Source organism: Streptomyces sp. NBC_01622, assembly GCF_045209635.1.
In the GTDB taxonomy this organism is placed as follows: domain Bacteria; phylum Actinomycetota; class Actinomycetes; order Streptomycetales; family Streptomycetaceae; genus Streptomyces.
On sequence record NZ_CP109293.1, the window covers coordinates 630,395 to 741,520 of the forward strand.

Consider the following 111,126-nt stretch of genomic DNA (forward strand, 5'->3'; position numbering starts at 1 on the left):
AGGCGTCCGGGAGTCCGATCCGGGCGAAGGCCCGCTGCCACCAGTTGCCGCCCTCGACGACCGCCGAGCGGAAGGGTTCGGGGACAGCCGGGTCCACCTGGAAGACGATCGGGTCGCCGCCGGGTTCCGCGCGGAAGCGGGGCTGGAACCTGACCTGGGTGCCCGCCCGGCCGACGAGGCCGTGGTCGGCGTAGCCGATGCCATAACCGCCCGAGGCGGGGTGATAGCGGCGGACGGGCAGCGGGGTCGCGGGCAGCCGCATCAGGTTGAGTTGCTGGACGACGGTGAGGGCGCGCGGGTCGGCGGCCACGGCCTGCACCGCCCGGCCCCGGCCCGGGCCCCGGAAGGTGAGGAGCGCGGGCAGCCGGACGGCGCGCGGCCCGGTGCGGCTGTCGGCGACGAGCGGGAGGCTCGCCGACTCGTCGATCGTGTAGTCGCCCTGCTCGTGCGCGTGCAGATGCTCGGCGACCCGGTCGTGGTCGGCGAGGACCAGGCCGGTCGCGTCGACGACCACCGTCCCGTTCTCCTCCCGCAGCACGGGCCCGCTCCACACCACGGACAGCGCGAACGACTCGCCCCCGGCCCGTACGGCGGCCTCGTCGCCGGAGGTGAGGAAGTGCTTGTTGCGTACGGCGAACAGGACCCGGTCGCCGATCCGGCGGAACTCCGCGAGCCGCGCCTTGCCCGCCCTGCCCCGGTCCAGCCACAGGTCGCTGGAGCCCAGGCCCTGGGAGAGGGAAACGGTGAGGAGGAAGGGCTCGTCGAAGTGGCGGATGCCCAACAGCAGCCGGTCCGACCGGAGTTCGGGATCAGGGAGCAGATCGATGAAGTCGGCTTCGCCGGACATGCGGGGGGCCTTTCGGTTGAGCGTCGTCGAGTTGATGTTGCCAGGCCCCCGCCTCTCGCCCCGCCATGGCTCATTGTTACGGTTCGCCGGTGTCTGAATCTTCACGCGATACCGCCGAAGGCGCCGGTTGGGGCACCGCGGAGCGCGGCGCGTACCAGCAGCTCATGCCGTCCCACGTCGAGAAGGTCTCGTGGCTCAGTCCGAAGACCCTGTGGGCCGCCCGCAACGGCGTGCTGGCGTCCTGGTTCGGGGATCCGACCGGCGACACCCGCAGCCGCTGGGTCGCGCAGCGCACGGCCGCCGGCGCCCCCGCCGACAAGGTGATCCGGCGCGGCGACGCGGACACCTTCTCCTTCATGGTCATCGGTGACACGGGTGAGGGCGACGATCCCCAATACGCCGTCGTGCCAGGGTTTCTGAAGGCCAGTCAGGGGACGGACTTCGCGGTCATGGCCAGCGACGTCATCTATCCCGTCGGCACCGCGGACGACTACGGCACGAAGTTCTTCCGTCCGTACCAGGACTATCCGGCACCCATCTACGCGATACCCGGCAACCACGACTGGTACGAGGGTCTCGGCGGCTTCATGCGCGTCTTCTGCGACGACGCGCCCGCCCTGCCCGCGCCGGAGCCGAAGCCGCGTCCGCTGACGCGGGCCTGGTGGCGCTCACTCCTGTGGCACCACCCCCGCCCGACCGACGGCGAACAACTGGACAAGGAACGGGAGTTGCGCTCCTCGCCGCTCCAACAGGCCGTCCAGCCGGGCCCGTACTGGGCGATCGACGCGGGACCGGTGCGGATCATCGGCATCGACACCGGCCTGTTGGGCACGATCGACGCCGAACAGGGCGCCTGGCTGCGCGAGGTGGCGAAGGGGCCGACGCCGAAGATCCTCGTCACCGGCTCGCCGCTGTATGTGGACGGCAAGTACGACCCCTGTGCCATCGAGGGCGGCGGCACGGTCGACGACATCGTCCGCGATCCGGACCACCACTTCGTGGCGGCGATCGGCGGCGACATCCACAACTACCAGCGCTATCCAGTCCAGTTGACGGACGGGCGCACGCTCCAGTACGTGGTCTCGGGCGGCGGCGGCGCGTTCATGCACGCGACCCACACCGTCCCGCGCGTCGACATCGGCAACGTCACCGAGCAGGACTTCCGCTGCTATCCGCTGCGCGGCGACTCCCTGGCCTTCTACAGCAGGCTCTACGGGCGCCGACTGCACCTGCGCCGCTTCTTCACCCTCACCGAGGCCGAGGCGTCGGCCGTGATCTGCGAGCGCCTCGGTATCCCGCCGACCCGCACCCCGGGCCCGCCCGTCCGGATCACCCGCCGCGTCCGCCTGGTCGCGAGCCTGCTGGGCGCCGGGGGCCGCCCCGACCGCCGCTCGCGCTTCCGCCTCCCGGTGCGCAAGATCTACACGCAACTCTTCTCGCCCAGCTCGGTGACGTACAGCCCGCCGTTCTTCAAGTGCTTCCTGCGGCTGGACGTCACCCCGGAAGCCATCCGCCTGCGCTGCTTCGCGGCCACCGGAAACCGCGCCCAGGAGGTCGACCCGCCGGTCGAGGACGAGATCACCATCCCGCTGCGCTGATCACACGCCCGCAACGTTCACCTGCCACAATCGGGACAGAACAGAACTGACGTACGACCGCCGGAGGAGCCCGTGCCGCCCACCTCACGCCCGTTGCGCAAGCTGGGCTTCCTGACCATCGGCCTCTTCGACGAGGCCGATCCGCGCCGGGGCCACGAGTCGACGCTGGAGATCATCGAACTCGGCGAACGGCTCGGCTTCGACAGCGCCTGGCTGCGCCACCGCCATCTCCAGTACGGCATCTCCTCCCCCGTCGCGATCATGGCGGCGGCCTCGCAGCGCACCAGCCGCATCGAACTCGGCACCGCGGTGATCCCGCTCGGCTGGGAGAACCCGCTGCGGCTGGCGGAGGACCTGGCGACCGTCGACATCCTCTCCGGGGGCCGGATCAACCCGGGCGTCAGCGTCGGCCCGCCGATGCACTACGACCAGGTCAGGGAAGCGCTGTACCCCGACACGGGCGACGCCGAGGACTTCAGTTACGAGCGGGTGCGGCGGCTCGTGGACTTCGTGCGTGGCAAGCCGGCCACCGACTTCAGCGGCGTCGAGGGCTTCGAGGTGTTCTCCGACCGGGTCCAGCCGCACTCCCCCGGTCTGGGCCGTCGCCTCTGGTACGGCGGCGGCAGCGCGAGTTCGGCGAAGTGGGCCGGCGAGCACGGTATGAACTTCCTGACGAGCAGCGTCGTCAAGGCCGAAGGGCCGGACGCGTCAAGGGACTTCGCGGAGATCCAGCTCTCCCACATCCGCACGTTCCGCGCCCACCACCCGGACGGGGAGTCCGCCCGCGTCTCCCAGGGGCTGGTCGTGATCCCCACCGACTCAGCGTCGCCCCAACAGCGGGCGAAGTACGAGGAGTTCGCCCGCAAACGCGCGCCCCGTACGACGTCACCACAGGGCCCGGCCCGGCTGATGTTCGCGCCGGACATCGTCGGCACCTCGGAGGAGATCGCCGAACTCCTGGACGCGCACGCCGCGTTCAGGGAGATCGACGAGGTGGCGTTCGCGCTGCCGTTCACCTTCGAGCACGAGGACTACGTGCAGATCCTCACGGACATGGCGACCAAGCTCGGACCGGCACTCGGCTGGCGGGCCGCCGACTGACCCCGATCTCACCAGCGACCGGGCTCGGTGCCCACGATCGGCTCCGAAGGCTTGCCGTCGACGCCCACCGGTATGTCGCCGGTGAGCATCACCCGGTGCATGGTCCGGGGGAAACCGAGGTGGACGTTGTCGCTGGGAGCGAGATGGATGGTGGCCCGGTTGTCCCAGAAGGCCACGCTGCCCGGCTCCCAGCGGAAGCGGACGGTGTACTCGGGCCTGGTCGCCTGCGCGAGCAGCAGCTCCAGGATCGCGGCGCTCTCCGCGCGGGAGACGTCGGTGATCTGCTCCAGGTAGTACCCGTTGACGAACAGCACCCGCTCCCCCGTCTCGGGATGCACCCGTACCAGCGGGTGCACCGAGGCGACCTGGTGGTCCAGGAGATGGCGCACGTACGCGTCGTCGCCGGGACGCGGCTGATAGCCGACCCCGAGCCGGTGCTCGGCCCGCAGTCCGTCCACGAACTCCCGTACCGGCTGCGACAGTCCGGCGTAGGCGGCGGCCAGGTTCGACCAGGTGGTGTCGCCGCCGTACGGCGGGACGGTCTCCGCGCGCAGGATCGTCGCGGTCGGCGGGTCGATACGGGCGCCGTGGTCGCAGTGCCAGCCGCGCAGCAGGGTGTGCCGGCGCCGCTCCAGCCACTCCTCGTGCTCCATGCCGAACCGGCCGCCCAACTCCAGCCGGTCGGCGGTCGTTTCGACCTCGGGGAAGCCGGCCGGTGAGGCGCTGCCGCGACGGCCGAGCACGACCGGTTCGCCGAACCTGCGCGCGAACGCCACATGCCCGGCATGATCGAGCCGTTGGTCCCGGAAGAACACGACCTTCCAGCGCAGCACCGCCGCCCGGATCGCGGCCACCACGGCGTCGTCGAGTTCACCGGCCAGATCGACACCGGTGATCTCGGCCCCGATGTGCCCGGCGGCCGGCTTCACCTCCATGCCGTCCACCCGCACGGCCTCGTCCGTCGTACCGCTGTCCGTCGTCATGCGCGCTCCGTCGTCGTACCTGCTCGGCCGGTCGTGCCCACCGGGTCGTACCCAGGTCGTACCGGGTTCAAGAAGATCGTGACAGCCATCACCGCGCGAGGCGACAGGGCTCCCGGGCGCCCATACTGGCTGTACCGCACAGTCAAGGGAAGGTCGGTCGTGATCAGCATCCCGACGCACACGCTCAACGACGGAACGAAGCTCCCCGCCATCGGCCTGGGCACCTGGCCGATGGACGACGCGACGGCCGAGGAGGCCGTCGACGGCGCGTTGCGCATGGGCTATCGCCTGGTGGACACGGCGACGAACTACCGCAACGAGACCGGCGTCGGCCGGGGCATCGCGCGCAGCGGTGTGCCGCGCGAGGAGATCGTCGTGACGACGAAGCTGCCGGGCCGCCACCACGGCTACGACGAGACCCTCGCGTCCTTCGAGGAGTCCCGGGCGCGGCTGGGCGTGGAGTACGTGGATCTGTATCTGATCCACTGGCCGCTGCCCCGCGTGGGCAAGTACGTCGATTCGTGGAAGGCGATGATCAAGCTCCGCGAGGAAGGTCTCGTCCGGTCGATCGGCGTCTCCAACTTCACGCCCGGGCACATCGAGCGGCTGGAGAAGGAGACCGGCGTGCTGCCCTCGGTCAACCAGATCGAGCTGCATCCGCTGTTCCCGCAGGACGAACTGCGTGCCTTCGGCGTCGAGAAGGGCGTTCTCACCGAGAGCTGGAGCCCTCTCGGACGCGGTTCCGCGCTGCTCGACGACCCGACCGTCGTAACGGTCGCGGAGGCATTCGGCGTCACGCCGGGGCAGGTGGTGCTGCGCTGGCACACCCAGCTCGGGGCGGTCCCGATCCCCAAGTCGGCCGACCCGCAACGGCAGCACGCCAACCTCGACATCTTCGGCTTCGAACTCGGCCCGGCCCAGCTCGCCGCCCTCTCCGACCACACCCCGCAGCGCCTGGGCGGGGACCCGGAAACGCACGAGGAATTCTGAGAGTCCCGGGGTGGAAGTTGCGTGTTTCCACCCCCAACTCGCCTTCCCTGCCTCTATGTTCACGGCTGAGGCTCAAGATCTCACCGGAAGGTTCCCGTATGCGCACCGCGTTCCGTACCGCCGTGACCGGAGCGGTGGCCACCGCCGCCCTGCTGGCCGGTGGCACCGCCCAGGCGACCCCCGCCGGGCCCGGCGTCACCGCCAAGCTGATCAGCCAGACCACGATCGGCGACACCGACTACACGGTGCGCGAGATCACCATTCCGCCCGGCCAGGCCACCGGCTGGCACTACCACGACGGCCCCCTGTACGGAATCGTCAAGCAGGGCACGCTCAGCCACTTCGACTCCAGCTGCGCCTCCGACGGCGTGTACCGGCAGGGCAGCACCATCCAGGAGCCCGCCGGGGCGGGCAACGTGCACATCGGCCGCAACCTGGGGAAGACCCCGCTCGTCCTGGACGTGCTGTACATCCTGCCGCACGGATCGCCGTTCTCGGAGGACGCGCCGAACCCCGGCTGCCCCTTCGAGTGAGCGGTCCCGTCAGTCGGGCGGCAGCGGCTGCTCCGCCCAGATCGTCTTGCCGCTGCCGGTCTGCCTGCTCCCCCACCGCTGGGTGAGCTGGGCGACGAGGAGAAGTCCGCGTCCGCCCTCGTCGTAGGCGTGGGCGCGGCGCAGATGCGGTGAGGTCGAACTGCCGTCGGAGACCTCGCAGATGAGGGCGCGGTCGCGGATCAGGCGGAGCTGGATGGGCGGTTGGCCGTAGCGGATGGCGTTGGTGACGAGTTCACTGACGACGAGTTCGGTGACGAAGGCCTCCTCCTCCAGTCCCCACGCGGCGAGTTGCTCGGTGGCGGCCTGCCGGGCCCCGGCCACGCGCGCGGGGTCCGGTTCGATGTCCCAGGTGGCGACCCGGTCGCCGCCCAGCGCGCGGGTGCGCGCCAGCAACAGGGCCACGTCGTCGCTCGGTTCCTCCGGCATCACGGCCTTCAGCACCGAGTCGCACAGCGCGTCCAGGGACTCGGCGGACGCGGTGAGCGCGCGGCACAGTTCGGCGGTGGCGTGGTCGACGTCGCGGTCCCGGTCCTCGATCAGACCGTCCGTGTACAGGGCGACGACGGCGCCCTCGGGCAGCTCCAACTCGACGGCCTCGAAAGGGAGTCCGCCGACTCCGAGGGGTGGTCCCGCGGTCATGGGGACGAGGCTCGAGGTCCCGTCGGGCAGGACGAGGGCCGGCGGCGGATGCCCGGCGGCGGCCAGGGTGAGGCGGCGCGAGACGGGGTCGTAGACGGCGTAGAGACAGGTCGCGCCGAGTTCCGCGACCTCGTCGCCGGTGTCGTCGGACGCAAGATGGGTGACCAGGTCGTCGAGGTGGGTGAGGAGTTCGTCGGGCGGCAGGTCCACGTCGGCGAGCGTGCGGACGGCCGTGCAGAGGCGGCCCATGGTCGCCGAGGACGCGATGCCGTGTCCGACGACGTCGCCGACGACGAGGGCGACCCGGCTGCCGGACAGCGGGATCACGTCGAACCAGTCGCCGCCGATGCCCGCGAGTGAACCGGAGGGCCGGTAGCGGTGCGCCACCTCGACCACGGCCTGTCCCGGCAGGCCGCGGGGCAACAGGGTGTGCTGCAAGGCCAGTGCGGTGCTGCGTTCGCGGGCGAAGCGGCGGGCGTTGTCGATGCAGACGGCGGCCCGGCTGGCCAACTCCTCGGCGAGTACGGCGTCGTCCTCCGCGTAGTCGTCCGGGTGCGCCATGCGGACGGCCACCGCGACGCCGAGGGTCGTGCCGCGCGCCCGCAACGGCACCGCGATCATCGAGTGGACGCCCTCGCGGTGCGAACGGCCTTCGGGAGAGCGGGCGTTGCGGTCCTCCACCCAGCGGACGAAGTCGGGTTCGCCCGCCTGGCCGCGCACCGCCCGGCCCTCGCGCAGGGCCCGCACGGGCGGCGAGGAAAGCGGGTAGACGTCCGCCTGCCCGAGGTGCACGGCGGCGTCCGGCGCGCCCTCCGTGACGGAACCGTGGGCGACGCGGCGCAGCACGATCTCCCCGTCCGGGGCCTGCGGCGGTTCGTCGGCGCCGAGCACCCACGGCAGCAGGTCGACGCTGGCGAAGTCGGCGTAGCGCGGGACCAGCAGCTCGACCAGTTCCTCGGCGGTGCGCACCACGTCGAGGGTGGTGCCGATGCAGGTCGCCGCCTCGTTCAGCAGGGCCAGCCGCTGTCGGGCGAGGTACTGCTCGGTGCTGTCGAACGCCGCGAGGGCGACCGCCGTCAGCTCCCCGGAGGGATCCCTGAGCGGCCACATCTCAATGCTCCAGGCGTGCTCCCGGTTCAGGGCGGGGGCGCCCGCCCAGCTGTCGTAGCGGACCGGTCTGCCCGTCTCGACCACCTGGCGCAGGTTGTGGAGGAAGCCCCTGCTGTGTTCGACGTCCTCGACGCTCTCCGGGAAGAACCGGCCGATCAGGGCATCCTCCGGTACTCCCATCACGCGGCAGGCGACGTCGTTGACGCGGAGATAGCGCTGCCCGGTGTCGAAGACGGACAGTGACATCGACGCCTGCTGGAAGGCCTGCTCGGCGAGGGTGGGGCCGGGGTCGGCGGGCGGTTCGGCGGGCGGTTCGGCGGTGAGGACGTATCCGTCCGGTGCCCCGTCCGCGCCCAGCACCGCGCAGGCCCGCACGGTGAGCAGGAGCAGGGAGCCGTCCCGGTGCCGTAGAACCACCGGGCCGGCCAGTGCGGCCACGGACGTGGCGGAAGGGGGTTCGGCGAGCAGTGCCCCCACCGACCGGCCCACGGCCTCCTCGGCCGGGTATCCCGTCAGCGTCCGGGCACCCTCGCTCCACCCCGTCACGATGCCCCGGGCATCGATGACCGCCGCGGCGGAGACCTGCTCCATATCGTCCAGGATGGTCCCTGTACCGCACCGCATCAACCGCGATACGGCATTTGCGGCCCCTGTGTCACTTCCGGTGGGCGCGAAGTGCGGCGAGGGCGCGGTCGGCGTGGGTGTTCATCCGGAGTTCGCTGGAGACGACCTCCAGGATCGTGCGGTCCTCGCCGATGACGAAGGTGGCCCGCTTGGTGGGTGCCAGCGAGAACCCGCGCTTCACCCCGAACCGCTCCCGAATCGTCCCGTCGACGTCCGAGAGGAGGGGCATGCCGAGGGTGTTCTTCCCGGCGAACTCCTTCTGCTTGTCGACCGTGTCGCCGCTGATACCGACGGGCCGGGCACCGACGGCCGCGAACTCGGCCGCCAGATCACGGAAGTGGCAGGCCTCGGCGGTGCAGCCGGCGGACAGGGCGGCCGGGTAGAAGAAGAGCACCACGGGCCCCTCGGCGAGCAGTTCCGTGAGGCCGCGTTCCGCGCCGGTCTCGTCCGGCAGTGTGAAGTCCTCGACCTTGTCGCCGACGTTCGGGCGTCCTGTCATGACTGTCCCTCCCCATTGTTCTTCGCGACACTACGGGCCCACAGCACGAGGGGTATCTGCAGGGGCAGTCGTCCCAGGGCCGCCGCCTTCTGCGGGGCCGGACGGTCCCGCCAGTCCAGCGCCATCTGCACATTGGCCGGGAACACGCCCACGAAGAACGCCGCCGCGGCCAGTGCGGCCGTCCGCCGGGTGCGCGGCACGGCGATCCCGGCGGCCAGCGCCAGTTCGACGGCACCGCTCGCGTACGTCCAGGTCCGCGGCGACCCCGGCAGGGCGCGCGGGATCGTCGCGTCGAACTGTTTCGGCGAGGCGAAGTGGGCGACCCCCGCGCTCGCCAGCAGTCCGGCGAGCAGCAGCGACGAGCGTTCGGACCGTGACACGGTTCCTCCTCCGATGGCCTGCCGCGCGATATTACTCGACGGTAGGCCGCCACCGACCGCCTGCCGCCAGACCTCTACTGCTTCGGTCTGACCTTTGATATGTTTCGCAGCCGGAACCGGAGAAGGGTCCGTGCATGGACTTCGAACTGACCGAGGACCAGGAAACGATCCGCAAGTCGGTCGCCGGACTGCTGCGCGACTTCGACGACCAGTACTGGATGGAGAAGGACCAGGCACACGAGTTCCCGACGGAGTTCTACGAGACCGTCGCGGGCGGCGGCTGGCTCGGGATCACGATCCCGCAGGAGTACGGCGGCCACGGCCTCGGCATCACCGAGGCCAGCCTCCTGTTGGAGGAGGTGGCGCGGTCGGGCGGCGGCATGAACGCGGCCAGCGCCATCCATCTGTCCATCTTCGGCATGCATCCCGTCGTGGTGCACGGCTCCGAGGAGTTGAAGCGCCGGACACTCCCGCGCATCGCCAACGGCGACCTGCACGTCTGTTTCGGCGTCACCGAACCGGGTGCCGGACTCGACACCGCGAGCATCACGACGTACGCGCGACGGGACGGCGACCACTACGTGGTCAACGGCCGCAAGGTGTGGATCTCCAAGGCGATGGAGTCGGAGAAGATCCTTCTCCTGACCCGCACCAGCAAGGCCGACGAGGTCACCAAGAAGACCGACGGGATGACCCTGTTCCTGACGGACATCGACCGCGACCGCATCGACATCCGCCCCATCCCGAAGATGGGCCGCAACGCCGTCACCTCGAACGAGCTCTTCATCGACGACCTGCGCATCCCGGTCGAGGACCGCGTCGGCGAGGAGGGCCAGGGCTTCCGCCACCTCCTCGACGGCCTCAACCCGGAACGCATGCTGATCGCCGCCGAGGCGCTCGGCATCGGCCGGGCGTCACTCGACAAGGCCGTCCAGTACGGCAAGGAGCGCATCGTCTTCGGCCGCCCGATCGGCATGAACCAGGCCATCCAGTTCCCCCTCGCGGACTCACTGGCCCGCCTCGACGCGGCCGAACTCGTGCTGCGCAAGGCGACCTGGCTGTACGACAACGGGAGGCCCTGCGGGCGGGAGGCGAACACCGCCAAGTACCTGTGCGCGGACGCCGGGTTCACGGCCGCCGACCGGGCCGTGCAGACGCACGGGGGCATGGGCTACTCCGAGGAGTACGCCGTGGCCCGCTACTTCCGCGAGGCCCGTCTGATGCGCATCGCACCGATCAGCCAGGAAATGATCCTGAACTACCTGGGATCGCACACGCTGGGACTCCCGAGGAGCTACTGAATGACCGACAGCACAGGGCTGTTCGACCTCACGGGCCGGTCGGCACTGGTCACCGGCGCCGGGGGCGGCATCGGTTCCGCGGTCGCCGAGGCGCTGGCCCGCGCGGGCGCCGCGGTGCTGGTGACCGACGTCGACGAGTCGGCCGCCGCGGCCGTCGCCGGGAAGATCAGCGCGGCGGGCCTGACGGCGGACAGCGCCGCCCTCGACGTACGGGACCGGTCCGCCGCCGATACGGCCGTGGCGCGCGCGGCGGCGCTCGCCGACGGGACGCTGCACATCCTGGTCAACAACGCCGGGGTCATCGCGCCGGCCATGTTCGACAAGCTGGAGGAGGAGGCGTTCCGGCGGGTCCTCGACATCCACGTCATGGGCACCTTCCACTGCGCGCAGGCCGCGCTGCCGTTCCTGCCGGACGACGGGAAGGGGCGGATCATCAACGTCACCTCGTCGGCGGGCCTGGTCGGCACGCTGGGGCAGGTCAACTACTCCGCCGCGAAGGCCGGAATCATCGGGCTGACGAAGTCCCTGGCCCGCGAACTGGCGCGACGGCGGGTGCTGGTCAACGCGCTCGCCCCGCTGGCGGCCACACCCATGACGGAGACCCTCCGCACCAATGAGAAGTTCGCGGCCCAGATGCTCGCCCGGATTCCGCTGGGCCGGTGGGCGGAGCCGGCGGAGATCGCGGGCAGTTTCGTGTTCCTCGCCTCGGACGCGGCCTCCTTCATCACCGGTCAGGTGCTGCCGGTGGACGGCGGCATGGTGATTTGAAACCTCCCCCGGCTAAAGGGGGATTCCTGGCTCACGTTGGCTGTGGACCGGCGGTCCGGCAGCTCTTACACGATCAGCACCGCCGGGTTGAGACCAGCCCGGACGAGCATCACGAGGGCGGAGTTCTTGTCCCTGGGGGACACGGTTTCGCACTCGGTGCAGATGTAGGTACGTTCCGACAGCGGTAGTGCGTGCTTGGTTCTCGCTCCGCACTGCGCGCAGTCCATGGTGGTGTGCGCGGGGTGTACGAGGTGCACGGTCCGGCCGTGCTTGCGGCTCATGTCCAGCAGGGCCGTCTTCGTCGTGCCGATCGCGGCGTCCGCCGCCTTGCGGGCCATAGTGGACTTCGCCAGAAACTTCGGGCGGAAATCCTCGACCGCGAGCTGGTCGAAGTCGCGGACGATGGTTTTGGCCCACTTGCGGGCGGTGTCCTGCCGTTGCCGGACAGCCTTCTTGTGGACCTTCGCGGCCTGAGCCTGTGCCTGCCGGTAGCCCTTGGACTGCGGCTTGCCTCTGGGGGCACGGCGGCGGGCCATCTGCTTCTGGTGACGGGCGAGGCGGGCGGTGGCGGTCTTGCCGTGCTCGGGATGCGGGAGGTCGTGGGCGTCGCTGGTAGTGGTCGCGGTTTCCTTCACTCCCCAGTCGATGCCGACCACCCGGCCGGTGGCAGGCAGGGTCTCGGTGGTGGTCGCCACGACGAACGAGGCGTACCAGTGGCCGAGGCTGTCGCGGTAGACCCTGACGGAGGACGGCGGCTTGGGCAATTCCCGTGACCACACCACGCTCAGCACGATCCCGCCCGCGAGATGGAGGCGGCCGTCCTTGAGCCGGAACCCGCGCTGGGTGTAGTTCAGCGTCGGGTCAGCCGCATGCTTCTTCTTGCATTTCGGCATCCCGGCCCGCTGGTGCTGTGGCAGCCGGGCCTTGATGTCCTTCAGGGCCTTGGCGCGGGACTTGGCGAAGTCGCGGATGACCTGCTGCTGCGGTACCGAACTGCCCTCGCGCAGCCACGCGTTCGCGGTGCGGGCCTCGGTCAGCATCTTGTCGAGGCGGGCCGGGCCGCACTTCTCCTCGTCGGCATACGCCTTCTTCGATCGGGCGCAGCACTCGTTCCAGATCCACCGGCAGCGCGCCCACTCAGCCTCCAGCGCGGTGCGGGCGGTCGACGACACGCGGAGCCGGTAAGTGTACCGGGCACGTCCGGCATCCTTGGCTTCCTCCAGGGTCGTCATGCCACCACTCTACAACTACGCTAGGGGCATGGATGAAGAAACAAAGATCACGCTCAGACTTCCCACGGAACTGCACCGGTGGCTCACCGCTCAGGCCAAGTCCGCCCGCAGGTCTCTCAACTCCGAGATCGTCTACCGGCTTGAGGGCGAGCGCGACGCCACCGTTGCGGACGCCGAATCGCCCCGACATCGATCCTGAAGGCCGGGGCATCCTCGGAGGTATCCGGTGGCACCCAGCACGGGTGCTGTGTTGAATGGTTCAGCCAAAGAGGCCGACGAGCGCGGCCTGCGACGAGAGGCCCGAACCTGTGCAGAGCGCCGAACACCCTTCCCGCAACGGCCGGGGGCGCGCCGCGGCCGGTGAGCCCCGGCCGCACTTCGACACGCTCACGGTTCCCAAGGCGTCGGACGTGCTGGCGGCGGAGGTGCGCGAGCGGATCCTCTCCGGGGAGTTCACGGAGGGCATGGCGCTGCCGCCGGAACGGCAACTGGTGGAACAGACGGGGCTGAGCCGGGCGACGGTGCGCGAGGCGCTGCGCGTCCTGGAGGTCGAACGGCTCCTGGAGATCCGGCCGGGGCGCGGGGGCGGTGCCTTCGTGCACCGGCCGGGGCGTGAATCGCTCGCCAATACGGTGCAGTTGGTGATCCGGGGGCAGCGGATCCGGCTGGAGGACCTGCACGAGACCCGGGAGGCGATCGAGCCGGCGTGCGCGGCGCTGGCGGCCAGGCGCCGGACGGACGCGGACCTCGCGGAGCTGGACGACGCGCACGCGGAGCTCGTCGCGGCGGGGGACGACATCCAGCGGTTCCTGCGCGCAAACATCCACTGGCACAACGCCGTGGCGAGGGCCGGTGAGAACGAGCTTCTCATCGGGTTCATGAGCGCTCTCTCGCAGTCGATCCACGCGGCCACCGACATCGAGCAGTTCATGGACGCGGACATCCGCAAGCTCACGGCCCGTGCGCACGCCCGGATCACCGAGGCCATCCGGGACGGTGACAGCGAGGCGGCGATGCGCCGCATGACACGCCATGTGTGCGGCTTCGCCCGGGCGGCGGCCGAGGTGGACAGCCGGGACGGCGTGGAGCTGGCCGATCCGGAGAACTGACCCTATCGAGGATGAGAATGTGATTCTCTTCTTTGTGCAACACCATTGACAGTATCGGTCTGACCTTTAATACCATCGCGGTATGAGCAAGGTGAGTTCCGTGCTGACCGTGGCCGCCGACGGAGACGTCCGCGTCGTCACCCTGAACCGCCCCGACCGGCTGAACGGCGTCTCCGAGGAACTGCACCGACGACTGTCGGAGGTGTGGCGCGAACTGGCGGACGACACGAAGGCCCGGGCCGTCGTCCTCACCGGCGCGGGACGGGCGTTCAGCGCCGGCGGCGACTTCGACCACCTCCTACGGCACCACACCGACCCGGAGCTGCGGGAGCGGTCCATCCGTATCGACCGCACCATCCAGACCGAGATGATCCGCTTCCCGCTGCCGGTGATCGCCGCCGTCAACGGCCCTGCGGTGGGCCTGGGTTGCAGCCTCGCCCTGGCCTGCGATCTCGTACTGATCGCCGAGGACGCCTACTTCGCGGACCCGCATGTGTCGGTCGGCCTGGTGGCGGGCGACGGCGGAGTCACCCTGTGGCCGCTGCTCACCAGCCTGCTGCGGGTGAAGGAGTACCTCTTCACCGGGGACCGCATCCCCGCCGCCAAGGCGGTCGAGTTCGGTCTCGCCAACCGCACGGTCCCGCCCGACGACCTCATGCGCGAGGCGCTCGCCCTGGCCCACCGGCTCGCGGCCCAGCCCGCAGAAGCCCTCCGCGCCACCAAGCTGGCCCTCGCCGCCGTCGTCGAGCAGGTCTCGCGCGGCGGCATGGAGGCGGCCCTGATGGCCGAGCGGGCCACGATGACCAACCCCGACCACATCCGCATCATCACCGACCTCGCGGCCCGCGCCGAGCGGCGCGCGAACCCCCCTGAGGAGCGCTGAGCGTGGAGCGCGAGGAGTTCGTCCTCGTCCGCGAGACGGTGCGTTCGCTCGCACCCCGGTACGGCGTGACCTCGGCGGACGAGGTGAAGCCGGCGACCCGAGCAGCAGCCCAACGGGCCCTGGACGACATGGGTTTGAGAGACCTACGGCGCACCTCTCCCCCGGCGGCGACCGCGCAGGAGTGCGCACTGCTCGCGGAGGAACACGGCCGTCACCCGCTCACCACGTCCCTGCTCGGTACGGTCCTGCTCGCTCCGGAGCTGCTCCGGCTGCTCGGCGACGACACCTCGCAGGGAATGCCCACCGTCGCGCTCACCCGCGAACTCCGCTTTCCCGGACCGGAGTTGGCGGATCTCGTCGCCTGGGACTGCGAGGGCGCCGACAGCGCACTCTGCGTCACCACCGACGGGACGGTCACCCGGGTCGAGTTGGGCCCGGCGGCACCGAGCACGGACCTGCTGCGCACCATCCGCTCTGTCCCGGCAGACACTCCCGTGGAGACCGTCGGCCGTCTCACGGCACCGGACCGACTCCGATGGCAGGCCTACGCACTCGTCGTCGTGACCGCCGAACTCGTCGGCGCGGCGGGCTCGTTCGTGGAGCAGGCGGTCCAGTACGCCCGCGTCCGCCGCCAGTACGGACGGACGATCGGCTCCTTCCAGGCCGTACAGCATCTCCTCGCCGACGCGACGGTCCTGGTGGAGGCGGGCACCAGTGTCACGCGCTACGCGGCCTGGTGTCTGGACAACGAGCCACCGGAGCGGGCCCTGACGGCCGCGCTCGTCGCCAAGGCGGAGGCCAACTCCTCGGCGCTGGAGGCGGTGTACGCCGGGATGCAGGTCTTCGGCGGTATCGCCCAGACCTGGGAGCACATCGCGCATCTGTATCTGCGCAAGGTGCGGCTGGGTGCGACGCTGCTGGCAACGACGGACGACCTGCTCCCCGCACTGGCCGCACCGGAGGTGCCGCGATGACCGACACCCCGCTGGACTTCGGCGACCCGGCCGACCTCGACCGACTGCGCCACGAGTTCCGTGCCTGGCTGGCCCAACACCCGCTTCCCGAACGGGAGTCGGGCGAACCGGTACCGGTCTTCCTGCACCGCTGGCACCGGCTGCTGCACTCGGGCGGCTGGGTCGGCCTCGATGTCCCCGAGCGCTACGGCGGCCGGGGACTGACCGCGCTGCACCAGGTCGCGATCAGTGACGAACTCGGCGCCTGCCGGGCCCCGGGCGTCCCCCGGATCGGCTATCTCGCCCACGCCCTCCTGGAGTTCGGCTCGGAGGAACAGCGACTGCGGTTCCTGCCACGGATGCTGGCAGGTGACGCGGTGTGGTGCCAGGGCTTCAGCGAACCGGGAGCCGGCTCCGACCTGGCGGGCATGAGCACCTTCGCCGAACGGCACGACGGCCACTACACGGTCCGCGGCCAGAAGCTGTGGACCAGTTACGCCCAGTACTCCGGCCTGTGCCTGTTGCTGGCCCGCACGGACCGCTCGGCACCGGCCCACAAGTCGATCTCGGCGTTCGTCCTGCCCCTGGACCGCCCCGGCGTGACGGTCCGTCCGCTGCGCGCGGCCAACGGCGACGACGAGTTCTGCGAGCTGTTCCTCGACGACGTCCGCGTCGAGGAGTCCGAGCGTGTCGGCGCCGAGGGCGTCGGCTGGGCGCTGGCGATGACGACGGTGTCGTACGAGCGCAACGCTCTCGACACCGGGCACATCTCGAAGTACGGGCTGCTGGTCGAGCGGCTGCGGCGTCATGCCGCCGAGCGGGGCGGCAGTCTGCCCGACGGGCTGCTGTCGCGGATCGGCCGGTGTGTCGTGGACTACGAGGTGCTGGTGGCGCACGCCCGCCGCCGCACCGCCGAGCGCCTCGCCGGGCAGGTCGCCGGACCGGAGTCCTCCGTGGACAAGCTGCTGATGACAAGGACCGAACAGCGGCTCTACGACACGGCACTTGAGGTGTTCCCGGCCGAACTGGCCGAGGAAGGCGGCGAGTTGTTCGGCGACTACCTCTACTCCCGTGCGGCCTCCGTCTACGGCGGCACCTCCCAGATCCAGCGGAACATCATCGCCAAGCGGATCCTGCATCTCCCCTCGAACGGCTAGCCCTGGAGCCAACTGATGTGCTACGACGACGAATTCCTGAGCATCCCCCACGTCATCAGGCTGGCGGCCGAACGCTTCGGGGGCGCCACGGCACTCATCGACGGGGACTGCCGGTGGACGTTCCGGGAGTTGGAGGAGCAGATGCTCCGCGCGGTCCGTGCCACCATCGCGCTCGGCATCAAGCCCGGGGACCGGGTCGGGCTGTGCGCCCCCAACTCGGCGGAGTGGATCTTCGCCGCGCTGGGCATCCACAGCGCCGGAGGCGTACTGGTGCCGCTCAACACGCGGTTCAAGGCGCAGGAGATCTCGTACATCCTGCGGAAGTCGGAGGCGGCCGCCGTGTTCGCCTCGCCCTTCCTCGGGAACGACTACGTCGGCGAACTGCGGAAGGCCGATCCGGGACTGCCTGCGCTGCAGAAGACGGTGTCCGTTCTCGGTCCGCAGGGGACGGCCGATCGGTCATGGAACGACTTTCTCGGCGCGGGAGAAGGCGTTTCCACCTCCGCCGCCCATGAGTCGATCGACCGGTTGACGCCGGACGACGTGTCCGACGTGATGTTCACGTCCGGCACGACGGGCCATCCGAAGGGCGTGATGCTCACGCACGGCCAGTCCCTGCGCGCCTATGGGTGGATGGCCGAGGAGTACACGTTCCGGGCCTCCGACACCTTCCTGGTGATCCCGCCGTTCTTCCACTGCTTCGGATACAAGGCGGGGTGGCTGGCCTCCTTCATGCACGGGGTGACCGTCATCCCCATGGCCGTCTTCGACGCGGGGCGGGCGTTGGACCTCATCGCCCGGGAGCGGGTGAGCATCCTCCTCGGCCCGCCGACGATCTTCCACGACCTGGTCAACCACCCGGCCCGCGCCACCCACAGCCTGAGCTCGCTGCGGGTCTCCATGACGGGCGGTACGACGATCCCGGAATCGCTGATCCGCGCCATGAAAACGGAGTTGTCGTTCGACATCGTGATGAGTGCCTACGGCCTCACCGAGTCCACGGCGCTGGTGACCACGACCCGGCTCGGAGACTCGGAAGAAACGGTCGCCCACACCACGGGAAGCGCCATTCCGGGTGTCCAGGTCCGGATCGTCGCCGACGACGGACTCGACGTCCCGATCGGACTCGACGGCGAGATCCTCGTGCGCGGCTACAACGTCACCCGCGGCTACTGGGACGACCCCGACGCCACCGCCTCGACGATCGACACCGAGGGCTGGCTGCACACCGGGGACATCGGACGGCTCGACGACGACGGCAACCTCGCCATCGTCGACCGCAAGAAGGAGATGTACATCGTCGGCGGCTTCAACGCCTATCCGGCGGAGATCGAGAAGCTGCTTCTCGGCTGCGCGAGCGTCCAGCAGGTCGCCGTGATCGGCGTTCCCGATGAACGCCTCGGCGAAGTCGGCTGCGCCTTCGTGGTCGCGCCTCCGGAACACACCCCGACCGAGACCGACGTCATCGCCTGGGCCCGGGAGCACATGGCCAACTTCAAGGTGCCCCGCCACGTCCGCTTCGTCGACCAACTCCCGCGCAACGCAAGCCAGAAGGTACTGAAGGACGAACTCCGTGCCACTTTCACGACCGCGGGCTGAGATGACGACAACGACCGGGCCGCTGGCCGGAATCACTGTGGTCGCGTTGGAGCAGGCGATCTCCGCTCCCATGTGCACCCGCACGCTCGGTGACTTCGGCGCCCGCGTGATCAAGGTGGAGAACCCCCAGGGCGGGGACTTCGCCCGCCACTACGACGACGTCGTCAAGGGACTCGGGGCGCACTTCGTCTGGGTCAACCGGGGCAAGGAGTCGGTGGCCCTGGACCTGAAGACGCCCGGCGGCATGGGAGTCCTGCACCGCCTGCTGGAGCGCGCCGACGTCCTCGTCTCCAATCTGACGCCCGGCACCACGGCCAAACTCGGCCTCTCCCCAAACGACTTGACGACCCGTCACCCGGAACTGATCGCCGTCGAGATCGACGGCTACGGCCCCGGCGGCCCCCTCTCCCACAAGCGGGCCTACGACCTGCTCGTGCAGGCCGAGTCGGGCGCCTGCGCGGTGACCGGGCACCCGGGAGCACCGGCCAAACCCGGCCCGCCGATGGCCGACGTGTGCAGCGGCCTGTACGCCGCGCTGTCGGTCCTCGCGCTGCTGTTCGGCAGGGAGCGCGGGGTGGGACCGGCGGCCTCGTCCGTCGCGGTGAGCCTGTTCGACACGATGACGGAACTGATGGGCTATCCGCTCACCTACACCCGCCACTCCGGTGTCGAGCAGCAGCCGCTCGGTCTGAGTTCGCCCGCCGTGGCACCGTACGGTGCCCATCGCACCGCCGACGGCCACACCGTGATCCTCGGGACGACGAACGACCGTGAATGGCAGCGCCTGGCAAGGGAGTTGCTCGACCGGCCCGATCTCGCGGACGACGCCCGCTTCCGCAGCAACGCGGGACGGGTGGAACACCGCGCCCTGCTGGAGCCGGAGATCAGCGCCTGGTGCGCACGGCACGACCTCGCCTACGTACAGGATCGCGCGGACGCGGCCGGCATCGGCAACTCCCGCTACAACACGACCAGCGACGTCATCGCCCATCCGCATCTGCGGGCGCGGAACCGGTGGCGGGAGATCGACACGCCGTCCGGTCCGGTGCCGGCGCTGCTGCCGCCCCCGGTCATCGCCGGGTACGACCCGCCGATGGGCGCGATTCCCGCTCTCGGCCAGCACACCGACGCCATACTCGCCGAACTCGGCCTCGCGGTCGAGGAGATCGCCGTTCTCCGGGCACAGGGAGCGGTGCGATGAGCGGGCCGCCGGTACTTCTGACGAGCGACGCCGACGGTGTTCGGACGCTGACGCTGAACCGGCCGGAGCGCAAGAACGCGATCGACGCCGATCTGTGGGAGGCCCTGCGAACGGCGCTGGCCGCGGCGGGCGGCGATCGTGCGGTGCGTGCGCTGGTGCTGACCGGTTCCGGTGGCGCGTTCTGCTCCGGGGCCGACATCCGCAAGGGTGTCAGCGGCGAGCATCCGCTGTACCGGATGCGGACCTTGAGCGAGGTCACACTGCTGCTGCACGAGCTGCCGATCCCCACGATCGCCAAGGTGCACGGCGTGGCGGTCGGCGCGGGCTGGAACCTCGCCCTGGGTTGCGACTTCGTCGTCGCGACTCCGGAAACCACGTTCTCGCAGATCTTCGCCCGCCGTGCCCTGTCCCTGGACTGCGGCGGCTCCTGGCTGCTGCCGAAGCTGCTGGGTTTGCAGCAGGCGAAACGGCTGGCGCTGCTGGCGGAGACGATCGACGCCGAGGAGGCCCACGCACTGAACCTGGTGACCTGGGTCGTGGACGCCGACGAGATCGACGCCTTCGTGGACGACCTGGCCGCCCGGCTGGTCGCCGGAGCCCCGGTCGCCCTCGCGCAGAACAAGGCGCTCCTCAACGAGAACGCCGATCGCACTCTGCGCGAGGCCCTTGCCGGTGAGGCGCGGGCCCAGGCCATGAACTTCGCCACGGGCGACGTCCCGGAGGCGTATGCCGCGTTCACGGAGCGGCGCGCACCGCGCTACACCGGCCGCTGGGCGGTTCCGCGAACCGCGGCGCCGAAAGGGAGCAACGGAGGAGGGGACACGTGATGCGTGAGGCAGTCGTGGTGGAGGCGGTCCGCACCGCCGTCGGCAAACGGAACGGCGGTCTCGCCGGCGTGCACGCGGCCGACCTCTCCGCCGTCGTCCTCCGGGCCCTCGTCGACCGTACGGGGCTGGATCCCGAGGTGGTGGACGACGTGGTGTGGGGCTGCGTGGGCCAGCTGGGCGACCAGTCGAGCAACATCGGCCGCTACGCGGTGCTGGCCGCCGGCTGGCCCGAGACCATCCCGGGGACCACGGTGAACCGGGCCTGCGGATCGAGCCAGCAGGCCCTGGACTTCGCCGCCCAGGCGGTCATGTCCGGTCAGCAGGACGTCGTGGTGGCGGGCGGCGTCGAGGTGATGAGCCGAGTACCCCTCGGGGCCTCGCGGGCCGGCGGAATGCCGTACGGCCCCCAAGTCCTCGCCCGTTACGAGGACTTCTTCTCCTTCAACCAGGGTGTCTCGGCCGAGCTGATCGCGCGGAAGTGGGGCCTTGGCCGGGGAGTCCTCGACGACTTCGCCGCGCTGTCGCACGAGCGGGCGGCGGCCGCGCAGGACGGCGGGGCGTTCGCCGCGCAGATCGTGCCGGTGACCGACGACGCGGGCGGCACGGTGACCGTGGACGAAGGCATACGGCGAGGGACCAGCAGCGCCACTCTCGCGAAGTTGAAACCGTCCTTCCAGGAGGACGGGGTGATCCACGCGGGCAACTCCTCCCAGATCTCCGACGGTGCGGCGGCCCTGCTGGTGACCACCCCGGAGAGGGCCCGTGAGCTGGGGCTGACGCCGATCGCGCGCTACCGGGCGGGCGTGGTCACCGGTTCCGATCCGGTCCTGATGCTGACCGGGCCGATCCCGGCGACCGAGAAGGTGCTCCGCAGGGCCGGAGTGGCACTTTCCGAAGTGGGCGTCTTCGAGGTAAATGAGGCCTTCTCGCCGATCCCGCTCGCCTGGCTGGCCGAGACCGGAGCGGACCCGGCCCTCCTCAATCCGCTCGGGGGCGCCATCGCGCTCGGACATCCGCTCGGCGCGTCGGGCGCCGTCCTGATGACCCGCATGCTCCACCACATGCGGGACCACGGGATCCGCTACGGCCTGCAGACCATGTGCGAGGGCGGCGGCACCGCCAACGCCACCGTCGTCGAACTCGTTTCCTGACAGGGGTTGTTGTGCGCCGAGACGTCTTCACCGACGACCACGAGGCATTCCGCCGGCTCGCCCGGGACTTCATCGCCAAGGAGGTCGTCCCGCACTACACCGAGTGGGAGGAGACCCGCCGACTCCCCCGCACACTCTTCGAACAGCTGGGCTCGCTGGGCCTGTTGGGCATGACCATCCCCGAGGAGTATGGCGGAGCGGGCCTCGACGACTACCGCTACAACGTCGTCCTCCAGGAGGAAGCCGCCCGCGCCCTGGTCACGTTGGGCACCGTCCGCACCCAACTCGACGTCGTCCTGCCGTACTTCCTCACCTACGCCGACCGGGATCAGCGCCAACGCTGGTTCCCCGGCCTGGCCTCCGGGACGCTGCTGACGGCCATCGCGATGACCGAGCCGGGCACGGGCTCGGATCTCGCCGGGATCCGCACGACCGCCGTGCGTGACGGGGACTCGTACATTCTCAACGGCGCGAAGACCTTCATCACCGGCGGGCTCCTCGCCGACCTGGTGATCGTCGTGGCCCGTACGTCGACCGACCCGGACAACCGCCGCGCCGGGCTCACCCTGCTGGTCGTCGAGGACGGCCTGCCCGGATTCACGCGGGGCCGGGTGCTGCACAAGCTGGGCATCAAGGTGCAGGACACGGTGGAGCTGGCCTTCGACGACGTGCACGTCCCGGTCGCCAACCGGCTCGGCGAGGAGGGTGCCGCGTTCGGCTATCTCGGCCACAACCTGCCGCAGGAGCGGATGACGGTGGCGGTGGGTTCGGTCGCGCAGGCGCGGGCGGCCCTGGACACGACGATCGCCTACGTCAAGGAACGCAAGGCGTTCGGGAAACCGGTCGCCTCCTTCCAGAGCACCAAGTTCGAACTCGCCGCGGTGGCCGCCGAGATCGAGGCCGCGCAGGCCATGCTGGACCGGGCGGTCCTCGAACTCGTCGACGGCGAACTGAGCGGACCCGACGCCGCCAAGGTCAAGCTGTTCTGCACCGAGATGCAGGCCCGCGCGGTCGACCGCTGTCTGCAACTGTTCGGCGGCTACGGCTACATGCTGGAATACCCCATCGCCCGGCTCTACGCGGACGCGCGCATCACCCGCATCTACGCCGGAACCAGCGAGGTCATGAAGGTCATCATCGCCAAGTCCCTCGGATTGTGAGGCGGTTACGGTGCCGGACTTCTCCAGCAGACCAGGTGTCGCGTTCGTGGCGGGCGGCTCGGGCGGTATCGGGGCGGCGGTCGTACGACTCCTCGCCGAGCGCGGCAGCGACATCGTCCTCACCTACCGGGCCAACCAGGAGGCGGCGGACGCCCTCGCCGCCGAGGTGAGGAAGCTGGGCCGTCAAGTGCGGTCGACAAGGCTGGACTTGACCGACGAGTCCGCCACGGCCGAGGCCGTGGCGGAGGTGAGCGGCGGCCTCCACACGCTCGTGTACGCGGCGGGCCCGCACGTGCCGATGAGGCACCTGAGCAGGGTGACACCGAGCGAGTACCGCACCCAACTCGAGGGCGACGCCATTGCGTTCTTCAACCTCGTCCATCCCGCGCTGCCGTTGCTGCGCGAGAGCCGGGGCAACATCGTAGCCGTGACGACCGTCGCCACCCGCCGCTTCCCGGTACGGGACGGGCTGTCGTCGGGGGCGAAGGGCGCGGTCGAGGCGGTGGCCCGGGCGCTGGCCGCCGAGGAGGGCCGCTACGGCGTCCGCGTGAACTGTGTGGCGCCCGGCATGCTCAACGACGGTATCGCCGGCCGTCTGATCAGCTCCGGCGAACTCGACGAGGACGCGCTGGCCGTCACCCGGCGCAATATTCCGATGCGCCGTTTCGGCGATGCCACGGACATCGCGGAGGCGGTCGCGTTCCTCGCCTCGGACCGGGCCGGATTCATCACCGGGCAGGCGTTGGGAGTTGACGGCGGCTACAGCGTGTAGAGGTCACGCGGGCGCGATACGGCGGCCCGACACGTATGCGGCGCGGACCAGTTCACCGGACAGCGCGTCGAGGGCCGCGCGCAGCGGTACGTGGAGCAGGCACAGGTCGGCGACCGCACCTACCGCCACCCTCCTTGTCCGGGCGGGGTGTTGGGGCTCTCCGGTGAACAGCCGTAGCGCCGCCTCGGGTTGGAGCCGCTCGCCGTCGTCCCGTTCGGTCGCCGCCCGCATGACGGCCCAGGGGTCCGGGGTGCCGTAGGGCGCGTCGGTGCCCGCGGCGAGGGGGATGCCGGCCTCGGTCAGGGTGCGGCAGCGGTAGAGGTGGGGGCGGTCGTCGGCGTCCACGTCAGTGGCGTACGCGGCGGCCCGTTCGACGGGGAAGTGGGGCTGGGTCACCACCGTCACCCCAAGCCGTCGCAGCCACGGGATCGTCTCGGCCGGGATGACCGAGCCGTGCTCGATGCGGTCGCGGTCGGCCGGGCCCACCTCGTCCAGGGCGAGCAGCGTCACCAGCAACTGCACCCGGGTCACGCAGTGCACCGCGACCGGCCTGGGCCTGATCTCCCCTATGGTGCGGGCGAGTTGGGCGGGAGTGGGGAGGGTCGGGTCGTCGAGCATCAACTTCACGGGTTCGTCGACGCCCATCACCAGGAGCCGTTGCGGGAGGACCGACAGCATCTGGGTGAGTCCGCCGGCCGGGTGCGGGTCGGCGTTGGTGAACCCCGTGACGCCGAGTGCCGCCGCCCGTCGCCCCACACCCTCCAGATCCAGCCGTACGGGCGGCACGAACCCGCGCAGCCGCTCGTCCTCGCGCCAGAACCGTCCGTCGCCGTCCAGTCCGGCCGCCCGGAGCGCGGCGCTGTTCCACACCCAGAGCGCGCCGGTGCGGTGCTGCACCCGCACCGGTCGATCGGGGACGAGCGCGTCCAGGATCCACCGGTCCAACTCCCCCGCGACGCCCTCGTGGTAGCCGACGGCCCGCACCCACTCCCCCGGCGGCCCAGTCGCCAAGGCCGCCGCGAACGCCGTACGGTCTCGTACGTCCGTCGGCCCCACGCGCACGGAGGCGGCTTCGGCGGCCAGCGCCGCGAGGTGGACGTGATGATCGTGCAGCCCCGGCAGCAACGCACCGCCCCGACCCTCGACATCACCCCGCCCCGGCAGCCCGGGCCCGATCTCGGCGATCCGCCCGCCCGCGATCCGTACATCCACCGGCGCCGCGTGGCCCGCCACCTCCACGTTTCTGATCAGCACGGCAGGCGGACCCGGGTGGGCGCGTCGGCGAGGGTCGCGGCGCAGGCCGCCATGGAGACGCAGAGGAGTTCTCCGCCTCCCCCGGCGAGGGAACGGGCCGCGGCGTGGGCGGCGAACACGCCGGTGACGGGGTCGGCGAGCGCGTCACCGAGGAAGACGGGGTCACCGTTCGGGTCGACGCCGGTCAGACCACCGGCGACGGCAGCGTCGTCTCCGAAAGCGATACGGTCGTTCTCGCGTCCGTAACCGGTGATGCCGACCCAGACCCGGCCGGGGCGGGCGGCGAGGAACTCCTCGGCCCGGAGCCCGAGTCGGCGCAACGCGCGCGGTCGCGAGGCCTCGATGACGACGTCGGCCTCGGCGACGAGCTCCTCCAGCGCACCGGGGGCGAAATCCACGACGACGTTGTCGTGCCCGTCGTGCAGCCAGCGGTAGAAGGCCGGTGTCCCCAGGCGCGCGCCGTCCGGTCGCGTCGCGCTCTCCACCTTGACGACCCGCGCGCCCGACAGCCCCAGCAGCCGGGCGCACAGCGGCCCCGCCCAGAGTGCGGAGAAGTCGACGATCCGCAGATCGGCCATCGCCCGCACACGCCGCTCGCCCCACCGCTCGGCGCGTACCGCAGGCCGTGCGTCCTGGGTCACCGATCCGGGTACCGCGGCGGCGATGCCCAGCAGCTGCGCGGCCTCGGCCACTTCGGCAGCCGTGACCCGTTGCACGGCCGTAGGCAGGCCCGCGGACTCGTCCGGCGAGCCGAGCAGTGCCAGCAGTGCGGGTACGGCGGCGAGGTCGTCGGGGCGAGCCAGGTTCACGGCGGTCCAGCCGTCGGCGGCTCGGAGGAGGTGGCAGGAGCCGTTGGCCGAGATCCTGCCCGGGCGTTCCAGACCGGCCAGTTGGGCACGGAGGAACAGTGCGCTCGGCAGATCCACCCGCACACCCGTCAGGACGGTGAATGAGCGAGCGACGTCCGAGAGGGGGGCCACGTACGGCTCGACAGTGTCCATCCAGGTGCGGAGAGCGCGATTCTCCATGAGTCGAACCCCCTTCTCTCCACAGGTGATCTCAAATTACACTCCGGTCCACGCCTGGAGGGAGATCACCGTGGAGTCACCCCTCGTGATCGTCGACCTCGACCGCGCTCCCGTGCGGGAAGCGCGAGTCCATGACCGGGACCGGGTCGTGATCGGCGTGGCCGCGGAGCCCAGGGACGCGGTCGACGGATACGACGTACTGCTCACCGGTGTCCCCGATGCGCCCTACCCGTGGGTGTGGTGTGCGGATCCGCATGCCACGGCTCGGGAGCTGGGGCACATCGTCGAGAGTCGGCCCGCCGCGGCCGTCGCGCTGGTCCAGGTACTGCGGATGGGCAGCGGGATCTCGGTCCCGGACAGGCTGGTTCTCGAATCCCTGGCCTATTCGACGCTGCAGGGCGGAACGGACTTCCGGTCCTGGCTGGCCGCCGCTCCCAGGCGTACGCACCGCCCGGCCGAGACTCCCGTACGGCTCGGTCGCGACGGTTCCCGGCTGGCCATCACGCTGGACCGGCCCTGGGTGCGCAACGCGTTCGACGCGGCGACGCGGGACGCGCTGTGCGAGGCGCTTCAGGTGGCCGTGGCCGACCCGTCGATCACCCGCGTCGACCTTTACGGCAACGGTCCCGCGTTCTGCAGCGGGGGCGATCTCGCCGAGTTCGGTACGTCCCGTGATCCGGCGCGGGCCCATCTGGTGCGGGTCCAGCGCAGTCCGGCCGCACTGCTGCACCGGTGCGCTCCGCGCGTGACCGCGCATCTGCACGGCGCCTGTGTCGGCGCGGGGATCGAACTCGCCGCCTTCGCGGGGCGGGTGGTCGCCGCGCCGGACACGGTGATCCGGTTGCCGGAGATCGGGATGGGGCTGATTCCTGGTGCGGGCGGCACGGCGAGCATCCCGGCCCGGGTCGGCCGGGAGCGGGCGACGTATCTCGCCCTGTCAGGGGCGGAGTTGAACGCCGGAGAGGGACTGCGCTGGGGGCTGGTCGACGAGATCAGCGACATCGACGACGACGTGACTGCCGACCCTCAGGAAGCGGTCCGCTCCTGAGCTTCACTCCGGCGTCTCCGACAGCCGCCGGAAGTGGTCGTCGAAGACACCGGAGTTCGGTCACTTCCCGGTCCACACAGGGCTACGACGTTCGGCGAAGGCCCGTGCCCCCTCCGCCGCGTCGGCGCTCCTGAACACCGACTCGACCTCTGCGGGTTCGGCCCAACGGCGTTCCCGCATCAGCTTCTTCGTCATCGCGACACCGAGAGGGCCGTTCTCGGCGATGCGTCGGGCCAGGGCCAGCGCTGTCTCCCGCACCTTCTCGGCCGGTACGGCTCGGTTCACCAGGCCGAACTGCTTGGCGTCCGTCGCGGTGACGAGCTCGCCGGTCAGCCCCATCTCCAGGGCGACGGCCAGCGGCACCCGCTCGGCGAGGGTCGTACCGCCGCCGGCCGCGAACAGGCCCCGCTTGACCTCGGCGATCCCCAGCTTGGCGTCCTCGGCGGCGACCACCAGGTCGCAGGCCAGGGCGAGTTCGAAGCCGCCGGCGAGTGCCGAGCCGTTGAGGGCGGCGATCACCGGGGTGGCGATGCCCTCGCGGAAGAACCACACCAGGCCGTCGAACCTGCCGCCGCCCTTCGCGAACGCCTTGAGGTCCATGCCGGAGCAGAAGACCGTTCCGGCGCCGGTGAGGACGATCGCCCGGACCGCCGGGTCGGCGTCCGCCTCCCGCAGCACATCTGACAGATCGTCAATCAGCTCCGGGCTCATGGCGTTTCGGACCTCGGGACGGTTCAGGGTCGCCACCAGGACGGCACCGACCCGTTCCGTCAGGACCAGGTCGCTCATCGGGCCGCCGCCACGGCCGCCCGGGCCTTGGAGCGGAACGCCTCCAACTTCTCGGCGGGTTCGATGAGTTGGTGACTGCGGGACCGGGTGGTGACGTCGTGGCCCTCGGCCGCCCTGCGCAGCGCGCCCACGGTGGCCTGCTCGCGCGGGATGTGGGCGAAGGGGTCGAAGGAGTACCAGCGCATCGCGTTCTCGAAGGTGATCTTCCGGGCGTCGTCGTCGGGGACGTCGCAGCTCGACAGCACGTCGTGCAGTTGCTCGGGGGCGTCCGGCCACAGGGAGTCGCTGTGCGGGTAGTCGCCCTCCCAGCAGATGTTGTCGATGCCGATGTCGTGGCGGAGTCGTACGCCCAGCTTGTCGGTGATGAAGCAGGTCAGGAAGTGCTCGCGGAAGACCTCGGAGGGCAGCTTGCCGCCGAAGTCCTGGAGGGTCCAGGTCGAGTGCATATCGAAGGTGCGGTCGAGGCGCTCCAGGAAGTACGGGATCCAGCCCGTTCCGCCTTCCGAGAGGGCGATTTTCAGATTCGGGAACTGCTTGACCGGCTGTGACCAGAGCAGGTCTGCGGCGGCGGAGACGATGTTCATCGGCTGGAGCGTGATCATCACGTCGGGCGGCGAGTCGGCGGCCGGGACGGCGAGCCTGCCGGAGGAGCCGATGTGCACCGACATGACGGTGTCCGTGTCGGAGAGCGCGCGCCACAGCGGGTTCCAGTACGGGTCGTGGAAGCTCGGGTAGCCGAGGACGGCGGGGTTCTCGGTGAAGGTGAGCGAGTGCACGCCCTTTTCGGCGACCCGGCGCACCTCGGCCGCGCACAGCTCCGCGTCCCAGATGGCGGGCAGCGCCATCGGGATGAAGCGGCCCGGGTACGCGGCGCACCACTCGTCGATGTGCCAGTCGTTGTAGGCCCGGACGAGCGCGAGGGAGAAGTCGGCGTCCTCGGTGGCGAAGAGGCGGGCCGAGAAGCCGGGGAAGGACGGGAAGTTCATCTGGGCGAGGATGCCGCCCGCGTTCATGTCCTTGATCCGCTCGTGCACGTCGTAACAGCCGGGGCGGATCTCGTCGAGACCCTGCGGTTCGACGCCGTACTCCTCCTTGGGCCGGCCGGCCACGGCGTTGAGTGCCGAGTTGGTGATGGTGACACCGCGGAACTGCCATACATCGGTTCCGTCGTCCCTGTGCACCAGTTGGGGCGCGTCTTTCTTGTAGCGCTCGGGCAGGTGGTTCACGAACATGTCGGGCGGCTCGATGATGTGGTCGTCGACGCTGATGAGGATGAGGTCGTCGCGGTCCATGACGGCTCCTTCGGGGATGGGTCGGTCAGTCGGAGGCGGGCAGCGGCTTGGCCGCCTTCAGGGTCATGGGGGCGCCGTCACAGGTCAGTTCGCCCGCACCGGAGGCGGTGCAGAGCAGTTCGAGCGTCCCGGTGGCGTCGACGTACCGCTTGCCGATGAGGGTGGTGGTGCCTGCCGGTCCGGGCTTCGCCGGCGGCGCGTCGGCCGCGGGCACCAACGGGCTGCCGCCGCAGGCCAGTTGGGGCTGCATGTCGGCGGGGGCGCGGATGACGACCACGCGGGTGCCGCAGACGGTGCTGGCGAGTTGGTCACCGGGGCGCGGCGTCGGTGCCGGTGGGGTCATGGCGGAGTTCCCTTTCGAGCAGGCGGTCGGCGAGGAGTTCCACGTCGTAGGACTGACGGGCCATCCAGTACCGCAGGAAGCCGGTGAGCGAGTACCGCAGGAAGAGCGCGGAACCGACGACGCTTCCGGCGACCGCGGCGAGGCCGAGGGTGAGAGCGTCGTTCTGCACCAGCGGGTCGCTGGTGTCGTGCGAAATGAAGTAGGCGCACACGCCGAGGACGACGCCGATCGTCATCAGGGCGGCGCCCGCGCGCAGCCAGAGAACGGCCCTTCCGGCGGCCGGGTCCGGGATTTTCAGGACGGTGAGTTCGCGGACGAAGCGGTCCGCTCGCGTCTCGGTGGACGTCATGTGGAACTCCCCAGGTAGAGAGCGGACAGTTCGGCGCGCAGGCCGCCGTCGGGGTGGCCCTGCCGTTCGACCCGGCCGCGGACGAGGACGGCGGCGTGGTCGCAGATGTCGAGGACTGCGGCGGCGAACTGCTCGACCACCAGGACGGCCACGCCCTGCCGGGCGATCTCGCCGACCTGCTCGTAGAGCCGGCCGACGACCAACGGGGCGAGTCCCATGGAGAGTTCGTCGAGCAGCAGTACGGCGGGGTCGGTGGCGAGGCCGCGGGCGAGGGCGAGCATCTGCTGTTCGCCGCCGGAGAGGGTGCCCGCGGCCTGTCCGGCGCGCTGGGCCAGGACGGGGAAGCGTGCGAACGCGAACTCCTCGATCTCCTCGCGGCTGCGGCCGGTGAAGGTCATCATCAGGAGGTTGTCGCGGACGGACAGGTTCGGGAAAACGCCTCGGCCTTCGGGGATGAGGCAGACCCCGGCGCGGGCCAGGTCGCGGGGGTCGGCGCCGGTCATGTCGCGTCCGCCGAGCACGAGTTGGCCCGATTCGACGGGGTGGGCTCCGGCCGCTACGCGCAGGGTGGTGGTCTTTCCGGCGCCGTTCGGTCCGAGCAGCGCGACCACCTGTCCGGCGGCGACGTCGAGGTCGACGCCGTGCAGGACGGTGATGCGTTCATGGGCGGCGCGGATGCCGCGCAGTTCGAGAAGTGCGCTCACGCGTCCCCCAGGTAGGCGGCGAGAACCGTTTCGTCGCTGCGGATCACCTCGGGCGGGCCGACGGCGATGATCTTGCCGAGGTCGAGGACGTACACCTCGTCGCAGACGGCCATCACGAGGCTCATGTCGTGCTCGACGAGGACGACGGCGGTGCCGTCCTCCGTGAGGGCGCGCAGAAGTTCCGCGAAGCGTTCGGTCTCCTCCGCGTCCTGTCCGGCGGCGGGTTCGTCGAGGAGAAGCACCTTCGGGCGGATCGCGAGGGCTCTTCCGACCTCGACGAGGCGGCCGACTCCGGTGGGGAGGGCGTCGGGTGAGGTGTCGGCAAGGTCGGTGAGATCGAGGCGGTGCAGGATCTCGGTGACGATCCGGTCGGCCCGGCGGCGTTCGGGGCCGAGTTCGGCGGCGACGAGCAGGTTGTCGCGCACACTGAGCCGGCCGAACAGTTCCAGGCGCTGGAAGGTGCGGGCGAGTCCGTGCCGGGCGCGGGCGGAGGGCCGGGCCCGGGTGACGTCCCGGCCGTCCAGCCGGACCTGCCCCGAGGAAGGCCTGCGCAGTCCGGAGGCGACGTCGAACAGGGTACTTTTTCCTGCCCCGTTGGGGCCGATGAGTCCGGTGACCCGGCCCGCCTCGGCGGTCAGCGCGACCCCGTCGAGAGCGCGGTTTCCGCCGAAGGAGACGGTCACTCCACTAACCTGCAGCGACGCCACGGGCCAGCACCTCCTCGTCCTCGGGGCGCCACTCGCGCCGTAGGCCCCACCACTCGACGGGGATCTCCGGCTCGGCCGGAGCGGCCTGCCGGGCATCCGCCCAGGCGCGCAGTGCTACGGCGAGAAGGAGTGAACCGCCGTAGTACGTCCAGTCGTTGATCAGGTCACCGAAGCGCAGCGCCCAGGCCAGGGCGAGGACGCAGAGCAGGGCGGGCAGGGCGATGCGGTCGCGGGCGAGGGGCTCCCACTGGCGGCGGAAGCGGGAGACGATGCCGTCGGGGTTGTGGCCGAGTCCGACACCGGCGAGGCCGGGGAGCAGGGCGACCAGGTTCGCGGTGCCGGGGGCGATGGCGATCAGGGCGTTCGTCGGGGCGACGTAGGCGGTGCCGGCGAAGAGTCCGTTGCCGACCGCGCCGAGTCCGCCGACCACGGCGACGAGGAAGAGGGGCAGTCCCGCGATGAGGCTGAACTGGTCGGTGGTGACGGTGCGTTGCTGCATTCCGTACAGCGCTCCGCCGAGTCCGGCGATGCCGGAGGCGAGGGCGAACACCGCGACCTTCGCGACCAGGAGGTTGCCGCCGAGGGTGGCGTAGGCGGCCTCGCTGTCGCGCAGGGCGATCAGTCGCCGTCCGAAGCGGCTGCGGCGCAGGGCGGCCACGCCGATCGAGGCGAGGGCGAGACAGACGGCGGCGAACACCATCAACTCCCGCCCACTGTCCAGCCGTAGACCGAAGAGGTGGGGTCCTGAGATGTCCACCGAACCCTGGTCGAAGAGGGCGATCCGGAGGCCGAAGACGTGGAAGGCCGGGATGGTGAAGATCCAGCGGTCGAGGATCACGGCGAACGCGGCTGTGCCCAGGGCGAGATAGACACCGGAGAGCCGTAGTGCGGGCAGTGCGACCAGTGCTCCGGCCGCTGCCGAGACCAGGATCGCGGCGCCGAGTGCCCACAGTTGGCCGTGGGCACCGAGGTGTCCCCAGACGACCGCTCCGATACCGGCCATGCTCAGCTGGCACAGGGAGACCTGTCCGGCGTACCCGGCGAGGGGGACGTAGGAGAGTGCCACTACGCCCAGCGAGAAGATCGCTCCGTAGGTGATGAGGTCGGCTTCTCCGAGGAGGGAGGCCAGTATCGCGCCGAAGGTGATGACCACCGCGGCGAACACGAGTGTGCCGCGCGCGCTCGGCACCGGTACGCGGGCCAGCCGTCGTTCCCGGCCGCGCAGGCGTCGGTGCGGGAAGACCAGCAGGGCGAGGAAGAGCAGGAGGGCGGGGGCGGCGAGCCGTAGTCCGGGAAGGTAGTCGTTCTGCGGGAGGTAGCCGGTCAGATAGCTCTCCATGCAGCCGACGACCACGGCGCCGAGGAAGGTGAGCGGCAGGCTGCGCAGCCTGCCGAAGACGGCCGCGGTGTACGCGCTGACGATCAGCAGGGAGAGCTGGGCGGCGTCGAGGGTGACGGTCGGGGCGATCAGGATGCCGCCGATCGCGGCCAGTTGGGTTCCGAGGATCCACGAGACCCGGCCCGCCCGGACCGGGTCGGCGCCGGTGAGACCGACGAGTGCCCGGTCGTCGACGGCGGCACGCATCTCGGCTCCGGCGCGGGTGCGGTAGAGCAGGATGCGCAGGCCGATCGCGACGGCGACGGCCACCGCCATGGTGATCGCCTGATGCCAGGTGATGACGGCCGGCCCGAGGTGGAACGGCTTGCGTCCGGCGAAGAACATCGGCAGCGGACGGGCGACGTTCGGGTCCCAGATCCAGCGCGCTGCCGCGATGAGTCCGCTGAGCAACGCGACCGTCATGACGAGCCGTTCGGCTTCGCCGAGGGCCTGGACGGGGCGCAGTACGAACCGCTCGACGAGCAGCCCGAAGCCCGGGGCGAGCACGAGCAGCACCACGACCAGGGCTACCGGAACGGGCCAGCCCCAGCCGACGGTCAGCTGCCAGTACATGAACGCGGACAGCATGCCGGCCGCGCCGTGCGCGAAGTTGAACACGCCGGTGGTGGTGTAGGTGAGCACGAGCCCACTGCCGATGACGGCATAGATCGCGGCCGTGCTCAGGCCGACGATCCCGAAGGTGAGGAACTGGTCCATCGCGTCGGATCTCCCCTCTCCATCGCTGGAAACTAGCTTCTCATCTACGGAGAATCAACCATTCAGGCAGAGACTGTTGACGTCGCCTCACGCAGCATGGAAATCTGCCACTCATCTGAGAGAATGACATTCTCGCTCATGGTGAAGGGTGGAAAGTCCTTGTCCTCCTTGCCTGTTCCGGCTCCTCCCCCGGGTCCGACCGACGACCTGATGGAGATCCAGCAGCTCCTCGCCCGCTACGCGGTGTGCATCACCCGCGGCGACCTGGACGGGGTGCTGAGGGTCTTCACGCCCGACGGCACGTACAGCGCCTTCGGGGACTCCTACGGCCTCGACGAGTTCCCGGCGCTCGTGGCCGCCGCCCCCAAGGGGCTGTTCCTCACGGGCACGCCGGCCGTCGACCTGTCGGGCGACACGGCAACCGGTACCCAGCCGCTGTGCTTCGTCGACCACGCCACGCACGACCTGCGGATCGGCTACTACGACGACACCTACGTCCGCACGGACGAGGGGTGGCGGCTGCGCACCCGCGCGATGACGTTCATCCGTCGCAGCGGAGCGCACGACTCGGGCCGCCCCTATCAGCGTCCGGGAACATGAACGCCGCCTCCGCGCCCGGGTACGTGAACGTCGCCGACTTCCGCTCGGACCTGCGCGGCTGGCTGGACGAGCACGACCTGTCCCCCGGCCCCGACCACTCCCTGGACGCCCAGGTCGCTCAACTGGCCCGGGTCCGCCGGGTGTTGTACGACGCGGACTGGATGCGGTACGGCTGGCCCGCCGAGGTGAGGGGGCTCGGCGGGCCCGCGGTGCTGAGGGCGGTGCTCGGCGAGGAGGTCGCCACCCGGGAGCTGGCCGAGCCGGGGATCTACTCGATGATCGAGGTCCTGGCCCCGACGATGATCTCGTACGCCCCTCCCGCGCTCGCCGCCGAAATGGTCCCCCGGCTGCTCAGCGGCCGTGAACAGTGGTGCCAGGGCTTCTCCGAACCCGGCTCCGGCAGCGACCTCGCCTCCCTCACCACGCGAGCCGTTCCGCACGACGACCACTGGGTCATCAGCGGACAGAAGGTGTGGACGAGCCTCGCCCAATTCGCCGCGCGCTGCGTCCTGTTGACCCGCACCGCGCCCGGGCACAACGGGATCACCGCGTTCTTCGTGGACATGGACACCCCCGGCATCACCGTCCGGCCGCTGCGCACGATGCACGGCGTGGACGAGTTCGCCGAGGTGTTCTTCGACGACGTGGTCGTGCCCGCCGAGCGGATGCTCGGCCGCCCCGGCGACGGCTGGCGCCTGGCGATGGACCTGCTCCCGCACGAGCGCTCCACCTGCTTCTGGCACCGGATCGCCCATCTCTACACCCGACTTGACCGCCTGCTGGCCGAGACGAGCATCCCGGACGACGCCGAACTCGGCGCCGCCTACCTGGCGTTGCACACCGTCCGCTGCCGCTCCCACGCCACCCAGCGACGCCTGGGCGAGGGTGAGCGGCTGGGCGCGGAGACGTCGGTCGACAAGGTGCTGCTGGCCACCGCCGAGCAACGCCTTTTCGAGACCGTGCGCGATCTGCTGCCCGGCGTACTGGAGTTGACGGACACGCCGTGGCGCTCGGAGTACCTGTACGCGAAGGCGGCGACCATCTACGGCGGTACGGCTGAGATCCAGCGGAACATCATCGCGCGCCGACTGCTCGACCTGGGGAAGGAGTAGTCGTGGACGCAGCCGAGCGGGACCTGCTCTCCGAGACGCTCCGCAAGACGATGACAGTGGCCTCGGGGCAGGCGCTGGACACCGCCTTGGCCGACCTCGGATGGGCCGAACTCCTCACCGATCGGCCGGACATCGCCGTACCGCTCGCCTTCCGCCTGCTCGGCGAGACGGGCGCCCAGGCGCCGCTCCTCAACGACGTCCTCCTGAACACGATGGACCGTCCGCTCGGCGGCACCCTGCCGCTGCCGTACACGGGCGGTATGTGGATCGTCTGGGAGCGCGACGACAGTGCGGCCGGGGCGGCCCTGGACGCCGGGCTCCCCCTGCGTTCCGTGCCCGCCGGAGCCTCCGTACCGCTCGCCGGCGGCCGGGTGGCACTCGGCTGGTGGCTGCTCGGGACGGGCCGCGCCATGCTCGCGCTGGCCCGCCAACACGCCGTGGACCGTGTCCAGTTCGGCCGTCCGCTCGCCTCCTTCCAGGCCGTACGGCATCGGCTCGCCGAGACCCTCGTGGCCCTGGACGGCGCCGAGGCCACCCTGGTGGCCGCCACCGACGATCTCGGTGCCCTGCTGGCCAAGGCCGCGGCCGGGCAGGCGGCGCTGACGGCGGCCCGGCACTGCCAGCAGGTCCTGGGCGGGATCGGTTTCACCGCCGCGCACGATCTGCACCGGCATGTGCGGCGGGCCATGGTTCTGGACGGACTGCTGGGCAGCGCACGGGAGTTGACGCGCGAGGCCGGGGCACTGCTGCGGGCCGGCGGGTCCGCGCCGCGGCTCGTCCACCTGTGATCGACCGAGGAGTGACATCAGTGACCGATCTGTGGAGCGACCTGCTCTCCTGCCTGGACCTCGACGCCCGTCCCGGTGACACGTTCGAGGGCCGCAACCAACAACTCGGCTACCACCGCGTCTTCGGCGGGCAGTTGCTCGCGCAGAGTGTCCGGGCCGCCCAACTGGCCTGCCCCGACAAGGCGGTCAAGAGCCTTCATGTGCAGTTCGCGCGGGCGGGACGGCCGCAGGAGCCGGTGCGGTACGAGGTGACGCGTCATCACGAGGGCGGTTCCTTCGCCACGTTGACGGTCGTGGCGCGTCAGACGCAGGGCGTCGCGGCCGTCGTGGCCGTGTCGTTGCACTCCCACGAAGAGGGCCCCGACCAGCAGATCGCGTTCCCGATGCCGTCGGTACCGGGAGCCGAGCACGACGTGGACCTCTCGCTGCTTCCCTGGGACACCCGGGCAACCGTCGACGTGGACTCACCGAAGTCGGAGCCGCCCGAGTACGACCTGTGGATGCGCACACCGGCGGTGGCTCCGAAACTCGCGCCCGCGTTGACGGCGTACGCGAGCGATCTGAGTCTGATCGGCACGGCGCTTCGCCCGCTGGAGGGGGTCACGCAGCACGATTCGGGAACGGCGTTCTCGTCCGCCGTCACCGCGCACACGGTGTGGTTCCACCGCCCTTTCACCACGGAGGACTGGCTTCTCCTGCGCCACCAGAGCCCGCTCATCGCCCACGGCCGCTGCTACGGCCGCGGCGATGTGCTCACCGCGCAGGGGTCCTTGGTCGCCTCGTTCGCGCAGGAAGCCCTGCTGCGCTTCCGTACGGTCGCTTAGCGACCCCCTCCCGCCGCCCGCTCAGCGCATCACAGTGCCGCCGTCGACGTTGATGACCTGGCCGTTGATCCAGGCTCCCGCGTCGGACATGAGGTGGGCCACCATCGTGGCGATGTCGTCGGCCCGACCGTGCCGGGTGCTGCGGGCGAGCAGCGCCTCCAGCAGGTCCGGGGCGGCGCCCTCCTGGATGGCCGGGGTCAGGATCAGACCGGGGGCGACCGCGTTGGCCCGGATGCCTTCCCTGCCCCAGCGGGAGGCGAGATGGCGGGCGAGGGCGTTGATGCCCGCCTTGGTCGCCGAGTAGGCGGGGCGCGCGGCCTCGCCGGTGAAGGCCGCGATGGACGAGGTGTAGACGAGCGCACCGCCGCCCCGGGTGAGAAGTTCGGGAACGGCGTATCGCGTGACGAGCATGTGGCCCCGCAGATTGACGGCGAAGGTCCGGTCCCAGACCGCGAGGTCCATGTCGACGACGTCGGTGTCCTTGGAGACCGCGCCCATGTCGCCCGCGTTGATGTGCACGGCGTCCAGGCCGCCGTACGTCCGCACGGTGGTCGTCACCAGTTAACCGACCGAGACCTCGTCGGCGATGTCGAAGCCCACCGCGACCGCCCGGTGGCCGCGCCGGCGACGAGAACGACCTTCTCCTTCAAGCCCTCCACAGCGTTCCCCTCACCGCATCGGCTTCCCGCTCCCGCTGTACTTGAGCGCACTTGCGCTACGGCGCCGGCACCTCGATGACCGTGGCCGAGCCCATGCCGCCGCCCGCGCACATCGCGGCGACGCCGATGCCACCGCCTCGGCGGCGCAGTTCGTGCACCAGCGTGACCAGCATCCGGGCGCCTGTCGCGGCGACCGGGTGGCCCAGGGAGCAGCCGCTGCCGTTGACGTTCACGTGGTCGGGGTCGAGACCGAGCAGTTTCACCGCGGCGACAGGTACGGCGGCGAAGGCCTCGTTGATCTCGAAGAGGTCGACGTCGGATGTCGAAAGTCCCGCGCGGGCAAGGGCTTTGGGGATGACCTTCACCGGGGTGAGGCCGGTCTCGGCGGGGTCGGCGCCGACCGACGCCCACGAGCGGACAACTGCAAGCGCGGGCAGGCCGAGCCGGTCGCTGGCCACCACCAGCGCGGCGGCACCGTCGTTGGCGCCGCCCGCGTTGCCCGCCGTGATGGAGAAGCCGTCTATCTCCGGGTGGAGCGGCTTGAGCGAGGCCAGCTTCTCCAGACTCGTGGTGCGGCGCGGGTGTTCGTCGACGGAGAACAGACCGTGCGGGGTGTCAATGGGCACCAACTCTGCGTCGAAACGGCCTTCGTCGATGGCGCGAATCGCGTTCTGGTGCGAGCGCAGCGCCCAGGCGTCCATGTCGGCGCGGCTCAGGCCGGCCCGTACGGCGGTGTTCCAGCCGACCGTGATCGACATGTCCAGGTTGGGGGCGTCGGGGCGGTCGGGGTGCGTGGGCGGACTCCACGGCTCGACCCACTCCCCGTCCACGCGGAAACGCTGTTTCGGGGAGGTGGAAGCAGAGTTGACGCCGCCGGCGATGACGAGTTCGTCCATGCCCGCGCGGATGCTGCCCGCCGCGCTCTGTACGGCCGCGAGACCGGCGGCGCAGTGGCGGTTGTTGGCGAGGCCGGGTACGGCGGTGAGTCCGACGGTCAGTGCCGCGTGCCGGGCCACGACCCCGCCGCCGTACAGGCCTTCGCCGAGGATGACGTCGTCGACGGCGTCCGGATCGAGCCCGTCCGTGGCGGCAGCGGCGGCGACGATGTGGTGGGCCAGGTCGAACGCGGTGGTGTCGCGCAGGGTGCCCTTGACGGCGGTGCCGACGGGAGTACGCAGGGCGGACACGAGGACTGCTTCAGGCATGGGTGGTCTCCAACTCGGCCAGCAGGGTGCGGCGCAGCAGCTTTCCGGTCTCGGTCTTGGGCAGTTCGGCGCGGAACACGATCGTGTCGGGGGTCTTGGAGGAGCGCAGCCGGTCCCTGACCCACTGGCGGACCTCCGCCGGATCGCCCTCGCCGACCACGACGGCCACGATCCGCTGCCCCCACTCGGGGTCGGGCACGCCGATCACCGCGGCCTCGACGATCCCGGGGTGGGCGACGAGAACGTCCTCTATCTCGGCGGGAGCGATGTTCTCGCCGCCGCGAATGATGGTGTCGTCGGCGCGGCCCTCGATGAACAGGTAGCCGTCGGCGTCGAGGCGGCCCCGGTCCCGGGTGGGGAACCAGCCGTCCGCGTCCAGGACACTACGGCCGCCGTACTCGCCGGAAATCTGATCGCCGCGCACGAAGACCAGCCCGGTCTCCCCGGATCCGGCCGGTTTCCCGTCGTCCCCGCGGATCTCGATCTCGACTCCGGGCAATGGCCGTCCCACTGAGCCGAGCCGGTCCCGTACGGCAGGGTCCGCCGATGCCAGCGCCTCGCGGTGGTCGTCGGGCCCCAGCACCGCGACCGAGGAGGCGGTCTCCGTCAGGCCGTACGCGTTGACGAACCCCGTCCCGGGGAAGATCCGCAGTGCCCGCTCCACGACGGGACGGGGGGTCCTGGCGCCGCCGTAGGCCAGGCTGCGGAGTGTGGGCGTACCGGCGTCGTCCGCCGGGACCTCGGCGACGATGCGGGCCAGCATGGTGGGCACGACGAGTGCGTGCGTGACCTGCTCCCGGCGCGCGGTCTCCAGCCACTCGCCCGCGTCGAAGGCGGAGAGGTACACCAGGCGGCGGCCCGAGTAGAGGTTCGTCAGCAGGTTCATCAACCCGGCCACGTGGTACGGCGGAACGGCCACCAGCGCCGCGTCGCCCTCCTCTGCGGAGGCGAACTCCTGGGTGTTCAGGACGTAGGCGAGCAGGTGCCGGTGGCGCAGCAGGGCCGCCTTGGGTTCGGCGGTCGTGCCGCTGGTGTAGAGGACCACTGCGACGGAGTCCTGGTCCGGGGCCACCTCCGGTACGGCGGTGTCCTCTTCGGCGCTCAGCAGGGCGTCGAGGTCGGCGGGGCGCAGTACGAGGGCGCCGGGGTGGCGGGCCAGGAGGCTGTTCAACTGGTGTTCGCCGAGGCGGTAGTTGAGCGGGATGAACGGGATGCCCGCCAGGGCGGCACCGAACAGGGCCACCGGGTAGGCGAGGTGACTGGGGCTCGGATAGAGCACGGCCTGGTGGCCTTGGAAGCGGTGCGCGGCGGTGCGGGCGCGGGCGAGCAGTTCCGAGGCGGTCAGAGAGCGGCCGTTCGCCGTGACCACCGGTCGGTCGCCGCCCGAGGCCACCATCTCGAGAATCATGGTTATATTCATGAGAATGCTATTCTCGTCTCACTAGAGCGCTGTTCGCAAGAGAGGAAATCCTTGATGCAGATCAGTGGGAGCTCCGCGGTCGTCGTCGGCGGGGCGGGCGGCCTGGGCGAGGCCACCGTCCGTCGGCTGCACGCGGCGGGAGCGAAGGTCGTCGTAGCCGATCTGGCCGACGAGAAGGGCAAGGCCCTGGAGCAGGAGTTGGGTGTGCGCTACGTGCGCACCGACGCCACCGTCGAGGACGACGTCCAGGCGGCACTGGCCGAGGCCGAGTCGGCGGGACCGCTCAGGATCTCGGTGGACGCGCACGGCGGCCCGGCGAGCGGTGGCCGACTGGTCGGCAAGGACGGCTCTCCCCTCGACCTCGCGGGTTTCCGCACGACGATCGACGTGTATCTCACCGGCGTGTTCAACGTGATGCGCCTGGCCGCCGCCGCGATCGCCCGTCAGGAGCCGCTGGACGGCGGCCGGGGTGTCATCGTCAGCACGGCGTCGATCGCCGCGTACGAGGGCCAGATCGGCCAACTCCCTTACGCGGCGGCCAAGGGCGGAGTCGTCAGCATGACCCTGGTCGCCGCCCGCGACCTCTCGCCGCTCGGCATCCGGGTCGTCACCATCGCGCCGGGCACCTTCAACACGCCGGCCTACGGCAAGGCGGGCGACCAGTTGGAGGCCTACTGGGGGCCGCAGATCCCGTACCCGAAGCGCATGGGGTTGCCGGCCGAGTACGCGGGGCTGGTGCAGCACATCGTCGAGAACGACTATCTCAACGGCGAGGTCGTCCGTCTCGACGGCGCCCTCCGGTTCCCGCCGAAGTGACCGACGTGGGTGAACTCACGGGCGTGGGCGGCTCGTTGAAGGGCAAGGTCGCGTTCGTAGCAGGGGCCAGCCGTGGCATCGGCCGTACGGTCGCGCTGGCGCTCGCCGAGGCGGGTGCCTCGGTCGCGGTCGCCGCGCGCTCCGAGCGGGAGGGCCGGTTGCCCGGCACGATCCACTCGGTCGCGGACCGGATCACGGCGGCGGGCGGGCGTGCGATGCCGGTGCCCTGCGATGTGAGCGACGAGGCGTCGGTCGACGCGGCTGTCGCCGCCACGGTCGCGGAGTTCGGCGGAATCGACATTCTCGTCGCCAACGCCGGGGTGCTGTGGCTGGGCCCGGTCGAGTCGACGCCGCTCAAGCGCTGGCAGCTGTGTCTGGACGTCAATCTGACCGGGGTGTTCCTGGTGACCCGGGCGGTGATTCCCCACGTACGCACACGTGGCGGTGGGTCGTTGATGGCCGTGACGACCGGTGGGGTGGCCATGACGGACCGGGGCGCCAACGCGTACTGGGTGTCCAAGGCGGCGGTCGAGCGCCTCTATCTGGGCCTCGCCGCCGACCTCCGGAAGGACAACATCGCGGTCAACTGCCTTGCTCCGTCACGGGTGGTGCTGACGGAGGGATGGCAGGCCGGCGGCGGGGGCCGGGAGATCCCGCCGGAGATGGTGGAGCCGCCGGAGGCGATGGCGAAGGCCGCGGTTCTCCTCGCGGGCCAGGACGCCACCGGCCTCACGGGTACCGTCCAGCGCTCGGAATCCCTTGCCTGAACGGCAGTTGCGCCGGAGTGCGCGAGGCGCGGCGGGCACGACTGATCGGCGCCATCGGGGGCACACGGAACGACGAGCCGCCGGGGTCACCGGTGGCTCGTCGTCCATTCGTAGGGGTTTTCAGATGCTTGCCTTTGTGGCTGCCGCGCTCTTCGTCATCGCCTTCCTCATCCGTGTCACCGAGACATCGACCCAGCTTGTCTTCACCCCGACGAGCCTCATGCTCCTTGGACTGGCCTTCCTCGCCGCGCACTCGGCCGGCCTGGGGACGGGCTGGTCCGCGCGCCGCAGCGGGCGTCGGCGCTGACGCGTTAAGGCGTTACCGGACCGCCGCACACACCCCGCCATCGACGAGAACGTCGATCCCGGAAATGAAAGCGGCCTCGTCCGACAGCAGGAATGCCACCGCCGCCGCGACGTTCTCGGCTCGCCCCGTCCGGCCGAGCGGTGTCCGCTCCACCAGCGCGGCCATGGCGGGCTGGGCCGCGGCCTCCTGCCGCCCCTGAGGGGTGTCGATGACACCCGGTGAGACGGAACACGCGCGGGCGCCGTACGGCCCGAGCCGTACCGCCTCCCGCCGTACGAACCGGTGCACTCCGTGCTTGGCCCACGCGTAGGCGAGCCCGGTGTTCTCGACAGCGGGCCCGAGGGCGTCGCGGAGCCGGTCGAGGAAGTCGTCCCGGAGCGGGTCGTCGAGGATCGCCGCTACGGCGGAATCGGCCTCCAGGTTGCCGAGCAGCGGGGCCATCGAGGCGAAGCACACCAGTGCCGTTCCCTCTGTGGCGAGCGGGCGCAGGGCCTCGGCGAGACGGGCGGTGCCGACGAGGTCGACCTCGAAGATGCGTCGCCAGCCGGCCATCGTGGGCGAGATCCCGGCTGCGTGGGAGACGGCCCTGAGGGTGCCCAATTCGGCCGCGAGGGAGGCGAGTTGGGCGACTCCGGCCGGATCGGTGATGTCGAGGACGAAGGGTTCGATCCTCACCTCCCCGTCGGCGGCCGACAGTTCCTTCGCGGCGGCGGTGACGGCCGGTTCGTCGCGGTCCACCAGCAGTAGTGTGTCCACCAGGTCGGTGAGGCGCCGTGCGCAGGCCAGTCCCATGCCGCGCCCGGCCCCGGTCGCGATGCCCACGGTCGTCATGCGGTCCCTCCTCCGTGGCTCCAGTACTTCTCCAGTCCCGGCCGCGCCACCCGGTCCACGAGTTCCACGAGCAGACCGCTCGGACCGCGCAGAAAGGCGAAGGGCGCGCCCCCGGAGCCGACCCGGCGCGCCTCGGTCACGAAGCCCTGCCTGGTGAGTTCGGCGGCGTCGGCGTCGACGTCGTCGGACCAGTAGCCGACGTGGTGCACTCCCCCACCGGCCGCCGGTTCCCACAGAGTGCCCGGTACCCGTCGGATGATCTCCAGTCGAGGGAGTGTCCGGGAATAGGCGCAACTGATGTCGAGAACGGCGTTTCCGGTCGGCAGGGTCAGCGGAACCGCTCCCCCGATCTCGGCGCACCACTCGTACCCGAACGCGTCCGAGAACTCGGCCAGGGTCGCTTCGAAGTCCTCGACGACGAGCCCGAGATGGAACTGGTCCTCGGCCCTCATGACTCCACCGCCCCGGAAACGTCATGCTCGCCCAGCCGGGGCGGCGGCCCGTAGTCGGGCTCGTATCCGGCGACCCGGACGGGGCTGCGGACCAGTCGGAAGTCCCCGGCCGTCACCACGGCCTCCGGGGTGGCCGCCAGCGCCTGCGGCAGCGTCCGTACGGCGGCGGCCGGCACTCCGAGGGGACGCAGCCGCGCCTCCCAGGACGCGGCCGTGTCGCCGGCCAGGGCGTCCGTGACGGCGGCGAGTACCTCCTCCCGTCGGTCCGCCCGCTCGGCCATGGTGGGAAAACCCTGGAGGCCTGCCTCGGCGGCGAAGGCCTTCCAGAAGCCGTCGTGAGTGATGAAGAGCGCCAAGTAGCCCTCGGCTGTGGGGAAGAGCTGGGCCGGTACGTAGAAGGAGTGCGCACCGAGCGGCAGTCGGCGTGGCTCGACGCCCTCGTTGAGGTAGGCCGAGGCGCGGTAGTTGAGCTGAGACAGCATCACATCCCGCAGGGACACCTCCACTTGGCCGCCGCGCCCGGAGACGATGTGGGCGAGGAGTCCCAACGCGGCTGTCAGGCCCGATGAGTTGTCGGCGGAGGAGTAGCCGGGCAAGGTCGGCGGACCGTCCGGGTCGCCGGTGAGGGCGGCGACGCCCGTGGCCGCCTGGACCACATAGTCGAAGGCGGGTTCGTCGCCCGCCGCCAGCCCGTATCCGGTGAGCGCGACGCACACGATCCGCTCGTTCCACTTCCGCAGTGCGTCGTACGTCAGCCCCAGCCGGTGGATCGCCGAGGGTTTGAGGTTGACGAGCAACGCGTGTGCGTCGGCGACGAGTTCACCGAGTCCCACCTGTCCGTCGGAGGTCGTGAGGTCGAGGCGGACGCTGCGTTTGCCGCGGTTGAGGCTGGCGAAGTAGGCGTCGCTCACCTGGCGCGAGATGTCCCCGCCGGGCGGCTCGATCTTGGTGACCTCGGCGCCGAGGTCGGCGAGCATCATCGTGGCGTAGGGGCCGGCCAGCATGTGGCCGACCTCCAGGACGCGGATGCCGTCCAGCGGTCCGGCGGTCATCGGAGGTCCGCGGCGAGGGCGGCGAGCATGTCGCGGGTGCGGTATTTGGAAGCGACCAGTTCGTCGCGGTTGTCGCCGATGGGCAGGAGCCGTACGGACAGGTCGGTCACCCCGGCGTCCGCGAAGCGTTGGAATCGGGCGGCAATGGCGTTCTCGTCGCCGGCCGCGCACAGGTCACCGACGTCGCGGGCGTCGCCGTAGTCCAGCAGGCGTTGGTAGTTGGGCGAGATCTCGGCCTCGCCGAGGATCCGGTTGGCGCGCTCGCGGGCCTCGTCCACGCGGTCGGGTGCGCACAGACAGACCGGGATGCCCGCGACGATCCGGGGGGCCGGCCGTCCGGCGCTCTCGGCGGCCTTGGTGATGCGGGGCACGACGTGTTCGGCGACCGCGCGTTCGTCGGCCATCCACAGCACGGTTCCGTCGGCCCGTTCCCCGGCGAGGCGCAGCATGACCGGGCCGAGAGCCGCGAGCAGGACCGGCAGCCGGGAGACGGGGGCGAGGGTGAGCGGGTTGTGGACGGTGAAAGTGTCGTTCTCGACATCGACAGCGCCCGTTCCGGCGAACGCGGCGTCCAGGATGTCCAGATGGTCGCGGGTGAGGGCGGCCGGTTTCTCGTACGGCAGTCCGAGCATGTCCCGGATGATCCAGTGGTGGGACGGGCCGAGGCCCAGCGCGAGCCGTCCGCCGGTCGCGGCCTGGGCCGAAATGGCCTGCCGGGCAAGGGCGATGGGGTGCTGGGCCTGCAACGGCACGACGGCGGTGCCCAGTTCGATCCGCTCGGTCCGCGCGCCCATGAGCGCGATCGCGGTGAGGGCGTCGAAGTCCGTCGGGATCTGCGGCACCCACACGGTGTCGAAGCCGGCCTTCTCGGCCCATGTCACATCGTCGATCATGCGCGTGACCTTGCGGACCGAGTCACCGCGCTCGGGCCCGATCATCACTCCGATGCGCACGCTGCCTCCAGGTTTTCGGGTTGCTGCCGAGTCATGGCGAGGTGACCGAGGTCAGGGCGCGCATCTCCGTGACAAGGGCATCGAGGGGCGTGCCCGTGGGGAAGACCGCGGCGGCTCCGGCCGTGAGCAGTTTCGGTACGTCGGCGGGCGGGATGGTGCCGCCCACCACGACGGCGATGTCCTCGGCGCCCGTGGCGCGCAGCGCCTCGATCACGCGGGTGGTGAGAGCGAGATGTGCGCCGGAGAGAATGCTGAGACCGACGACGGCCACGTCCTCCTGGACGGCGACGGCCACGATGTCGTCGACGCGCTGCCGGATCCCGGTGAAGATCACCTCGAAGCCCGCGTCGCGCAGGGTCCGCGCGACGATCTTGGCTCCGCGGTCGTGTCCGTCGAGCCCCGGTTTGGCGACCAGTACACGGGAGTTCATCAGAACACCACCGGCTGCTGGAACTCGCCCCAGACCGCCTTGAGCGCGGCCACCATCTCGCCGACCGTGCAGTAGGCGTTGGCGCAGTCGATCAGGATGGGCATGAGGTTGTCGGTGCCTTCCGCGGCGCGGGCCAGTTCGGCGAGGCGTTGCCGTACGAGGGCTGCGTCGCGGGTGGCCTTGACGTCGGCGAGGCGTTTCAGCTGTCGGTCGCGGCCCTCCGCGTCGAGTTCGTAGGTGGCGAGGTCGGGCGGCGGCTCGTCGGAGACGAAGCGGTTGACGCCGACAACCGGCCGGGTGCCCGCCTCGACCTCGCGGTGCACCTGGTAGGCCTCGTCGGCGATGAGGGTCTGCAGATAGCCGTCCTCGATGGCCCGGACCATGCCGCCGTAGCGCTCCAGGTCCTCCATGATCTCGACGATGCGCGCCTCCGTGGCGTCGGTGAGCGCCTCCACGAAGTACGAGCCGCCGAGCGGGTCCGCGACCCTGGCAACGCCCGTCTCATGAGCGAGAATCTGCTGCGTGCGCAGCGCGAGCGTCGCCGACTCCTCGCTCGGCAGCGCGAACGGTTCGTCCCATGCGGCAGTGAACATCGACTGCACCCCGCCGAGGACCGAGGCGAGTGCCTCGTAGGCCACGCGGACGGTGTTGTTCTGCGCCTGGGGTGCGTAGAGGGAGGCGCCTCCGGCGACGCAGCCGAAGCGGAACATGGCCGCCTTGTCGCTGTCGGCGCCGTACCGCTCTCGCACGATGGTCGCCCAACGCCTGCGTCCGGCACGGTACTTGGCGATCTCCTCGAAGAAGTCGCCGTGCGTGTAGAAGAAGAAGGAGACCTGCGGGGCGAACTGATCGATCGTCATACGGCCCCGGGCGAGCACCGTGTCGCAGTAGGTGACGCCGTCGGCGAGGGTGAAGGCCATCTCCTGAACGGCGTTGGCGCCGGCGTCGCGGAAGTGCGAGCCGGCGACCGAGATGGCGTTGAAGCGCGGTACTTCGGCCGCGCAGAACTCGATGGTGTCGGCGATGAGCCGGAGGGACGGTTCGGCAGGCCAGATCCAAGTGCCCCTGGACGCGTACTCCTTGAGGATGTCGTTCTGGATCGTCCCGGTGAGCTTCGCCCGTGGCACGCCCGCCCGTTCGGCGGCGGCGACGTAGAAGGCGAGCAGGATCGCGGCGGTGCCGTTGATGGTGAAGCTGGTGCTGATCATGTCCAACGGGATGCCCTCGAAGAGGACTTCGGCGTCGGCGAGCGTGTCGACGGCGACGCCCACCCGGCCCACCTCCTCGGCGACTTCGGGGTCGTCGGAGTCGTAGCCGCACTGCGTGGGCAGGTCGAGCGCCACCGAGAGCCCGGTGCCGCCCTGTTGGAGGAGGTAGTGGTAGCGGCGGTTGGACGATTCGGCGGTGCCGAAGCCGGAGTACTGGCGCAGTGTCCACAGCCGTCCCCGGTATCCGGTGGCGTAATTGCCGCGTGTGAAGGGGAAGTTGCCCGGCGCGGATGGTTCGGCCTTGACGTCGTCGGGGCCGTAGACCGGTTTGAGGGGCAGGCCGGACGCGGTCCGGACGGGGTCGTCGCCCTGGGGCGGTGTGGGAGGCGTCATCGCAGGAGGTCCTTCATCACCTTTCCGGTGGCGTTCAGCGGCAGTTCCGTCAGGAACTCCACGGTCCGGGGCACCTTGAACCCGGCCATCCGGAGCCGGCTCCACTCGATCAACTCGTCGGCGGTCAGCGGCTCCCGGAGGACGACGAAGGCCTTGCCGACCTGTCCCATCCGTTCGTCGGGGACGCCGATCACGGCGGCCTGGGCGACCGCCGGGTGTTCCATCAGGAAGCCCTCGATCTCGGCCGGGTAGGCGTTGAAGCCGCCGACGATGAACATGTCCTTCTTGCGTCCGACGATCCTCAGATACCCGCGCTCGTCGAGCCTGCCGAGGTCCCCGGTGTGCAACCAGCCGTCCTGGTCGATGGCTTCGGCGGTGGCGTCGGGGTCGTTGAAGTAGCCGCGCATCACGCTGTAGCCACGGACGAGCACTTCGCCGTCGTCGGCGATGTCGACCTCGACGCCGTCGCAGGGGGTGCCGACGGTGGTGGCGATGTCCTCGAAGGAGTCGCCGGGGCGGGTGGCGGTGGCGGTGCCCGCCTCGGTCAGGCCGTAGCCCGTCATGATCGAGGTGAAGGGCAGTTCCGTCATCACCCGGCGGATCAGTTCGACGGGGATGTCGGCGGCTCCGGTCACCGCAACTCGCAGTGAGGACAGGTCTCTTGAGCCGCGGTCGGTGAGCAGGGAGTGGTAGAGCGTGGGCGGGCCGGGCAGGACCGTCACCCGCTCGCGCTCGACCAGGTCGAGGACGTGGCCCACGTCGAAAACGGGCACGGGGAGAATGGTCATGCCGCGGATCAGCGACGCGACCATGCCCGCCTTGAAACCGAAGATGTGGAAGAACGGGTTGACGATCAGATAGCGGTCGCCCTCCTTGACCCCGGCGAGGTCGCACCACTCCGCGTACAGGCGGAGCGTCTGGGCGTGGGTCATCAGGACGCCCTTGGGCCGGCCTGTGGTGCCCGAGGTGAAGACGATGTCGCTGATCCGGTCGCCGGTCACCTTCCGCTCGAAGGGTGAACCGCTTGCCAGGAAGCCGGACTTGAGATCGATGACCGGCACACCGGGCGGTGCCTTGAAGTCCAGGCCGAGGAAGCCCTCCTGGACGAGAACGGCCTTCGCACCGCTGCGAACGATGATGTCGTGCGCCTCGTCCGCCTTGAAGCGGGTGTTGACGGGCACGACCACACCGCCCGCGGTCATCAGACCGAAGGCGGCGACGATCCACTCGGCGGAGTTGGGCGCCCAGATCGCAACCCGGTCGCCCTGCTCCACCCCGACCGACGCGAACGCACCCGCAGCCACACGCACCCGTTCGACCAGCTCGGTGAACGTGAGGCGGAGCGGGCCGTCCACCACGGCTTCGGCGTCACCGAAGCGGTCGGCCGCGCTCAGCACCATCTGCGGGATGCTCTCCCAGGTCATACGCCGATCAGGCGGGCGAGGTTGCCGCCCATGATCTTGGCCTGGTCGGCCTGCTTCATGCCCTGGATGGCGTCGATGTAGGAGACGGGGTCGGCCAGTCCCTCGGGGTGGGGGTAGTCGGACCCGAACAGGACGCGCTCGACGCCGACGACCTCGGAGAGGGCGGCCATGTCCTCCTCCCAGAACGGGCTGATGTGGATGCGGTTCCTGACCTCTTCGACCGGGTCGCCCAGGAAGCCCTTCGGCTGCTTCTTGTAGGTGCTGGCCAGGTGGTCGAGCAGCGGCAGCAGCCAGGAGGAACCGTTCTCGATGACCGAGACCTTCAGTTCCGGGAAGCGGAACAGGGCTCCGTGGCAGACCCAGGACGCGACCGCGTCGGTGACCGGGCGCCACTCGGACATCATGCGGAAGACCTGCGCCTGGAAGGGCGTCATCTCCTGGCTCTTGCCCTCCCAGTCGCTGGAGTAGCGGGAGTAGCCGCTGTCGGAGGAGTGCATGGCGACCAGCACGCCCGCCTCCTCGACGCGCTTCCAGAACGGGTCGAACTCCGGCAGCGCGAAGGACCGTGAGCCGCCGTAGCCGGGGACCGGGGCGGGCCGGATGAGAATCGCCCGTGCTCCGCGCTCCAGGCACCACTCCAGCTCGGCGATCGCCTTGTCCAGGATCGGCAGGCTGATCACCGGGGTGGTGAAAATGCGGTTCTTGTAGTTGAACTGCCAGGTCTCGTGCAGCCATTGGTTGAGGGCGTGGACGACGACATGGATCAACTCCGGGTCGTCCCGCATCCGTTCCTCGACCAGGCTGGCGAGGGTCGGGAACATCAGGGTCTGCTGAATGCCCAGGTCGTCCATGAGGGCCAGACGCGGCGCGGGTTCACGGAACGCGGGTATCGACCGCATCGGCTCGCCGAACAGCTCCCGGTGGGACTTGCCCTCCGGGTTGCCCTCGCGGAAGTAGTCCTCCCAGGCGCCGGGGCGGGCGACGACCTCGAACGTGGGGTTGGGGATGTAGTCGCTGATCTGACCACGGATGGCGATCTTCGTACGCCCCTTCACCTGCACGTACTGGATGGCGCTCGCGTACTGCTTGGGCAGGTACCGGGTGAGCGCGTCCTCGGTCTCGTACAAGTGGTTGTCCGCGTCGAACAGCGGATACGGCGGCACACGCGATGGCATGAGATCCTCCTTCGCAGATTGCGAGAATCCTATTCTCACTCTTGATGGGCGGCAATATCCTTGCGGAGAACGAACTTCTGGACCTTGCCGCTTGCGGTGCGCGGGAAGTCGTCGACGACGTGCAGTTCCTCCGGCCACTTCTGCCGGGCCAGGCCGACCGCCGCGAAGTGGGCGCGGAGGTCGTCGAGTCCGGGTTCAGGGTGGCCGGGCCGCAGTCGTACGACGGCTGCCGCGTGCTCGCCGAGGCGGGCGTCCGGGGCGGCCACGACCGCGGCCTCGGCGACGGCCGGCAGGGCGAGGAGAACCTCCTCCACCTCCAGCGCGCCGATGTTCTCGCCGCCGCGGATGATGATGTCCGCCTTGCGGTCGGTGATGGTGAGGTAGCCGTCCTCGTCGAGCCGACCGATGTCGCCGGTGCGGTACCAGCCGTCCACGTCGAAGGCGCGCTCGGTGAGAGCGTCGTCGGTGTAGCCGAGGCACAGGTCGGGTCCGCGACTGAGGATCTCGCCGTCCTCGGCGAGCCGGATCTCCACTCCGGCCAGGGCGTCTCCGTCGGTGTAGAGCCGCTTGTCCTCGGGTGCGGTGTGGCTGGAGGCCGTGATCGAGGGGTGCTCGGTGCTGCCGTAGGCACGGAAGACGGTGATGCCGAGGTCCGCGAGCCGTCTGGTGACCGCGTTCGGGACGGCCGCGCCGCCGAGGCCCGCGTACTTCATGCCGGCCAGGTGGGCGGGCGTGAAGTCGGGGTGATCGAGCAGGCTCGTCATGTAGTAGGCGGCACCGCCTCCGACGGTGAGTCCGTCGCGGGCCATCAACTCCAGTGCCTGGCCCGGGTCCCAGGTGTCGGCGAGATTGACCGGGCTGCCGTCGAGCACGGGGATGAGGAAGGCATTCACCATGCCGATGAAGTGGCCTACGGGCGCGGAGGTGAGCTGGTCGCCGCGGTCGGGCGGGTAGCGGCCGGCCAGTTGACGCGTCTCGAAGCCCAGGGTGCGGTGACTGTGCACAACTCCCTTGGGGTCGCGGGTCGTTCCGGAGGTGAAGGCGATCAGCGCGGGGCCGGACGGGTCCGTGGGCAGGACGCCGGGGAGCGGTTCGTCGGCGAGCAGGTCGTCGAAGTCCCGCCCGACGATGCCGACCACGGGGATCTTCGCGCTCAGGTCGGGGTCGTGGCGAAGATGCCCGAACCGTTCGGCGGTGACGAAGGCCTTGGGTGAGACCGAGTCCAGGATGTAGCCGACTTCCTTGCGTCCGTAGAAGTGGACGATCGGCACCACGACCGCGCCGAGGAACGCCGAGGCCCAGAAGACGGCGGCGGCCTCCATCCAGTTGGGCAGTTGGAGTGCCACCACGTCGCCGGGGGCGACGCCCCGCTCGCGCAGCCCGGCGGCCAGCCGGCGGGCCGTCAGTTCGACCTCGGCGAAGGTGCCTTCCCAGGGCCGTACCGCCGAGTGCACGCGGAACGCGGCGCCCGGGGCGGCCTCCAGTCCCCGCGCCAGCAGGTCACCGATCGTCTCCCCGGTCCACCACCCCTCCGCCTCGTAGCGCCTGACCAGTTCAGCGGGGACAGTTCGCACGACAGGAACTTCCTCTCGTCATTGAGAATTGCACTCTCTCAGAGCGAGAAGGTAAATTCCATACATGGGACGAGACCACGGGTTCCACCCGGTCCGGATCACACGGATCATCCAGGAGACGCCCGACACCCGGACGTACGTACTCGACGCGCCCTTCCCGTACCGGGCGGGCCAGTTCGTGACGATCAAGGCCTGCGGCACGCTGCGCAGTTACTCGATGTCCAGTTCGCCGGAGACGGACGCCGAGTTGATGACGACGGTGAAGCGGGTTCCGGGCGGTCTGGTGTCCAACTGGATGCACGACCATCTGGCCCCCGGCGACGTCCTCGAAACCACGCTGCCGGCAGGGGTGTTCTGTCTGCGGGAGAGCGGCGAGGCGGGCTCCGCCCACGAGTTCGCCGCTCCGGTGGTGGCGTTCTGCGGGGGCAGCGGGATCACCCCGGTCCTCTCGCTCGCCAAGTCCGCGCTGGCCGGCACCGGCCGGCCGGTGCGGGTGCTGTCCGCCAACCGGGACGCGGGCGCCGTCATCTTCGCCTCCGCACTGGGCGAGTTGGCACAGCGGTACCCCGGACGGTTCGAGATCCGGCACCACCTCGACGACTGGGAGGGCTTCGTCACGGCGGACCAGGTACGGGAGTTCGCGGGCGGCGACCCGGACGCGGATTTCTACCTCTGCGGGCCCGCGCCCTTCATGGAGCTGGTGGAGAGCGCGCTTCTCGCCCATGGAGTCGCCCCGGAGCGGATCTTCGTCGAGCGGTTCGCGCAGGCCACCGATCCACCACCCGCGAACACTCCTGAAGACGACACCCCTGAACAGGAGGGCACCCTCACGCTCGTTCTCTCCGGCAAGCGGCACACGCTCGCGCAGGGTTCCGGCGAGACGTTTCTGGAGAGCGCGCGTCGGGCGGGTCTGGCCCCGCCGTTCTCCTGCGAGGCGGGCAACTGCGCCACCTGTATCGCCCAAGTCACCGAAGGCGAGGCCAAGATGCGTGTCAACAACGCGCTCGACGAGGACGAGATCGCCGAGGGCTGGGTCCTGACCTGCCAGGGCGAGCCGACCACGCCGCACGTCACTGTCGTATACGAGGACTGAGGCCATGGACGTAGATCTCCAACTCGACGAGGGCCTGGCGGTCATCACCATCGACCGCCCGCAGGCCCGCAACGCCATCGCCCCCACCACGATGGACGAACTCGACAAGGTGCTCGACGCGGCCGCGGGCGCCAAAGCCCTGGTCGTCACGGGCGCGGGCGACCGGGCGTTCGTCTCCGGCGGGGACCTTAAGCAGCTCAGTGCGATCCGGACCGAGGAGGACGCGATGGCCATGGCCCTGCGGATGCGGGGGATCTGCGATCGCATCGCGAACTTCCCGGGACCGGTGATCGCCGCGATGAACGGGCACGCGTTCGGCGGCGGCGCCGAGGTCGCGGTGGCCGCCGACATCCGGGTCGCCGCCGACGACATCAGGATCGGGTTCAACCAGGTGGCCCTGGCCATCATGCCGGCGTGGGGCGGCGCCGAGCGCCTTGCCCAACTCGTTGGCAAGGGGCGGGCGTTGATGCTCGCCGGGGCCGGGACCGTACTCGGCGCGGCCGAGGCCCAGCGCGTCGGGCTGCTCGATCTGGTGTTGCCCCGCGCCGAGTTCGCCGAGGGCTGGCGCACCCTGGCCAGCTCGCTGGCGACCAACCCGGCGCGGGAGATCAAGCGCGTGATGAGCGGAGCCGTCCCGGAGGAGGAGGCGGCCCGCGCCTTCGCCCGCCTCTGGGTGTCCGACGAGCACTGGCAGGCAGCGGAGAGGGTGATGTCCCGTGGGTGACATACGAGTTGGGGCGACCGGAGCGAGCGCGGACCTGGCCGACGTACGAGCGCGGACGGCTCGGGCGGGGGCCGACGACGGGCGGGTGCGGGTCGAGTCGAGCCCGGTCGGGCCGATCGTACGGCCGCCGGACGCGACCGATCTGGTCATCCTGTATCTGCACGGGGACCGGCAGTTGTCGGGTTCGCCGGAGTCGGCGGTGGACCTGGCCGAGCGGCTCGCGCTGCGGACGGGGGCGGTGGTGGTGTGCCCGCGCTACCGTTCGTCGTTCCCGGGGGCGCTCGACGACGTGCACGCCGTGTACAGCTCGTGCCAGGCCCGTGGTCCCGTGGCGCTGGCCGGTGAGCGGCTCGGGGCCGGGCTCGCGGCCTCGCTGCTGGTGCGGCTGCGGGACATGGGTGCGGCCGAGCCGGACTGCGCGGTGCTGAGTTCGGCGCTGCTCGATCTGACGCTGGACGCGCCGAGTCTGCTGTTCAACGCGGCGGCCGATCCGGGCTTCGACATCGACGAACTCCGGCTGCACGCGGCCCGGTTCGCGGCCGGCGCCGACCGGACCAACCCGTTGCTGAGTCCGCTGCACGCCAACCTGCACGGGCTGCCGCCGATTCAGCTGCTGGTGGCGGGTACCGATCCGCTGTTGGACGACTCGCTGTCGTTCGCCGCCCGCGCGGCCCGGTCCGGTGTCACGGTGGACCTCCGGGTACGGCCGGACGCGGTGAGTCTGCATCCCGAGAGCGTGACGGTCATGGCCGATTTCATACAGGCGTGGGCCCGAGCAGCACACCCATCACCTCGCGGATGATCTCCGGGTAGTCGGTCTGCTCCTCGTCGAGCATCCACTGCTGCTGGACCCCGTCGAGCATCGCCACCACGGCGGTGGCGGCTGCTCGGGGGGTCAGGCCGCTGGGTACGCGATCGCCGTAGAGCGCGGTGAGGTGCTCGACGGTGTGCTCCTGGATCGACCGGTAGTAGTCGTGGCAGAACCGCAGCGCCTCGTCGCTGCCGGTGACGCCCTCGGCCACGAGAACGCTGTGGATCTGGGCGAGACCGGGGTTCTTGTGGTCGTAGGTGATGACCTCGGCGAGCAGCCCCGGGAGGTCCTCGCCGGGGTCCGCCCGGAGGGCGGCCAGGTGTTCGCGGGCGAGGTCCTCGCGGAGCTGGACGAGGGCGAGGAGCAGCCGCTTCTTGCTCGGGAAGTAGTGCAGGACGCCCTGTCTGGTCAGGCCGGCTCGCTCCGCCACGGCGTCGATGGACGCCTTCTTGTAGCCGCGCTCGGCGAAGACCGCCAGCGCGGCGACAAGGATCTCCTCGTATCGGGCCGTCGTCATTGGGGACCCCTTTCACCGCGGCAACACCGATGTGACACTACGGTTGCCGTGGCGACAGGGCGACCCCTACGGCCATCGACGGACGCGCAAGCAGGCTAGTTCACCGTGATGGCGCGCTCGGGGCAGCTGCCGGCCGCCTCGCGGACCTGGGCCTCGTACGCGGTGGGGACCTCGGGGGTCAGCACCTCGGCGTAGCCGTCGTCGGTGAGGTCGAAGACCTCGGGGCAGATCGACCAGCAGATGCCGTGGCCCCGGCAACGGTCCGCGTCGATGACGGCTTTCATCGGGCGGGCTCCTCGGCGAGCGTGAACTCCAGGTTCAGGTGGGTGAGTCCGCGCAGGATGTACGTCGGCAGGTAACGGTAGTTCCGTGCCTCGGCAGGGCCGTGCACACTCTCCGAGATCCTGATGTCCGTCGTACGGTCGAGGATGCGCTCGATGCCCACCCGGGCCTCGGCGCGGGCCAGCGGGGCCCCGGGGCAGGTGTGGGGGCCGCGGCCGAAGGCGAGGTGGTGGCGGGCGTTGGCGCGGGCCGGGTCGAAGGTCTCGGGGTCCTCGAAGTGGCGCGGGTCGCGGTTGGCGGCGCCGTTGAGGACCATGAGGGTGGTGCCGGCGGGGATGTCGACGCCGCCCACCGCGGCCGCGACGCGGGACAGCCGGAAGTCGCCCTTGATCGGGCTCTCGGTGCGCAGCGTCTCCTCGATGAAGTTCGGGATGCGGTCGCGCTCGGTGCGCAACAGCCGCTGCAGTTCGGGGTCTTCGGCGATCAGCTTGAGGGCGTTGCTCAGCAGCCGGACGGTGGTCTCCTGGCCGGCCGCGAAGAGGTTGGTGGCGACGCGGGCCACGTCGGCGACGTCGGGGGTCGAACCGTCGGCGAACCTCGCGTTGGCGAGACCGGTGATCACGTCCTCGCGGGGTTCGCGGCGGCGCTCCTCGACATAGGCCGAGAACTGCGCGTACAGGTACTCCAGCGGTGAGTGCGCGACCTCGCCGTCAGTGCTTCCGATGCCGCCCCGCGGCTGGTGTTCGAGGCCCTCCACGAATGTGTTGCGGTCCACGTCGGGCACGCCGAGCAGGTCGGCGATGACCCGCAGGGTGAAGGGGCCGGCGAATCCGCTGATGAAGTCGCCCTCGCCGGCCGCGAGATACGCGTCGAGCTGGGCGTCGGCGAGGTGCCACATCGACGCCTCGTTCTCCTTGAGGCGGCGCGGGGTGATCAGCCGCATCAGCAGTCCGCGGTGGTCCGTGTGCTGGGGCGCGTCGAGCGTCGGCAGCTGGTCGCTGAACGGGAGCTGGTCGCGGTACTGCTCGATCAGCGCGCTGACGTCGACGTCGCCGTCGAGCGGGACCGGGAACCCGGGGAAGGGCCCGGTGACCGAGAGACAGGACGAGAAGGTGTCGGCGTCGTTGAGGACCTGGATCGCCTCGTCGTAGCCCGTCACCATCGTCACGTCGTGGTGGCTCTCGCGCTGCACCGGGCACTTCCCGCGCAGGGCCGCCAAATAGGGATAGGGGTCCGCGACGACCTCGTCGTCCTGGAAGAAGTCGATCGCCTCGAAGTCCTTCACGGTGTGCACGGTTCCCTTCCGTCACCAGTCTGACGACGAGCGACGATATCAATCTTCTCCGCTGGCGAGAAGCTCGTTTTCACTTTCGTGGAGCGGGAGTTGGGGCTGCCGTCAGGCGCCCTTGGCCCATGCGGTCCAGGGCCGCGTCGGCCGCCGCGAGTGCGATGCCCGCCGTGGCGTCCGCCGTCCCGGCGAGGCCGGCCAGCAGTCTCACGTCCTTGCGGAGCAGCGGTCCCGCGCGTTCCGCGAGGGGGTCGAGGGTGCCGCCTGCGGACTTCACGCGGTCGAGGGCGAAGCTCGCTCCGCTGCCGTGGAGCACGGCTTCGGCGAGAGCGCCGCGGTCGATGCCGAACTCCGGTGCCAGCGCCAGCGTATCGGCCGCGGTCGCCAAGTTGGCAGTGAACAATAGGTTGTTGAGAAGTTTGGCGATCTGTCCCGAGCCGAGCGGGCCCATGTGCAGCACGGGATCGCCGAAGGTCTCGAACACCTTGCGGCAGTAGGCGACCGTGCCGGACTCGCCGCCCGTCATCACCAGCAGCCCGCCCTCGGCGGCGGCTCGTCCACCGCCGCTGACCGGTGCGTCGACCACGGACACGCCGTGCACCTGGGCCCGTTCGGCCAGCCGCCGGCAGGTGTCGGGGTGCACCGTGCTGTGCACGGCGATGACTCCGCCCCGGCGCAGGCCGGCCAGTACACCTTGTTCGCCGGTGACGACCTGTTCGACGTCGGCGTCGTCGACGACACAGACGCACACCAGGTCACTGGCCGCGGCGAGTTCGACGGGGGACGCGGCCCGCCGGGCGGCCGTGTCCGCGAACGCGGCGAGGGTGGCCGGGCGCCGCGCCCAGAGCGTGGTGTCGAAGCCCGCCTCGACGATCCGGCGTGCCATGGGGGCACCCTGACTGCCCAGCCCGATGAATCCGACGCGCATCAGCGGGCCTCCTGGTCGACTTGCTCGGGGGTGTTGTCGGCCACCGGTTCCGCGGCGGGCTCCGGTCGCCAGAACGTGCCCAGCAGTCCCCCGGTCGCCACCACGGCCGCGCCGAGCGCGATCGCGCCGCCGGTCCAGCCGGTCAGGTCGATGCCGGCCGCGCGGTCGAGGGACCAGTGGCCGGGGCCCAGCACCGCGAGGGCCAGGGCGACGACGGCGAGCGTGAGGACGTACTCGTAGCCGTCCTTGAAGACGAAGAACCCGTTGGGCCGGTGGGCGAGCAGTCCCGCGACCAGCATCACGGAGATCACCGCGGCGCAGGCCAGGGGGGTGAGGAGGCCGAGGATCAGCAGGCTGCCCGCTCCGACCTCGGTGAGGACGCTCATCCAGGCCTGCAGCACACCCTGTCTCAGGCCGAGTCCGGTGAACCAGCGGGCGGTGCCCTCGATCCTGCCGCCGCCGCGCCAGTGATTCAGCCCGTGCATGACCATGATGAGTCCTACGACCACTCGTACGAGCAGCAGTACCGCGGTGTCGGCGTCGCTCATCCGGCCCTCCTCGGCAGACGGTCGATCCGGTCGTTCTCCCGGCCGAGAACGCACTCCTCGACGAACGAGAGGATCTTCAGGTGGTATCCGGTCGCGGTGCGCCCGATGCTCAAGTTGTGGCCGCTGTCGGCCTGTTCGTCGGTGAGGACCCGTGGGGAGGCGGTGAACAGGCCCGCGATGTCGGCCATGGCCTCGGGCCCGGAACTCCACACGCGTTCGTGGTCGCCGAGCGTGTAGTGCACGGGAATCCTCACGTGGGCGGCGACTTCGGCGAACTCCAGCGGCCAGCGGCGGGCCACGGTGGCCTCGTACGGCGGGCCCTGGGACTGGATGCGTGCGGCGCCGACGACCTCGGCCGGATACAGGCGCGACGGCTCCCACAGCAGGTCGCGCAGTCCGGGTCCTGGCCGTCTCGGCACGGCCGGGTCGCGCTGCCTGAAGTCGAGGATCTCGACGGCGCCGGGTGCGTGATGGTGTCCGGTACCGGCGATCTCCAGACCGAGAAGGTCGCTGCGCCGTTCGGCACCGGCCATACGCACGCCCAGGGCGCAGCCGATCGAGTGCGCCCACAGGAACAGGCCCGCTCCGCGCGGACGCGAGGCGAGCAGTCGGTCCACCACTCCGTAGGCGAGGTCGACGCGTCGCGCGGGGGAAGCCATGCTCTCGCCGTACGGAGCCGAACTCCCGTATCCGGGACGGTCGATGGCGACGGTGGTGAAGCCGAGTGCCGCCGCGGTGCGCAGGAGGGACAGGCGGGGCTGGTCCGGGTAGTCGAAGTAGCGGGAGGTCACCGCTCCCCCGTGCAGCGCGACGAGGACCGCGCGTGGTTCGCGGGCCTCGCACAGCAGCGCCGACATGGGGATGCCGTCGACGTCGACGACGCGCGAAACGACCTCCGTGGTACGTGAGTTCATCCGTCCGCCCGGAAGAGGATCACGCCGCTCGGGGTGAGTCCGCCGCTGCTCGCCACCGCCAGCCGGGCGCCGGCCACCTGCCGTGGCCCGGCCGCGCCGCGCAGTTGGGTGATGGCCTCGTGGACCAGTCCCATGCCGTGGGTGCGGCCGTGGGAGAGTTGTCCGCCGTGGGTGTTCAGCGGCAGTACGCCGTCCCGCGCGATGTTCTTGCCTCCGTCCAGGAAGTCCTTGGACTCACCGATGCCGCAGAACCCCAACCCCTCGAGCCAGGAGAGGCAGTTGAAGGTGAAGCCGTCGTACAGCTCGGCCACGTCGACGTCCTCGGGGCGCAGCGAGGTGCGGGACCACAAGTGGGCGGACTGGCCCAGCACTTGGGGTTCGTGGGTGAGTGTGCTCTGGTCCCATTCGAGGCGTTCGAGGATCTGGGTGCCGACGGCTTCGACGAAGACGGGTGGTTGAGCGAGGTCCCGGGCCGCGTCCACGGCCGACACGATCACGGCGACCGCTCCGTCGCAGGGGACGTCGCAGTCGTAGAGGCCGAACGGGGTGGTGATCGGGCGGGCGTTGAGATAGTCGTCCATGGTCAGCGGGTCACGGTAGACCGCGGTGGGGTTGAGTGCCGCGTTGGCCCGCTGGTTGAGGGCGATCCAGCCGAGGGTCTCGCGGGTGGTGCCGTAGCGGTGGAAGTGGCGTTGGGCGTTCTGGGCGAGGGTGTGCGCGGCCGAGGTCGCGCCGAACGGCTTCATCCAGCCGTCCAGTCTGCGCGGCGGGTCCTGCGCGATCCGGCCGCGTCGGACGAGTTCGCCGTAGGACGCCTCCCAGACCGTACGGAAGCACAGGACGTGCCGGGCAAGTCCCCCGGCGACGGCGAGCATTGCGGAGATGAGGGAGCCGCAGGGGCCGAAGGTCTCGCTGCCGCCGTTGTACCAGGTCGGTTCCAGGCCGAGGGCGGATTCGAGGGCGGTGACCCCGCCTTCGCCGAAGCCGCCGTAGGCGGTGCCGGCGCCCGGGTAGGTGGCCAGGCCGTCGATGTCGTCGACGGTCAACCCGGCGTCGGCGATGGCACGTTGGCAGGCCTGGACGGTCAGGGAGACTGGCGGGACCAGGAGGCGGCGGCCGATCTGCGACATGCCGATGCCGGTGATGGCGACCTTGTCCTCGAACTTCTCCGTCGACACCATCGGCCGTACGCGGCGGGCGAGTTGACGGGTGTCCACCTCGGCGAGCGGCAGCGGGTCCGGGACCGGGACCGGGCGTTCCGGTACCGGGCGGAACAGGGGCAGCCAGGCGTCCTCGGCCTGTTCGAAGACGACCTCCATCCGCATACCCAACTCCAGCTCGTCCGGGACGCATTGGACGGCGTTGGTGGTGAGGCGGACGCGCGGGTCCTCCTCCAGGGCGACCTGGGCCACGACGTAGGGGGCGGGCAGGCCGGGCAGGGCGAAGCGGTGGTTGACGGTGAAGCCGATCAGCGTCGCACGGCCGGAGACTGCGCGGACGCCCATGTCGTGGCCGTGGCAGTACCGGCAGACCGGCTGCGGCGGGTGGATGAGGGCGTGGCAGGACCCGCACTCCGTCAGCCGCAGCCGGCCGTCCGCGCCGGAGGTCCAGAAGAACTCGTTCTCCTCCGTGACCACCGGACCGGGGCGTTGACTCTCCGTCATGTGTCGATCCGTGCCGTGGACTTGCGGACGGTGACCGGTTCGGCGAGCCGCTGTTCGTCGCAGACCTTCTGGAGCTCGGCGAGGGTCTCGTCGAGTCCGGCGCCCAGCCGTTCGCCGGGGGTGAAGGTGGCCGGGAGGTGGCGCATGCCCTGGATGACGCCGATGGTCTCGTAGTGCACGGCGCCCTCGGGGTCGCACTGGTAGTCGGGCATACGGTCGAGTACGGCGGTCACCATCCGCTTGAACACGGTGCGGGCCACGTTGGAGCCGATGCAGCGGTGGATGCCGAGGCCGAAGCTGCTGTGCCGGTTGCCCTTGCGTTCCATGTCGATGCGGTCCGGGTCGGGGAAGACCGACGGGTCGCGGTTGGCCATCGCCCAGGAGAGCCAGAGGCGTTCACCCTCGTTGAACCGGGTGCCGGCGATCTCGCAGTCGGCGGTGATGGTGCGGCCGTCTCCGGGTGCCGGGGTGTAGAAGCGCAGGAACTCCTCGGTCGCGGAGTCCAGCAGGGTCTTGCGCTCACGGCTCAACCGGGCCCGTTCCTCGGGGTGTTGGGAAAGCCATTCGAGGGAGTGGGCGGTGAGTGCGGTCGTGGTGTCGAAGCCGCCGCCGATCAACAGGGCGCAGACGCCGAGGAGTTCGCCGTCGTCGGGGTTGCGGCCGTTGATGTCGGCGCGGACCAGCGCGTCCACCAGGCCTGGGCGGGGGTTCCGGCGGATCTCCGCGAGCTGGGCCATGAGGTCCATGCCCATCTTGCGGCTCAGGTCCAACACCCGCTGCATGTCAGGTGAGTTGGGCGGGGTGTAGACGGAGGCGTGGGCCGGTTCGTTGTAGATGGTCCAGTGCTCCAGCGGGATGCCCATCATCGCCAGGGTGAGCACGGCGGGGACGATGTTGGCGAGGTCGTCGACGAAGTCGATGTGCCCGGACTCGATCTTCTCGTCGATGCTCGCGCGGACGACCTCGTCGACGAACGGGACCCAGCGCTGGATCGCCGCCGGTGACAGATACGGGTTGAGGGTCTGCCGGTAGTAGCGCTGTTCCGGCGGGTCCATCTCCAGGAACCCGCCCTGGGCCTCGCGGGCGCGGGGCGGCGGGGGGATGGAGATGCCCTTGTAGCCGCGCCGCTCCCCTTTCACGTCGTGGTCGTTGGAGAGGAACTCCGCGGACCGCGCGAGTTCGAAGACCTCACGGTTGCCGCTGGCGACCCAGTGGCCGCCGTGGGTCTCCGTCCAGGCGATCGGGCACCGGCCGTGCAGTTCGTGGGTGATGTCCTCGAACCGGTCGCGGTAGTCGGGTGTGTGCCGGTCGAAGTGCACCTGGGGGTGCTTGCGGCCACCGTCGTCGACGGCCGCGTCTTCCGTGGTCATGCGGAGTCCTCTCCTGCTCGGTGGATGAGGTGGGGGGTCAGGAGATGAGGGAGATCGCCCGCTCCGGACAGGACAGGACCGCCTCGCGGACGTCCGCCTCCTGATCGGCGGGGACTTCTTCCGCTACGACCGAGGAGTGCCCGTCGATCTCGCTGAGTTCGAAGGTGTCCGGAGCGCGCATCGCGCAGAGCGTGTGGCCCTGACAGCGCTCCGGGTCGACTCGTACCTTCACGGTCCTTCCTTCCTGCCGTGGTGAACGGGGGTCGTGGCGTGGTTACTTGAGGTCGGACAGCGACTTGCCGACGTCCGCCAGGGTCGGCGGCTTGCCGTAGTTGCCCTTGAACTTGTAGACGGGCGCGTTGCAGCGGTAGGCGCCGTCGGTGGGCTTGAAGTCGGCGGGCACCCAGCCGCCGGCGGTGGCCTTCTCGACGTTGAAGCACTTCACGGGCTCGTCGGGCGAGGACAGGTTCACCGGGGCCTGGAGTCCTCCCCCGGTCCACTCGGTCTGCTTCTTGGCGTTCGCCAGGACACAACTGCGGGTCAGTTCCGCGCAGTCACGGGCCGAGGTGGCGAACAGCAGCCAGGTGGAGAAGGCGTGCACGGCGGGCAGGGTGATCTGCGCGTCGGGCGCGTACTTCTTGAACAGGGCGACCATTTCCTTCGTTGCCGGGTTGTCGTCGGCCTTCTCCAGCGGGTAAGTGCCGTCGATGGCAGCGAAGTTGGTCTGTGCGCTCAGCGCGGTGTCGGCCAGCTTGAGGAAGGCGGGACCGTAGGCGTTGTTGTTGGCGTCGATCCAGTCGAGCTTGTAGTCGATGTTGGTGAGCGCCTGCTCCAGCTTCGCCAACTGGGTGAAATCCCCCAGAAAGACGAGTCCCTTGACCTTCTTCGTCTTGATGGACTGGGCGTACGGCGTCCAGTCGGAGACACCCTGTGCGGGGTAGAGGTCGGAGTAGGTGACCTTGCCGCCCATCGCGGTGAGGACTTCCTTGTCCTGGGCCGCGATGGCCTTCGTGACGGGCACGTCTCCGGTGATGATGCCGACGCCGCTCGCGGACGACGGGTACGCCTCCTTGAGCAGCCAGGAGTAGTAACCGGCGTAGGGCGAATAGCCAGTTGAGGCGCCCTGGGTCATGACCTGGAGGTCCGCGCCGATCTCGGAGGTGACCTGCGCCGGGAACTCCGGGAGCAGGCACTTCAGGCGGGTCTTGACGCCCAGGCCGTCAAGGGCCGCGCCGCCGCCCACCTCGAAGAAGTCGGTGCGGCAGGCCTCGATCATCTGCTGGTTGACCTGCATGAGCTGGGCATCGTGCGTCACTGGTGTGATCTTGCGGCCGTTGATGCCGCCGGCGGCATTGCACCAGGAGGTGAAGACCTTCGCCGCGTTCTCGAACTCCGGGTTCTTGGTGAACCCGACGTCGGAGAAGACGCCGACCTTGATGTCGGTGGCGGTGATGCCCTGGCCGGTGACGGTCTTGGCCGTGCCCTTGCCGCAGACGGACTTCAGGGTGCCGAAGTCGGTGGTCGCGGTGTCGGCGGCTCCGGTGGTGGAAGGGCTGCTGGTGTCCGCGGTCTTGGTGCGGCCGGAGCATCCGGCCGCGGCCGCGAGGGCCAGGACGAGCGCGGGGATGAGCAAGCGTCTCATCGGTTCTCCTCGTTGAGAATGAGTCCCGCTGTCGGGTGGTCAGGTGACGGTGCCCGCCGCCTTGAGCGCGATGATGCGGTCCCAGTCGAGGCCCAGTTCGAGGAGGATCTCCTCGGTCTGGGCGGCGAACTCGGGTGCGGGCCCGAGTTCGGGGGCTTGCACGTCGAACTGCACGGGGCTGGCGACCAGTTCGAGTTCTCCTGCCCGCAGCAGGTACTCGTTGGCTCTGATCTGCGGGTCGTCGCCCACCTGCAGGGAGTCCTGCACCGGGGCCCACGGCCCGGCCAGGGTGGCGAAGCGCCGGCTCCACTCCGCGAGGGTGCGGGTGGCGAGGACTTCGCGCAGGATCTTGACTGCCTCCGCCGTGTTGGCCACGAGGTGCTCGGCCGTGTCGAAGCGGGGGTCGTCGGCGAGTTCGGGGCGGTCGATGTGCCGGCACACATCGGCCCAGAACTTGCCGGGCTGCATCATCACGAACGCCAGATGATGGCCGTCGGAGGTCTCGTACAGCCCGGACAGGGGGTTGGCGACGGAGCCGTGGGTGCCGACGGGCGGCGGGATCCAGGGCTTGCCGAGGTGCAGGGAGAGCGCGGTGGCATGACCCATCGCCCACAGTCCGCTGCCGAGCAGCGAGACGTCCACGACCGAGGGTTCGCCGGTGCGTTCGCGTTTGAGCAGCGCCGCCGCGATGCCGCCGGCGAGGTTGGTGCCGGAGATGGTGTCGCCGTAGGCCGGTGACGGCGGGTTGATGATGCCGTCCGTACCGGACGGGGTGATGCTCGCGGCGGTGCCGGCGCGGGCCCAGAACGCCGTCATGTCGTAGCCACCCTTCCCCGCTTCCGGTCCGCGCGGCCCGAAGGCACTGCCCCGGGCGTAGACGATGCGGGGGTTGACGGTACGGATGTCGTCGACGTCGATGGCGAACCTGTCCCGGTGGCCGGGAAGGAAGCTGGTCAGGAACACGTCGGCGTGCCGGGCCAGTTCGTACAGCACCTCCTTGCCCTCGGGACGGGAGATGTCGAGACCGAGGCTGCGCTTGCCGCGGTTGGCGTGCTCGACGTTGGGGTTGGGGTCGCCCTCGACGCGCATCGTGCCGGTCTGGCGGAGACCGCGTTGCGGGTCGCCGGTAACGGCGTGCTCGATCTTGATGACGTCCGCTCCCCAGTCGGAGAGGACGGCTCCCGCCGAGGGCACGAAGCCGTACATGGCGACTTCGAGGACGCGGATTCCGTCGAGCGGCATCATGACCGGACCACGACCGCGAAGGACTTGTACTCCAGGAACTCCTCCAGGCCGGGCACTCCGCTCTCCCGGCCGATGCCGGACTGCTTGTAGCCGCCGAACGGCACGTCCGCCGCGAAGTAGTTGCCGCCGTTGATGCTGAAGGTGCCGGTGCGGATCCGGCGGGCGAGGGCGATGGCCCGCTCGTCGTCGCCGCTCTGGATCCCGCCGGAGAGGCCGAAGACGGAGTTGTTGGCGATGCGGACGGCGTCGTCATCGTCGTCGTACGGAATCACCACGAGCACGGGTCCGAAGACCTCGTCCTGGGCGATCTCGCTGTCCGGATCGACGTTGCTGAGGAGGGTCGGCCTGTAGAAGAAGCCGGGATCGACCTTCTCACCACCGGTGACGAGGTTCGCGCCGGCCGCGACGGCCCTCTGCACCATTCCGTCGACCTTCTCGCGCTGGCGCTCGCTGATGAGCGGGCCCGCGAAGGTCTTGGGGTCAGCCGGGTCGCCGAGCGAGATGCGGGCGAGTCCCGCCGCCACCTTCTCGACGAGCTCGTCGTGGTGCTCCCTGGGCACGAGCAGCCGGGAGGTGAGTGCGCAACCCTGCCCGGAATGCGAGCAGATGGTGCCGGCCGCGAACATGGCCGCGGTGGCGAAGTCCGCGTCGTCGAGGACGATCATGGCGGACTTGCCGCCGAGTTCCAGGAAGACCTTCTTCACCGTACGGCTGGCCGCTTCCATGATGCGGCGGCCGGTCGCGGTGGAGCCGGTGAAGGTGATCATGTCGACGTCGGGGTGCGTGGTGAGTGTTTCGCCGACGTCGGAACTGGCGGATGTGAGGACGTTGACGACGCCTGGCGGGAAGTCCGTGTGCTCGGCGATGAGTTGACCGAGGAACAGGGTGGTCAGCGGGGTGTCCGGGGCGCCCTTGAGGACGACCGTGCAGCCGGCCGCGAGCGCGGGAGCGAGCTTGGCGAGGGCCAGTTGGTTCGGGTAGTTGTACGCGATGATCGCGGTGACGACCCCGGCGGCCTCCTTCTCCACCCAACGGCGGTGGCGCTGGCCGCGGATCTCGACCTCGCCCAGCTCCTCCGTCAGCGGGTACTTGCGCAGCAGGTCCGCGTAGAACCGCACCAGCTTGACGGGGTCGTCGAGTTGGGGGCCGTAGGTGAGCATGCGGGGCGCGCCGACCTCGGCGATGGTCAGCTCGCGCAGTTCCTCGACGTGGTCGGTGAGCGCCTGGTGCAGCTGGTCGAGACAGCGGATGCGCAGTTGTACGTCGGTGGACCAGGCGGTGGTGTCGAAAGCGGTGCGGGCCGCCGCTACGGCCGCCTCGGCCTGGGCCGTGGTGGCGTCGGGGGCGTGGCCGTACACCTCGCCGGTCGCGGGGTTGAGGGAGGGGAACGTCCGCTCCCCGTCGACCAGTTGGCCGTTGATGAGCAGGCGGGTCACAGCCGCACCACCTGTCCGCCGTCCACGCTGATGGTCTGTCCGGTCAGCCAGCCGGCGTCGTCGGAGAGCAGGAACAGCACGGTGGGCGTCAGGTCGCCGGGGGTGCCCATCCGTTTGATGGCCAGGGCCTGGGTCATCCGCTCCTGGAACTCGACCGGTACGACGGTGGCCGTGGCCTCGGTGTCGGTGGGGCCGGGGGCTATGCCGTTGACGCGGATGCCCCGGCCGCCGAGTTCGGCGGCGAGGGACGCGGTGAGGTGGTTGATGCCGATCTTGGCCAGGCCGTAGTAGCCGCTGGCCATGTAGGCGGCGGCGGAGGACTGGTTGACGATCGCAGCGCCCTCGCTCAGGTGCGGGACGACGGCCCTGGTGACGTAGAGGGCGCCCATCAGGTTCACCTGGATGAAGCGGTTGAGGTAGTCGAGGTCGACGGTGGTCAGGCCCTCGCGCCGCATGCTGTGGTAGATCGCGGCGTTGTTGATCAGGTAGTCGATGCGGCCGAACTCGGCGACGGTGGCGGCGGCCAGTGCGTCGGCCGAGGCGGGGTCTCCGACGTCGACCTTGACGAAGAGCGCGGAGTCCAGCTCCTTGGCGACCCGCTGCCCCTGCTCCTCGTTGATGTCCGCGACCACGACCCGTGCTCCCTCGGCGGCCAGCGCCCGGGCGTAGTCCTCGCCGATTCCCTGTCCCGCTCCGGTGACGATCGCCACCTTGTCCTGGAACCGCATCCTGTTCTCCTCGCATGGATGGGCGGCTTGCTCCAATGAAGCGGAAACTACATTCTCCTTATACGCGAATCAACCATCCGGAAGCGAGAATGTCATCCTGGCCGATGGCTGACAGGTGCACGGAGTGCGGCGAACAGCCCCCGCCTGCGCGGGACTTCCGGAAGCACCGGAGACGAGAATACCCTTCTCAGATCCGGAAGGGAGATTTTCATGATCGAGACGAAGGGGGTTCCGGCATGAGGACAGCCCTCGTCACAGGCGGCGGCTCCGGCATCGGACTGGCCATCGCGCAACGCCTGGAGGCCGACGGTCTCCAGGTCGCCACCCTCGACCTCAATCCGTCCGACAGGGGCTTCTCCCGAAAGGCCGACGTCTCCGACCGGGCCCAGGTGGACGAGGCACTGACCGAGATCCGGGAACAGCTCGGCCCGGTCACGGTCCTGGTCAACGCGGCGGGAATGGAGGGCTACAAGCGCTTCGCCAACCTCACCTTCGAGGCCTGGCAGCGGGTCATCGACGTCAACCTCAACGGCGTCTTCCACTGCGTCCAGGCGGTTCTACCCGACATGGTGGAGGCCGGCTGGGGCCGGATCGTCAACATCTCCTCGTCCAGCGCGCACTCCGGCCAGCCGTTCATGACGCACTACGTGGCCGCCAAGTCGGCGGTCAACGGGCTGACCAAGGCGCTTGCCCTGGAGCTGGGCCCGCAGGGCATCACCGTGAACGCGGTGCCGCCCGGCTTCATCGACACGCCCATGCTGCGCCGCTCCGAGGAGCGCCAACTGCTCGGCGGGACGGTCGAGGAGCACATCCAGCGCACTCCGGTACGGCGGGTCGGGCGCCCGGAGGACATCGCCGCGGCCTGCGCCTTCCTCGCCTCCGAGGAGGCCGGCTACATCACCGGCCAGATCCTGGGCGTGAACGGCGGGCGCAACACATGAGCGAGAACGGCGAGACCGCCGCCGAGAACGGCGTCCGCATCTCCCCGGTGCCGTACGAAGAGTGGGACCACGACCTGTTCTCGGTCATCAACCCCAATCGGAAGCTGCCCGAGGCCAACGTCCTGGGGATCTTCCAGCGCCATCCGGCCCTGGCTCGGGCCTTCCTGACGTTCAACATGCACCTCAACACCACGACCCTGCCGGTGCGCGTCCGCGAACTGGCCGTGATGCGGGTGGCCTGGCGGCGGGGCAGCAGATACGAGTGGGCGAGTCACGTCCTGATCGGCCGGAAGGCCGGGGTGACCGAGGCGGAGATCGAGGAAGTCCGCACGGGCGCCGACACGTTGCTCAACCGCGCGGTGGACGAACTGGACACCGACTCGGGCCTGTCGGACGCGACCTACACGGCGCTCGCCGTCGACCTGGACGAACACCAGCTCATGGACCTGGTCTTCACCATCGGTGCCTACACGATGCTCACGATGGCCCTCAACACCTTCGGCGTGGAACTCGACCCTGTGATCTCGGAAGAGAACTTCAGTTTCCCAAAACGAGAATGGTATTCTCACAAGCGAGAGGGGTGATCCCATGCCACACTTCGCCAAGCCGGCGGCCGGAAGCTGGACCGAGAACTACCCCGAGCTGGGCACAAGCCCGGTGAACTACGAGGACTCCATCGACCCCGCGTACTACGAGGCGGAGAAGGAGGCGATCTTCAAGAAGACCTGGCTGAACGTCGGCCGGGTCGAGCAAGTCCCCAAGGTCGGCAGCTACTTCACGAAGGAGCTGGCCGTCGCCGACACCTCTCTGGTGATCGTGCGGGGCAAGGACAAGGAGATCCGCGCCTTCCACAACGTCTGCCGCCACCGCGGCAACAAGCTCGTGTGGAACGACTACCCGGGCGAGGAGGTCAAGGGCACCTGCCGCCAGTTCACCTGCAAGTACCACGCCTGGCGCTACAGCCTCGACGGCGATCTGACCTTCGTCCAGCAAGAGAAGGAGTTCTTCGACCTGGACAAGGCGGACTACGGCCTCAAGCTGGTCCGCTGCGAGGTGTGGGAGGGGTTCATCTTCGTCAACCTCGACCCGAACGCGCAGCCGCTCAAGGAGTATCTGGGCGAGTTCGCCAAGGGACTTGAGGGCTACCCCTTCCACGAGATGACCGAGGTCTTCACGTACAAGGCGGAGATCGGCAGCAACTGGAAGCTGTTCATCGACGCGTTCGCGGAGTTCTACCACGCACCCGTCCTGCACATGAAGCAGGCAGTGAAGGACGAGGCCGACAAGCTCTTCAACGTCGGGTACGAGGCGCTGCACTACGAGATCCACCCCCCGCACTCGATGATCTCCTCCTGGGGAGGCATGTCCCCGCCCAAGGACCTGACCATCGTCAAACCCATCGAACGCGTCCTGCGCAGCGGCCTGTTCGGGCCGTGGGAGGCGCCCGACATCGAGGGCCTCGACCCACTTCCCCCCGGCCTCAATCCGGGCGGGCACCGGGCGTGGGGCAACGACTCCTTCGAGTTCTTCCCCAACATGACCCTGCTGATCTGGAAGCCCGGCTGGTACCTGACGTACCACTACTGGCCGACCGCGGTGGACAAGCACATCTTCGAGGCCAACCTGTACTTCGTGCCCGCGAAGACGGCGCGCGAGCGGTTGAAGCAGGAGCTGGCGGCGGTGACGTTCAAGGAGTACGCGCTCCAGGACGGCAACACGCTGGAGGCCACCCAGACGATGCTCAAGAGCCGGGTCGTCACCGAATTCCCGCTCTGCGACCAGGAGTTGCTGCTCCGCCATCTGCACAAGACGGTCGCCGACTACGTCAAGGAGCACACCGATGCTGCCCAGTGAGTTCGCGGCGCTCGAACCGTTCACCGAGTGGGTCCTGGAGTCCGAGCGCGAGCGGTACAGCAAGCGCCTGGCCAGCTCCATGGAGGAGATGCAGGCCTTCTACGACGCCGCGTTCCCGCTCCTGGAACAGGCCTCCGACCACCTCGACAAGTTCCCGCTCTCCGAACTCCCGGAGCAGGAGCGCAACTTGCTGCTCCTGATGTTCTCGCTGGTGAACGTGTCGTTCCCGGTCGAGGTCTGGAAGCAGGCCCGCGTGCCGGACAGCGGAGCCGCCTATATGGACCTCGTCGTCGAACCGAAGGTGTGACAGGTCGTGCTCACGCTCAAAGCGGCGCGTGTACTGCACGTGGAGACGGGCGAGTTCGAGACACCGGGCCTGGTCACCGTCGACGGCGACCGCATCACGCGCGGCGGCGACGACAACGGCGAGAGCGAGGTTCTCGATCTCGGTGACGTGACCCTCCTGCCCGGTCTCATGGACATGGAGGTCAACCTTCTGATGGGCGGCCGGGGAGAGACGCTCGCGTTCTCCCCCGTCCAGGACGATCCCCCGCTGCGGATGCTCCGCGCGGTGGGCAACGCCCGGAGGACCCTGCGCGCAGGCTTCACGACGGTCCGCAATCTGGGGTTGTTCGTGAAGACGGGCGGCTATCTGCTGGACGTCGCGCTGGCGAAGGCCATCGACGCCGGCTGGATCGACGGCCCGCGCATCGTGCCGGCCGGGCACGCCATCACCCCCACCGGCGGCCATCTCGACCCCACGATGTTCGCCGCGTACGCCCCCGGAATCATGCCTCTCTCCCTGGAGGAGGGCATTGCCAACGGTGTCGACGAGGTGCGCAAGGCCGTCCGCTACCAGATCAAGCACGGGGCACGGCTCATCAAGGTCTGCGCTTCCGGGGGCGTGATGTCGCACACCGGCACCCCCGGTGCGCAGCACTACTCCGACGAGGAACTGCGCGCCATCGTCGACGAGGCCCACCGGCGCGGACTGAAGGTGGCGGCCCACACCCATGGCGCCGACGCCGTCCGCTCGGCGGTGGAGGCGGGCATCGACTGCATCGAGCACGGCTTCCTGCTCGACGACGACACCATCGCGCTGATGGCGGAGAGGGGCACTTTCCTGGTGCCGACCACCGCTCTCATCGACGGGATGGACATGTCCCGTGCCGCGCCCGAACTGGTGGAGAAGGCCGCCGAGATCTTCCCCCGGGCGAAGACGGTGGTGTCCAGGGCCGGGAAGGCGGGTGTCCGGATGGCGCTGGGCACGGACGCGCCGGCGATTCCGCACGGCCGCGGCGCCCAGGAGCTGATCGCCCTGGTCGAGCGCGGGATGACTCCCCTGGAGGCGCTCCGGGCGGCGACCGTCAACGCGGCGGAGCTGATCGACGCCGACGACCGGGGCCGTATCGCCGAGGGCTTGCTCGCCGACCTGATCGCGGTGCCTGGCAATCCCCTGGAGGACGTCTCCGTGATGGCGGACGTCCGGTTCGTGATGAAGGGCGGAAAGGTGTTCCGCGACGAACGCCGCTGACACCGACTCCCGGGCGGACCAGGCGAGTTGATCAGATCGGCGGTCCGTCGAGCGGCCGTAGCATCCGGAGGATCATCTCCACCGTGCGCTCGACGGGGCGGTTGCGGGCCGTGACCGTGGACAGGAGGGTGCGGGTCAGTACGGCGCCGAGGAGCATGTCGAAGACGTCGTCCGGGTCCACGGCGGGGTCGACGGTCCCGGTCGGCGCGGCGCGCAGGATGTCCTGGAACTGCGGTCGCGCCGACACGCGCAGCAGCATCTCCGGCGGCCGGGGGCGGTTCGACGTCCGGGAGTGCGCGAAGAGTCCGGCCGCCGCGGCACGGGCCGCGGGGGCGCCGAAGGCCGCCAAGTAGGCGCGGATGAACCGGCGCAGGTCACGGCGGAGGTCCCCCGTCGGCCGGACGCTCAGCGGGCTGAGTCCGGGGAACGTGGCCTCCTCGATCAGCTCGATCCGCGAGGGCCAGCGACGGTAGATGGCGGAGGCGTGCACGCCCGAGTGCTCGGCCACCGCCTGGATCGTCGTCGCGTCGAAGCCGCGCTGGACAAGCAGTTCGCGCGTTGCCGCGAGGGCCCGTTCGTTGATGCTCGTGTCACGTGGACGGCCCGGGGCGCGGCGCGGTTCTGCCATGCCGGTGATTGTAGTGACCGGGCCATGTCCCGCCAATTATAGGAGACGGTCTTCTGTAATTCCCGCTGTGTGGCTACAGTCCGAAGGGGACGGGCTTCGGGGAACTTCGAAGATCGGAGGAGAGTCTGATGCGTGCTGCTGTGCTGCGCGGCGGGACGGTGCAGGCGCGGATCGTCGAAGATCCGGTCCCCGGACCGGGGCAACTCCTCGTCCGCTCGCTGGCGTGCGGGATCTGCGCGTCGGATCTGCACTTCATGGACCATCCGGAGGCAGGCGCCGACGACGACAGCGGGATGTCGACCTACGACCAGGACGTCGACATCGTGATGGGGCACGAGTACTGCGCCGAGGTCGTGGACTACGGCCCCGGCACCGAGCGGCGGATCCCGGTCGGGACGCGGGTGAGTTCGCTGCCCGTGCTGAACACGCCCGCCGGCCGCAGGATCATCGGCCAGAACCCCGAATCGCCCGGTGGGTTCGGCGAGTTGTTCTTGTTGACCGAGGCCATCACCCGGGTGGTGGTGTCGGATCTCCCGAGCGAGATCGTGTGTGTCGCCGACGCGATCTCGGTGGGCTGGTCGACCGCTTCCCGCGCCCAACTGGCCGCGCGGGAAGCGCCGTTGGTCATCGGCTGCGGTGCGATCGCCCTGTCGGCGATCGGTCGGCTCAAGAGCCTCGGCGTCGGCCCGATCGTGGCGGCCGACCTGGTCGCGTCGCGTCGTGCGACCGCGCTGGCGATGGGTGCCGATGTGGTCGTCGACCCGGGCGAGGTCTCGCCGTACGAGGCATGGCGCAACGCGGCCGGTCCGCAGGCGAGTTGTGTCGTGTTCGAGTGCGTCGGTGTGCCGGGCGTTCTCGACTCGATCATCAAAGGCTGTGAGCGCGGCACCCGGATCTTCTCCGTCGGCGGCCCGCCCGAGGGCGACCATCTGCACACCCTGACCGCCAAGCGGAAAGGGCTCAACATCCAGTTCGGGGGCGGTCCGTCGATGGACCACTGGGACGAGGCGTTCCGGGCCGTCTGCTCCGGCAGCCTCGACGTCGGGCCGATGCTCGGCCACACCGTCGGGCTCGACGGGGTCCCGGCCGCGCTCGACGCGGCCCGGGACACCGACGGTCCGGCCCGCATCATCGTCGTACCAGGGAGTTGAACTCACTCATGAGCGAGAGCGACGAACTTGCTCAACTGCGCGCCACGGTAGATGAGTTGACGGCGAAGGTGCGTGCCTTGGAGGACCAGGTCGAGATCACTCAGCTCGTCGCACAGTACGGGCCGGCGGTCGACAGTGGTTCGGGAGAGGCCGCCGCGGCGCTCTGGACCGAGGACGGTGTCTTCGACGCGATCCCCCATCTGCGGATGGCGGGCCGGGACGGCATCGTCGGCATGGTGCACGGCCCCGGCCACCAGAGCGTGATCCACAACGGCTGCGGACATGTGCTGACCGCGCCGCACGTAGTCGTGGACGGCGACCACGCGACCGGGCGCAGTCATGCGCTGCATCTGCGATGGGACGCCGACACCGGACGGTTCTGGGTGTTCCAGGTCTCCGCCAACACCTGGCGCTGGGTGCGCACTTCGGAGGGGTGGCGGATCGCCGAGCGGATCAATGCCAACCTCGACGGCACCGAGGGGCCCCGCGCGATGCTGGCGCCGACTGCCAACTCCGAGCCTTTGGAGCAGAGTTGAGGATCGGGTTCATCGGGTGGGGCCGGATGGGGCGGCCGATCGTCGACCGGCTGACGGCCGCCGGGCATGACGTCACGGTCCGTGTACGCCGTCCGGAGGCCCGGGCGGCTGCCCAGGAGAGCGGGCTCGCGACGGCCGACACGGTCCCGGCGACGGTCCGCGACGCCGACGCGGTGTTCGTCGCCGTACTGAAGGACGAGCAGGTACGAGCGGTCTGCCTCGGCGCGGACGGCGCCCTCTCGGCCATGAAGCCGGGAGCCACGCTCGTGCAGCACACCACCTCCGATCCGGCCACCGCACAACTGCTCGCCGAGGCGGGCGCGGAGCGCGGTGTCGGGGTGCTGGACGCCGCCCTCTCGGGAGGCCCACACGACATCGCGGCGGGCCGTCTCACCCTGTGGGTCGGCGGGGAGGAAGCTCAACTGGACGCGATGCGCCCGCTGTTGGAGACATACGCCTCGCCGGTCATGTTCGTGGGCCCGGCCGGGAACGGGCAGCGGGTCAAGCTCGTGAACAACGCCCTCTTCGTGGCGCAGGTCGGTCTCGTGGTCGACGCGGTGCGGGTCGCGGGTTCGTTGGGCATCGACGAGAAGGCGATTCTCGCCGCGCTCCAGCACGGCAGCGGTGCCAGTCGCGCGCTCGGTGTCGTCGCCGGTGGGGGTTCGGTCGAGGCGGTCGCGGAACGGCTGGCGGACCTGATGCGCAAGGACGTCGACGTGGTGCGAGAGGTGGCGCGCGGCGCGGGAGCGGATCTCGGGATCATCGGGACCGTGCTGTCGTCGGACGCGGTCGAGAAGAAGGTTCTCGGTTCACCTTGAATGATCTGCCTGACCTGCCTGATCCAATGAGGAGTGGGAAGTGACTGAATCGCTCACCGCCAAGTACGGGCCGTGGGGTGTTGTCGCCGGCGGGTCGGACGGGGTGGGCGCCGCGTTCGCCCACCGGATGGCCGCCCAGGGGATGAACGTCGTGCTGGTGGCCCGGCGGCTGCCCGTGCTGGAGGCGTCCGCCGACGAGATCCGGGCCCGGTACGGCGTCGAGGTCCGCGCCGTCGCACTCGACCTCAGCTCCCTCACTGCCCTGTCGGAGTTGGAGCAGGCGACCGCCGGTCTGGAGGTCGGTCTGTTCGTGTACAACGCGGGCAGCGACGACCGCAGTGTCCCGTTCCTCGACAAGGACCTCGACGTCCATCTGGGGCTGGTCCGGCGCAACTGCACGGCCGTACTCGAAGCGGCGTACCGTTTCGGTGCCCCGATGGTGGCGCGCAAGCGAGGCGCCGTGGTCCTGGTGACCTCAGGGGCGGCCTGGGCAGGCGGCGCAACGCTCGCCGCCTACGGCGCCACGAAGGCGTTCGACCTGATCCTCGCGGAGAGCCTGTGGGCGGAGTGGCGGGACAGCGGCGTGGACGTCCTGGGGCTGGTGCTCGGCAGGACCGACACCCCGTCCCTGCGGCGGACCCAAGAGGTCCAAGGGGGCTCGTACGGCGGCGACTTGGCCGACCCGGACGACGTGGCCGCCGAGGCGCTCGGCCATCTCTCCGACGGCCCGACCTGGATCTGCGGCAGCCCCAACCCGACCGGCGGTTCACCGTTCGGGGCGCTGAGCCGCCGTGACGCGGTCCTCGCGATGAGCCGGGGCGCGACCGCGCATCGCGAGTAGTGCACGGTCGCGTCCCGCCTACTGCTCCTTGAGGCGTTCCTTCATGCCGTCGAGCTTCGCGAGAATGGGATATCCGGAGACGCTCAACGCGTTTCCGTGTCCCGTCTCATGGATGTCGAACACGGACTGGATGGCCGCGTAGAACCCCTGGACGTCGAGGGTCTGGTTGACGGCCCGCTTGGCCTGGCGCAGGCCGAAGGACGGCATGCGAGCGATCTGCCGGGCCAACTCCATTGCCTCGGTGTCCAGTTGGTCGAGGGGGACGACCTTGTTCACCATGCCGGCCTTCTCCGCCTCCTCGGCGGTGACGGCCCGTCCGGTGAAGAGGATCTCCTTCGCCTTGCGCGCCCCCAACTCCCAGGTGTGGCCGTGGTATTCGACTCCCCCGATGCCCATGTGGACGACGGGGTCGGAGAATTCGGCGTTCTCGGCGGCCACGATCAGATCGCAGGGCCAGCACAGCATCAGTCCGCCGGCGATGCACTTGCCCTGGACCGCCGCGATCGACGGCTTGGGTACGTTGCGCCAGCGCAGCGTGTAATCGAGGTACCGGCGGGACTCGGCGCCGTAGATCCACTCCAGGGTGATCTCGTTCGGGGCCGGCCAGCGGTCCTTGAGGTCGTGGCCGGAGGAGAAGTGCTTGCCGTTGCCCCGCAGGAGGATCACCTTGACCTCCTCGTCGGCGGCGGCCCGGCGCCAGGCGGCGTCCAGCGCGTCGAGGAGAACCGCGTTCTGGGCGTTGGCGACCTCGGGCCGGTTCAGGGTGATGACCGCGACCTTGCTGTCGACCTCGTAGAGGACCTCGTCCGTGTCCGCTGTGTCTGTCATGAGTTCCGTCTTCCGTCGGCTCTATCGGGGCAGGCCGAGGATGCGCTCGGCGATGATGTTGCGCTGGATCTCGGAGGTCCCGCCGGCGATCGTCCCGCCGAAGCTGCGCGCGTACCGCTCGAACCAACTGGCGGTGAACGCCCCCAGGTTCATATGGGTGTACGGCCCGGTCTGCACCGGATGCAGCAGGGCCTCGTTCCCGTGGTGTTCGAGGGCGTGCAGTTCGGCGCTCTGCGCGGCCTCGGAGCCGAGCAGCTTGAGCACCGAGATCTCCACCGGGTTCCGGTCCGCCCCGAGCAGCCGATAGCCGAGCAACCGCAGTGCCTGGACGTCGATTTGGAGCGTCGCGTACCACTCCTCGGCGCAGGGCGAGTCCTGGATCAGGCCGTCCATCCGCTCGGCGTAGTGCACCCAGAGCAGGGTCCGTTCGTGCCCGAGCGAGCCGTTGGCCACCCGCCAGCCCTCGTTGAGGGGGCCGAGGAGGTTCTCCTTCGGGACGCGGACGTCGGTGAAGAACACCTCGTTGAAGTCGAGGTCGTCGGGTGCGGCGATCGATCCGAACGGCCGCCGGACCAGGCCTTCGGAGTCGGTGGGGATGAGCAGGACGCTGATGCCCTTGTGCTTGGGGGCGTCGGGGTCGGTGCGGACGAAGGTGAGCAGGACGTCGGCGTCGTGCGCGCCGGAGGTCCACACCTTCTGCCCGTTGACGACGAAATGGTCGCCGTCGAGGACCGCGCGGGTGCGCAGTCCGGCCAGGTCCGAGCCGGCGCCGGGCTCACTCATGCCCAGCGACGCGGTGATCTCGGCGCGCAGCAGGGGGACGGCCCAGTCGCGTTTCTGTTCCTCGGTGCCGAAGGTGAGCAGAGAGGCCGCGATGATGTTGAGGCCCTGCGGGTTGAAGCTGTGGTAGATCCGCCGCCGGGACAACTCCTCCAGATGCGCGACGACTTGGGGCAGGGTGGCGTTGCGCCCGCCGTACTCGGGCGGCTGGGCGGGCAGCAGCCAGCCCTCGTCGAAGAGGGTGCGCTGCCAGCGTCGGGCCCAATCCGGTATGTCCGCGCTGGACTTGGAGCGGACGGTGGCCTCTTCGGGGGTGGGCAGGTGGGTGTCGAGGAAGGCGCTGAAATCGGCGCGGAACTTCTCGACCTCGGGGTCGGGGGCCAGCCTCATACCAGCAGCGCCTTCCTGTGCTCGGACGCCGTGCCGAGGAGCAGGTCCCCGGCCTTGGCCCGCTTGAGATGGATCTGCAGTTCGTTCTCCCACGTGTAGCCCATGGCACCGAAGAGCTGGAACCCGTTGCGGAAACAGACCCGTTGGCAGTCTCCGGCGGCGGCCTTGGCCATCGCGGTGGCCCGGCCGCGGCGCGGGTCGTCCTCGGCGATGGTGAGCGCGGAGAAGTAGGCGAGCACCTTGGCGCGTTCGATGGCGACGTACATGTCGGCTGCCTTGTGCTTGACGGCCTGGAACGAGCCGATGGGCACGCCGAATTGGTGTCGTTCCTTCACATGGGCGACGACCAGGTCGAGGATGCGCCGACAACTGCCGACGGTGCTGACCGCCAGGCCCATCAGTGCCAGGTCCGGTACGGCGGCGACCAGGTCCGGGGCGTCCACCCGGGCGACGTGCAGGGTCGGGTCGAACACGGACAGCCGCTCGGCCGCCAGGTCCTTTCCGTCCCGTACGACCACGCCCTCGGAGGTGAGAAGGGCGACCTCGTCCGCGCGGTCGGCGTCGAGAACAAACCGGCCCTCACCGTCGAAGACGCCGGTGCCAGAGCCGCGCGGCAGCCGTCCGGCCAGCGGCGCGAACCAGGTGGCGGTGGCGAGGAAGGGCGTCGGGTCGGCGGCGTAGCCCAACTCCTCCAGCACGATGGCGAGTTCCACCGGCGGGGCTTCAAGCCAGCCCAACCCCAGGTAGGTGTCCCAGAGTTGGTCCTCGGGCAACGATCGAGACCTGGTGACCGTTTCGCGGACCACTCGCTGGAGCAGCCGCTGCTCGTCGTCGAACTCAAACTCCATGCGCGACCTCCAGAAGGACCTTGCCGATGGCGCGGCGCCCCAGGGCGAGGGCGGCGGCGACTTCGGCGAGCGGATATACGGCGTGGACGCGGGGCTTGATCTTCCCGGCGGCGAACAGTCCGTGGAGTTCGGTGCGGGCGGCGACCAGGTCGTCCCGCTGATGCCGCGCCCAGCCGCCGAGGTCGAAGCCGTGGACGCTGACGCCCTTGAGCATCGGGAGGTTGAGCGGGATACGCGGGATCTCCCCGCTCGCGAACCCCACGCTCACGAAACGCCCGCCCCAGCGCATGGCCCGCAAGGCCTCCTCCGCGTACGCCCCGCCGACCGGGTCGATCACGACGTCGGCACCGCCCGCGTCCCGCAGGGCCTGCTTCAGATCGTCGTACGGCAGGGTCACGCGCGCACCCTGCTCGGCGCACACCGTCCGCTTCTCCTCCGTCGAGGCGACGGCGACGACCTCCGCGCCGAGCAGCGCGGCGAGTTCGACGGTCGCGAGGCCGACCCCGCCGGCCGCGCCGAGGACGGCCACCCGTTCACCGGGCCGTACGTCGGCGACGAGGCGGAGCGCGTCGAAGGCCGTGGCGTGGCTGACCCCGAAGGCAGCCGCGCGCTCGGTGGGGATGCCCTCGGGGATACGACTGAGGCCTGCGGGACGGGCGGTGACGCGTTCGGCGAAAGCGCCGACGAACATCGAGCCGAAGACCCGGTCGCCCTTCTCGAATCCGTGCGCGGAGGCGGCGACCACGCCGGCGAACTCGCTGCCCGGGGTGAAGGGCGGCTCCGCCTTCACCTGGTAGGCGCCGTCGATCACGAGGACGTCGGCGAAGTTGACGGCGGCGTAGTGCACGTCGACCGGGATGCCGCCGTCCTCTTCTTCGGTGAACTCCGGGTCGGGGAAGGGTGGTTCGGGGACGTCCTCGACGACGACCGGGCCGCCGACAGCTTTGCAGCGGGCGGCTCTCATAGCCGGGTCGAGGCGGCGAGCTCGGCCGCCTTGGCGGCCATTTGCAGGACGACGTCGCCGTAGTGGGCCATCTTGGGGTTGCCGCCCTCACCCTTCACATGCCGGGCGTAGCCGCCTTCCAGGACGACGGCCATCTTGAACCGGGCGAGGATGACGTAGTAGTCGATCTCGCTGACGTCCCGGCCGCTGACCTTGGCGTAGTGCTCCAGCAGGTCGGCGCGGTCGGGCATGCCGGTGTAGTCGACGTATCCCTTCTGGGTGCGGTCCTCGTCGGCGTCCGGCCAGCCCATGATCACCCAGCCGAGGTCGAGCAACGGGTCGCCCACGGTGGCCATTTCGAAGTCGACCAGGGCCGCGAGCTCGGCGGGTGCGCCGTGCCGGAACATGACGTTGGCGAACTGGTAGTCGCCGTGGATGATGCCCGGTGTCCAGTGGGCGGGACGGTGTTCCCGCAGCCAGGCGGCGGCCTTCTCCAGGCCGGGTATCTCGCGGAACTCGAACTCGGCGAGGTGGGCCAGCCAGCGGTCGACCTGCCGGTCGTGGAAGCCGTCCGGGCGCCCGAAACCCTCAAGGCCCTGGGCCCGCCAGTCCACGTTGCCCAACTTGGCGATGCCCTCGACGAGTTGGTACGCGAGGCCGGGGCGCAGGGACGGGTCGCCGAGGAAGGGCTCGGGCCAGCCGCCGGAGTTCATCGGCGACCAGCCGTCGACGTGCGCCATGAGGTAGAAGCAAGAGCCGAGCACGCTCGTGTCGTCGCACACGGCGATCGCCTCGGGGTGCGGGACGTCCGTGCCGTTGAGCGCCTTGAGAACGCGGTATTCACGGAGCATGGTCTCGTTGCGCCCCGGCGGAACCTTCTCCGGCGGTTTGCGCAGCACCATGCTCAGCTCGCCGCGCCGGATGCCGTAGATCTCGTTGGAGGTGCCTCCGGAGATGTACGACGTCCCGACGGGTTCGCCGGAGGCGATGCCCTGGTCGTCCAGCCAGCGGGCGAGGGATTCCGTGTTGGCGAGCGTCACAGCAGGTCCTCCAACTGCTTCCGGGCCCATTCGCGGCGGGTGGGCAGGTGCTGGGTGGGCCACAGGCCGGGGGCGGCTTCATAGCCGCGCAGGACGTCACGGGCGACGGTGATCTTGTGGACCTCGGTGGGGCCGTCGACGACGGCCATCACGGCGGCGCCGTTCCACATGTCCGAGAACGGCATTTCGTTCGACACACCGAGGGCGCCGTGCAGATGCATCGAGCGGTACACGATGTCGTGCAGCACCTTCGGGGTGAGGAACTTGATGGCGGCGATGTCCTTCCGGACCCGCTTGTAGTCCTGGTAGTGGTCGATCTGCCAGGCGGTGTAGAGCACGAACAGCCGGAACTGGGCGAGTTGGGCGTAGGAGTCGGCGAGGTCGGCCCGCACGAGTTGTTTGTCCGCGAGCCGCTCGCCCTGGGTTTCGCGGGACAGGGCCCGCTCGGCCATCATGTCGAGCGCCTTCTGGCTCTGGCCCACGACCCGCATCGCGTGGTGGACGCGGCCACCGCCGAGCCGGGTCTGGGCGATCGCGAAGGCCTGGCCCTCGCCGCCGAGCAGCGCGTCGGCGGGGACGCGGACACCGTCGTAGGCGATGAGCGCGTGCATGCCCTCGTCGGTGGCCTCGCCCATGATGCCGAGGTGACGCTCGATCCGGACGCCTGGGGTGTCGCTGGGCACCAGGAACATCGACATGCCCTTGTAGGGGCTGACGTCGGGGTTCGTCACGGCCATGACGATGACGAACTTCGACGTACGGGCGTTGGAGGAGAAGAACTTGCGGCCGGTGATGACCCAGTCTCCCCCACTCTCGGCTTCGCTCGAGCGGGAGGTGCCCCCATCGTCGCGCACGGCGCGGGTGGTGAACATCGTGGGGTCGGCGCCGGCCTGGGGTTCGGTCATGGAGAAGCAGGAGAAGCACTCGCCCTCCAGCAGCGGCTGGAGGTAACGCTCCTTCTGTTCGTCGGTGCCGTAGCGGGCGATGATCTCGGCGTTCCCGGTGTCGGGCGCGGCCGTACCGAAGATGACGGGGGCCCAACTCGACTGGCCCAGGATCTCGTTGATGAGAGCCAGCTTGACCTGGCCGAAGCCGCGCCCGCCCAGTTCGGGGCCGAGGTGCGGTGCCCACAGTCCCTCGTCGCGGACCTGTTGCTTCAACGCCCTTACGACGGGGCCGAGTTCGTCGTCGAGCGGATGGTAGGCCCGGTCCGGATACAGCAGGTCCAGGGGCTCCACGCGCTCGGCGCGGAACCGCCTGATCCACTCCAGCTTCTCCTCGAACTCCGGCTCGGTGGAAAAGTCCCATGCCATGCCAGACGAACCTCCTGCCAACCCGGACGGATGCCGATGAGAATATCATTCTCATCTCACGCAAGTAAGGGTCTCGAAAGTTGCAGTGCGCTCTTCGGTAGGGGAAGCCGAGGTGTTACCGCTGAAGTGGAGTATCGTTCTTCATGTGACAGCTGTCCCCGAAGAACAACCAGCCTGGCGCCAGCGCGCCGTTGAGCGTTCCACCCGTGCCGCCAAGCTCCGCGCCGAACAACGTGTGCAGCGCTTCCTGGACGCGGCTCAGGAACTGATCGCGGAGAAGCGGACGACGGACTTCACCGTCCAGGAGGTCGTGGACCGCTCCAAACAGTCACTGCGCAGCTTCTATCAGCACTTCGACGGCAAACACGAGCTGCTGCTCGCCCTGTTCGAGGACGCGTTGTCCAAGTCTGCCGCCGAGATCCGTGAGACCGCCGGCTCCCAGTCGGATCCGCTCCAGGCGCTGCGGCTCGCGGTGGAGATGCTCTTCGAGCAGTCGCTCTCCAACCCCGGTGTGGAGCGCCCACTGTTCAGCGACTTCGCGCTGCAACTGCTCGTGAAGCACCCCTCGCAGGTGGCGACCGCTCATCTCCCCCTGCTCACGGTGTTCACGGAGTTGGTGGAACAGGCGGAGGACGCCGGTGTCATCCCCGCCGGGAAACCTCGCCGTCAGGCCTCGATCCTGATGCAGACGGTCATGTTCGTCGCGCAGGGCAACGGCGTTCCGGCCGGCAGCCACGCCGCGGCGGTCAGCGCCGAGGAGGTCTGGCAGTTCTGCCTCGGCGGCCTCTCGGGCGTCCCCGTACGCAATTGACGGTTCCTCGGACGCAGCTGACGATTCCCCCTGCGTAATTGACGCTCTCCGTAGCCGAGAGTACGGTTCTCGCCCACCGCAACGGGAGGTAGGCGATGACCGAGCCGCTACGGCATGGAATACAGCGCTACCGGGTCGTGCAGTGGGCCACGGGGAACATCGGTGCCCGCACGATGCGTGCCGTACTGGAGCATCCGAAGCTGACCCTGGCCGGCGTGTACGTCCACACGTCGGCCAAGTCGGGCCTGGACGCTGGTGAGTTGAGCGGCGGGGAGTTCGGCACGACCGGGATCCGCGCCACGCACGACATCGACGAGATCCTGGCGCTCGACGCCGACTGCGTCCTCTACACCCCACGCACCTGCGACTTCGACGAAGTGTGCACGCTCCTCTCGTCAGGTGTGAACGTCGTGTCGACCCGCGGCGAGTTCCATCACGCACCGAGCCTCGACCCGGTCACGCGGAAGCGGATCGAGGACGCCTGCGCGGAGGGCGGGACCTCCGTCCACAGCACGGGCAGCAGCCCGGGATTCATCACGGAGGCCCTGCCGTTCGTCCTCACCTCGATCCAGCGGCGGCTCGACGCGCTGACGATCGACGAGTTCGCGGATCTCTCCCAACGGGACTCTCCCGGGCTGCTGTTCGAGGTGATGGGCTTCGGGCAGCCCCCTGCCGGATTCGGCGAACAGCGGCTGACCGGACTGCGCGACAGCTTCGGCCCGTCGCTGCGACTGCTGGCCGACGCGCTCGGGACACCACTCGATTCGGTGGAGGCGACCGGCGAGGTCGCGCTCGCCCGGCGCACGACCAAGATCGCGGCGGGCACCCTGCCGGTCGGCACGGTGGCCGCGCAGCGGATCACCGTCTCCGGGCTGCGCAAGGGGCAACCCCTGCTGCGGTTCCGCGCCAACTGGTACTGCGCCACCGACCTCGACCCCGCCTGGGACCTCCGCGCCACCGGCTGGCATGTGTCGGTCGAGGGAGACGCACCGCTCGACATCGACCTGCGCTTCCCAGTCCCCCTCGACCGGATGGCCGCGATGTCCCCCTCCTACACCGCGAACCGCGCGGTCAACGCCGTCCCCTTCGTCTGCGCGGCGGCCCCCGGAATCCGCACTACGGCCGACCTGCCGCAGATCGTCGCCGATCTCGGTTGAGGTCGGCGCAAGCCGCGCCCGATGCCCGAACGGTGCGCGCCGTACCCGATGCTCAGACGGTGCGCGCCGGCGCGGCGACCTCCGTCGACTCGCCCTCGTCGTCGATCGCGTAGTTCAGGAAGTCGTCGACCATGCGGTGGAACAGCGTTGCGAGTTGCTGCAGTTCGTCCGTCGACCACTCGGAGAGGGCCATCTGCATTCCGCGCGCACCGGCGTCCCGGACGCTGGCGACGGCCTTCTCGCCGGCCTCGGTCAGCTCGATCCGCTGGGCGCGGCGGTCGTCGGGGTCGGGCACGCGGGTGACGTAGCCGGACTTCTGCAGCTGCTGCACCGTACGGGTCACATGCGAGGCCTCGACCCCGAGGCGGTTCGCCAGCTCCCCGGGGCGCAGCGGCTCGGAGTCGGCGACCTGCCGCAGCAACGCCACCGCCGCACGGTCCAGGGGCACACCGGCGAGGGCCATGAGCCGGTCGTGCTGGCGGGCGCGCGTACTCAGGTAGGTGATCCGAGTGAGGGCACGCTCGATCTCGGTCACCTCCGGAGAGGCGGGGGCGGTAGGGACCGGTGGTGTGGACATGAGACCCACTTTACCATATTGTTGCGTAACTCAAGTAAGTTACGGCGTGCGTTTACCCCGTCTACGGCGGAGAGAGTACGTCACCCGCAGGACACCATCGACACCGCCGTCACCAGCGCTTCTGGCTCGCGAAGAATCGCCCGAAGAAGTCCGCCTTGGCCGCGTCCGCCAGGGCGAGCGAGCCGAAGCGGTCGCCGAGTTCCATCGTGGTCGCGAAGCGGTGGTTCGCCGCGGGCCAGCGGGTGAGGCCATGGCCGTTGGGGTCGCCGTGGGTCACGAAGTTCACCACGTAGTCGGACAGGGTGTCGGCGACCGCGCGGTCCGCGTCGGTCCACGGCAGGTTCGTGGCGTAGAGGTTGGCGAAGACGTAGTTGATCTCCGAACCGTGGTAGGCGCCACGGGAGTTGGGTCCGGTCGCCGTCGGCGGGACGTGCTCCCAGTAGTACGTGAACACCGGGCTCTTGGCCGTCTTCGCCCACTCGGCCGCCCACAGGTTCGCGGAGACGCGCGAGCCCTCGCGGGCGGAGGCATTGCGGGCCTGTCCCGCCTCCGCGTCGGTGGTGGCGGGGTAGAGAGTCAGGAACTCGTCGGCGAGAGTGCCGTATTCCTTCTCGGCGGTGGCGAGGTAGTCGGCGAGCTTCACGGTCGGGCTCGGGGAGGCGCCGTTCTCGTCCTTGTTGCCGCCGGCCAGTACCGGTACGTCGTTCAAGTGGCCGCCCGCCAGGGCCTGTTCGTATGTCCACGGCTTGACCCAGCCGTCCAGGACCGGGCGGAACTCCGGCGGGTTGCCGTTCACCGGCCCGCTGACCGTGGTGTCGTTGGCATTCTGACCCGCCATCAACTTGTCGCTCCCCAGGGCCCGGAGAGCGTCGAGCGAGGTGGCGCCGAGTGCCGTGGCGTAAGCGGTGCCCTGGCTCTCGGCCGTCTCCAGAGTGCGGTACGACGCTGCCAGCGCGGCGATTTCGGGGGCGCCGGTGGCGCGGGCGCCGGCGCTCTCCGAGATCGCGCCCTGGAACAGGCCCTTGGCGAGCGGGGAGTAGATGAGGTGCATCACGGAGGCGCCGCCCGCCGACTGGCCGGCGATCGTCACCCGGTTCGGGTCGCCGCCGAACGCGGCGATGTTGCGTCGTACCCAGCGCAGGGCCGAAATCTGGTCGAGGAGCCCGTAGTTGCCCGACGCCCGGTGGCCGGACTCGGCGCTGAGTTCGGGGGTGGAGAGGAAACCGAACGCGCCGGTGCGGTAGTTGAGGGTCACCACGACCAGGCCCTTGGCGGCGAGTCCGGCGCCGTCGAAGCCGGGGTCGGAGGCGTAGCCGCCGGTGAACCGGCCGCCGTAGATCCAGACCAGGACCGGGCGCTTCTCCCGTGAACTCGCCGCTCCGGTCCAGACGTTGAGGTTGAGGCAGTCCTCGCTCATCGTGACCGGGGCCGAACTCATCGTCTGCTGCGGGCAGATGTCCCCGAAGGTGTCCGCGACGCGCACGCCCGTCCAGGAGTCGGCCGGCTGCGGCGGACGCCAGCGATTGGCGCCCGCCGTGGTCGCCGCGTAGGGCAGGCCCTTGAACACGGTGACTCCGGAGACCAGGGACGCCACGCCGGACACCCGGCCGGTGTCGATCCGGAGCGGGCCCGTCAACGGGGTTGCGGAGCTGTCGCGGTCCGCCGCGTCGGCGCCGGCCGCGGTGCCGACGAGTGCGGCCGTCGCGGCGGCGGTCAGCGTCCCGTTGAGGAAGGTCCGGCGGTTCATGGCCTTCGAAAGCATGGGGGGGGCTCCCTGGTCTAGGTACTTGCGAACGTAAATTCCGCCGACCGGGAACGCCAACAATATTGTCAACTTCAGAGCGGATCCACAGCATGCTCCCGCAGCGGGCCCACGGACAGCCCGCGCATCGCGCACGTGTCGAGGATGCGGGGCACCGCGCCGAGGGTGGCGCGCCAGGAACCGGGGGCCGAGGTGCAGTCGGAGTCGTGCAGCAGGATCGTGCCGCCGCCGCGCAGGTCCTCGGTGACCGTGCGGTGGACCGACTCCGGTGTGGCGCGCGACCGCCAGTCCTCGCCCCAGGCCGTCCACAGCACCGGCGCGAGGTCCAGGCGGCGGGCCGCGAGGTGGGCGGCGGTCGACATCACGCCGTAGGGCGGGCGGAAGAGCCGTGGTGTGCGGCCGGTGAGGTCGCCGACCGTGTCGCGGGCGCGGGCCAGGTCGTCGTGGGTGGCGCGCGGACCGCGCAGAAGGAGGGGACGGTGGAGCCAGCCGTGGACGGCGATCTCGTGTCCGGCGGCGGCGATCTCCCGGACCAGGCCGGGGGCGCGTACCGCCTGGTTGCCGAGAAGGAAGAAGGTGGCGTGGACCCGGCGCTCGTCGAGCAGGCGCAGGAACAGGGGGGTGGAGAGCGGGTCCGGACCGTCGTCGAAGGTGAGCGCCACGTGGTCGGGCCGGCCGCGGCCGGAGAGGCGGGGCATGAGGCGGTTGCGGAGCGGGCCGTAGGTGGACAGGACGGGGGCGGCGTACGCGGCGGCTGCGAGCAGGGGAAGTGCGGGGAGCGCGGCGCGGAGGAGGCGGGCGGCGGTCATGCGTGGCGTCCCGTCGCGGGGCTCGTTGCGTGGCCCGTTGCGGACGCGCTGCGCGCGGTGGCGGGGTCGGGCGGCGCGAGACGGGCGGTCGCAGGGAGAAGGCGTACGACTGTCACGAGCGGCCTCCCTTCGCGTGGCCGTCGTGATCCTCGTGCCCTTCGTGGGTCGCATGGCGCGCGTGGTGTGTGTGGCCCAGGTCGTCCAGGTCGAGGCCCTGGCCTATGGCGTGTATGAGGCCCGGGCCGCCGTCGGTCGTGGCGACCGCCGTGCCGACCGCGCACGCCCAGACCGCGCAGGCCAGGGCGATGGTCGTCGCGAGCCGGAGGGCGGTCGGACGGACCGACCGGGTCCGGCGGACGGAGATCGCGGTGGCGGCCCCGGCGCCGGCCCGGCAGACCCGTACGGTCTCGACGGCGGGGCCCCGGTCGGCGCCCGTCGCCGGGTCCTGGTGTGCTCCGGTGTCCAGGCCGCAGTCCTTCCCGGCAGCCGAATCCGGTCCCCCGCCCGGTACCTCGCCCGCGAACAGTGCGAGCCCCGCCTCCCGTTGCAGCAGCCCGCGCGGGCCGTCGATCAACTCGGCCAGCACGTGCTTGAGTTGGGCCGGGTCCCGGATCCACGCGGCGACGCCCGCCTGGTCAAGTGCGGACGCGTTGGTCAGTCCGTGGCCGGGTATGCAGCCGTAGCTGGCGACGGGCAGGCCCGCGGCGAAGGCCTCCAGCGAGGTCAGTCCGCCGGCGTTCTGCACCAGGACGTCGGCGGCGTGCATCAGACCGGGCATGTCGTTGACCCAGCCATGGACGTGCTCGATGCCGTCCGCGCGCAGCTGTTCGGCCAGCTCCTCGTTGCGGCCGCAGACCACGACCGGTACGGCCGCGCCGCAGTCGCGCAGTTCGCGGGCGACCTGCCGTACCGGGCCCACGCCCCAGGAACCGGCGACCAGCAGGGCCAGCGGCGCGTTCGCGGGCAGGCCGAAACGCGTGCGGGCCGCGGTGCGCTCCGTCGCGGTGACGGGGTGGAAGCGCGGGTCGGCGACCGGGCCGCAGACCCGGACGTCGCGTGCGCCGGCGGCTCTGGCCTGGGCGGCGGGCACGGCGTGCAGCGCGAGGTGGACGTCGACGCCGTCGGCCACCCACAGCGGGTGGACGGAGAAGTCGGTGAGGTAGGTGAGGACGGGCACGGTCAGCCGCCCGGCGAGCCGGAGGTTGCCCAGGACCCGGCTCGCTCCCGGGTAGGTCGAGACGACGGCGCCCGTGTCGGCGGGCAGGGCGCGCAGCAGCCGTTCCTCGGCCGAGCGCAGCAAGGCTCGTGCCGCGGGGCCGCCGCCTCCGGCGCGTTCGGTGCTGCTGTAGATCCGCTGGTAGAGCCAGGGTGTCCGGACGAGCATGCGGTGGTAGCCGTCCCGGACGAGCCGGCCGAGCCGGGCGGGCAGCACGTCCAGCAGGTCGAGCCGGTCGACCGCGAGTCCGGCCGCGACCAGACGCCGTTCCAGCTCGGCGGCGGCGCCGTCGTGACCGGCTCCGACGCTCGCCGAGACGATCACGATCCGATCCGCCGCCGACGGGCGGCTGGGCGGGGTCGTCTGTCGGGGGCGCAGGGTGGCGACCGCGAGGGCACGCAGATGCACCGTACTTCCGAGGTGGGGCATGGGCTTTTTCCTCCGCAGGTGGAGTGGAGCGGCGAAACTCTACAACATGTAGTAGGTAAGGTCGTACAACATGTAGTAGATCGCGATCGCAAAGCCCCGTCCGATCCCCGACCGGTCACTTCGAGCCCTCGACACACTTCCTACAGCCCGTAGTAGGTCGGCGGGTAGGCTGGGACGCCGAGCGGTGAAAGGCGGTGGGGTGAACAGTGCACGATCGGAAGAGCGACGAACCCGGCGCGACGTCCGGCAGGCGGGCGCGCGGTGAACTGGAGAGCGGTGTTCTCGCCGCGCTCTACGGGGCCCCCGAACCGCTGACCGCACGCCAGGTCAGGGACGGACTGCCGGGTGACCTCGCCTACACCACCGTGCTGACGATCCTGTCGCGCCTGTACGACAAGGGGATGCTCGTCCGGCATCGCGCGGGCCGCGGGTACGCGTACGCGCCCGCCCGGGACGAGGCGGCGCACACGGCGGAGCGGATGCGTTCCCTGCTGGAGCACGGCGCCGACCGCGAGGCGGTGCTCACCCGCTTCGTCTCCGAACTGTCCGAGGAGGACGAGCAGTTGCTGCAGCGACTGCTCACCGGGCACGACGGGCCGCAGCACACCGGCCGTGCCGACGAAGGACCGTGAGCCGGTGCTGATCAGTGTCTACGTCCCCCTTCTGATCACCATGGTGATCGCGGTGTTCGCGCCTCGCGCGGCCTCCCTGCTGGCCCCGCGCCCCGCCGCCTGGTCGCTGGCCTCCGCCGCACTGGTGGCGTCGCTGGGCTGGCTCGGCTCCCTGGGACTGCTGGCGTTCGCGGGCCTTGTGCAGATCCCCGAGGTCGCCCAGGAAGGGCAGTGGTCGGTCGCCGCCGTGCGCGCCTCCGACCCCGTCTACCTCACGGTCGCCGGGGCCGCCGCGCTCGCTCTCCTCGCGTCCGTCGCGGGCTTCGCCGTCGCGGCCACACGTCAGCTGCGGCATCTGCGCTGGGCCCGCCGCGAGTGCCAACAGCTGCCCGGTGACACGGAGTTGGCCGTCCTGGACGTGGCGTCGCCGGAGGCCTTCGCGCTGCCGGGGAAGCCGGGGCGGATCGTGGTATCACGCGGCATGCTGCGCTGTCTGTGCGATCGCGAGCGCGAGGCGCTGCTCGCGCACGAGCGGGCCCATCTGCGCGGCCGGCACCATCTCTTCCAGACCCTCTGGCGACTCTCCGCCGCCGTGAATCCGCTGCTACGGCCGCTGTCCGCGGCCGGCGGCTTCGTACTGGAGCGCTGGGCCGACGAGGAGGCCGCGGTGCGGGTCGGCGATCGTGCGGTCGTCGCCCGCGCCGTGGGCCGGGCGGCGCTGGCCACCTCCGCGAACCGTTCCCGCCCGGCGCTGGCCGCGACCGGCGGGGCGGTGCCGCAGCGGGTGCGGGCTCTGCTGGCACCTCCTCCCCCGCGCCGGGCCCTGCCGTTCGTCGCGGGCGCGGCGCTGCTCGTGGTGTGCTGCGGGAGCCTGGCCGATGCGGCGACCGACAGCGAGCAGATGATCGAGACCGCGCAGCACGCGGCGTGTGTGACGGCTCAGGCGGCGGCCGCGGCGGCTGGTCAGGCGGTCCCACCGCACGGGCCATGCTGTGAACACGGGCACCCGGACGGGCCTTTGCGACACCGCTGACGGGCGGGCGTTCCCCTCGCCGGGGAGTGCTCTGAAAAGATGTGACACTGACACGAGTAAGTGACACACTTTTTCACAGACCCACCCCACCCCCCGCCGCCCCTCAGCAGTGCCGATCACAGCATCCGTCCGGAAATGCACCCGTGTTATCGTCGCCCTACCCATCGTCAGGAATCCTGTCGATCGACTCCGGCGATCGGACTGCACCCCCCGTCGCGCGCACTCCATGAATGGAGCGGTATGTCTGTTCTGGCCCGGCCGACGGTGGCCGCCTTCGCCGCCAAGTCCCTGCAGCGTCTCTCCTTGATGGCTGACCGCCGCCCGAGCGGGCGCGGTTCCGCCGCCTCCTCGCATCAGCGGTTCCCGCAATTCCCGCGCGACACAAGGGAGTTGACCATCCCGACCTCGGTCGCCCCGGCGCGCGCCACGGTGTATCTGCCGACCGGCGAGGGCCCGCCTCCGCCGGTGCACGTGAACTTCCACGGCGGTGGTTACGTCGTGCCGCTGACCGAACTCGACGACCCGCTGTGCCGTTTCCTCGCGGCGGAGGCAGGTGTCGTAGTGGTCAACGTCGACTACGTCGTCGCGCCGCAGCACCCGTTCCCCGCGCCGCCCCGGCAGGCCTTCGAGGTGGTCCGGTGGATCGCGGAGCACGGCGTCGAACAGGGCTGGGACGGCGACCGGCTCACCGTGGGCGGGCAGAGCGCCGGGGGCGGACTCGCGGCGGCGGTGGCCCGGCAGGCGCTGGAGGAGGGCGGCCCCTCGATCGCGCTCCAGGTGCTGCACTATCCGCCGCTGGACCTGGTGACCGGCGCGAAGGACAAGCAGGCGGCCATCGCCAAGCCGGTGTTGCGGCCCTGGATGGCCGAGGTCTTCGACACGTCGTACGTCCCGGATCCGAAGGTGCGCGCCGACCGGCTGGTGTCGCCCGCCCATCCCTCGGACACCGCGGACCTCAAGGACATCGCCCCGGCACTGGTCGTCACGGCGGAGTACGACCTGCTCAAGGCCGAAGGCGTGCGCTACGCCGACCGGTTGCGTACGGCGGGCGCTCTGGTGGAGCACGTCGACGTCACCGGAGCCGACCACGGCTACGACGGCACGGACGACGAACAGGCCCTGCAGACCTATGCCTTGATCGCCCATCAGGTGCGGGAGGCCGTGGGCACCGGCTGAACCACCTCCGCAGACAACGCACTTCGCCGACCATCCCCCCTACGACGGTCGGCGAAGTGCTGCTTGGTCACGCCGAGGGCACCGGCTCCGGCGGGGTGAGGCCGAACTTCCCTGCCGCCTCGGTCAGTTCACGCCACACCTTGGGCGCGACGGGAATGCCCTTCGCGCCGCGTCCCTCGGCGACGGCCGCGCTGCGCTCGCCGGGGTAGAAGACGCCCTCGACGCCGTCCGCCGGAGGCAGTTGCTTGAGGGTGGCCAGCGTCGCGTCGACCGCCTCGGTGAAGGCGGCCGGGTCGCCGAAGGCCGCCGGGTCCAGGGCGATGAGGAGCGCGTTCTGGCGGTGCTTGCGGCCCTGCGGGTCGTCCGAGTGGAAGGCGGCGAAGATCGGTGCGCCGACCAGCACACTGGTGAGCAGTTCGAAGGCGAGGGACATCCCGGAACCCTTGGCGCCGCCCAACGGCAGGGGCATGACGGCGAGTTCGGGATCGGTGGTCGGGGTGCCGTCGGCGGTGGCCGCCGCGCCCTCGGGCAGCGGGGTGCCGCTCGCCTTCGCCTGGCGGATCTTGCCCAGGGCGATGGTGGCGGTCGCCATGTCGAGCAGCAGCGGGGCGTGCGCCTGGGCCGGTACGGCGATGGCGAGCGGGCTGGTCGCCACGGCGGCGCCCTTGACGCCGGTGTAGCCCATGTTGGGCATGCCGGCGACGTAGCCGATACCGACGAGACCCTGCTCGGCGATCTTCGACACGTAGTAGCCGATGGCGCCGGTGTGCACGGTCCGGCGGACCCCGACGGCGGCAACTCCACTGATTCGGGCCCGGGTTACCGCCTCGTCGGCGGCGGCGCTGAGCGCGACCGGGCCGGGAGCGCGGTCGGCGTCCAGGACCGCGGCGGCCGGGGCGGTGGACTCGATCTTGATGTCGGCATCGGCGTTGGCCACGCCCTTGGCCAGCAGCTCCAGGTAGGCGGGGACGCGGGCGATGCCGTGCGAGTCGACGCCACGCAGCGCGGCCCACACGAACACGTCGGCGGTGGTGCGCGCCTGCTCGGCGTCCAGGCCGCCCTTCTCAAGGAGGGCGGCGGAGAAGGTGCGCAGGTCGTCTGCGGCGACAAGTACCTTGCCCGGCTTGGGCGTTGCGGTGTCGGACATGGTGGCGGGTGCCTTCCTGGTTCAGCGGGTGACGAGTACGTCGACGACGGCGGTGGTGCCCTCCGCCACGGCCTTGAGCGCACGCTCAAGCGCGGGCGCGAGGGCCTCGGGTGCGTCGACCGTCTCGGTGTGCATCCCGAAGGGCTCGGCGAACGCGGCGAGCCGGGGCAGCCGGCGCAGATCGGTGCCGAGCCACTCGCCGGTCTCGGCGGCGGCGCCCTCGGGATAGAACCTGCGGTGGTTGAGGTTCATCGACTTGTAGACGCGGTTGTTGAACACCACGATCAGCAGCGGGAGTTCGTAGGCGTTGGAGGCGTCGTACGACTGGATGACCGGGTTGTAGGTGAACGCGCCGTCGCCGATGGTGAGGACCACCGGGCGTTCCTTCGCGGCGAGTTTGACTCCGAGTGCGACCGCGATGCCCTGGCCGAGGCCGCCCTGGACGTAGAAGTACGAGTCGGGGTCGGCGGTTTGGACATGGCGCTTGACGACGCGGCTGTGGGTGATGGTCTCGTCGACGACGATCCCGTCCCGGCCCTCAAGCAGCTTGCGCAGGGTCGCGGCGACGAGCACCGGGTCGATGCCCTCGGCGCCGGCGGCCTTCGACTCGGCCTGGGTGATCGCCGTCTGCTCGGCCGCGAAGCGGGCCTCCTGCGCGGCCCTGCGCTCCGCCACGACCGCCTCGTCGAGGTCCTTCGCCCGCTTGGCCAGCTGGCGCAGGGTGTTGGCGACGTTGCCTTCCAAGTACTTGTCGGCGAAGAGGACTTGGTAGACGACGTGCGGGCGCTGCGGCACCTCGTCGATGACGACGACGGTCGCCTTGGAGGGGCGGCGCGACGGCGGGTAGAAGGGGGCGCGGCAGTTGACCAGAAGGATCAGGTCCGCCTCGTCCATCCACGGTCCGATGTCGCTGCCTGCGTGCAGCGGGTGGGTGCGCGGGAAGTTGCCGCACACCGCCGAGTCGGGCTCGACAACGGGGATGTTCCACGCCTCGGCGAAGGCTAGGAGCGCCTCGAAGCCGCCCGCCTCGCGCCCCGCCGTCTCCGTGACGATGACGGGATTCGAAGCCTCACGGATCAACTGGGCGACCGGGTCGACCTCTTCGGGCGAGCTGTGCGTGGAACCCGGTGCCACGATCGGCTTGGCCTCGCGGCCGTCCCACTCCTCCAGGAGGATCTCCAGGGGGACGTTGAGGTACGCCGGTCCCGCCGGAGCGCGCCAGGCGAGTTCCGCCGCGCGCGTCACCATCGTAGGAAGGGTGTGGACGCTGGCGGCCTCGTTGGACCACTTGGTGAAGGGCTGGGCGATCTGGTGCGGGCCGCCCACGATGGACAGGTTGCGGTACCACTGGCCGCCCGGGTCCTGGCCGGGGCCGTCGCCGTACGTGGTGGACTCCGAGGAGCTGACCACCATCGGGACGCCCGCGAGCAGCGCCCCGTGCACGGCCATCGAGCCCTGGAGCAGACCGGGGGCCGCGTGCAGCAGCACGCCCTGCGGACGGCGCTTGATGAGGCCGTAGCCAGTGGCCATGCCGACCGCGACGGTCTCGTGGGTCAGGTCCAGGTACTGCGGGCAGGGCAGTCCGTCGCGGTGGCGGCGGGCCAGGGACTCCCAGACGGGGGCCCACTCGGACCCCGACGAGCAGAAGATGTAGTCGGCGCCGACGGCGTTGAAGGCGGAAACGAGAGCATCGCCGCCGTCGGCGCCCGGAGTGTTGGTCGTGTCGGTCATCTCTCGTGCTTCCTCAGCCCTCGATCGGCCAGTTCAGGACCTCGGAGATTCCGCGGCCCATGATCCATTCAAGCTCCTCGGGCGTGAAGTCCCAGTGCTTGGTGAACTGCTCGATCGTGTCGGTGTAGGTGATGCCGTGCCCGAGCAGCCGCGTGATGTCGGTGCCGTAGAAGCAGCGCTGCGGGCCCATCTTGTCGACCATCTCGCGCACGTACTTCTGGATGTTGTTGTTCGGGAAGGGCTGGGTCGAGTAGCCGGGGAGCGCCGAGAGCTTCACGTAGATGTTCGGGTGGGCGGCCAGGTCGGCGGTCTCCGCCACCCAGTAGCCGATCGCGTCGTCGACGCAGCGGGCCATGATGCCCATGTGGTCGATGATGATCTTCAGCTCGGGGTGCTTGGCGGCGATCTCGCCCAACTCCCGCTTCCAGATGGGCGCGTGGACCATCGTCGGGACGCGCAGCTCCTCGGCGATCGGCCAGTACCAGTCGTTGGTGCCGTCGATCATCCAGTTGCGGTCCTGCGGCCGGTGGAAGGTGAGGCGCGTGCCCTTCACATGCGGGTTCTGCGCGAAGTCCGCCAGCATCGCCTTGCCCTCTTCGGGCTTGTTCTGCGGGATGCGCGCCATGATCCCGAAGCGGTCCGGGTGCGCCTCGCAGGCCTCCAGGGCGTAGTCGATACGGTCGCCCTCCCAGGACGGCGGCAGGATCAGGGCCCGGTTGACACCGGCCTCGTCCATCAGCTCCAGGGCCTCTTCGTAGGAGAAGGGGTCCTCGCGGTGTCCGTTGAGACGGATGCGCTCCCGCGCGCCCGGGACCCAGGGGCGGTCCGGGGTCTCTTCCTTCCAGATGTGGATCTGCGTGTCGACAACGAACATGTCCGGAACTCTTTCTCTCGAAGGTCTTTACGGAAGGAACGCTAGGCGGGCGACGGGGCCTTGCCGAGCGCTGGGAGTGCAAGCAGTAGTTGCGCGAGACACCGCTGTACGCAGGGCATTCTCAGTTTGCGGACGAGGCGCTGAACACGGCCTCGACGATGTGCTCGGCGATCGCCATGGAGGCGGTGGCGGCCGGCGAGGGCGCGTTGCGTACAGCGGTGATCCGGCCGACCCGATGGATGCGGAAGTCGTCCACGAGCGTGCCGTCGGGGTCCAGCGCCTGGGCCCGGACGCCCGCCCCGCCGCGTACGACGTCGGAGACGCCGACACCGGGGACGTACAGCTTCGCGTCCTTCATGAAGGCCGACGCGGACAGCGAGCCGCGGTACTCCTTGATGCCGGTCCGCCAGTGCTGGGCGGCCATCCGCCAGGTGCCGGGGTAGGCGGCGAGTCCGGCGAGGTCCTTCAGCGAGAAGCGGCCGAGCTTGTAGCCCTCCCGGGCCAGGGCGAGGACGGCGTTCGGGCCGACCTCCACGCTGCCGTCGACACGCGGGGTGAAGTGCACGCCGAGGAAGGGGTAACGGGGGTCCGGCACCGGGTAGATGAGCCCGCGCACCAGATGGGTGCGCTCCGGCTTGAGGAGCATGTACTCGCCCCGGAACGGGATGATCTTCGGCGCCTTCTTGTCCTGCGCGAGCTTGGCCACGGCATCGGAGTGCAGCCCAGCGCAGAGGATCAACCGGTCGACCCGGACCCGCTCCTGCCCCGACGCGACCTCGATACCGCCCGGCACATTGGCGATGGACGTGACCGGGAAACCGAGCCGCACCTCGCCGCCGGAGGCCTCGATGTCCTTGGCGAACTCGCGGGCGATCGCCGGGTAGTCGGTGATCGCGGTGCGCGGGGAGTGCAGAGCCGCGATACCGCCCACATGCGGTTCCAGCTCCTTGATCTCCTCCTGGGAGATCTTGCGGAGTTCGGGCACGTGGTTGTTCCTGGCCCGCTCGTACAGGTTCTCCATCCGGCCCAGCTCGTCCGGCCGTACGGCCACGACGAGCTTGCCGATCTCCTCGTACGGCAGCCCGCGGTCCTGGCAGTACTCGCGCAGGATCGATACGCCCCGGACGCACAGGTCGGCCTTGAGGCTGCCCGGCGCGTAGTAGATGCCGGCGTGCACGACGCCGGAGTTGTGGCCGGTCTGGTGGACGGCGACCTCGTGTTCCTTCTCCAGGACCACGACCCGGGTGCCGGGGCGGCGCAGGGCGATCTCGCGGGCGGTGGCCAGGCCCACGATGCCGGCGCCGACGATGCCGATCGTCTCGTCAGCCATCGGCATCCTCCTCTCTCTGACGTGCTCGCTCGCTCAGGCGCCGATGTGGACGGCGACGGTCTTGACCCGGGTGGAGAAGCGCAGGACCTCGTCGCCCTGCTCCTTGTAGCCGGTGCCGGAGTCGTGGAAGCCACCGAACGGCAGGTGCACGTCCCAGCCGGGGGTGGTCGCGTTGACCGCGATCTGCCCGCACTCGGCGTCGTCGGCGAAGCGGTAGGCCGAGGCGAGGTCGCGGGTGAACACCGCTGCGGCCAGGCCGAATTGGGAGTCGTTGACCGCGTCGACGGCCTGCGCGAAGTCGTCCACGGCGCGCACGGCGAGGACCGGTCCGAAGACCTCCTCGCGCCAGATCGCCGTCTCGGCGGTGACATCGGCGAGCACGGTCGGCTGGACGAAGCAGCCGTGCGCGTGGTCGCCCTCGGTGTCCGCCGCGCCGCCGGTGAGGACGGTGGCGCCCTGCTCGACGGCGCCCTTGAGGTGGGCGAGGACGCTGTCGCGCTGCTTGGGGCTGGACAGCGGGCACAGGGTGGTCGCCGGGTCGCTGCCGGGGCCGACCTTCAGGGCCTCGACCTCGGCGACCAGCAGCCGGGTGAACTCGTCGTACACCGGCCGCTCGACGATGACTCGACTGGTGGCGGTGCAGCGCTGCCCGGCCTGGCCGAACGAGGCCGCTACGACGGTCTTCGCGGCGAACGGCAGGTCGGCGTCCGCCAGGACCACCGAGGCGTTCTTGCCGCCGAGCTCGCCCTGGAAGCGGACGTTGCGGTCGGCGAGGCGGCGGCGGATGCGGTTGCCTACCTCGTTCGAGCCGGTGAAGGTGATGCCGACGATGCGCGGGTCGTCGAGGAGCGCTTCCTCGATCTCGGCCGTACGGCCCGTGACCACGTTCAGCACGCCTGCGGGCAGGCCGGCGTCGTGCAGGGCGCGGGCGAAGTGCAGGCCCGACAACGGTGTCTCGGTGGCCGGCTTGAACACGGCCGCGTTGCCGGTGGCAAGCAGCGGGGCAAGCTTGCGGGCCGGGGTGATCAGCGGGTCGTTCCAGGGGCTGATCACGAGGATCACGCCGATCGGCTCGCGCTGGGTGTGCACGCGGGTGTTCGGGCGGGCGTCGTGCAGGAGGGTGCCGTAGCCCTGGCGGGCGAGGCCCGCGTAGTAGTCGAGGAAGTCGGCGGCCTTGAGGGTCTCGCCGCGGGCCTCGGCGCCGGTCTTGCCGTTCTCGGCGGTGACGTCGGCGGCGATCTCGTCGACCCGCTCGCGGATCAGCCTGGCCGCCTCGGTGAAGATCCGGGCCCGCTCGAAGGGGCTGGTGCGCTTCCACACGGCGAAGCCGCGCTCGGCGTGGTCGTAGGCGCGGGTGACGTCCTTGGCGGCGAGGGCGGGGATGCGCGCGAGGGGGGTGCGGACGTCGGCGGGGTTGTGCACCTCGATCCACTCGCCGGTCGCCACCCACTCTCCACCGGAGAGGGTTTCCAGGCTTCGCATGAAGATCACTTCCTTCGTCCGCCGCGGTGCGGGTCCGCGGTCTGCACAGTCAGCGGCCACAATGGGCCGAATGCGACAACACACCATGTGAGGGCGGTGCCACCAGCCCCGCACAGGCAGGCATTGCTTGCGCCGTGCGCAGGTCGGCGGAGGGTTGATCCGTGCTGGAATCGGCAGGCCGGACGGCATGTGCCACGCCGCCGGGAGCCGAGGATCCGCCGCGGATCGACCGAGGATTCGATGAGGAGAGACACGACATGGCCTACGCAGTCATCGCCCGCTACTTCTGCGAGCCCGCCGACGAGGCCACGGTGCGGGCCGCGTTGCTGAAGGTGCGCGAGCAGACCCGTGCCGAGCCGGGGAACCTGGCGTACGAGGTGCACACCGAGGCGGACGTGCCGGGGAGTTTCGTGCTGTACGAGCAGTACGCCGACCGGGCCGGTTTCGACGCGCACAAGGCGGCCGACCACTTCGACGAGCTGGTCGTGCAGACCATCTGGCCGCTGCTGACCGACCGCAAGGTGACGTTCGCCGAGGTCCTCTGACCGGGTGCTGCCGGGAAGCGCTGGGACGCGCTTCCCGGCTGGTCCGTTCCCGTCAGAACTCGTTGCCCCAGACATACCGGGCGATCGTCTCCACCAGCTCGATCTTCCGGCGCTGTTCCTCGATGGTCAGCAGCGGGCGGCTCGCCACGTCCGCGAAGCCCCGGGACGGTGCTACGGCCCCGTCCTCCAGGTCCTTGAACTCGCCGACCGCGTCGATCCTCGCCATCACCGTGTCGATGTCCTCCAGCGCGGGCACGGTCGCGTCGACGACACCCAGGCAGAAGTCACGGTCCTCCGGCAGGGCCTTGACCAGGGCGAGTTCGGCCGGGGTGCCCTGGTCGAAGGGCAGGATCCAGCGGTCGGCGCCGATCGCGCCGTAGAGCTGCTCGGCACGGGCCCAGTCCACCGCGGCCGGGGCGATCGGGCCGGGGGCCACACCGATCCGAACGCCCTCGGGGCGCTCGTCCAGGCGTACCGCCAGGGCATCGACGGCGATTGCGTCCTCGAAGGAGAGCGCACCGGGGTCGGCCGGGTCGGTGGCCAACTGCCCCAGCAGAAGGGGGTTGTTGAGCTGGATCAGGCGCACGCCCCTGGCGACCAGCGACTCGATCTCCGCGAGGACGATCTCCGCGAGCGCCTCCCCCAACTCCCTTGCGGAGGACGGGCCGAGACCGGGCCGGAAGGTGGTGGCGGCGAGGTACGCGGGCGAGGGCAGCACGGCCTTCGGGGCGATCACCGTCAGTTCGGTGAGGCGTGCAACCCAGTCCGCGAGCAGCGGGCCGTTGGCCTTCGGCAGGGACTCCGCGACCCAGCGCACCAGGCCGTCGGCGTCGGTCTCGTCCGTACGCCGGAAACCTGATACTCCGTCAAGGACCGCGCTGCGGAAGTCCTCTCGGGGGAAGTCGCCGTCGGTGACGACGGTGGAGCGCAGCTTGCGCTGGAAGACGACCGCGTCCCTGACGGCCTGAAGCTCCGCCTCCTTCAGCGCTTCGGGGTCGCCGGCCGCGCGTGCGGCGGTCAGCTCGGCGGGGCGGACCAGGCTGCCCTGGTGGTCGATGCGGTAGTTGAACGTATCCGCCATGGGTTATGCGTCCTTTCCGGACGAGGGCGAGGACGGGGCGGGCTTGCCCGCGACTCCCCAGGCGGCGAACTCCAGTTCGTAGCCGAGCGAGGCGAGGACCTCCTCGGCGATCTGCTGGTCCTCGTCCGCGGTGCCGCCCGCGATGCCGAGGCCGCCGATGATCTCGCCGTCCTTCTTGATGGTGAGGCTGCCTTCGGTCGCCATGATCGGCATGGCGGCGCCCGGGAGTTGGGAGAGCTGGGAGAAGAAGACCGGCTGGCTCTCCTGCCACTTCTTCAGCATCTTGCCGGGCCGCTGCATGATGGCCGCCGTGTACGCCTTGGCGCGGGCGATGTCCGGGGTGAGCGGGCGGGCGCCGTCCGGGCGGCGGATCGCGATGGGGAAGCCACCCGCGTCCACGACGGCCACGCTCACCGCCTTCCCGATGGCCTGGGCGCGTTTGTGGGCGGCGTCGATGATCTCCTCGGCGGCGTCCAGGGTGAGGCTGCTCATGCTGCTTCCTTCGGTGCGGTGAGGGTGCGGCGCAGGTGGGCGACGGCGGCGTTGTACTTGGCGGGCGTCTCCCAGTACATGGAGTGCGGGGCGTCCGGGACGATCTCCAGGTGCGAGCCGGCCAACAGTTCGTGGGCTCGGGTCACGGTCTTCACGCTGAGCACCGCGTCCTTCTCGCCCGCGAGGAAGGCGACCTTGACGCCCGAGTCCCGGATGTCGTCCAGGGAGGGGCCGTTGGTGTCGAGGTTGCGCAGGTCCTGCATCTTGGCCACGTTGAACGTGCCCATCTGCTGGAACAGGAAGGTGAGGTCGGCCCGCTCCTCCTGGAAACGCTTCGTCAACAGGCGGTCGATGACCGGCAGTTTGACGGCCTCGGCCCGGTCGGCGGCGGCCAGTTCCTTCAACTCGGGGTGACTGATGCCGCCCAGCGAGTGGCCGAGCACGACGGAGCCGACCCGCTCGGGCCGCAGCAGTCCGGCGCGCAGGGCGGCGACGGAGCCGATGGACTGGCCGACGAGCATGGCGTCGGTCAGATCCTCCTGGTCGAGTACGGCGACGACGTCGCCGGGGAAGTCCTGGCCGTCGAACTCGGGCATGGACGAGTCGGACTTACCGAAGCCGCGCAGGTCCACGGTGACGACCGTGAACTCATCGCGCAGCGCGGCCACTTGCTGCCACCAGGCGGCGTGGTGGCCGCCGCTGCCGTGCACGAACAGGATCGCCGGACCGCTGCCGTGGCGCTCGTAGTAGATGGAGGTGCCGTCGGAGTCGGCGATGGGCATGGGGGTGAACTCCTGTACGCGCGGGGTTAGTTGGGGCGCCGACCGTGGAAGACGAGCTCAATCATCGTGTGGTCGGGGTCGTGGATGTAGCAGAACTTCGACTGGTTCTCCGGCCGTTCGATCGGCCGGGTGTGCCGGATGCCCAGGTCCCCCAGGTGGGCGAGGAACTCGTCCCAGTCGTCGACCTCGACGGCGAAGTGATAGGGCGCCATGCGCTCCATCGCCTCGACCGGGGTGAAGTGGAGGTCGAAGTTGCCGCGGGTCATCAGCACCACACGGGAGTTGGACTTGGGCATGATGCGCTTCATCCCGAAGACCTTCGTGTACCACTCGGCGGTCCGGTCGGGGTCGGTGGTGGGGAAGTTGACGTGGTGGATGTAGCGGGGTGCGCTGCTCATGACGGATTCCCTTCACTGTGTACGGGGTTGGACAGGACGCCGATGCCGCTGATCTCGATGTCCACGGTGTCCCCGGGTTCGAGTTGGCAGGTGGACTCGGCGCCCATCCACAGCACGTCCCCCGCGTGCATGGTGATGTGCTTGGTGAGCTCGACGATGTGGTCGAACGGGTCGAAGACCATGTCGCCGGTGGCGAACGAGGCGCGAACTTCCCCGTTCACACGGAGAGTTGTGGTTTGCGCGAGCGCGTCGACATCGGTCTCTATCCAGGGGCCCATCGGCTTGAACGTGTCGCTGTTCTTGCTGCGCCAGAAGGAGCGGTCCTGGTGCTGCCAGGTGCGGGCGCTGACGTCGTTGCCGATGGTCCAGCCGAAGACCGACTTACGGGCCTCTTCATGTGTGGCGTGCCGGAGCGTGCGGCCGATGACGGCGACGAGTTCGGGCTCGGCCTCGAAGCGGCCCTCGACCTCGACCGGCTTGACGATGGGTGAACGGTGGCCGGTGAGCGCGTTGTTGGCGCGGTAGCCGACCTCGGGTCGGTCCGGGGTCTCGGCGCCGGCGTGCGCGATGTGGCGCGGGTAGTTCATGCCGACCGCGTAGAACACGGGCGGGACGACGACGGGCAGCCACTGGGCGTCGGCGATCGACACCGAGCCGATGACAGACGGATCGCCTTCCAGGGGGGACTCGGACAGCAGCTCGATGTCCTCCTCCCCCACCCGGCCCCAGACCGCCCGGCCGCCGACCGCAACGCGCGTGTACCTCATGGCGGTTCAGCCCGCCAGCAGATGGGAGACGCGCTTGGTGATCAGATAGGCATCGAGGGCCTCGGGGCCGCCCTCCCTGCCGTAGCCGCTCTCCTTGACGCCACCGGAGGGGGCCTCGGCGACCGAGCCACCGCAGTGGTTGATGGAGAGGATGCCGGCCTCCAGCGCGTCCGAGAGCTTCTCGGCGGTGGCGGCGGACTCGGTGAAGCCATAGGCGGCGAGGCCGTACGGCAGGGCGTTGGCGAGGGCCAGGGTCTCGTCCAGGTCGGTGAACGGGACGATCGGCGCGAGCGGGCCGAAGGGCTCCTCGTGCATCAGCTTCGCGTCGGCCGGTACGTCGGTGAGGACGGTCGGGGCGTAGAAGTAGCCGTCGCGCGCGAGGCGTTGACCGCCGGTGAGTACCTTGGCGCCGCGCGGAACGGCATCAGCGACCAAGTCCTCCATGGCCTGCAACCGGCGCTCGTTGGCGAGCGGGCCCATGGTGGTGTCGGCGTCGAGTCCGTCTCCCACGGTGACCGATTGGGCGGCCTTCACGAACTCGGCGGTGAACTCGTCGACGATGCTCGCGTGGACGAAGAAGCGGCTCGGCGAGGTGCACACCTGGCCGGCGTTGAAGAACTTCGCCTGGGCCGCCTTGCGTGCGGACTTCACCGGGTCGGCGTCGGCGCAGACGATGACCGGGGCGTGGCCGCCGAGCTCCATCAGCGTCGGCTTCATGACCTCGCCCGCCTGGGCCGCGAGGAGCTTGCCGACCGGGACCGAGCCGGTGAAGGCGACCAGGCGGATCTGCGGCGAGGGGATCAAGTGGGCGGAGACTTCGGCCGGTTCGCCGAAGACGAGGTTGAGGACACCGGCCGGGAGTCCGGCGTCGGCGTAGCAGGCGACCAGGGCGGCGGCCGTACCCGGGGTCTCCTCGGACGCCTTGATGACGATCGAGCAGCCTGCGGAGAGGGCGGAGGAGAGCTTGCGGTTGGGGCCGCCGACGGGGAAGTTCCACGGCACGAACGCGGCGACGGGGCCGACGGGTTCGCGGCGGACGGTGAGGACGGTGCCGGGTGCGGACGGGATGATCCGGCCGTAGGCGCGGCGGGCGTCCTCGATGTGCCAGCGCAGGGTGTCGGCGGTACGCAGGGCCTCGGTGGTGCCCTCGCGGAGCGGTTTGCCCTGTTCCTGCGCCATGATCCGGCCGATCTCGGGGGCGCGCTCGGTGATGAGGTCGGCGGCGGCGTGCAGGATCGCGGAGCGCTTGGCGATCGGGGTGTTGCGCCAGGTGCGGAAGCCCTCGGTGGCCGCGTCGAGGGCGCGGTCGAGGTCGGCGGTGGTGGCGAGGGGTACGTCGCCGATCACCTTCTCGGTGGCCGGGTTCACGATCGGGGCGGTCCGTCCGGTGCCGCCCTGGCACCACTCGCCCGCGATGTACATGCGGACGGCGGGGTAGCCGTGGTCGGAGGTCATGAGTGGGTGCCCTCTCAGGCTGGGGAGAAGAGTCAGTTGGCGGGGGCGTCCTGGTCGCGGTTGGAGCGCAGTGCCCAGATGTGGTGCGGAGGGGTGGTCTCGTGGACGCGGGTCTCGTAGGTGTCGTCGACGCGGTCCATGTCGGCCGCGTACTCGACGCGGCCTCCGCAGGGGGCGTGGACGAACCGGAAGACGTTCGAACCGACCGTGTGGCGGCCGAGTTTGCGGGCCTCCCGCCAGCCGCGCTCGATCATGTAGTTGCCGCCCTCGATGACGTCGTCGAAGCCGGGGACCTCGTAGGCGATGTGGTTGACGCCGACGCGGTCGGGGCGGTGGCACAGCAGCATGGTGTGCTGGTCGTCGTCGCCCGGTGCCTGCATGAAGACGCCCATCGGTTCGACGATGTCGGTGGGCCGGAAGCCGAGCCGCTCGGTGTAGAACGCGACGGCCTCCTCGCGTCCCTCCTTGGCGATGTTCAGCGCGACATGGCACATGCGCAGCGGGAAGGCCCGGGTGAGCGGTCCCAGCGCGGTGTTCCAGCGGTCGACGCTGCCCGTCGCGTTGGCGGGGCGGGGGGTGACGTCCGCGTCCTTCGGGCGGGCCAGGGTGAGTCCGACGCCGAAGCCGCTCTCGTCCACGGTGTGGAAGACACCGTCGGCGCTCTCGTGGACCTTGCGGTCACGGCCGGCGGCGGCAACCAGCCGGGCCAGTTCCTCGGGGGTGTCGACGCCCCAGACGACCTCACGGATCGTCGGCCCGGCCTCCACCGGCGGCGGCAGCAGCGGGCCGGGCACGGTGTCCAGGTGGAGGGTCTGTCCGGCGAGCGTCTCGAAGACCGCGTGCTCCTCGGTGCGCTCCAGCAGGAACAGCCCGAAGTCGCCGAAGAAACGGACACATTCGTCTACGTCGTCGATACCGTAGGTGACCGATTCGATTCTCTGGATTCCCATGGATGCCTCGTTTCGCGGGTCGCCCGGTGAGCCTAGATTTCAGGAGGTGAAGGCCTCAATGGTCCGGGCTCGCCCGAATTCGCAATCGTTTCTTGCGGCTAGGGCCTGTCCGGCGGATCAGGTCGCAGAAAACCCGCGGTTCCTGATTAACGCCGGTGAGCGGGGTGTGGTGCGTGCGGCTGCAAGACGGAGGAGGGAGGCGACCCGGTGGGGACACCTCCCGGCCGAAGGCTGGGGGACGTCGGCGAGCGAAGACAACGAGGCTGGGGGTCCCCCCGCGCCTTAAGGCAGTGAGGGAGTACGCACCACACCCCCGCGTCTGCGACAGGATCCGCCGGACAGGCCCTACGCGCGGATGGCCGGAATGGGGTTCTGCGAGAACCATTCGGCGAGGAAGTCCAGGAAGACGCTGACCTTGCGCGGAGTGGCCTGGCCGGGGCCGTAGATCGCGAAGAGCGGGCGGTCGGGTACGGCGAGGTCGGGCAGCAGGACCGTGAGGGCGCCGGAGAGGAGGTCGTCGTAGGCGGGGCGCTGTGGGAGCAGGGCGATGCCGCGGCCGTGGACGGCGGCCTTCTGGAGCGCGAGGTAGGAGTTGGAGGAGAACGCCACGTTGCGGATCTTGTGCAGGGTGGAGGCGTGGCCGTGGCCGATGCGCCAGACCGGGTCGTTGACGTGGACGAGGCACTCGTGGTGGGCGAGTCCGTTGGGCTCGGTGAGCGGGCCGCAGCGTTCCAGGTACTTCTCGGAGGCGCAGAGCACGAAGGGCAGTGAGGCGATCTTCTTCAGGCGGACGCTGGAGTCGCGGAGGTCCCTGGTGTGGAAGGCCACGTCGAAGCCGCTGTCCAGGAAGTCGTACGTACGGTCCGACATGCCGCCCAGTTCGAAGCGGACGTGGATCTTGGGGTGGGCGGCGGAGAACGCGGCGATCGCGTCTCCGAGGTCCAGGCTGCCTATCCACTTCGGGCAGATGATGCTCAGGGTGCCCTCGGCACGGTCGTGGAGGTGCGAGATGACGGCGTCCTCGGCCTCGATCTCGTCGAGGATGCGGGCCGCGAACTCGGCGTACCGGAGCCCGGGTTCGGTGAGGCTCACCGAGCGGGCGGTGCGGTTGACGAGGCGGACGCCCACCTGTCGCTCCAGTTCGGCGACGTGGCGCGACACGAGTGAGCCCGACGAGCCCAGCTTCTTGGCGGCGCCGCTGAAGCTGCCGGCCTGGGCGACGGTGACGAAGCTGTGCATGAGGAGCAGTCGATCCATGATTCCTCCGGTGGCCCACGGGTGCCAGGGGTGAGCCCCGGCGGCGGTGCCGGTCGTGCGTAGGGGTCCGACAGGATCCGGAATGTCCTTATAGCGGCTCTATCAGGACATTCCGACGACGTGCCGGACGGGCGGCTCGGGACAGTGCGGGGACAGGCATCGCTGCCCGCGCGGCTGTGCTACTTGGGGCAGTACTGGGGTGCCTTGTTCAGGTTGTCCTTGGTGACCAACAAAAGAGGAATGTTGGCAATCTTGTCAACCTTCTTCTTGGCCAGGAGTCCGACGGCTACGGCGGCCAGTCCCTCGTCCGTTCCATTGGCGGTCACGATCTTCACGTCCTCCTTGCCGACCGCGTCGAACGCCTTGCGGGCGGCCAGCGCCATGTCCTCCGAGGCGACGAACGCGTACTGCAGGGCGGGGTGTGCCTGGATCATGTTCTCGGCCACGTCCTGCGCCTTCACCGGATTGAACGTACCTGGCTGGTTCGCGACCACCTTCGCGGTGCCCGCAGCGCCTTCGTGAAGCCGCCCACCATCAGGTCGGAGGCCGCGGCGGACCTCACGGGCCACCTCGACCATGGCCTGTTCGGCGACGGTGAGCCCCATCGCCAGTTCGCGGCGCTGCGGCACCGAGGCGATGCCGAGCCGGCGCGCCTTGCGGACCGTAAGTCCGTGCTGTGCCTGGCCGTTGACCTCGACGGTGCCGCCGTCGGGCTGGTGGATGCCCGAAAGGACCTGCACCAGCGTCGACTTGCCGGCGCCGTTCATGCCCATCAGTGCGTGGACCTCGCCCGGGTGGAGGTCGAGGTCCACGCCCTTCAGCGCGGCTGCTCCGCCGAAGCTCTTGGTGACGCCCCGGACGCGAAGTACCGCGTCTCCCCCCGGGGTTGTCACGCGCGTGGCTCGGTGCCGTCGGCTCCGTCCGAGGCGACACGGCCGTAGCCGCGGATGTCCGGGAACGGGGGTTCCTTGTCGGCCTGGAGGTCCACCTGGAAGGTGTTGAGGCACATGCCGAGCATGGTGAAGTTGCCGAGCGCGCCGATGGTGTCGACGAGGCCCTTGGAGCCGAAGTGCTCCAGTGCGGCGGCGAAGGTCGCGTCGGTGACGAAGTGGTCGTCGAGGATCTCGCGGCAGAACTGGTAGAAGGCCTGGTCCGCTTCGTTGTCGAAGACGGCCTCGCGCTTCTCCGCGATCGCCTTGACGGCGGCCTCCGGAATACCGGCCTCGATCGCCTGGTGGACATGGGCGTTCCAGGAATACTGCGCGTCCCAGTTGCGGGCGGCCATCAGCAGTGTGAGTTCGCTCAGGTGCTTGGGGAGGCTGCTGTCGAAGCGGGCGAACGCGCCGAGGGATTCCGCCCGTTCGCACATCTCCGGGCTGTGCAGCCAGACCCGGAACGGGCCGCGGACGGCACCGCGCCGGCCGGCGATGCGGGCGGCCAGTTCCTGCTGGCGCGGGTCCATTTCCTCTTCGGTGAGAACGGGGAGCCTCATGGGCCGATACCTGCCTTTTCTTTCCGGCGCGTTACGTGCACGGATCGTGAAGCCGTGCGTGCGTGCCGACGCTACAGGCGGGTTCGGGAAGCTCACCCCTCTGGAAGCGCAAGGTAAAGCTGCACGCCAGAGGGCAGCCATTCGCGCGCGCGAGCCCTAACGTCGTTCGACGCAGAAGTGTGTAAGTGGAAAGGAACTCCGGATGACCACGATCATCAAGGTCGCCTCCGTACCCGTGCTCGACCGGGGCGGTGCCGTCGTGACGACACCCCTCGTCACCACGCCCTCGGCGGGCGGGGAGAACTTGATCACCAGTGGGATGAGCGTGTATCCGGTCGGCTCCGGGGCGCCGTTGCACTCGCACAACTGCGACGAGCACGTGACGATCCTGGAGGGCCGGGCGGAGGTGGTGGTCGACGGCGAGGTGACGAAGCTGGAGCAGTACGACACCACGTACGTCCCCTCGCCGATCCCCCACCTGTTCCGGAACATCGGCGACACCCCGCTGCGCATCCTGTGGGTGTACTCGTCGGGCTATGTGACACGGACGTTCACCGAGACGGGCAAGACGGTGGAACACCTGTCGGCGCAGGACCAGATGGGCTCGGACGACTAGCTCGGGTCACAGATAGGCCGGCTCCACCCTGCCGGTGAATCGGCCGCCCACCTGATCGGCGAGCCAATGGGCGCGGGCGAGCTGGAAGCCGTTCCGGTTCCGGACGTGTACGTGGACGGTGTGGTCCTGCGACGGCTCGTCCTGGTAGAGGTCCCGGGAATTCACGGTCAACGTGAGGTACGCGTACTTCTGTGAGATCGCCTCCAGTCCCGCTTCGGGAACCGCGGACCACTCGTCCAGATCCCACCGGACAGCCGCGGGATCCGGCCCCAGAGCGGCGATGAAGGGCTCAGCACGGTCCAGCGGACGGCCCCAGTCGAACACTCGGATCGGCAGGCAGTCCGCAGGGTTGTCGCCGTCCTCCGACGAACCGTGCTCCTTGTCGGCCTTCGCCGACCATGCGAGGTCGGGGAGTACGTGACGTATCCGCGCCACGACGTCCGGCGACCTGATCACGGCTTCGAAGTCGACCTCTCCCCGGCCGACATCCGCCAGGTCCAGCAAGGTACGCACGGCGCGTATCGCTTCGGACAGGTCGGTGGTCGTGAGAACAGCGGCCGCAAGGGAATTGCTCATCCCGGAACCCTAGAGGGGGCTCACCGACCGGAGCGAGCGGGTTCTGACCTGCCTCCGTAGAGGCCGCCGGAGATCACCAACACCCGGCACGCCGCACAGACCGACGCCGGCCCCCGCATCCCCTGCGGTGGCCGGCGTCCGGTCCTGTTCGTGTGCGCCCGTCAGGGTCAGTGCGTGCCGACCAGTTCCTGCGGGGCGTCGGCCTGCGCGGCCTGCTTCGAGCTGCGCAGGGCGGCGATCCCGATGAACACCATGGACGACAGACCGGCGATGGCGAAGGACGTGAAGCCCCAGTCGCCGTTGCCCGAGGCGAGTAGCTGGCCGCCCAGCCACGGGCCGAAGACGGCGCCGAAGCGGCCCATGCCGGAGGTCCAGCCGACCGCGGTGGCGCGGTTGTCCGGGGTGGAGCGGATGGAGACCGTCGCGTAGATCATCGTCTGGGCGCTGTTGAGGAAGACGCCGGTGAGGAAGACGACCAGCATCGTGACGGGCTGGTTCATGTGGACACCGAGCAGGAAGACGCCCACGGCGGTCAGCGCGAACCAGATCGCCGAGATGCGCGGAGCGCCGAAGCGGTCGGCGGCGCGGCCGGCGGCGAGCATGCCCACGATGCCGCCGAGGTTGAAGACGACGACGAAGGTGAGGGCGTCGGCGAGTGCGTAGCCCTCGGAGCGCATCAGGGTGGGCAGCCAGGTGGCGACGCCGTAGACGAGGAGCAGGCCGCCGAAGGAGGCGAACCAGTACAGCAGCGTCTGGATCCACTGGCCGCCGCTGAAGAGGTTGCGCAGGGCGTCCCAGCGGTCGGCCGCGGTCTTCTTGCCGGTGGCGGCGGGCAGTTCGACCTCGAAGCGCTCGGCGAGGGCGGTGGCCTCGTCGGTGCGGCCCTTGGCGACCAGGAAGCTCAGCGACTCGGGCAGGAGCTTCAGCAGCACCGGGACGAAGAGCAGCGGGAGGACGCAGACCCAGAAGGCGGCGCGCCAGCCGACCGGGTCCACCAGCCACTTGGCGACGTAGGCGGAGAGGATGCCGCCGGCGTGGTGGGCGGTCATCAGCATGCCGATGGTGAGGGCGGTCCGGCCGCGCGGGGCGTAGTCGGAGACCATGCTGATCGCGGTGGGCAGCAGACCGCCGAGGCCGACGCCTGCGAGGGTGCGGCCGAGGCCGAAGACCTCGATGCTGCCCGAGATCGCGCAGATGCCGGAGGCGAGCGAGAAGAGCGTCACGCAGGCGATCATCAGCTGCCTGCGGCCGATCCGGTCCGCGACCGTGCCCGCGGTCAGGGCGCCCACCAGCATGCCGAAGGTGGCGTAGCTGCCGAGGTCGCCGGCCTGGTCCGGGGTGAGACCGAAGGTCTTCGTCTCCAGCAGGTGCGGCAGCACCGAGCCGTAGATGAACATGTCGAGGCCGTCGAAGAGGACGGCCAGCCAGCACAGGCCGATGACCAGGAGGGCCAGTCGGCTGCCGCGGGCGGACAGAGCGGGGGACGGGGAGGGGGAGGAGGACATCGTTGGTTACCTCTCGTGCTTGGTGCGCCAGACGCTAAGGAGTCACCCCCGGGATAGTCAACATTTTTGTCAACAATCTCATCGACAATTGCGTGGGGGTGACTCCGGCGGCTCCCGCGCGTCGCTCAGCCGACCGGCGGAGTCCCGTGCGTGTGGAAGGACTCGATGGTCTTCAGGCCCCAGGCCTGCCCCTTCTTCCGCTCCTCCTCGGTCCAGGTGATCAGCGGCCAGTCGGGCGCCAGGACAAGGCGGGTGAGCGGGTTGCACAACTCGATGCGGTTGCCGCCGGGTTCGTAGACGTAGAGGAAGAACGTCTGCTGGATGGCGTGCTTGTGCGGCCCCGTCTCGATGAACACGCCTGTGTCGATGGCGAGATCGGCCGCGCGCAGGATGTCCTCACGGGTGTCGGTCGCGAAGGCGATGTGGTGCAGCCGACCGGTCGAACCGGTCCAGTCCTCGGTGTACACGACGTCGTACGACTTGTTGGTGTACGTCAGCCAACGTGCCGCGATCCGCCCGCTGTTGAGCTGGATCTGCTCCGTCGGCCTTGCGCCGAGCACCTGTTGCTGGAACTCGGCACTGGAAAGCACGTCCGCGGCAAGGAAGTTGATGTGGTCGAGGCGGCGCACCCCGACGCCCCGGTTGGGTTTGGCCTGCGGCTGGTTCTTCAGGGCCGGTTTCAGTTCGTCGGGGGCCCGGTAGTGCTCGCTCTCCCAGTAGAGGGCGTGCTCGTGGCCGTCCGGGTCGGTGGTGACGTAGAGCTTGCCGAGGCCGGGCTCGTCCTCGACCCATCGGCCGGTGCCGCCCGCGTCCTCGATCGCCTTGATACGGCGTTGGAGGGCCTCCTCGCTGGAGGTGCGCAGGGCGAGGCGGCCGAGGCCGGGCTGTTCGCGGGCGGTGAGGACCAGGCTGTGGTGCTCGTAGTCGTCGTAGGTCCGGAGGTAGACGGTGTCGCCGTCCCGGCCGTTGACGGTGAGGCCCAGGTAGTCGGTGAAGAAGGCGACACTGGCGTCCAGGTCCGGGGTGAAGAGCTGGGCGTGGCCGATATGGGCGATGTCACCGAGCGGCGGAGCCATCGTTGCCTCCAAGGGGTCGTACGGGTGCGGGTGTGGGGGCTGTTTCGGCAGACCGGGGGAACACGGTGCCGTCGAAGATCTTGCGGGCGGTGCGCACCACGGCCGTTCTGGCGACCGTAGGAGGGGCCTCGCCGGATGCGGGGGCCACGCTAGTTTCGATGTCTAGGAATCCGCTGGGATGCTCGATGCGAATTCGGTCACTTTGTTCCGTGACATCCGCGATGCCCTCCCCCACCCCACCGGCCAGGAGCAGCCCCGCCGCCACGCTCGCGGCGCCCAGGACGCCGATCGAGGTGTGACAGCGCACGGGGATGAAGGTGCGGGTCATCACCGCTCCGCCGTCCCGGGGCGGCGCCAGCAGGCTGAGCTTGGGCACCGTGGTGTTCTCGACGTCACCGAGGCCCATCAGCTTGCCGGCCTCCAGGCGGATCTCCCGGAGGCGGTCGGCAAGAGTGAGGTTCTCCTCCAGGTCCTTGGGGCTCTCGTAGCCGGTGACGCCCAGCGCGGCGGCCGTGATCAGGACGACCGGCATGCCGTTGTCGACGCACGTCACCTCGGTGCCGGCGATGACGTCCCGGACGCGGCCGGTCGGCAGCAACGGGCTTGCGCCCTGCGGGAATTCGATGACCACGGGGGCCGCGGTGCCGGGCACGCCGGAGATCTCGGCGGTGCCGGTGTAGTCGACCCGGCCGCCCGGTGTGGGGAAGCTGGCGATCGCGAGTTCCCCGGTGTTGAGCATGCGGATGCGGACGGACGTCTCGTCGCCGGCGGGGGCCACGAGCCCCCGCTCCACGGCGAACGGCCCTATTCCGGCGAGGATGTTGCCGCAGTTCTGCCGGTCGGTGACCTCGGGGCGGTCGACGGCGACCTGGAGGAACAGGTAGTCGACGTCGGCCTCGGGGTCGGCCGAGACGGAGACCACGCCGACCTTGCTGGTGAGCGGGTGGGCACCGCCCAGGCCGTCGATCTGGCGCGGGTCGGGGCTGCCCATGACGCGCAGCAGCAGGTCGTCGCGTGCGGCGGGGTCGGCGGGGAGGTCCTCGGCCAGGAAGTAGGCGCCCTTGGAGGTGCCGCCGCGCATCAGCATGCAGCGCACCTCCGCGGGCCCGGTCACGACCCGGCTCCGGTGTACTCCTCGTACGACCGGTACTCGACGCCGAGTTGCTTGAGGGTGTCGCGCAAACCGTAGCGGTCCAGGCCGAGTTGGCCTTCCAGGAAGGCGGCGCGGGTGGCTGCCTCCTTGGCCTCGCGTGCCTCCGACTTCTCGGCGGTCTCGCGGGCCTTCTCGCGCGGTACGACCACCACGCCGTCGTCGTC

115 protein-coding genes (2 of these 115 only partly in view) are annotated in these 111,126 nt (G+C 70.1%); 44 read left to right on the plus strand and 71 right to left on the minus strand.

The features are described 5' to 3' along the window. Positions 1-847, minus strand: the beginning of a protein-coding gene (locus OH768_RS02815) for a zinc-dependent metalloprotease (protein WP_406449643.1). 1,442 nt of this gene lie to the left of the window's left edge; only the first 847 of its 2,289 coding nucleotides appear in the window; its start codon is at positions 845-847; its stop codon lies beyond the left edge, outside the window. 89 nt (positions 848-936) lie between these two features. On the opposite strand from OH768_RS02815, the gene OH768_RS02820 reads away from it, so the two are divergent. Both OH768_RS02820 and OH768_RS02825 read left to right on the plus strand, forming a co-directional pair. Next, on the plus strand, positions 937-2,445 hold the full coding sequence (locus OH768_RS02820; RefSeq protein ID WP_406449645.1) for a metallophosphoesterase family protein: 1,509 nt from the start codon (positions 937-939) through the stop codon (positions 2,443-2,445). A gap of 72 nt (positions 2,446-2,517) precedes the next feature. Beyond that, complete coding sequence (locus tag OH768_RS02825; protein WP_406449647.1) at positions 2,518-3,546, plus strand: LLM class flavin-dependent oxidoreductase; 1,029 nt, start codon at positions 2,518-2,520, stop codon at positions 3,544-3,546. Between the two features lie 8 nt (positions 3,547-3,554). Here OH768_RS02825 and OH768_RS02830 read toward each other — a convergent pair whose 3' ends face one another. Further along, positions 3,555-4,529: a TauD/TfdA dioxygenase family protein gene (locus OH768_RS02830; protein ID WP_406449649.1), complete on the minus strand. Its 975-nt coding sequence runs from the start codon at positions 4,527-4,529 to the stop codon at positions 3,555-3,557. Positions 4,530-4,688: 159 nt separating this feature from the next. On the opposite strand from OH768_RS02830, the gene OH768_RS02835 reads away from it, so the two are divergent. After that, the gene (locus tag OH768_RS02835) at positions 4,689-5,519 is read left to right on the plus strand and encodes an aldo/keto reductase (RefSeq protein ID WP_406449651.1); all 831 of its coding nucleotides are present in this window, start codon (positions 4,689-4,691) and stop codon (positions 5,517-5,519) included. Between the two features lie 98 nt (positions 5,520-5,617). Beyond that, on the plus strand, positions 5,618-6,052 hold the full coding sequence (locus tag OH768_RS02840; protein WP_406449653.1) for a cupin domain-containing protein: 435 nt from the start codon (positions 5,618-5,620) through the stop codon (positions 6,050-6,052). 9 nt (positions 6,053-6,061) lie between these two features. Here OH768_RS02840 and OH768_RS02845 read toward each other — a convergent pair whose 3' ends face one another. From OH768_RS02845 to OH768_RS02855, 3 genes are all read right to left on the minus strand, one after another. Continuing rightward, positions 6,062-8,413, minus strand: coding sequence for a SpoIIE family protein phosphatase (locus tag OH768_RS02845; protein ID WP_406449655.1), 2,352 nt, complete (start codon positions 8,411-8,413; stop codon positions 6,062-6,064). A 64-nt stretch (positions 8,414-8,477) separates the two neighbouring features. After that, positions 8,478-8,945: a peroxiredoxin gene (locus OH768_RS02850; protein ID WP_406449657.1), complete on the minus strand. Its 468-nt coding sequence runs from the start codon at positions 8,943-8,945 to the stop codon at positions 8,478-8,480. Beyond that, a complete protein-coding gene (locus OH768_RS02855; RefSeq protein WP_406449659.1) occupies positions 8,942-9,325 on the minus strand; it encodes a DoxX family protein in 384 nt (127 codons plus the stop codon). Before OH768_RS02855 ends, OH768_RS02850 begins: the two co-directional genes overlap by 4 nt. A 134-nt stretch (positions 9,326-9,459) precedes the next feature. Here OH768_RS02855 and OH768_RS02860 point away from each other — a divergent pair, with 134 nt between their 5' ends. Together OH768_RS02860 and OH768_RS02865 are read left to right on the plus strand one after the other, a co-directional pair. Next, positions 9,460-10,626, plus strand: coding sequence for an acyl-CoA dehydrogenase family protein (locus tag OH768_RS02860; RefSeq protein ID WP_406449661.1), 1,167 nt, complete (start codon positions 9,460-9,462; stop codon positions 10,624-10,626). Continuing rightward, positions 10,627-11,394 (plus strand): SDR family NAD(P)-dependent oxidoreductase, encoded by a 768-nt coding sequence (locus tag OH768_RS02865; RefSeq protein ID WP_406449663.1) that lies wholly within the window; start codon positions 10,627-10,629, stop codon positions 11,392-11,394. A gap of 65 nt (positions 11,395-11,459) precedes the next feature. Here OH768_RS02865 and OH768_RS02870 read toward each other — a convergent pair whose 3' ends face one another. Beyond that, positions 11,460-12,626 (minus strand): RNA-guided endonuclease InsQ/TnpB family protein, encoded by a 1,167-nt coding sequence (locus OH768_RS02870; RefSeq protein WP_406449665.1) that lies wholly within the window; start codon positions 12,624-12,626, stop codon positions 11,460-11,462. A gap of 28 nt (positions 12,627-12,654) precedes the next feature. Between OH768_RS02870 and OH768_RS02875 the strand changes: the two genes are divergently transcribed. The 11 genes from OH768_RS02875 to OH768_RS02925 all read left to right on the plus strand — a co-directional run bounded on the left by OH768_RS02875 (position 12,655) and on the right by OH768_RS02925 (position 23,438). After that, entirely contained in the window at positions 12,655-12,825 is a 171-nt protein-coding gene (locus OH768_RS02875; protein WP_406449667.1) for an Arc family DNA-binding protein, read from the plus strand. Between the two features lie 55 nt (positions 12,826-12,880). Continuing rightward, positions 12,881-13,735, plus strand: a complete 855-nt coding sequence (locus OH768_RS02880; protein WP_406449669.1) for a FadR/GntR family transcriptional regulator — start codon at positions 12,881-12,883, stop codon at positions 13,733-13,735. 82 nt (positions 13,736-13,817) lie between these two features. After that, positions 13,818-14,618: an enoyl-CoA hydratase/isomerase family protein gene (locus OH768_RS02885; protein ID WP_406449671.1), complete on the plus strand. Its 801-nt coding sequence runs from the start codon at positions 13,818-13,820 to the stop codon at positions 14,616-14,618. 2 nt (positions 14,619-14,620) lie between these two features. Beyond that, the gene (locus tag OH768_RS02890; RefSeq protein WP_406449673.1) at positions 14,621-15,592 is read left to right on the plus strand and encodes an acyl-CoA dehydrogenase family protein; all 972 of its coding nucleotides are present in this window, start codon (positions 14,621-14,623) and stop codon (positions 15,590-15,592) included. Further along, positions 15,589-16,728, plus strand: a complete 1,140-nt coding sequence (locus OH768_RS02895) for an acyl-CoA dehydrogenase family protein (RefSeq protein WP_406449675.1) — start codon at positions 15,589-15,591, stop codon at positions 16,726-16,728. The genes OH768_RS02890 and OH768_RS02895 overlap by 4 nt, the downstream gene beginning before the upstream one ends. Positions 16,729-16,743: 15 nt before the next feature. Continuing rightward, positions 16,744-18,327, plus strand: coding sequence for a FadD3 family acyl-CoA ligase (locus tag OH768_RS02900; protein WP_406449677.1), 1,584 nt, complete (start codon positions 16,744-16,746; stop codon positions 18,325-18,327). A gap of 1 nt (position 18,328) precedes the next feature. Then, positions 18,329-19,528: a CaiB/BaiF CoA transferase family protein gene (locus OH768_RS02905; protein ID WP_406449679.1), complete on the plus strand. Its 1,200-nt coding sequence runs from the start codon at positions 18,329-18,331 to the stop codon at positions 19,526-19,528. Next, a complete protein-coding gene (locus tag OH768_RS02910; RefSeq protein WP_406449681.1) occupies positions 19,525-20,355 on the plus strand; it encodes an enoyl-CoA hydratase/isomerase family protein in 831 nt (276 codons plus the stop codon). The genes OH768_RS02905 and OH768_RS02910 overlap by 4 nt, the downstream gene beginning before the upstream one ends. Next, positions 20,355-21,506: a thiolase family protein gene (locus OH768_RS02915; protein ID WP_406449683.1), complete on the plus strand. Its 1,152-nt coding sequence runs from the start codon at positions 20,355-20,357 to the stop codon at positions 21,504-21,506. The genes OH768_RS02910 and OH768_RS02915 overlap by 1 nt, the downstream gene beginning before the upstream one ends. Before the next feature lie 11 nt (positions 21,507-21,517). Next, complete coding sequence (locus OH768_RS02920) at positions 21,518-22,666, plus strand: acyl-CoA dehydrogenase family protein (protein ID WP_406449685.1); 1,149 nt, start codon at positions 21,518-21,520, stop codon at positions 22,664-22,666. Positions 22,667-22,712: 46 nt separating this feature from the next. Further along, positions 22,713-23,438 (plus strand): SDR family NAD(P)-dependent oxidoreductase, encoded by a 726-nt coding sequence (locus OH768_RS02925; protein WP_406465118.1) that lies wholly within the window; start codon positions 22,713-22,715, stop codon positions 23,436-23,438. A 3-nt stretch (positions 23,439-23,441) separates the two neighbouring features. Here the strand turns inward: OH768_RS02925 and OH768_RS02930 are convergent, their stop codons facing one another. Both OH768_RS02930 and OH768_RS02935 read right to left on the minus strand, forming a co-directional pair. Then, positions 23,442-24,692, minus strand: a complete 1,251-nt coding sequence (locus tag OH768_RS02930; protein ID WP_406449689.1) for an amidohydrolase family protein — start codon at positions 24,690-24,692, stop codon at positions 23,442-23,444. After that, positions 24,686-25,720, minus strand: a complete 1,035-nt coding sequence (locus OH768_RS02935; RefSeq protein WP_406449691.1) for a CoA transferase — start codon at positions 25,718-25,720, stop codon at positions 24,686-24,688. Before OH768_RS02935 ends, OH768_RS02930 begins: the two co-directional genes overlap by 7 nt. Positions 25,721-25,790: 70 nt before the next feature. Between OH768_RS02935 and OH768_RS02940 the strand changes: the two genes are divergently transcribed. Then, positions 25,791-26,768, plus strand: a complete 978-nt coding sequence (locus OH768_RS02940; RefSeq protein ID WP_406449693.1) for an enoyl-CoA hydratase/isomerase family protein — start codon at positions 25,791-25,793, stop codon at positions 26,766-26,768. A gap of 60 nt (positions 26,769-26,828) precedes the next feature. On the opposite strand, the gene OH768_RS02945 is transcribed toward OH768_RS02940, so the two are convergent. Genes OH768_RS02945 through OH768_RS02975 form a run of 7 tightly spaced genes read right to left on the minus strand, consistent with a single transcriptional unit; the run spans position 26,829 to position 33,047 of the window. Further along, entirely contained in the window at positions 26,829-27,557 is a 729-nt protein-coding gene (locus tag OH768_RS02945) for an enoyl-CoA hydratase-related protein (RefSeq protein WP_406449695.1), read from the minus strand. After that, a complete protein-coding gene (locus OH768_RS02950; protein ID WP_406449697.1) occupies positions 27,554-28,849 on the minus strand; it encodes an amidohydrolase family protein in 1,296 nt (431 codons plus the stop codon). The genes OH768_RS02945 and OH768_RS02950 overlap by 4 nt, the downstream gene beginning before the upstream one ends. A 25-nt stretch (positions 28,850-28,874) precedes the next feature. Beyond that, positions 28,875-29,192 (minus strand): hypothetical protein, encoded by a 318-nt coding sequence (locus OH768_RS02955; protein ID WP_406449699.1) that lies wholly within the window; start codon positions 29,190-29,192, stop codon positions 28,875-28,877. Then, positions 29,158-29,541, minus strand: coding sequence for a hypothetical protein (locus OH768_RS02960; RefSeq protein WP_328685621.1), 384 nt, complete (start codon positions 29,539-29,541; stop codon positions 29,158-29,160). The genes OH768_RS02955 and OH768_RS02960 overlap by 35 nt, the downstream gene beginning before the upstream one ends. Further along, positions 29,538-30,245 (minus strand): ABC transporter ATP-binding protein, encoded by a 708-nt coding sequence (locus OH768_RS02965; RefSeq protein ID WP_406449701.1) that lies wholly within the window; start codon positions 30,243-30,245, stop codon positions 29,538-29,540. Before OH768_RS02965 ends, OH768_RS02960 begins: the two co-directional genes overlap by 4 nt. Next, the gene (locus tag OH768_RS02970) at positions 30,242-30,952 is read right to left on the minus strand and encodes an ABC transporter ATP-binding protein (protein ID WP_406449703.1); all 711 of its coding nucleotides are present in this window, start codon (positions 30,950-30,952) and stop codon (positions 30,242-30,244) included. The genes OH768_RS02965 and OH768_RS02970 overlap by 4 nt, the downstream gene beginning before the upstream one ends. Further along, positions 30,933-33,047 carry an ABC transporter permease subunit gene (locus OH768_RS02975; protein WP_406449705.1) on the minus strand — a complete coding sequence of 705 codons (2,115 nt, stop codon included), beginning with the start codon at positions 33,045-33,047 and terminating at the stop codon, positions 30,933-30,935. The genes OH768_RS02970 and OH768_RS02975 overlap by 20 nt, the downstream gene beginning before the upstream one ends. Positions 33,048-33,257: 210 nt before the next feature. Here OH768_RS02975 and OH768_RS02980 point away from each other — a divergent pair, with 210 nt between their 5' ends. From OH768_RS02980 to OH768_RS02995, 4 genes are read left to right on the plus strand one after another with little or no spacing between them, the layout of a single operon-like run. After that, positions 33,258-33,647 carry a nuclear transport factor 2 family protein gene (locus OH768_RS02980; RefSeq protein ID WP_406449707.1) on the plus strand — a complete coding sequence of 130 codons (390 nt, stop codon included), beginning with the start codon at positions 33,258-33,260 and terminating at the stop codon, positions 33,645-33,647. Beyond that, entirely contained in the window at positions 33,644-34,759 is a 1,116-nt protein-coding gene (locus OH768_RS02985) for an acyl-CoA dehydrogenase family protein (RefSeq protein WP_406449709.1), read from the plus strand. Before OH768_RS02980 ends, OH768_RS02985 begins: the two co-directional genes overlap by 4 nt. A gap of 2 nt (positions 34,760-34,761) precedes the next feature. Continuing rightward, entirely contained in the window at positions 34,762-35,547 is a 786-nt protein-coding gene (locus OH768_RS02990) for an acyl-CoA dehydrogenase family protein (protein WP_406449711.1), read from the plus strand. A gap of 20 nt (positions 35,548-35,567) precedes the next feature. After that, the gene (locus OH768_RS02995; RefSeq protein ID WP_406449713.1) at positions 35,568-36,371 is read left to right on the plus strand and encodes an acyl-CoA thioesterase; all 804 of its coding nucleotides are present in this window, start codon (positions 35,568-35,570) and stop codon (positions 36,369-36,371) included. Between the two features lie 21 nt (positions 36,372-36,392). Here OH768_RS02995 and OH768_RS03000 read toward each other — a convergent pair whose 3' ends face one another. From OH768_RS03000 to OH768_RS03010, 3 genes are all read right to left on the minus strand, one after another. Beyond that, positions 36,393-36,929, minus strand: a complete 537-nt coding sequence (locus OH768_RS03000) for an SDR family NAD(P)-dependent oxidoreductase (protein WP_406449715.1) — start codon at positions 36,927-36,929, stop codon at positions 36,393-36,395. A gap of 157 nt (positions 36,930-37,086) precedes the next feature. After that, on the minus strand, positions 37,087-38,235 hold the full coding sequence (locus tag OH768_RS03005) for a thiolase family protein (protein WP_406449717.1): 1,149 nt from the start codon (positions 38,233-38,235) through the stop codon (positions 37,087-37,089). After that, a complete protein-coding gene (locus OH768_RS03010; protein WP_406449719.1) occupies positions 38,228-39,643 on the minus strand; it encodes a class I adenylate-forming enzyme family protein in 1,416 nt (471 codons plus the stop codon). Before OH768_RS03010 ends, OH768_RS03005 begins: the two co-directional genes overlap by 8 nt. A 66-nt stretch (positions 39,644-39,709) precedes the next feature. Between OH768_RS03010 and OH768_RS03015 the strand changes: the two genes are divergently transcribed. The 3 genes from OH768_RS03015 (at position 39,710) to OH768_RS03025 (ending at position 41,545) form a co-directional block, all read left to right on the plus strand. Next, positions 39,710-40,471 (plus strand): SDR family NAD(P)-dependent oxidoreductase, encoded by a 762-nt coding sequence (locus tag OH768_RS03015; protein ID WP_359603830.1) that lies wholly within the window; start codon positions 39,710-39,712, stop codon positions 40,469-40,471. A gap of 5 nt (positions 40,472-40,476) precedes the next feature. Further along, a complete protein-coding gene (locus OH768_RS03020; protein ID WP_406449722.1) occupies positions 40,477-41,238 on the plus strand; it encodes an SDR family NAD(P)-dependent oxidoreductase in 762 nt (253 codons plus the stop codon). Between the two features lie 136 nt (positions 41,239-41,374). Beyond that, positions 41,375-41,545 carry a hypothetical protein gene (locus OH768_RS03025; RefSeq protein WP_406449724.1) on the plus strand — a complete coding sequence of 57 codons (171 nt, stop codon included), beginning with the start codon at positions 41,375-41,377 and terminating at the stop codon, positions 41,543-41,545. A gap of 12 nt (positions 41,546-41,557) precedes the next feature. Here the strand turns inward: OH768_RS03025 and OH768_RS03030 are convergent, their stop codons facing one another. The 9 genes from OH768_RS03030 to OH768_RS03070 are packed head-to-tail and all read right to left on the minus strand — an operon-like array spanning position 41,558 to position 51,037. Next, a complete protein-coding gene (locus OH768_RS03030) occupies positions 41,558-42,376 on the minus strand; it encodes an SDR family oxidoreductase (RefSeq protein WP_406449726.1) in 819 nt (272 codons plus the stop codon). Next, positions 42,373-42,828, minus strand: coding sequence for a VOC family protein (locus tag OH768_RS03035; protein WP_406449728.1), 456 nt, complete (start codon positions 42,826-42,828; stop codon positions 42,373-42,375). Before OH768_RS03035 ends, OH768_RS03030 begins: the two co-directional genes overlap by 4 nt. After that, complete coding sequence (locus OH768_RS03040) at positions 42,825-43,880, minus strand: CaiB/BaiF CoA transferase family protein (protein ID WP_406449730.1); 1,056 nt, start codon at positions 43,878-43,880, stop codon at positions 42,825-42,827. Before OH768_RS03040 ends, OH768_RS03035 begins: the two co-directional genes overlap by 4 nt. After that, positions 43,877-44,833: an LLM class F420-dependent oxidoreductase gene (locus tag OH768_RS03045; RefSeq protein ID WP_406449732.1), complete on the minus strand. Its 957-nt coding sequence runs from the start codon at positions 44,831-44,833 to the stop codon at positions 43,877-43,879. Before OH768_RS03045 ends, OH768_RS03040 begins: the two co-directional genes overlap by 4 nt. Before the next feature lie 31 nt (positions 44,834-44,864). Continuing rightward, complete coding sequence (locus OH768_RS03050) at positions 44,865-45,263, minus strand: cobalamin B12-binding domain-containing protein (protein ID WP_406449734.1); 399 nt, start codon at positions 45,261-45,263, stop codon at positions 44,865-44,867. After that, positions 45,263-46,864 (minus strand): methylmalonyl-CoA mutase family protein, encoded by a 1,602-nt coding sequence (locus tag OH768_RS03055; protein ID WP_406449736.1) that lies wholly within the window; start codon positions 46,862-46,864, stop codon positions 45,263-45,265. The genes OH768_RS03050 and OH768_RS03055 overlap by 1 nt, the downstream gene beginning before the upstream one ends. Next, positions 46,861-48,288, minus strand: coding sequence for a FadD3 family acyl-CoA ligase (locus tag OH768_RS03060; protein ID WP_406449738.1), 1,428 nt, complete (start codon positions 48,286-48,288; stop codon positions 46,861-46,863). Before OH768_RS03060 ends, OH768_RS03055 begins: the two co-directional genes overlap by 4 nt. After that, the gene (locus tag OH768_RS03065) at positions 48,285-49,463 is read right to left on the minus strand and encodes an amidohydrolase family protein (protein ID WP_406449740.1); all 1,179 of its coding nucleotides are present in this window, start codon (positions 49,461-49,463) and stop codon (positions 48,285-48,287) included. The genes OH768_RS03060 and OH768_RS03065 overlap by 4 nt, the downstream gene beginning before the upstream one ends. Positions 49,464-49,498: 35 nt before the next feature. Beyond that, a complete protein-coding gene (locus OH768_RS03070) occupies positions 49,499-51,037 on the minus strand; it encodes an AMP-binding protein (RefSeq protein ID WP_406449742.1) in 1,539 nt (512 codons plus the stop codon). Positions 51,038-51,101: 64 nt separating this feature from the next. On the opposite strand from OH768_RS03070, the gene OH768_RS03075 reads away from it, so the two are divergent. The 3 genes from OH768_RS03075 to OH768_RS03085 are packed head-to-tail and all read left to right on the plus strand — an operon-like array spanning position 51,102 to position 53,656. Then, positions 51,102-52,130 carry a 2Fe-2S iron-sulfur cluster-binding protein gene (locus OH768_RS03075; protein WP_406449744.1) on the plus strand — a complete coding sequence of 343 codons (1,029 nt, stop codon included), beginning with the start codon at positions 51,102-51,104 and terminating at the stop codon, positions 52,128-52,130. Positions 52,131-52,134: 4 nt separating this feature from the next. Next, entirely contained in the window at positions 52,135-52,854 is a 720-nt protein-coding gene (locus OH768_RS03080; protein WP_406449745.1) for an enoyl-CoA hydratase/isomerase family protein, read from the plus strand. Beyond that, the gene (locus OH768_RS03085) at positions 52,847-53,656 is read left to right on the plus strand and encodes an alpha/beta hydrolase fold domain-containing protein (protein WP_406449747.1); all 810 of its coding nucleotides are present in this window, start codon (positions 52,847-52,849) and stop codon (positions 53,654-53,656) included. Before OH768_RS03080 ends, OH768_RS03085 begins: the two co-directional genes overlap by 8 nt. Here the strand turns inward: OH768_RS03085 and OH768_RS03090 are convergent. The 13 genes from OH768_RS03090 to OH768_RS03150 all read right to left on the minus strand — a co-directional run bounded on the left by OH768_RS03090 (position 53,610) and on the right by OH768_RS03150 (position 66,227). Next, positions 53,610-54,182, minus strand: a complete 573-nt coding sequence (locus tag OH768_RS03090; protein WP_406449749.1) for a TetR/AcrR family transcriptional regulator — start codon at positions 54,180-54,182, stop codon at positions 53,610-53,612. The two genes, OH768_RS03085 and OH768_RS03090, sit on opposite strands and share 47 nt — an antisense overlap. A gap of 95 nt (positions 54,183-54,277) precedes the next feature. Continuing rightward, positions 54,278-54,466 carry a ferredoxin gene (locus OH768_RS03095; RefSeq protein WP_406449751.1) on the minus strand — a complete coding sequence of 63 codons (189 nt, stop codon included), beginning with the start codon at positions 54,464-54,466 and terminating at the stop codon, positions 54,278-54,280. Continuing rightward, entirely contained in the window at positions 54,463-55,758 is a 1,296-nt protein-coding gene (locus tag OH768_RS03100) for a cytochrome P450 (protein WP_406449753.1), read from the minus strand. Before OH768_RS03100 ends, OH768_RS03095 begins: the two co-directional genes overlap by 4 nt. Before the next feature lie 70 nt (positions 55,759-55,828). Further along, entirely contained in the window at positions 55,829-56,680 is an 852-nt protein-coding gene (locus tag OH768_RS03105) for an NAD(P)-dependent oxidoreductase (RefSeq protein WP_406449755.1), read from the minus strand. Further along, positions 56,680-57,228 (minus strand): DoxX family protein, encoded by a 549-nt coding sequence (locus OH768_RS03110; protein ID WP_406449757.1) that lies wholly within the window; start codon positions 57,226-57,228, stop codon positions 56,680-56,682. The genes OH768_RS03105 and OH768_RS03110 overlap by 1 nt, the downstream gene beginning before the upstream one ends. Beyond that, complete coding sequence (locus tag OH768_RS03115; protein ID WP_406449759.1) at positions 57,225-58,142, minus strand: alpha/beta hydrolase; 918 nt, start codon at positions 58,140-58,142, stop codon at positions 57,225-57,227. Before OH768_RS03115 ends, OH768_RS03110 begins: the two co-directional genes overlap by 4 nt. Then, positions 58,139-59,806 (minus strand): thiolase C-terminal domain-containing protein, encoded by a 1,668-nt coding sequence (locus tag OH768_RS03120; RefSeq protein ID WP_406449761.1) that lies wholly within the window; start codon positions 59,804-59,806, stop codon positions 58,139-58,141. Before OH768_RS03120 ends, OH768_RS03115 begins: the two co-directional genes overlap by 4 nt. Beyond that, positions 59,803-61,176, minus strand: a complete 1,374-nt coding sequence (locus OH768_RS03125; protein ID WP_406449763.1) for a cytochrome P450 — start codon at positions 61,174-61,176, stop codon at positions 59,803-59,805. Before OH768_RS03125 ends, OH768_RS03120 begins: the two co-directional genes overlap by 4 nt. Before the next feature lie 37 nt (positions 61,177-61,213). Beyond that, a complete protein-coding gene (locus OH768_RS03130) occupies positions 61,214-61,408 on the minus strand; it encodes a ferredoxin (RefSeq protein WP_019069976.1) in 195 nt (64 codons plus the stop codon). A 42-nt stretch (positions 61,409-61,450) separates the two neighbouring features. Further along, positions 61,451-62,818: an ABC transporter substrate-binding protein gene (locus tag OH768_RS03135; RefSeq protein WP_406449766.1), complete on the minus strand. Its 1,368-nt coding sequence runs from the start codon at positions 62,816-62,818 to the stop codon at positions 61,451-61,453. A 39-nt stretch (positions 62,819-62,857) separates the two neighbouring features. After that, positions 62,858-64,063 carry a CaiB/BaiF CoA transferase family protein gene (locus OH768_RS03140; RefSeq protein WP_406449768.1) on the minus strand — a complete coding sequence of 402 codons (1,206 nt, stop codon included), beginning with the start codon at positions 64,061-64,063 and terminating at the stop codon, positions 62,858-62,860. After that, positions 64,060-65,499 carry an aldehyde dehydrogenase family protein gene (locus OH768_RS03145; protein ID WP_406449770.1) on the minus strand — a complete coding sequence of 480 codons (1,440 nt, stop codon included), beginning with the start codon at positions 65,497-65,499 and terminating at the stop codon, positions 64,060-64,062. The genes OH768_RS03140 and OH768_RS03145 overlap by 4 nt, the downstream gene beginning before the upstream one ends. Beyond that, positions 65,496-66,227 (minus strand): SDR family oxidoreductase, encoded by a 732-nt coding sequence (locus OH768_RS03150; protein ID WP_200711198.1) that lies wholly within the window; start codon positions 66,225-66,227, stop codon positions 65,496-65,498. Before OH768_RS03150 ends, OH768_RS03145 begins: the two co-directional genes overlap by 4 nt. Before the next feature lie 236 nt (positions 66,228-66,463). Here OH768_RS03150 and OH768_RS03155 point away from each other — a divergent pair, with 236 nt between their 5' ends. From OH768_RS03155 to OH768_RS03175, 5 genes are read left to right on the plus strand one after another with little or no spacing between them, the layout of a single operon-like run. Next, complete coding sequence (locus OH768_RS03155; protein WP_019069971.1) at positions 66,464-67,168, plus strand: SDR family NAD(P)-dependent oxidoreductase; 705 nt, start codon at positions 66,464-66,466, stop codon at positions 67,166-67,168. Next, complete coding sequence (locus OH768_RS03160; protein WP_406449772.1) at positions 67,165-67,752, plus strand: carboxymuconolactone decarboxylase family protein; 588 nt, start codon at positions 67,165-67,167, stop codon at positions 67,750-67,752. The genes OH768_RS03155 and OH768_RS03160 overlap by 4 nt, the downstream gene beginning before the upstream one ends. A 4-nt stretch (positions 67,753-67,756) precedes the next feature. Then, a complete protein-coding gene (locus OH768_RS03165) occupies positions 67,757-69,022 on the plus strand; it encodes an aromatic ring-hydroxylating dioxygenase subunit alpha (protein WP_406449774.1) in 1,266 nt (421 codons plus the stop codon). Further along, entirely contained in the window at positions 69,009-69,329 is a 321-nt protein-coding gene (locus tag OH768_RS03170) for a hypothetical protein (RefSeq protein WP_406449776.1), read from the plus strand. The genes OH768_RS03165 and OH768_RS03170 overlap by 14 nt, the downstream gene beginning before the upstream one ends. A 6-nt stretch (positions 69,330-69,335) precedes the next feature. Further along, positions 69,336-70,556, plus strand: a complete 1,221-nt coding sequence (locus tag OH768_RS03175) for an amidohydrolase family protein (protein ID WP_406449778.1) — start codon at positions 69,336-69,338, stop codon at positions 70,554-70,556. Between the two features lie 31 nt (positions 70,557-70,587). Here OH768_RS03175 and OH768_RS03180 read toward each other — a convergent pair whose 3' ends face one another. Further along, positions 70,588-71,184: a TetR/AcrR family transcriptional regulator gene (locus OH768_RS03180; RefSeq protein WP_406449780.1), complete on the minus strand. Its 597-nt coding sequence runs from the start codon at positions 71,182-71,184 to the stop codon at positions 70,588-70,590. 128 nt (positions 71,185-71,312) lie between these two features. Between OH768_RS03180 and OH768_RS03185 the strand changes: the two genes are divergently transcribed. From OH768_RS03185 to OH768_RS03200, 4 genes are read left to right on the plus strand one after another with little or no spacing between them, the layout of a single operon-like run. After that, a complete protein-coding gene (locus tag OH768_RS03185) occupies positions 71,313-72,335 on the plus strand; it encodes a zinc-binding dehydrogenase (RefSeq protein ID WP_406449782.1) in 1,023 nt (340 codons plus the stop codon). 8 nt (positions 72,336-72,343) lie between these two features. Continuing rightward, entirely contained in the window at positions 72,344-72,871 is a 528-nt protein-coding gene (locus tag OH768_RS03190; RefSeq protein WP_406449784.1) for a nuclear transport factor 2 family protein, read from the plus strand. After that, positions 72,868-73,689 (plus strand): NAD(P)-dependent oxidoreductase, encoded by an 822-nt coding sequence (locus OH768_RS03195; RefSeq protein WP_406449786.1) that lies wholly within the window; start codon positions 72,868-72,870, stop codon positions 73,687-73,689. The genes OH768_RS03190 and OH768_RS03195 overlap by 4 nt, the downstream gene beginning before the upstream one ends. 40 nt (positions 73,690-73,729) lie before the next feature. After that, positions 73,730-74,530 carry an SDR family NAD(P)-dependent oxidoreductase gene (locus tag OH768_RS03200; protein ID WP_406449788.1) on the plus strand — a complete coding sequence of 267 codons (801 nt, stop codon included), beginning with the start codon at positions 73,730-73,732 and terminating at the stop codon, positions 74,528-74,530. 18 nt (positions 74,531-74,548) lie between these two features. On the opposite strand, the gene OH768_RS03205 is transcribed toward OH768_RS03200, so the two are convergent. From OH768_RS03205 to OH768_RS03230, 6 genes are read right to left on the minus strand one after another with little or no spacing between them, the layout of a single operon-like run. After that, positions 74,549-75,358, minus strand: coding sequence for an enoyl-CoA hydratase (locus tag OH768_RS03205; RefSeq protein WP_406449790.1), 810 nt, complete (start codon positions 75,356-75,358; stop codon positions 74,549-74,551). Positions 75,359-75,379: 21 nt separating this feature from the next. Next, positions 75,380-76,528: an acyl-CoA dehydrogenase family protein gene (locus OH768_RS03210; protein ID WP_406449792.1), complete on the minus strand. Its 1,149-nt coding sequence runs from the start codon at positions 76,526-76,528 to the stop codon at positions 75,380-75,382. Then, a complete protein-coding gene (locus OH768_RS03215; RefSeq protein WP_406449794.1) occupies positions 76,525-77,376 on the minus strand; it encodes an acyl-CoA dehydrogenase family protein in 852 nt (283 codons plus the stop codon). Before OH768_RS03215 ends, OH768_RS03210 begins: the two co-directional genes overlap by 4 nt. Further along, the gene (locus OH768_RS03220; protein WP_406449796.1) at positions 77,366-78,340 is read right to left on the minus strand and encodes an NADPH:quinone oxidoreductase family protein; all 975 of its coding nucleotides are present in this window, start codon (positions 78,338-78,340) and stop codon (positions 77,366-77,368) included. The genes OH768_RS03215 and OH768_RS03220 overlap by 11 nt, the downstream gene beginning before the upstream one ends. Continuing rightward, the gene (locus OH768_RS03225) at positions 78,337-79,359 is read right to left on the minus strand and encodes a phosphotransferase family protein (protein ID WP_406449798.1); all 1,023 of its coding nucleotides are present in this window, start codon (positions 79,357-79,359) and stop codon (positions 78,337-78,339) included. The genes OH768_RS03220 and OH768_RS03225 overlap by 4 nt, the downstream gene beginning before the upstream one ends. Then, on the minus strand, positions 79,356-80,672 hold the full coding sequence (locus OH768_RS03230) for an acyl-CoA dehydrogenase family protein (RefSeq protein WP_406449800.1): 1,317 nt from the start codon (positions 80,670-80,672) through the stop codon (positions 79,356-79,358). The genes OH768_RS03225 and OH768_RS03230 overlap by 4 nt, the downstream gene beginning before the upstream one ends. 145 nt (positions 80,673-80,817) lie before the next feature. Between OH768_RS03230 and OH768_RS03235 the strand changes: the two genes are divergently transcribed. Next, positions 80,818-81,483, plus strand: coding sequence for a TetR/AcrR family transcriptional regulator (locus OH768_RS03235; RefSeq protein ID WP_381240093.1), 666 nt, complete (start codon positions 80,818-80,820; stop codon positions 81,481-81,483). Between the two features lie 95 nt (positions 81,484-81,578). After that, positions 81,579-82,640: a dihydrodipicolinate reductase gene (locus OH768_RS03240; protein ID WP_406449802.1), complete on the plus strand. Its 1,062-nt coding sequence runs from the start codon at positions 81,579-81,581 to the stop codon at positions 82,638-82,640. 52 nt (positions 82,641-82,692) lie between these two features. Here the strand turns inward: OH768_RS03240 and OH768_RS03245 are convergent, their stop codons facing one another. The 4 genes from OH768_RS03245 to OH768_RS03260 form a co-directional block, all read right to left on the minus strand. Continuing rightward, positions 82,693-83,217 (minus strand): MarR family winged helix-turn-helix transcriptional regulator, encoded by a 525-nt coding sequence (locus tag OH768_RS03245; protein ID WP_406449804.1) that lies wholly within the window; start codon positions 83,215-83,217, stop codon positions 82,693-82,695. 109 nt (positions 83,218-83,326) lie between these two features. After that, positions 83,327-84,979 carry a carboxylesterase/lipase family protein gene (locus tag OH768_RS03250; RefSeq protein ID WP_406449806.1) on the minus strand — a complete coding sequence of 551 codons (1,653 nt, stop codon included), beginning with the start codon at positions 84,977-84,979 and terminating at the stop codon, positions 83,327-83,329. 74 nt (positions 84,980-85,053) lie between these two features. Then, positions 85,054-85,788: a polysaccharide deacetylase family protein gene (locus OH768_RS03255; RefSeq protein ID WP_406449808.1), complete on the minus strand. Its 735-nt coding sequence runs from the start codon at positions 85,786-85,788 to the stop codon at positions 85,054-85,056. Between the two features lie 112 nt (positions 85,789-85,900). Further along, positions 85,901-87,433 carry a glycosyltransferase gene (locus OH768_RS03260; protein WP_406449810.1) on the minus strand — a complete coding sequence of 511 codons (1,533 nt, stop codon included), beginning with the start codon at positions 87,431-87,433 and terminating at the stop codon, positions 85,901-85,903. A 206-nt stretch (positions 87,434-87,639) separates the two neighbouring features. Between OH768_RS03260 and OH768_RS03265 the strand changes: the two genes are divergently transcribed. The 3 genes from OH768_RS03265 (at position 87,640) to OH768_RS03275 (ending at position 90,253) form a co-directional block, all read left to right on the plus strand. Beyond that, positions 87,640-88,065: a BlaI/MecI/CopY family transcriptional regulator gene (locus OH768_RS03265; RefSeq protein ID WP_406449812.1), complete on the plus strand. Its 426-nt coding sequence runs from the start codon at positions 87,640-87,642 to the stop codon at positions 88,063-88,065. Then, a complete protein-coding gene (locus tag OH768_RS03270) occupies positions 88,046-89,077 on the plus strand; it encodes a M56 family metallopeptidase (RefSeq protein ID WP_406449814.1) in 1,032 nt (343 codons plus the stop codon). The genes OH768_RS03265 and OH768_RS03270 overlap by 20 nt, the downstream gene beginning before the upstream one ends. A 240-nt stretch (positions 89,078-89,317) precedes the next feature. Continuing rightward, the gene (locus tag OH768_RS03275; RefSeq protein ID WP_406449816.1) at positions 89,318-90,253 is read left to right on the plus strand and encodes an alpha/beta hydrolase fold domain-containing protein; all 936 of its coding nucleotides are present in this window, start codon (positions 89,318-89,320) and stop codon (positions 90,251-90,253) included. 67 nt (positions 90,254-90,320) lie between these two features. Here the strand turns inward: OH768_RS03275 and OH768_RS03280 are convergent, their stop codons facing one another. From OH768_RS03280 to OH768_RS03300, 5 genes are all read right to left on the minus strand, one after another. After that, the gene (locus OH768_RS03280; RefSeq protein WP_406449818.1) at positions 90,321-91,400 is read right to left on the minus strand and encodes an Ldh family oxidoreductase; all 1,080 of its coding nucleotides are present in this window, start codon (positions 91,398-91,400) and stop codon (positions 90,321-90,323) included. Positions 91,401-91,421: 21 nt separating this feature from the next. Continuing rightward, positions 91,422-93,131 (minus strand): thiamine pyrophosphate-dependent enzyme, encoded by a 1,710-nt coding sequence (locus OH768_RS03285; RefSeq protein WP_406449820.1) that lies wholly within the window; start codon positions 93,129-93,131, stop codon positions 91,422-91,424. 13 nt (positions 93,132-93,144) lie between these two features. Continuing rightward, a complete protein-coding gene (locus OH768_RS03290; protein ID WP_359603706.1) occupies positions 93,145-94,005 on the minus strand; it encodes an amidohydrolase family protein in 861 nt (286 codons plus the stop codon). A gap of 121 nt (positions 94,006-94,126) precedes the next feature. Further along, positions 94,127-95,335: an L-2-hydroxyglutarate oxidase gene (gene lhgO, locus OH768_RS03295; RefSeq protein ID WP_406449822.1), complete on the minus strand. Its 1,209-nt coding sequence runs from the start codon at positions 95,333-95,335 to the stop codon at positions 94,127-94,129. A 33-nt stretch (positions 95,336-95,368) separates the two neighbouring features. Then, the gene (locus tag OH768_RS03300) at positions 95,369-96,817 is read right to left on the minus strand and encodes an aldehyde dehydrogenase family protein (protein WP_406449824.1); all 1,449 of its coding nucleotides are present in this window, start codon (positions 96,815-96,817) and stop codon (positions 95,369-95,371) included. Positions 96,818-97,074: 257 nt separating this feature from the next. Here OH768_RS03300 and OH768_RS03305 point away from each other — a divergent pair, with 257 nt between their 5' ends. Next, complete coding sequence (locus tag OH768_RS03305; protein ID WP_359603700.1) at positions 97,075-97,362, plus strand: putative quinol monooxygenase; 288 nt, start codon at positions 97,075-97,077, stop codon at positions 97,360-97,362. A 52-nt stretch (positions 97,363-97,414) separates the two neighbouring features. Here OH768_RS03305 and OH768_RS03310 read toward each other — a convergent pair whose 3' ends face one another. The 10 genes from OH768_RS03310 to OH768_RS03355 form a co-directional block, all read right to left on the minus strand. Next, positions 97,415-98,443, minus strand: a complete 1,029-nt coding sequence (locus OH768_RS03310; protein WP_406449826.1) for a methionine synthase II (cobalamin-independent)-like protein — start codon at positions 98,441-98,443, stop codon at positions 97,415-97,417. A gap of 3 nt (positions 98,444-98,446) precedes the next feature. After that, positions 98,447-98,935 (minus strand): heme-binding protein, encoded by a 489-nt coding sequence (locus OH768_RS03315; RefSeq protein WP_359603695.1) that lies wholly within the window; start codon positions 98,933-98,935, stop codon positions 98,447-98,449. Further along, positions 98,932-99,717: an alpha/beta hydrolase gene (locus OH768_RS03320; RefSeq protein WP_359603693.1), complete on the minus strand. Its 786-nt coding sequence runs from the start codon at positions 99,715-99,717 to the stop codon at positions 98,932-98,934. Before OH768_RS03320 ends, OH768_RS03315 begins: the two co-directional genes overlap by 4 nt. 26 nt (positions 99,718-99,743) lie before the next feature. Beyond that, a complete protein-coding gene (locus OH768_RS03325) occupies positions 99,744-100,115 on the minus strand; it encodes a VOC family protein (RefSeq protein WP_359603691.1) in 372 nt (123 codons plus the stop codon). Continuing rightward, positions 100,112-100,882, minus strand: a complete 771-nt coding sequence (locus tag OH768_RS03330; RefSeq protein WP_359603689.1) for a fumarylacetoacetate hydrolase family protein — start codon at positions 100,880-100,882, stop codon at positions 100,112-100,114. The genes OH768_RS03325 and OH768_RS03330 overlap by 4 nt, the downstream gene beginning before the upstream one ends. Before the next feature lie 6 nt (positions 100,883-100,888). Then, positions 100,889-102,337: an NAD-dependent succinate-semialdehyde dehydrogenase gene (locus OH768_RS03335; protein WP_406449830.1), complete on the minus strand. Its 1,449-nt coding sequence runs from the start codon at positions 102,335-102,337 to the stop codon at positions 100,889-100,891. A gap of 32 nt (positions 102,338-102,369) precedes the next feature. Further along, on the minus strand, positions 102,370-103,287 hold the full coding sequence (locus OH768_RS03340; protein WP_359603685.1) for a VOC family protein: 918 nt from the start codon (positions 103,285-103,287) through the stop codon (positions 102,370-102,372). Between the two features lie 345 nt (positions 103,288-103,632). Beyond that, a complete protein-coding gene (locus OH768_RS03345; RefSeq protein WP_406449832.1) occupies positions 103,633-104,544 on the minus strand; it encodes a LysR family transcriptional regulator in 912 nt (303 codons plus the stop codon). A 179-nt stretch (positions 104,545-104,723) separates the two neighbouring features. Next, on the minus strand, positions 104,724-105,437 hold the full coding sequence (locus OH768_RS03350; RefSeq protein ID WP_406449834.1) for an ATP-binding cassette domain-containing protein: 714 nt from the start codon (positions 105,435-105,437) through the stop codon (positions 104,724-104,726). Further along, a complete protein-coding gene (locus OH768_RS03355; RefSeq protein ID WP_359604656.1) occupies positions 105,434-106,006 on the minus strand; it encodes a carboxymuconolactone decarboxylase family protein in 573 nt (190 codons plus the stop codon). Before OH768_RS03355 ends, OH768_RS03350 begins: the two co-directional genes overlap by 4 nt. A gap of 232 nt (positions 106,007-106,238) precedes the next feature. On the opposite strand from OH768_RS03355, the gene OH768_RS03360 reads away from it, so the two are divergent. Continuing rightward, positions 106,239-106,652: a cupin domain-containing protein gene (locus OH768_RS03360; RefSeq protein ID WP_406449836.1), complete on the plus strand. Its 414-nt coding sequence runs from the start codon at positions 106,239-106,241 to the stop codon at positions 106,650-106,652. A 6-nt stretch (positions 106,653-106,658) separates the two neighbouring features. Here the strand turns inward: OH768_RS03360 and OH768_RS03365 are convergent, their stop codons facing one another. The 5 genes from OH768_RS03365 to OH768_RS03385 form a co-directional block, all read right to left on the minus strand. Next, positions 106,659-107,228 (minus strand): hypothetical protein, encoded by a 570-nt coding sequence (locus tag OH768_RS03365; RefSeq protein WP_406449838.1) that lies wholly within the window; start codon positions 107,226-107,228, stop codon positions 106,659-106,661. A 167-nt stretch (positions 107,229-107,395) separates the two neighbouring features. Then, on the minus strand, positions 107,396-108,733 hold the full coding sequence (locus tag OH768_RS03370) for an MFS transporter (protein WP_406449840.1): 1,338 nt from the start codon (positions 108,731-108,733) through the stop codon (positions 107,396-107,398). Between the two features lie 125 nt (positions 108,734-108,858). Then, positions 108,859-109,809, minus strand: coding sequence for a catechol 2,3-dioxygenase (locus OH768_RS03375; RefSeq protein WP_406449842.1), 951 nt, complete (start codon positions 109,807-109,809; stop codon positions 108,859-108,861). Continuing rightward, a complete protein-coding gene (locus OH768_RS03380; protein ID WP_406449844.1) occupies positions 109,790-110,923 on the minus strand; it encodes a 4-oxalomesaconate tautomerase in 1,134 nt (377 codons plus the stop codon). Before OH768_RS03380 ends, OH768_RS03375 begins: the two co-directional genes overlap by 20 nt. Then, positions 110,920-111,126, minus strand: the 3' end of a protein-coding gene (locus OH768_RS03385) for a 4-carboxy-4-hydroxy-2-oxoadipate aldolase/oxaloacetate decarboxylase (RefSeq protein ID WP_406449846.1). 498 nt of this gene lie beyond the right edge of the window; the window shows 207 of its 705 coding nt (coding positions 499-705); the start codon falls outside the window, past its right edge; it ends in the stop codon at positions 110,920-110,922. Before OH768_RS03385 ends, OH768_RS03380 begins: the two co-directional genes overlap by 4 nt.

Excerpts from the sequence above, each read along its gene's own strand:
- OH768_RS02830 (WP_406449649.1), bottom strand. The coding sequence starts at position 4,529 with ATGACGACGGACAGCGGTACGACGGACGAGGCCGTGCGGGTGGACGGC.
- OH768_RS02840 (WP_406449653.1), top strand. The coding sequence starts at position 5,618 with ATGCGCACCGCGTTCCGTACCGCCGTGACCGGAGCGGTGGCCACCGCC.
- OH768_RS02845 (WP_406449655.1), bottom strand. The coding sequence starts at position 8,413 with ATGGAGCAGGTCTCCGCCGCGGCGGTCATCGATGCCCGGGGCATCGTG.
- OH768_RS02850 (WP_406449657.1), bottom strand. The coding sequence starts at position 8,945 with ATGACAGGACGCCCGAACGTCGGCGACAAGGTCGAGGACTTCACACTG.
- OH768_RS02860 (WP_406449661.1), top strand. The coding sequence starts at position 9,460 with ATGGACTTCGAACTGACCGAGGACCAGGAAACGATCCGCAAGTCGGTC.
- OH768_RS02865 (WP_406449663.1), top strand. The coding sequence starts at position 10,627 with ATGACCGACAGCACAGGGCTGTTCGACCTCACGGGCCGGTCGGCACTG.
- OH768_RS02870 (WP_406449665.1), bottom strand. The coding sequence starts at position 12,626 with ATGACGACCCTGGAGGAAGCCAAGGATGCCGGACGTGCCCGGTACACT.
- OH768_RS02875 (WP_406449667.1), top strand. The coding sequence starts at position 12,655 with ATGGATGAAGAAACAAAGATCACGCTCAGACTTCCCACGGAACTGCAC.
- OH768_RS02880 (WP_406449669.1), top strand. The coding sequence starts at position 12,881 with ATGGTTCAGCCAAAGAGGCCGACGAGCGCGGCCTGCGACGAGAGGCCC.
- OH768_RS02885 (WP_406449671.1), top strand. The coding sequence starts at position 13,818 with ATGAGCAAGGTGAGTTCCGTGCTGACCGTGGCCGCCGACGGAGACGTC.
- OH768_RS02895 (WP_406449675.1), top strand. The coding sequence starts at position 15,589 with ATGACCGACACCCCGCTGGACTTCGGCGACCCGGCCGACCTCGACCGA.
- OH768_RS02900 (WP_406449677.1), top strand. The coding sequence starts at position 16,744 with ATGTGCTACGACGACGAATTCCTGAGCATCCCCCACGTCATCAGGCTG.
- OH768_RS02905 (WP_406449679.1), top strand. The coding sequence starts at position 18,329 with ATGACGACAACGACCGGGCCGCTGGCCGGAATCACTGTGGTCGCGTTG.
- OH768_RS02910 (WP_406449681.1), top strand. The coding sequence starts at position 19,525 with ATGAGCGGGCCGCCGGTACTTCTGACGAGCGACGCCGACGGTGTTCGG.
- OH768_RS02915 (WP_406449683.1), top strand. The coding sequence starts at position 20,355 with ATGCGTGAGGCAGTCGTGGTGGAGGCGGTCCGCACCGCCGTCGGCAAA.
- OH768_RS02935 (WP_406449691.1), bottom strand. The coding sequence starts at position 25,720 with ATGGAGAATCGCGCTCTCCGCACCTGGATGGACACTGTCGAGCCGTAC.
- OH768_RS02945 (WP_406449695.1), bottom strand. The coding sequence starts at position 27,557 with ATGAGCGACCTGGTCCTGACGGAACGGGTCGGTGCCGTCCTGGTGGCG.
- OH768_RS02950 (WP_406449697.1), bottom strand. The coding sequence starts at position 28,849 with ATGGACCGCGACGACCTCATCCTCATCAGCGTCGACGACCACATCATC.
- OH768_RS02955 (WP_406449699.1), bottom strand. The coding sequence starts at position 29,192 with ATGACCCCACCGGCACCGACGCCGCGCCCCGGTGACCAACTCGCCAGC.
- OH768_RS02960 (WP_328685621.1), bottom strand. The coding sequence starts at position 29,541 with ATGACGTCCACCGAGACGCGAGCGGACCGCTTCGTCCGCGAACTCACC.
- OH768_RS02975 (WP_406449705.1), bottom strand. The coding sequence starts at position 33,047 with ATGGACCAGTTCCTCACCTTCGGGATCGTCGGCCTGAGCACGGCCGCG.
- OH768_RS02980 (WP_406449707.1), top strand. The coding sequence starts at position 33,258 with ATGGAGATCCAGCAGCTCCTCGCCCGCTACGCGGTGTGCATCACCCGC.
- OH768_RS02985 (WP_406449709.1), top strand. The coding sequence starts at position 33,644 with ATGAACGCCGCCTCCGCGCCCGGGTACGTGAACGTCGCCGACTTCCGC.
- OH768_RS03005 (WP_406449717.1), bottom strand. The coding sequence starts at position 38,235 with ATGCCTGAAGCAGTCCTCGTGTCCGCCCTGCGTACTCCCGTCGGCACC.
- OH768_RS03010 (WP_406449719.1), bottom strand. The coding sequence starts at position 39,643 with ATGATTCTCGAGATGGTGGCCTCGGGCGGCGACCGACCGGTGGTCACG.
- OH768_RS03015 (WP_359603830.1), top strand. The coding sequence starts at position 39,710 with ATGCAGATCAGTGGGAGCTCCGCGGTCGTCGTCGGCGGGGCGGGCGGC.
- OH768_RS03030 (WP_406449726.1), bottom strand. The coding sequence starts at position 42,376 with ATGACGACCGTGGGCATCGCGACCGGGGCCGGGCGCGGCATGGGACTG.
- OH768_RS03035 (WP_406449728.1), bottom strand. The coding sequence starts at position 42,828 with ATGAGGGCCGAGGACCAGTTCCATCTCGGGCTCGTCGTCGAGGACTTC.
- OH768_RS03040 (WP_406449730.1), bottom strand. The coding sequence starts at position 43,880 with ATGACCGCCGGACCGCTGGACGGCATCCGCGTCCTGGAGGTCGGCCAC.
- OH768_RS03050 (WP_406449734.1), bottom strand. The coding sequence starts at position 45,263 with ATGAACTCCCGTGTACTGGTCGCCAAACCGGGGCTCGACGGACACGAC.
- OH768_RS03055 (WP_406449736.1), bottom strand. The coding sequence starts at position 46,864 with ATGACGCCTCCCACACCGCCCCAGGGCGACGACCCCGTCCGGACCGCG.
- OH768_RS03060 (WP_406449738.1), bottom strand. The coding sequence starts at position 48,288 with ATGACCTGGGAGAGCATCCCGCAGATGGTGCTGAGCGCGGCCGACCGC.
- OH768_RS03065 (WP_406449740.1), bottom strand. The coding sequence starts at position 49,463 with ATGCCATCGCGTGTGCCGCCGTATCCGCTGTTCGACGCGGACAACCAC.
- OH768_RS03075 (WP_406449744.1), top strand. The coding sequence starts at position 51,102 with ATGGGACGAGACCACGGGTTCCACCCGGTCCGGATCACACGGATCATC.
- OH768_RS03080 (WP_406449745.1), top strand. The coding sequence starts at position 52,135 with ATGGACGTAGATCTCCAACTCGACGAGGGCCTGGCGGTCATCACCATC.
- OH768_RS03090 (WP_406449749.1), bottom strand. The coding sequence starts at position 54,182 with ATGACGACGGCCCGATACGAGGAGATCCTTGTCGCCGCGCTGGCGGTC.
- OH768_RS03095 (WP_406449751.1), bottom strand. The coding sequence starts at position 54,466 with ATGAAAGCCGTCATCGACGCGGACCGTTGCCGGGGCCACGGCATCTGC.
- OH768_RS03105 (WP_406449755.1), bottom strand. The coding sequence starts at position 56,680 with ATGCGCGTCGGATTCATCGGGCTGGGCAGTCAGGGTGCCCCCATGGCA.
- OH768_RS03110 (WP_406449757.1), bottom strand. The coding sequence starts at position 57,228 with ATGAGCGACGCCGACACCGCGGTACTGCTGCTCGTACGAGTGGTCGTA.
- OH768_RS03115 (WP_406449759.1), bottom strand. The coding sequence starts at position 58,142 with ATGAACTCACGTACCACGGAGGTCGTTTCGCGCGTCGTCGACGTCGAC.
- OH768_RS03120 (WP_406449761.1), bottom strand. The coding sequence starts at position 59,806 with ATGACGGAGAGTCAACGCCCCGGTCCGGTGGTCACGGAGGAGAACGAG.
- OH768_RS03125 (WP_406449763.1), bottom strand. The coding sequence starts at position 61,176 with ATGACCACGGAAGACGCGGCCGTCGACGACGGTGGCCGCAAGCACCCC.
- OH768_RS03135 (WP_406449766.1), bottom strand. The coding sequence starts at position 62,818 with ATGAGACGCTTGCTCATCCCCGCGCTCGTCCTGGCCCTCGCGGCCGCG.
- OH768_RS03140 (WP_406449768.1), bottom strand. The coding sequence starts at position 64,063 with ATGATGCCGCTCGACGGAATCCGCGTCCTCGAAGTCGCCATGTACGGC.
- OH768_RS03150 (WP_200711198.1), bottom strand. The coding sequence starts at position 66,227 with ATGCGGTTCCAGGACAAGGTGGCGATCGTCACCGGAGCGGGACAGGGA.
- OH768_RS03155 (WP_019069971.1), top strand. The coding sequence starts at position 66,464 with ATGAGGACAGCCCTCGTCACAGGCGGCGGCTCCGGCATCGGACTGGCC.
- OH768_RS03160 (WP_406449772.1), top strand. The coding sequence starts at position 67,165 with ATGAGCGAGAACGGCGAGACCGCCGCCGAGAACGGCGTCCGCATCTCC.
- OH768_RS03165 (WP_406449774.1), top strand. The coding sequence starts at position 67,757 with ATGCCACACTTCGCCAAGCCGGCGGCCGGAAGCTGGACCGAGAACTAC.
- OH768_RS03170 (WP_406449776.1), top strand. The coding sequence starts at position 69,009 with ATGCTGCCCAGTGAGTTCGCGGCGCTCGAACCGTTCACCGAGTGGGTC.
- OH768_RS03180 (WP_406449780.1), bottom strand. The coding sequence starts at position 71,184 with ATGGCAGAACCGCGCCGCGCCCCGGGCCGTCCACGTGACACGAGCATC.
- OH768_RS03185 (WP_406449782.1), top strand. The coding sequence starts at position 71,313 with ATGCGTGCTGCTGTGCTGCGCGGCGGGACGGTGCAGGCGCGGATCGTC.
- OH768_RS03190 (WP_406449784.1), top strand. The coding sequence starts at position 72,344 with ATGAGCGAGAGCGACGAACTTGCTCAACTGCGCGCCACGGTAGATGAG.
- OH768_RS03205 (WP_406449790.1), bottom strand. The coding sequence starts at position 75,358 with ATGACAGACACAGCGGACACGGACGAGGTCCTCTACGAGGTCGACAGC.
- OH768_RS03210 (WP_406449792.1), bottom strand. The coding sequence starts at position 76,528 with ATGAGGCTGGCCCCCGACCCCGAGGTCGAGAAGTTCCGCGCCGATTTC.
- OH768_RS03215 (WP_406449794.1), bottom strand. The coding sequence starts at position 77,376 with ATGGAGTTTGAGTTCGACGACGAGCAGCGGCTGCTCCAGCGAGTGGTC.
- OH768_RS03220 (WP_406449796.1), bottom strand. The coding sequence starts at position 78,340 with ATGAGAGCCGCCCGCTGCAAAGCTGTCGGCGGCCCGGTCGTCGTCGAG.
- OH768_RS03230 (WP_406449800.1), bottom strand. The coding sequence starts at position 80,672 with ATGGCATGGGACTTTTCCACCGAGCCGGAGTTCGAGGAGAAGCTGGAG.
- OH768_RS03240 (WP_406449802.1), top strand. The coding sequence starts at position 81,579 with ATGACCGAGCCGCTACGGCATGGAATACAGCGCTACCGGGTCGTGCAG.
- OH768_RS03245 (WP_406449804.1), bottom strand. The coding sequence starts at position 83,217 with ATGTCCACACCACCGGTCCCTACCGCCCCCGCCTCTCCGGAGGTGACC.
- OH768_RS03250 (WP_406449806.1), bottom strand. The coding sequence starts at position 84,979 with ATGCTTTCGAAGGCCATGAACCGCCGGACCTTCCTCAACGGGACGCTG.
- OH768_RS03255 (WP_406449808.1), bottom strand. The coding sequence starts at position 85,788 with ATGACCGCCGCCCGCCTCCTCCGCGCCGCGCTCCCCGCACTTCCCCTG.
- OH768_RS03260 (WP_406449810.1), bottom strand. The coding sequence starts at position 87,433 with ATGCCCCACCTCGGAAGTACGGTGCATCTGCGTGCCCTCGCGGTCGCC.
- OH768_RS03275 (WP_406449816.1), top strand. The coding sequence starts at position 89,318 with ATGTCTGTTCTGGCCCGGCCGACGGTGGCCGCCTTCGCCGCCAAGTCC.
- OH768_RS03280 (WP_406449818.1), bottom strand. The coding sequence starts at position 91,400 with ATGTCCGACACCGCAACGCCCAAGCCGGGCAAGGTACTTGTCGCCGCA.
- OH768_RS03285 (WP_406449820.1), bottom strand. The coding sequence starts at position 93,131 with ATGACCGACACGACCAACACTCCGGGCGCCGACGGCGGCGATGCTCTC.
- OH768_RS03290 (WP_359603706.1), bottom strand. The coding sequence starts at position 94,005 with ATGTTCGTTGTCGACACGCAGATCCACATCTGGAAGGAAGAGACCCCG.
- lhgO (WP_406449822.1), bottom strand. The coding sequence starts at position 95,335 with ATGGCTGACGAGACGATCGGCATCGTCGGCGCCGGCATCGTGGGCCTG.
- OH768_RS03300 (WP_406449824.1), bottom strand. The coding sequence starts at position 96,817 with ATGCGAAGCCTGGAAACCCTCTCCGGTGGAGAGTGGGTGGCGACCGGC.
- OH768_RS03305 (WP_359603700.1), top strand. The coding sequence starts at position 97,075 with ATGGCCTACGCAGTCATCGCCCGCTACTTCTGCGAGCCCGCCGACGAG.
- OH768_RS03310 (WP_406449826.1), bottom strand. The coding sequence starts at position 98,443 with ATGGCGGATACGTTCAACTACCGCATCGACCACCAGGGCAGCCTGGTC.
- OH768_RS03315 (WP_359603695.1), bottom strand. The coding sequence starts at position 98,935 with ATGAGCAGCCTCACCCTGGACGCCGCCGAGGAGATCATCGACGCCGCC.
- OH768_RS03320 (WP_359603693.1), bottom strand. The coding sequence starts at position 99,717 with ATGCCCATCGCCGACTCCGACGGCACCTCCATCTACTACGAGCGCCAC.
- OH768_RS03325 (WP_359603691.1), bottom strand. The coding sequence starts at position 100,115 with ATGAGCAGCGCACCCCGCTACATCCACCACGTCAACTTCCCCACCACC.
- OH768_RS03330 (WP_359603689.1), bottom strand. The coding sequence starts at position 100,882 with ATGAGGTACACGCGCGTTGCGGTCGGCGGCCGGGCGGTCTGGGGCCGG.
- OH768_RS03335 (WP_406449830.1), bottom strand. The coding sequence starts at position 102,337 with ATGACCTCCGACCACGGCTACCCCGCCGTCCGCATGTACATCGCGGGC.
- OH768_RS03340 (WP_359603685.1), bottom strand. The coding sequence starts at position 103,287 with ATGGGAATCCAGAGAATCGAATCGGTCACCTACGGTATCGACGACGTA.
- OH768_RS03345 (WP_406449832.1), bottom strand. The coding sequence starts at position 104,544 with ATGGATCGACTGCTCCTCATGCACAGCTTCGTCACCGTCGCCCAGGCC.
- OH768_RS03355 (WP_359604656.1), bottom strand. The coding sequence starts at position 106,006 with ATGGACCCGCGCCAGCAGGAACTGGCCGCCCGCATCGCCGGCCGGCGC.
- OH768_RS03360 (WP_406449836.1), top strand. The coding sequence starts at position 106,239 with ATGACCACGATCATCAAGGTCGCCTCCGTACCCGTGCTCGACCGGGGC.
- OH768_RS03365 (WP_406449838.1), bottom strand. The coding sequence starts at position 107,228 with ATGAGCAATTCCCTTGCGGCCGCTGTTCTCACGACCACCGACCTGTCC.
- OH768_RS03370 (WP_406449840.1), bottom strand. The coding sequence starts at position 108,733 with ATGTCCTCCTCCCCCTCCCCGTCCCCCGCTCTGTCCGCCCGCGGCAGC.
- OH768_RS03375 (WP_406449842.1), bottom strand. The coding sequence starts at position 109,809 with ATGGCTCCGCCGCTCGGTGACATCGCCCATATCGGCCACGCCCAGCTC.